General features: G+C 68.2%; 98 protein-coding genes (2 of these 98 only partly in view). 56 read left to right on the top strand and 42 right to left on the bottom strand.

Annotated elements, in window-relative coordinates:
• The 10 genes from ACIPR8_RS10065 to ACIPR8_RS10020 all read left to right on the top strand — a co-directional run.
• Window positions 1–2,686: the 3' portion of an efflux RND transporter permease subunit gene (locus ACIPR8_RS10065; RefSeq protein ID WP_313253664.1), read on the top strand. The gene continues 479 nt to the left of window position 1, outside the view; 2,686 of the gene's 3,165 nt are visible here — the last part of the coding sequence; its start codon lies off the left edge, out of view; its stop codon occupies window positions 2,684–2,686.
• Between the two features lie 203 nt (window positions 2,687–2,889).
• Entirely contained in the window at window positions 2,890–3,522 is a 633-nt protein-coding gene (locus ACIPR8_RS10060; protein ID WP_446540931.1) for a cation transporter, read from the top strand.
• Window positions 3,523–3,580: 58 nt separating this feature from the next.
• Window positions 3,581–4,267: a hypothetical protein gene (locus ACIPR8_RS10055; RefSeq protein WP_446540930.1), complete on the top strand. Its 687-nt coding sequence runs from the start codon at window positions 3,581–3,583 to the stop codon at window positions 4,265–4,267.
• Between the two features lie 212 nt (window positions 4,268–4,479).
• Window positions 4,480–4,716 (top strand): 50S ribosomal protein L28, encoded by a 237-nt coding sequence (rpmB, locus tag ACIPR8_RS10050; RefSeq protein WP_132863867.1) that lies wholly within the window; start codon window positions 4,480–4,482, stop codon window positions 4,714–4,716.
• Between the two features lie 10 nt (window positions 4,717–4,726).
• The gene (gene rpmG, locus ACIPR8_RS10045) at window positions 4,727–4,894 is read left to right on the top strand and encodes a 50S ribosomal protein L33 (protein WP_172675037.1); all 168 of its coding nucleotides are present in this window, start codon (window positions 4,727–4,729) and stop codon (window positions 4,892–4,894) included.
• 153 nt (window positions 4,895–5,047) lie between these two features.
• The gene (locus ACIPR8_RS10040; RefSeq protein ID WP_446540929.1) at window positions 5,048–6,424 is read left to right on the top strand and encodes an FAD/NAD(P)-binding protein; all 1,377 of its coding nucleotides are present in this window, start codon (window positions 5,048–5,050) and stop codon (window positions 6,422–6,424) included.
• Window positions 6,425–6,486: 62 nt separating this feature from the next.
• Window positions 6,487–7,374 (top strand): rhombotarget lipoprotein, encoded by an 888-nt coding sequence (gene rhlP, locus ACIPR8_RS10035; protein WP_446540928.1) that lies wholly within the window; start codon window positions 6,487–6,489, stop codon window positions 7,372–7,374.
• Window positions 7,317–7,922, top strand: a complete 606-nt coding sequence (gene rrtA / locus ACIPR8_RS10030; protein ID WP_446540927.1) for a rhombosortase — start codon at window positions 7,317–7,319, stop codon at window positions 7,920–7,922. Before rhlP ends, rrtA begins: the two co-directional genes overlap by 58 nt.
• Before the next feature lie 62 nt (window positions 7,923–7,984).
• On the top strand, window positions 7,985–10,177 hold the full coding sequence (gene uvrD, locus ACIPR8_RS10025) for a DNA helicase II (protein WP_446540926.1): 2,193 nt from the start codon (window positions 7,985–7,987) through the stop codon (window positions 10,175–10,177).
• A 125-nt stretch (window positions 10,178–10,302) separates the two neighbouring features.
• Window positions 10,303–11,022 (top strand): hypothetical protein, encoded by a 720-nt coding sequence (locus ACIPR8_RS10020; RefSeq protein WP_446540925.1) that lies wholly within the window; start codon window positions 10,303–10,305, stop codon window positions 11,020–11,022.
• 172 nt (window positions 11,023–11,194) lie between these two features.
• Here the strand turns inward: ACIPR8_RS10020 and rtcR are convergent, their stop codons facing one another.
• On the bottom strand, window positions 11,195–12,796 hold the full coding sequence (gene rtcR / locus ACIPR8_RS10015) for an RNA repair transcriptional activator RtcR (protein ID WP_446540924.1): 1,602 nt from the start codon (window positions 12,794–12,796) through the stop codon (window positions 11,195–11,197).
• Window positions 12,797–12,982: 186 nt separating this feature from the next.
• On the opposite strand from rtcR, the gene ACIPR8_RS10010 reads away from it, so the two are divergent.
• The 4 genes from ACIPR8_RS10010 to ACIPR8_RS09995 all read left to right on the top strand — a co-directional run bounded on the left by ACIPR8_RS10010 (window position 12,983) and on the right by ACIPR8_RS09995 (window position 18,041).
• Complete coding sequence (locus tag ACIPR8_RS10010; RefSeq protein ID WP_446540923.1) at window positions 12,983–14,530, top strand: vWA domain-containing protein; 1,548 nt, start codon at window positions 12,983–12,985, stop codon at window positions 14,528–14,530.
• A 685-nt stretch (window positions 14,531–15,215) separates the two neighbouring features.
• Window positions 15,216–16,442 carry an RtcB family protein gene (locus ACIPR8_RS10005; RefSeq protein WP_446540922.1) on the top strand — a complete coding sequence of 409 codons (1,227 nt, stop codon included), beginning with the start codon at window positions 15,216–15,218 and terminating at the stop codon, window positions 16,440–16,442.
• Between the two features lie 48 nt (window positions 16,443–16,490).
• On the top strand, window positions 16,491–17,507 hold the full coding sequence (gene rtcA, locus ACIPR8_RS10000) for an RNA 3'-terminal phosphate cyclase (RefSeq protein ID WP_446540921.1): 1,017 nt from the start codon (window positions 16,491–16,493) through the stop codon (window positions 17,505–17,507).
• Between the two features lie 84 nt (window positions 17,508–17,591).
• Window positions 17,592–18,041, top strand: coding sequence for a universal stress protein (locus ACIPR8_RS09995; protein WP_132863856.1), 450 nt, complete (start codon window positions 17,592–17,594; stop codon window positions 18,039–18,041).
• 263 nt (window positions 18,042–18,304) lie between these two features.
• On the opposite strand, the gene ACIPR8_RS09990 is transcribed toward ACIPR8_RS09995, so the two are convergent.
• Window positions 18,305–18,586 carry a DUF2782 domain-containing protein gene (locus ACIPR8_RS09990; RefSeq protein ID WP_132863855.1) on the bottom strand — a complete coding sequence of 94 codons (282 nt, stop codon included), beginning with the start codon at window positions 18,584–18,586 and terminating at the stop codon, window positions 18,305–18,307.
• 78 nt (window positions 18,587–18,664) lie between these two features.
• On the opposite strand from ACIPR8_RS09990, the gene polA reads away from it, so the two are divergent.
• Together polA and ACIPR8_RS09980 are read left to right on the top strand one after the other, a co-directional pair.
• Complete coding sequence (gene polA / locus ACIPR8_RS09985) at window positions 18,665–21,433, top strand: DNA polymerase I (RefSeq protein ID WP_446540920.1); 2,769 nt, start codon at window positions 18,665–18,667, stop codon at window positions 21,431–21,433.
• A gap of 394 nt (window positions 21,434–21,827) precedes the next feature.
• Window positions 21,828–22,301: a DUF421 domain-containing protein gene (locus ACIPR8_RS09980; protein ID WP_446540919.1), complete on the top strand. Its 474-nt coding sequence runs from the start codon at window positions 21,828–21,830 to the stop codon at window positions 22,299–22,301.
• Between the two features lie 203 nt (window positions 22,302–22,504).
• Here the strand turns inward: ACIPR8_RS09980 and hemF are convergent, their stop codons facing one another.
• From hemF to ACIPR8_RS09955, 5 genes are all read right to left on the bottom strand, one after another.
• Window positions 22,505–23,407: an oxygen-dependent coproporphyrinogen oxidase gene (gene hemF, locus ACIPR8_RS09975; RefSeq protein WP_446540918.1), complete on the bottom strand. Its 903-nt coding sequence runs from the start codon at window positions 23,405–23,407 to the stop codon at window positions 22,505–22,507.
• A gap of 44 nt (window positions 23,408–23,451) precedes the next feature.
• Window positions 23,452–25,008 carry a hypothetical protein gene (locus ACIPR8_RS09970; RefSeq protein WP_446540917.1) on the bottom strand — a complete coding sequence of 519 codons (1,557 nt, stop codon included), beginning with the start codon at window positions 25,006–25,008 and terminating at the stop codon, window positions 23,452–23,454.
• 16 nt (window positions 25,009–25,024) lie between these two features.
• Window positions 25,025–25,603: a hypothetical protein gene (locus ACIPR8_RS09965; protein ID WP_446540916.1), complete on the bottom strand. Its 579-nt coding sequence runs from the start codon at window positions 25,601–25,603 to the stop codon at window positions 25,025–25,027.
• 37 nt (window positions 25,604–25,640) lie between these two features.
• Window positions 25,641–26,063 carry an NUDIX hydrolase gene (locus ACIPR8_RS09960; RefSeq protein ID WP_446540915.1) on the bottom strand — a complete coding sequence of 141 codons (423 nt, stop codon included), beginning with the start codon at window positions 26,061–26,063 and terminating at the stop codon, window positions 25,641–25,643.
• A 72-nt stretch (window positions 26,064–26,135) separates the two neighbouring features.
• The gene (locus ACIPR8_RS09955) at window positions 26,136–28,502 is read right to left on the bottom strand and encodes a prolyl oligopeptidase family serine peptidase (RefSeq protein ID WP_446540914.1); all 2,367 of its coding nucleotides are present in this window, start codon (window positions 28,500–28,502) and stop codon (window positions 26,136–26,138) included.
• Window positions 28,503–29,159: 657 nt separating this feature from the next.
• Here ACIPR8_RS09955 and ACIPR8_RS09950 point away from each other — a divergent pair.
• The 3 genes from ACIPR8_RS09950 (at window position 29,160) to ACIPR8_RS09940 (ending at window position 32,998) form a co-directional block, all read left to right on the top strand.
• Entirely contained in the window at window positions 29,160–30,548 is a 1,389-nt protein-coding gene (locus tag ACIPR8_RS09950; protein ID WP_446540913.1) for a cytochrome ubiquinol oxidase subunit I, read from the top strand.
• 1 nt (window position 30,549) lies between these two features.
• Window positions 30,550–31,563: a cytochrome d ubiquinol oxidase subunit II gene (cydB, locus tag ACIPR8_RS09945; RefSeq protein WP_323438805.1), complete on the top strand. Its 1,014-nt coding sequence runs from the start codon at window positions 30,550–30,552 to the stop codon at window positions 31,561–31,563.
• 94 nt (window positions 31,564–31,657) lie between these two features.
• Window positions 31,658–32,998 (top strand): AMP-binding protein, encoded by a 1,341-nt coding sequence (locus ACIPR8_RS09940; RefSeq protein WP_446540912.1) that lies wholly within the window; start codon window positions 31,658–31,660, stop codon window positions 32,996–32,998.
• 25 nt (window positions 32,999–33,023) lie between these two features.
• Here the strand turns inward: ACIPR8_RS09940 and ACIPR8_RS09935 are convergent, their stop codons facing one another.
• Entirely contained in the window at window positions 33,024–34,034 is a 1,011-nt protein-coding gene (locus tag ACIPR8_RS09935; RefSeq protein ID WP_446540911.1) for a chorismate transformation enzyme, FkbO/Hyg5 family, read from the bottom strand.
• Between the two features lie 199 nt (window positions 34,035–34,233).
• Between ACIPR8_RS09935 and ACIPR8_RS09930 the strand changes: the two genes are divergently transcribed.
• Genes ACIPR8_RS09930 through fabG form a run of 8 tightly spaced genes read left to right on the top strand, consistent with a single transcriptional unit; the run spans window position 34,234 to window position 40,622 of the window.
• On the top strand, window positions 34,234–34,503 hold the full coding sequence (locus tag ACIPR8_RS09930; RefSeq protein WP_132863836.1) for a phosphopantetheine-binding protein: 270 nt from the start codon (window positions 34,234–34,236) through the stop codon (window positions 34,501–34,503).
• 5 nt (window positions 34,504–34,508) lie between these two features.
• The gene (locus ACIPR8_RS09925; RefSeq protein ID WP_313253607.1) at window positions 34,509–35,231 is read left to right on the top strand and encodes a ketosynthase; all 723 of its coding nucleotides are present in this window, start codon (window positions 34,509–34,511) and stop codon (window positions 35,229–35,231) included.
• Between the two features lie 50 nt (window positions 35,232–35,281).
• On the top strand, window positions 35,282–35,578 hold the full coding sequence (locus tag ACIPR8_RS09920) for a beta-hydroxyacyl-ACP dehydratase (protein ID WP_192287075.1): 297 nt from the start codon (window positions 35,282–35,284) through the stop codon (window positions 35,576–35,578).
• Window positions 35,575–36,543 carry an LpxL/LpxP family acyltransferase gene (locus tag ACIPR8_RS09915; protein ID WP_446540910.1) on the top strand — a complete coding sequence of 323 codons (969 nt, stop codon included), beginning with the start codon at window positions 35,575–35,577 and terminating at the stop codon, window positions 36,541–36,543. The genes ACIPR8_RS09920 and ACIPR8_RS09915 overlap by 4 nt, the downstream gene beginning before the upstream one ends.
• On the top strand, window positions 36,455–37,108 hold the full coding sequence (locus ACIPR8_RS09910) for a LolA-related protein (RefSeq protein ID WP_446540909.1): 654 nt from the start codon (window positions 36,455–36,457) through the stop codon (window positions 37,106–37,108). The genes ACIPR8_RS09915 and ACIPR8_RS09910 overlap by 89 nt, the downstream gene beginning before the upstream one ends.
• Window positions 37,084–39,444, top strand: a complete 2,361-nt coding sequence (locus ACIPR8_RS09905; RefSeq protein ID WP_446540908.1) for an MMPL family transporter — start codon at window positions 37,084–37,086, stop codon at window positions 39,442–39,444. Before ACIPR8_RS09910 ends, ACIPR8_RS09905 begins: the two co-directional genes overlap by 25 nt.
• Entirely contained in the window at window positions 39,431–39,862 is a 432-nt protein-coding gene (locus ACIPR8_RS09900) for a phosphotransferase (protein ID WP_446540907.1), read from the top strand. Before ACIPR8_RS09905 ends, ACIPR8_RS09900 begins: the two co-directional genes overlap by 14 nt.
• Window positions 39,863–39,896: 34 nt before the next feature.
• A complete protein-coding gene (gene fabG, locus ACIPR8_RS09895; RefSeq protein WP_446540906.1) occupies window positions 39,897–40,622 on the top strand; it encodes a 3-oxoacyl-ACP reductase FabG in 726 nt (241 codons plus the stop codon).
• Between the two features lie 11 nt (window positions 40,623–40,633).
• Here fabG and ACIPR8_RS09890 read toward each other — a convergent pair whose 3' ends face one another.
• The 3 genes from ACIPR8_RS09890 to ACIPR8_RS09880 are packed head-to-tail and all read right to left on the bottom strand — an operon-like array spanning window position 40,634 to window position 43,426.
• Window positions 40,634–41,410, bottom strand: coding sequence for a glycosyltransferase family 2 protein (locus ACIPR8_RS09890; RefSeq protein WP_446540905.1), 777 nt, complete (start codon window positions 41,408–41,410; stop codon window positions 40,634–40,636).
• A 4-nt stretch (window positions 41,411–41,414) separates the two neighbouring features.
• Window positions 41,415–42,218 (bottom strand): beta-ketoacyl synthase chain length factor, encoded by an 804-nt coding sequence (locus tag ACIPR8_RS09885; RefSeq protein WP_446540904.1) that lies wholly within the window; start codon window positions 42,216–42,218, stop codon window positions 41,415–41,417.
• On the bottom strand, window positions 42,218–43,426 hold the full coding sequence (locus ACIPR8_RS09880; RefSeq protein WP_446541059.1) for a beta-ketoacyl-[acyl-carrier-protein] synthase family protein: 1,209 nt from the start codon (window positions 43,424–43,426) through the stop codon (window positions 42,218–42,220). Before ACIPR8_RS09880 ends, ACIPR8_RS09885 begins: the two co-directional genes overlap by 1 nt.
• A gap of 243 nt (window positions 43,427–43,669) precedes the next feature.
• Here ACIPR8_RS09880 and ACIPR8_RS09875 point away from each other — a divergent pair, with 243 nt between their 5' ends.
• Entirely contained in the window at window positions 43,670–43,945 is a 276-nt protein-coding gene (locus ACIPR8_RS09875) for a YcgL domain-containing protein (protein WP_132863820.1), read from the top strand.
• Window positions 43,938–47,276, top strand: coding sequence for an ankyrin repeat domain-containing protein (locus ACIPR8_RS09870; RefSeq protein ID WP_446540903.1), 3,339 nt, complete (start codon window positions 43,938–43,940; stop codon window positions 47,274–47,276). Before ACIPR8_RS09875 ends, ACIPR8_RS09870 begins: the two co-directional genes overlap by 8 nt.
• A gap of 260 nt (window positions 47,277–47,536) precedes the next feature.
• Here the strand turns inward: ACIPR8_RS09870 and ACIPR8_RS09865 are convergent, their stop codons facing one another.
• On the bottom strand, window positions 47,537–49,345 hold the full coding sequence (locus ACIPR8_RS09865; protein ID WP_313253581.1) for a monovalent cation:proton antiporter-2 (CPA2) family protein: 1,809 nt from the start codon (window positions 49,343–49,345) through the stop codon (window positions 47,537–47,539).
• Between the two features lie 321 nt (window positions 49,346–49,666).
• Between ACIPR8_RS09865 and mgtE the strand changes: the two genes are divergently transcribed.
• From mgtE to ACIPR8_RS09850, 3 genes are all read left to right on the top strand, one after another.
• Entirely contained in the window at window positions 49,667–51,037 is a 1,371-nt protein-coding gene (gene mgtE, locus ACIPR8_RS09860; protein ID WP_313253578.1) for a magnesium transporter, read from the top strand.
• A gap of 145 nt (window positions 51,038–51,182) precedes the next feature.
• On the top strand, window positions 51,183–53,882 hold the full coding sequence (locus ACIPR8_RS09855; protein ID WP_446540902.1) for a bifunctional acetate--CoA ligase family protein/GNAT family N-acetyltransferase: 2,700 nt from the start codon (window positions 51,183–51,185) through the stop codon (window positions 53,880–53,882).
• A gap of 73 nt (window positions 53,883–53,955) precedes the next feature.
• Window positions 53,956–54,654: an alpha/beta fold hydrolase gene (locus tag ACIPR8_RS09850; protein WP_446540901.1), complete on the top strand. Its 699-nt coding sequence runs from the start codon at window positions 53,956–53,958 to the stop codon at window positions 54,652–54,654.
• A gap of 210 nt (window positions 54,655–54,864) precedes the next feature.
• Here the strand turns inward: ACIPR8_RS09850 and dkgB are convergent, their stop codons facing one another.
• Together dkgB and ACIPR8_RS09840 are read right to left on the bottom strand one after the other, a co-directional pair.
• A complete protein-coding gene (dkgB, locus tag ACIPR8_RS09845; protein ID WP_446540900.1) occupies window positions 54,865–55,668 on the bottom strand; it encodes a 2,5-didehydrogluconate reductase DkgB in 804 nt (267 codons plus the stop codon).
• A gap of 64 nt (window positions 55,669–55,732) precedes the next feature.
• Window positions 55,733–56,947 carry an MFS transporter gene (locus ACIPR8_RS09840; protein WP_446540899.1) on the bottom strand — a complete coding sequence of 405 codons (1,215 nt, stop codon included), beginning with the start codon at window positions 56,945–56,947 and terminating at the stop codon, window positions 55,733–55,735.
• A gap of 123 nt (window positions 56,948–57,070) precedes the next feature.
• Here ACIPR8_RS09840 and ACIPR8_RS09835 point away from each other — a divergent pair, with 123 nt between their 5' ends.
• Window positions 57,071–57,973, top strand: coding sequence for a LysR substrate-binding domain-containing protein (locus tag ACIPR8_RS09835; protein WP_446540898.1), 903 nt, complete (start codon window positions 57,071–57,073; stop codon window positions 57,971–57,973).
• 57 nt (window positions 57,974–58,030) lie between these two features.
• On the opposite strand, the gene ACIPR8_RS09830 is transcribed toward ACIPR8_RS09835, so the two are convergent.
• Together ACIPR8_RS09830 and ACIPR8_RS09825 are read right to left on the bottom strand one after the other, a co-directional pair.
• On the bottom strand, window positions 58,031–58,318 hold the full coding sequence (locus ACIPR8_RS09830; protein WP_132863803.1) for a hypothetical protein: 288 nt from the start codon (window positions 58,316–58,318) through the stop codon (window positions 58,031–58,033).
• A gap of 81 nt (window positions 58,319–58,399) precedes the next feature.
• Entirely contained in the window at window positions 58,400–59,359 is a 960-nt protein-coding gene (locus tag ACIPR8_RS09825) for an aldo/keto reductase (RefSeq protein ID WP_192287062.1), read from the bottom strand.
• A gap of 186 nt (window positions 59,360–59,545) precedes the next feature.
• Between ACIPR8_RS09825 and ACIPR8_RS09820 the strand changes: the two genes are divergently transcribed.
• On the top strand, window positions 59,546–60,403 hold the full coding sequence (locus ACIPR8_RS09820) for a class I SAM-dependent methyltransferase (RefSeq protein ID WP_446540897.1): 858 nt from the start codon (window positions 59,546–59,548) through the stop codon (window positions 60,401–60,403).
• A 63-nt stretch (window positions 60,404–60,466) separates the two neighbouring features.
• Here the strand turns inward: ACIPR8_RS09820 and glyA are convergent, their stop codons facing one another.
• On the bottom strand, window positions 60,467–61,753 hold the full coding sequence (glyA, locus tag ACIPR8_RS09815; RefSeq protein WP_446540896.1) for a serine hydroxymethyltransferase: 1,287 nt from the start codon (window positions 61,751–61,753) through the stop codon (window positions 60,467–60,469).
• On the bottom strand, window positions 61,746–63,020 hold the full coding sequence (locus tag ACIPR8_RS09810) for a benzoate/H(+) symporter BenE family transporter (RefSeq protein WP_446540895.1): 1,275 nt from the start codon (window positions 63,018–63,020) through the stop codon (window positions 61,746–61,748). The genes glyA and ACIPR8_RS09810 overlap by 8 nt, the downstream gene beginning before the upstream one ends.
• Window positions 63,021–63,135: 115 nt before the next feature.
• On the opposite strand from ACIPR8_RS09810, the gene pdxR reads away from it, so the two are divergent.
• Together pdxR and ACIPR8_RS09800 are read left to right on the top strand one after the other, a co-directional pair.
• Window positions 63,136–64,638 carry a MocR-like pyridoxine biosynthesis transcription factor PdxR gene (gene pdxR, locus ACIPR8_RS09805; RefSeq protein WP_446540894.1) on the top strand — a complete coding sequence of 501 codons (1,503 nt, stop codon included), beginning with the start codon at window positions 63,136–63,138 and terminating at the stop codon, window positions 64,636–64,638.
• 53 nt (window positions 64,639–64,691) lie between these two features.
• Complete coding sequence (locus ACIPR8_RS09800; protein WP_132866098.1) at window positions 64,692–65,237, top strand: pseudouridine synthase; 546 nt, start codon at window positions 64,692–64,694, stop codon at window positions 65,235–65,237.
• A gap of 72 nt (window positions 65,238–65,309) precedes the next feature.
• Here ACIPR8_RS09800 and ACIPR8_RS09795 read toward each other — a convergent pair whose 3' ends face one another.
• Entirely contained in the window at window positions 65,310–65,672 is a 363-nt protein-coding gene (locus tag ACIPR8_RS09795) for a hypothetical protein (protein WP_132863792.1), read from the bottom strand.
• 194 nt (window positions 65,673–65,866) lie between these two features.
• Window positions 65,867–68,383, bottom strand: a complete 2,517-nt coding sequence (gene hrpB / locus ACIPR8_RS09790) for an ATP-dependent helicase HrpB (protein ID WP_446540893.1) — start codon at window positions 68,381–68,383, stop codon at window positions 65,867–65,869.
• Between the two features lie 256 nt (window positions 68,384–68,639).
• Between hrpB and ACIPR8_RS09785 the strand changes: the two genes are divergently transcribed.
• Window positions 68,640–69,431, top strand: coding sequence for a TatD family hydrolase (locus ACIPR8_RS09785; protein ID WP_192287056.1), 792 nt, complete (start codon window positions 68,640–68,642; stop codon window positions 69,429–69,431).
• 9 nt (window positions 69,432–69,440) lie between these two features.
• Here the strand turns inward: ACIPR8_RS09785 and panE are convergent, their stop codons facing one another.
• The 18 genes from panE to ACIPR8_RS09695 form a co-directional block, all read right to left on the bottom strand.
• Window positions 69,441–70,379 carry a 2-dehydropantoate 2-reductase gene (panE, locus tag ACIPR8_RS09780; RefSeq protein ID WP_446540892.1) on the bottom strand — a complete coding sequence of 313 codons (939 nt, stop codon included), beginning with the start codon at window positions 70,377–70,379 and terminating at the stop codon, window positions 69,441–69,443.
• Window positions 70,380–70,456: 77 nt separating this feature from the next.
• Window positions 70,457–71,083, bottom strand: coding sequence for a hypothetical protein (locus ACIPR8_RS09775; protein ID WP_446540891.1), 627 nt, complete (start codon window positions 71,081–71,083; stop codon window positions 70,457–70,459).
• Window positions 71,073–71,750 carry a TadE/TadG family type IV pilus assembly protein gene (locus ACIPR8_RS09770; protein WP_192287053.1) on the bottom strand — a complete coding sequence of 226 codons (678 nt, stop codon included), beginning with the start codon at window positions 71,748–71,750 and terminating at the stop codon, window positions 71,073–71,075. Before ACIPR8_RS09770 ends, ACIPR8_RS09775 begins: the two co-directional genes overlap by 11 nt.
• The gene (locus ACIPR8_RS09765; protein ID WP_192287052.1) at window positions 71,747–72,136 is read right to left on the bottom strand and encodes a DUF192 domain-containing protein; all 390 of its coding nucleotides are present in this window, start codon (window positions 72,134–72,136) and stop codon (window positions 71,747–71,749) included. The genes ACIPR8_RS09770 and ACIPR8_RS09765 overlap by 4 nt, the downstream gene beginning before the upstream one ends.
• The gene (locus ACIPR8_RS09760; protein ID WP_192287051.1) at window positions 72,133–73,023 is read right to left on the bottom strand and encodes a type II secretion system F family protein; all 891 of its coding nucleotides are present in this window, start codon (window positions 73,021–73,023) and stop codon (window positions 72,133–72,135) included. The genes ACIPR8_RS09765 and ACIPR8_RS09760 overlap by 4 nt, the downstream gene beginning before the upstream one ends.
• On the bottom strand, window positions 73,020–73,871 hold the full coding sequence (locus ACIPR8_RS09755) for a type II secretion system F family protein (RefSeq protein WP_192287050.1): 852 nt from the start codon (window positions 73,869–73,871) through the stop codon (window positions 73,020–73,022). The genes ACIPR8_RS09760 and ACIPR8_RS09755 overlap by 4 nt, the downstream gene beginning before the upstream one ends.
• Window positions 73,868–75,571, bottom strand: a complete 1,704-nt coding sequence (locus tag ACIPR8_RS09750) for an ATPase, T2SS/T4P/T4SS family (protein ID WP_192287049.1) — start codon at window positions 75,569–75,571, stop codon at window positions 73,868–73,870. Before ACIPR8_RS09750 ends, ACIPR8_RS09755 begins: the two co-directional genes overlap by 4 nt.
• A gap of 8 nt (window positions 75,572–75,579) precedes the next feature.
• A complete protein-coding gene (locus ACIPR8_RS09745) occupies window positions 75,580–77,010 on the bottom strand; it encodes a type II and III secretion system protein family protein (RefSeq protein ID WP_225591635.1) in 1,431 nt (476 codons plus the stop codon).
• A 93-nt stretch (window positions 77,011–77,103) separates the two neighbouring features.
• Window positions 77,104–77,892 carry a Flp pilus assembly protein CpaB gene (gene cpaB / locus ACIPR8_RS09740; protein ID WP_192287047.1) on the bottom strand — a complete coding sequence of 263 codons (789 nt, stop codon included), beginning with the start codon at window positions 77,890–77,892 and terminating at the stop codon, window positions 77,104–77,106.
• On the bottom strand, window positions 77,889–78,074 hold the full coding sequence (locus tag ACIPR8_RS09735) for a hypothetical protein (protein ID WP_192287046.1): 186 nt from the start codon (window positions 78,072–78,074) through the stop codon (window positions 77,889–77,891). The genes cpaB and ACIPR8_RS09735 overlap by 4 nt, the downstream gene beginning before the upstream one ends.
• A gap of 7 nt (window positions 78,075–78,081) precedes the next feature.
• Complete coding sequence (locus tag ACIPR8_RS09730; protein ID WP_446540890.1) at window positions 78,082–78,750, bottom strand: hypothetical protein; 669 nt, start codon at window positions 78,748–78,750, stop codon at window positions 78,082–78,084.
• Window positions 78,734–79,531 carry a TadE/TadG family type IV pilus assembly protein gene (locus ACIPR8_RS09725; protein ID WP_323437768.1) on the bottom strand — a complete coding sequence of 266 codons (798 nt, stop codon included), beginning with the start codon at window positions 79,529–79,531 and terminating at the stop codon, window positions 78,734–78,736. The genes ACIPR8_RS09730 and ACIPR8_RS09725 overlap by 17 nt, the downstream gene beginning before the upstream one ends.
• Window positions 79,528–80,316 (bottom strand): hypothetical protein, encoded by a 789-nt coding sequence (locus ACIPR8_RS09720; RefSeq protein ID WP_192287043.1) that lies wholly within the window; start codon window positions 80,314–80,316, stop codon window positions 79,528–79,530. The genes ACIPR8_RS09725 and ACIPR8_RS09720 overlap by 4 nt, the downstream gene beginning before the upstream one ends.
• Complete coding sequence (locus tag ACIPR8_RS09715) at window positions 80,313–81,818, bottom strand: pilus assembly protein TadG-related protein (protein ID WP_225591634.1); 1,506 nt, start codon at window positions 81,816–81,818, stop codon at window positions 80,313–80,315. The genes ACIPR8_RS09720 and ACIPR8_RS09715 overlap by 4 nt, the downstream gene beginning before the upstream one ends.
• Before the next feature lie 170 nt (window positions 81,819–81,988).
• Window positions 81,989–82,258 (bottom strand): pilus assembly protein, encoded by a 270-nt coding sequence (locus ACIPR8_RS09710; RefSeq protein ID WP_192287042.1) that lies wholly within the window; start codon window positions 82,256–82,258, stop codon window positions 81,989–81,991.
• Window positions 82,259–82,449: 191 nt separating this feature from the next.
• Complete coding sequence (locus ACIPR8_RS09705) at window positions 82,450–83,478, bottom strand: OmpA family protein (protein ID WP_192287041.1); 1,029 nt, start codon at window positions 83,476–83,478, stop codon at window positions 82,450–82,452.
• A 392-nt stretch (window positions 83,479–83,870) separates the two neighbouring features.
• A complete protein-coding gene (locus tag ACIPR8_RS09700) occupies window positions 83,871–84,677 on the bottom strand; it encodes an ABC transporter permease (protein ID WP_313253548.1) in 807 nt (268 codons plus the stop codon).
• Complete coding sequence (locus ACIPR8_RS09695; RefSeq protein WP_225591633.1) at window positions 84,674–85,624, bottom strand: ABC transporter ATP-binding protein; 951 nt, start codon at window positions 85,622–85,624, stop codon at window positions 84,674–84,676. The genes ACIPR8_RS09700 and ACIPR8_RS09695 overlap by 4 nt, the downstream gene beginning before the upstream one ends.
• 98 nt (window positions 85,625–85,722) lie before the next feature.
• On the opposite strand from ACIPR8_RS09695, the gene ACIPR8_RS09690 reads away from it, so the two are divergent.
• From ACIPR8_RS09690 to ACIPR8_RS09675, 4 genes are all read left to right on the top strand, one after another.
• Entirely contained in the window at window positions 85,723–86,472 is a 750-nt protein-coding gene (locus ACIPR8_RS09690; protein WP_446540889.1) for an FAD-binding oxidoreductase, read from the top strand.
• A 499-nt stretch (window positions 86,473–86,971) separates the two neighbouring features.
• Entirely contained in the window at window positions 86,972–88,078 is a 1,107-nt protein-coding gene (locus tag ACIPR8_RS09685) for a fimbrial protein (protein ID WP_446540888.1), read from the top strand.
• A gap of 196 nt (window positions 88,079–88,274) precedes the next feature.
• On the top strand, window positions 88,275–88,577 hold the full coding sequence (locus ACIPR8_RS09680; RefSeq protein WP_446540887.1) for a monooxygenase: 303 nt from the start codon (window positions 88,275–88,277) through the stop codon (window positions 88,575–88,577).
• 643 nt (window positions 88,578–89,220) lie between these two features.
• The gene (locus tag ACIPR8_RS09675) at window positions 89,221–90,213 is read left to right on the top strand and encodes a fimbrial protein (protein ID WP_446540886.1); all 993 of its coding nucleotides are present in this window, start codon (window positions 89,221–89,223) and stop codon (window positions 90,211–90,213) included.
• Between the two features lie 27 nt (window positions 90,214–90,240).
• Here ACIPR8_RS09675 and ACIPR8_RS09670 read toward each other — a convergent pair whose 3' ends face one another.
• Entirely contained in the window at window positions 90,241–93,231 is a 2,991-nt protein-coding gene (locus ACIPR8_RS09670) for an ATP-binding protein (protein ID WP_446540885.1), read from the bottom strand.
• 177 nt (window positions 93,232–93,408) lie between these two features.
• Here ACIPR8_RS09670 and ACIPR8_RS09665 point away from each other — a divergent pair, with 177 nt between their 5' ends.
• The 11 genes from ACIPR8_RS09665 (at window position 93,409) to ACIPR8_RS09615 (ending at window position 105,627) form a co-directional block, all read left to right on the top strand.
• Window positions 93,409–94,644, top strand: a complete 1,236-nt coding sequence (locus ACIPR8_RS09665; RefSeq protein WP_446540884.1) for an EAL domain-containing protein — start codon at window positions 93,409–93,411, stop codon at window positions 94,642–94,644.
• 503 nt (window positions 94,645–95,147) lie between these two features.
• Window positions 95,148–95,669 (top strand): fimbrial protein, encoded by a 522-nt coding sequence (locus ACIPR8_RS09660; protein WP_446540883.1) that lies wholly within the window; start codon window positions 95,148–95,150, stop codon window positions 95,667–95,669.
• Window positions 95,670–95,776: 107 nt separating this feature from the next.
• Window positions 95,777–96,526: a fimbrial biogenesis chaperone gene (locus ACIPR8_RS09655; protein ID WP_446540882.1), complete on the top strand. Its 750-nt coding sequence runs from the start codon at window positions 95,777–95,779 to the stop codon at window positions 96,524–96,526.
• A 145-nt stretch (window positions 96,527–96,671) separates the two neighbouring features.
• Window positions 96,672–99,296, top strand: coding sequence for a fimbria/pilus outer membrane usher protein (locus ACIPR8_RS09650; RefSeq protein ID WP_446540881.1), 2,625 nt, complete (start codon window positions 96,672–96,674; stop codon window positions 99,294–99,296).
• 178 nt (window positions 99,297–99,474) lie between these two features.
• The gene (locus ACIPR8_RS09645; protein WP_446540880.1) at window positions 99,475–100,164 is read left to right on the top strand and encodes a LuxR C-terminal-related transcriptional regulator; all 690 of its coding nucleotides are present in this window, start codon (window positions 99,475–99,477) and stop codon (window positions 100,162–100,164) included.
• Window positions 100,165–100,468: 304 nt separating this feature from the next.
• Window positions 100,469–101,146, top strand: coding sequence for a response regulator transcription factor (locus ACIPR8_RS09640; RefSeq protein WP_192287030.1), 678 nt, complete (start codon window positions 100,469–100,471; stop codon window positions 101,144–101,146).
• 153 nt (window positions 101,147–101,299) lie between these two features.
• Window positions 101,300–101,884, top strand: a complete 585-nt coding sequence (locus ACIPR8_RS09635; protein WP_192287029.1) for a hypothetical protein — start codon at window positions 101,300–101,302, stop codon at window positions 101,882–101,884.
• Window positions 101,885–101,891: 7 nt separating this feature from the next.
• Window positions 101,892–102,089: a helix-turn-helix transcriptional regulator gene (locus ACIPR8_RS09630; protein WP_132863762.1), complete on the top strand. Its 198-nt coding sequence runs from the start codon at window positions 101,892–101,894 to the stop codon at window positions 102,087–102,089.
• 71 nt (window positions 102,090–102,160) lie between these two features.
• The gene (locus tag ACIPR8_RS09625; RefSeq protein ID WP_192287322.1) at window positions 102,161–103,651 is read left to right on the top strand and encodes an alpha/beta hydrolase; all 1,491 of its coding nucleotides are present in this window, start codon (window positions 102,161–102,163) and stop codon (window positions 103,649–103,651) included.
• 30 nt (window positions 103,652–103,681) lie between these two features.
• Complete coding sequence (locus ACIPR8_RS09620; RefSeq protein ID WP_446540879.1) at window positions 103,682–104,437, top strand: ABC transporter ATP-binding protein; 756 nt, start codon at window positions 103,682–103,684, stop codon at window positions 104,435–104,437.
• On the top strand, window positions 104,434–105,627 hold the full coding sequence (locus tag ACIPR8_RS09615) for an ABC transporter permease (RefSeq protein WP_192287027.1): 1,194 nt from the start codon (window positions 104,434–104,436) through the stop codon (window positions 105,625–105,627). The genes ACIPR8_RS09620 and ACIPR8_RS09615 overlap by 4 nt, the downstream gene beginning before the upstream one ends.
• A gap of 255 nt (window positions 105,628–105,882) precedes the next feature.
• Here ACIPR8_RS09615 and ACIPR8_RS09610 read toward each other — a convergent pair whose 3' ends face one another.
• Together ACIPR8_RS09610 and ACIPR8_RS09605 are read right to left on the bottom strand one after the other, a co-directional pair.
• On the bottom strand, window positions 105,883–106,902 hold the full coding sequence (locus ACIPR8_RS09610) for an energy transducer TonB (RefSeq protein ID WP_192287026.1): 1,020 nt from the start codon (window positions 106,900–106,902) through the stop codon (window positions 105,883–105,885).
• A 190-nt stretch (window positions 106,903–107,092) separates the two neighbouring features.
• Complete coding sequence (locus ACIPR8_RS09605) at window positions 107,093–107,677, bottom strand: TIGR00645 family protein (protein ID WP_192287025.1); 585 nt, start codon at window positions 107,675–107,677, stop codon at window positions 107,093–107,095.
• Between the two features lie 108 nt (window positions 107,678–107,785).
• On the opposite strand from ACIPR8_RS09605, the gene ACIPR8_RS09600 reads away from it, so the two are divergent.
• Window positions 107,786–108,475, top strand: coding sequence for a glutathione binding-like protein (locus ACIPR8_RS09600; RefSeq protein WP_446540878.1), 690 nt, complete (start codon window positions 107,786–107,788; stop codon window positions 108,473–108,475).
• 49 nt (window positions 108,476–108,524) lie between these two features.
• Here the strand turns inward: ACIPR8_RS09600 and ACIPR8_RS09595 are convergent, their stop codons facing one another.
• Window positions 108,525–109,832, bottom strand: a complete 1,308-nt coding sequence (locus ACIPR8_RS09595) for a WD40 repeat domain-containing protein (RefSeq protein WP_446540877.1) — start codon at window positions 109,830–109,832, stop codon at window positions 108,525–108,527.
• A gap of 102 nt (window positions 109,833–109,934) precedes the next feature.
• On the opposite strand from ACIPR8_RS09595, the gene ACIPR8_RS09590 reads away from it, so the two are divergent.
• From ACIPR8_RS09590 to ACIPR8_RS09580, 3 genes are all read left to right on the top strand, one after another.
• Entirely contained in the window at window positions 109,935–112,163 is a 2,229-nt protein-coding gene (locus ACIPR8_RS09590; protein ID WP_446540876.1) for a S9 family peptidase, read from the top strand.
• 19 nt (window positions 112,164–112,182) lie between these two features.
• A complete protein-coding gene (locus ACIPR8_RS09585; RefSeq protein ID WP_446540875.1) occupies window positions 112,183–112,671 on the top strand; it encodes a cytochrome c oxidase assembly factor Coa1 family protein in 489 nt (162 codons plus the stop codon).
• A 163-nt stretch (window positions 112,672–112,834) separates the two neighbouring features.
• Window positions 112,835–113,760, top strand: the 5' portion of a protein-coding gene (locus ACIPR8_RS09580; RefSeq protein ID WP_446540874.1) for a DUF885 domain-containing protein. It continues 865 nt past the right edge of the window; only the first 926 of its 1,791 coding nucleotides appear in the window; it begins with the start codon at window positions 112,835–112,837; its stop codon lies beyond the right edge, outside the window.

Genomic DNA, 113,760 nt, shown 5'->3' with positions numbered 1-113,760 from the left:
CACCGACCTGCGCACGTTGCAGGACTGGGTGGTACGCCCACAGCTGCGCAATGTGCCGGGCGTCACCGAGGTCAACACCATCGGTGGCTACCAGCGGCAGATCCACATCACTCCGGACCCGGCCAAGCTGCGCGCGTTGGGCTTCACCCTCGACGACGTCGCCGAAGCGGTGGAGGGCAACAACCAGAACGTCGGCGCCGGCTACATCGAGCGCAACGGCCAGCAGTTCCTGGTGCGCGTGCCCGGGCAGGTGAGCGGCGTGGAGGAGATCGGCAACATCGTGCTGGCCCGCCGCGAAGGCGTGCCGATCCACGTGCACGACGTGGCCGAGGTCGCCGAGGGCCCGGAGCTGCGCAGCGGCGCGGCCACCCAGAACGGCCACGAGGTGGTGATGGGCACCGTGGTGATGCTGGTCGGGGCCAACAGCCGCGAGGTGGCGCAGGCCGCCGCCGCCAAGCTGGAACAGGCACAACGCAGCCTGCCCGAAGGCGTCACCGTCACCGCCAGCTATGACCGCACTGCGCTGGTGGACCGCACCATCCAGACCGTGGCCAAGAACCTGCTGGAAGGCGCGCTGCTGGTGATCGTGGTGCTGTTCCTGCTGCTCGGCAACTTCCGCGCGGCGCTGATCACCGCGGCGGTGATCCCGCTGTCGATGCTGTTCACGCTGACCGGCATGGCGCGCGGCGGCGTGTCGGCCAACCTGATGAGCCTGGGGGCGCTGGACTTCGGCCTGATCGTCGACGGCGCGGTGATCATCATCGAGAACTGCCTGCGTCGTTTCGGCGAACGCGCGCATGCCCTGGGCCGGGCGATGACGCTGGAGGAACGCTTCGCCGAGACCGCCAGCGCCACTGCCGAGGTGATCCGCCCCAGCCTGTTCGGCCTGGGCATCATCACCGCGGTGTACCTGCCGATCTTCGCGCTCACCGGCGTTGAGGGGAAAATGTTCCACCCGATGGCGATCACCGTGGTGCTGGCCCTGACCGGCGCGATGCTGCTGGCCCTGACCTTCGTGCCCGCCGCGATCGCGTTGTTCCTGGGTGGGCGCGTGGAGGAGAAGGAAAACCGCCTGATGGCCTGGCTGCGGCGCCGTTACGAGCCGTTGCTGGACGCGGTGCTGCGGCGCGGGCGCTGGATCGTCGGTGGTGCGGCGTTGCTGGTGGTGCTGTGCGGCCTGCTGGCCACGCGGCTGGGCAGCGAATTCGTGCCCAACCTGGACGAAGGTGACGTGGCGATGCATGCCATGCGCATTCCCGGCACCAGCCTGACCCAGTCGGTGAACATGCAGAAGCAGGTGGAAATGCGCCTGCTGCAGTTCGCCGAGGTGGACAAGGTGTTCTCCAAGATCGGCACGCCGGAAGTGGCCTCCGACCCGATGCCGCCGTCGGTGGCCGATACCTTCATCATGATGAAGCCGCGCAAGCAGTGGCCGGACCCACGCAAGCCGCGCGTGCAGCTGTTGGCCGAACTCGAAGCCGCGGTGGAGGAACTGCCGGGCAACAACTACGAGTTCACCCAGCCGATCCAGATGCGCATGAACGAGCTGATCTCCGGCGTGCGTGCCGACGTGGCGGTGATGCTGTTCGGTGACGACATGGAAACCCTGGCGCAGGTCGGCCAGCGCATCGCCGAGGTCGCTGGGAAGGTGCCGGGCGCAGCGGATGTGCGATTGGAGGAGACCAGTGGCCTGCCGTTGCTGACGGTCACGCCCGATCGCAGCGCGCTGGCCGGCTACGGGCTCAACCCGGGCCAACTGCAGGCCACCGTGTCCACCGCGGTGGGCGGGCGTGTGGCGGGGCAGTTGTTCGAGGGTGACCGCCGCTTCGACATCGTCGTGCGCCTGCCCGAGGCCCTGCGCCAGGACCCGGCCGCGCTGGCCGACCTGCCGGTGTCGCTGGAACCGGCGTTGGCGCAGGACAGCGCCGATGAGTCCAGTCGCGCCGGTGGCTGGCGCAGCGGTGACGCGCGCACCGTGCCGTTGCGTGAGCTGGCCCGCATCGAGAGCAGCGAGGGGCCGAACCAGATCAATCGCGACAACGGCAAGCGCCGCATCGTGGTCACCGCCAACGTGCGCGACCGTGACCTGGGCAGCTTCGTCGCCGACCTGCAGGCGGCGGTGGATGCGCAGGTGAAGGTGCCGGCCGGCTACTGGGTGGAGTACGGGGGCAGCTTCGAACAGCTGATCTCGGCCAGCCAGCGCCTGGCGGTGGTGGTGCCGGTGACGCTGGTGCTGATCTTCGCGCTGCTGTTCTGGGCATTCGGCTCGGGCAAGGACGCGGCCATCGTGTTCAGCGGCGTACCGCTGGCACTGACCGGTGGCGTGCTGGCCCTGGCGCTGCGCGGCATTCCGTTGTCGATCTCGGCCGGCATCGGTTTCATCGCCCTGTCCGGCGTGGCAGTGCTCAACGGGCTGGTGATGATCAGCTTCGTGCGCCACCTGCGCGAACAGGGACGCTCTCTGGACGTGGCGGTGCGCGAAGGCGCGCTGGGCCGGTTGCGTCCGGTGCTGATGACCGCGCTGGTCGCCTCGCTGGGCTTCGTGCCGATGGCGTTCAACGTCGGCGCCGGCTCGGAAGTGCAACGCCCGCTGGCCACGGTGGTGATCGGTGGCATCGTCTCCTCGACGCTGCTGACCCTGCTGTTGCTGCCGGTGCTGTACCGCTGGCTGCATCGCAAGGACTGACAGCGCGCACGGCTTCAAAGCCCCTCTCCCGTGCTTGAAAGCCCCTCTCCCGCCGGCGGGAGAGGGGTTGGGGTGAGGGGGGCTTCATGGGCACGCTGCGCTTTCCCAGCCTGAGGGGCAGGTCTGGCTGACTTTCCATCTGCGCTGCAGACAACCCGCACCAGCGCGACAATAGGCATCATCGAGACCCTTCGAGCCCCCCCATGAGCGAGTGTTGCGGCTGCGGCAAAACCCTGGAAGTCGAACGCATGCAGGCCCGCCAACGGCGGGTGCTGGTGCAGGTGCTGGTCATCAACCTGCTGACGTTCGTGATGATGATGGCCGCCGCCTGGCACAGCGGCTCGGCCTCATTGCTGTCCGGCAGCCTGGACAATCTCGGCGACGCGCTGACTTACGCACTGAGCCTGGCGGTGGTCGGTGCCAGCCTCGCCGCCAAGGCGCGCGTGGCCCTGCTCAAGGCGGTGTTCATCCTGTGCGCGGCCATCGCGGTGGCCGTGGGCATCGGCTGGAAGCTGGCCCATCCGCACCTGCCGCTGTTCGAAAGCATGGGCATCGCCGCGCTGCTGAATCTGGTCGCCAACCTGCTGTGCCTGCGCCTGCTGTGGCCGTACCGGCAGGGCGACATCAACCTGGCCTCGGCCTGGGCGTGTTCGCTGAACGATGTGTACGAAGGCAGTGCCGTGATCCTGGCCGCGCTGGCGGTGTGGGCGTTCGGTGCCGGTTGGCCGGACCTGCTGATCGCCGTGGCCTTGCTGCTGCTGTTCCTGCGCTCGGCCTGGAAGGTGGCGCGGGCAGCGTGGCGTGAGCTGCGTGGTGCGCAGGCACGTGCGGCCTGACTTGATGTGCGTGCGCCTGGCTGGCTAGAGTCGGGCGGTACATTCAGGGAGCGGGCCCATGCGTATGCACCATCTTGCGGTGCCGGTTCTGTTGTCGCTGTGTGGCCCTGCCGCCGCGCAGGACAGCCCCATCTACATCGAGTTCCTGTGGTCCAGGACACCGGCTGACGCGATTGCCCGCCAGCAGACGCGGCAGTTCGTCATGACGGGCGATCACGAGCACCAGATCTGCGTGGCCGCCAATGCCACGACCGACGATGTCGGCGGCCTGCAGCTGGAGTTGCGCGATGCCGACGGCAAGCAGGTGTCCCTGCACCGCTATGACGACTACCGCGGTGCCAAACGGTGCTACCGGGCCGACCTGGGCATCGGTGGCAGGCCGGGAGACTGGACGGCGCATGTCCTCCTCGGTGACGGCGGCACCAACACCGCGACGATCCGCGTCGATCCAAGCCTGGAGGACTCGCCGTTGTTCCAGGAGCGTGGCATTCCCTACGTCGCCGGCCGCCCGAACTACGATGCCTCGATCCCGCCGGAACAATGGTCGGGCCGGCTGGTCTGGGCGATGGACGTCGACCCGCAAGGCAAGGTGACCCATGTGGAGGTGGAAGTGGCCGAGGGCGTGGGTGAACGCCTGCGTGACCGCGCCATCGCCGCCGGCTACCTGAGCCTGTTCCCGCCGGACCCGGGCCGGGCCGGCACGCCGCTGCGCTGGCGCCGCACGCTGGACTTCGCCCCCCAGTAGGCCCCGCTGCGGCCGGTGATTTGCACTCGGGGACTTCGCGCGGCATAATTGCCGGCTCGCTGTGTCCGGAAACCTCCGGATTGGTGGTCGGGAACGTGTCATTCGCCCACCCTTGTCAGCGTAACCCTTTGATTCCCATGACACGTGGCGGGCAACCGCCGGGGCCGCCGTCTTCCTGGCTAAGGAAGTCACCAACATTACCGAGGTGCGCAATGTCCCGCGTATGCCAAGTTTCCGGCAAGCGAGTGCAGACGGGTAACAACGTCTCGCACGCCAACAACAAGACCCGTCGTCGTTTCCAGCCGAACCTGCACGAGCGTCGTTTCTGGGTCGCCAGCGAGAACCGCTGGGTCAAGCTTCGTGTTTCCGCGCATGCACTGCGCACCATCGACAAGAACGGCATCGATTCCGTTCTGGCTGAGCTGCGTGCCCGCGGCGAAAAGGTCTGAGGAGTAAACGATCATGGCAGGTAAGCGCGATAAGGTCCGTATGATTTCCTCGGCCGGCACTGGCCACTTCTACACGACCGACAAGAACAAGAAGAACACCCCGGGGAAGATGGAATTCCTGAAGTACGATCCGGTGGTGCGCAAGCACGTGATGTACAAGGAAGGCAAGATCAAGTAATCCACCCGGATTGCCTGGTCTACCGTTCCACCCAGGACCCGCCGCAAGGCGGGTTCTGTGTTTCAGGCGTGTGAAAGCCCGTCGGCGCATCGCCCATGAACACATGCCGGCAGGGCATCAGACAGGGCGATGGCATCGCCTACAATCGGGCGGATGAGCGTTCTTGATACCCCCGGGCCGTGTGACGTGGCCATCATCGGCGGCGGTGCCGCCGGCGTCCTCACCGCCATCGGCCTGCTGCGCGGCGCGCGGTCGGCGTTGCGCATCCTGATCCTGGAGCCCTCGTTGCCGCTGGCACGCGGCGTGGCTTACGCCACGCCCTACGACGAGCACCTGCTCAACGTGCCGGCCGGCAAGATGGGCGGCTTCCCCGACCAGGTCGAGGACTTCCTCGATTACCTGATCCACGCCCAAGCCTTCCCCGGGGTGGCGCGCGACATGCTGGCCGCGAGCTTCGTGCCGCGCTGGCGGTACGCCGAATACCTGCGCGCGCGCCTGCAGCAGGCCGTGAACAGCAGTGCCGCACAGCTGGAGATCCGCGCCGAGCGCGTGCTTGAGCTGGACCGTGACGGTGATGGCCTGCGCCTGGTCCTGGCCTCCGGGCAGGCGGTGCAGGCACGGCGCGTGGTGCTGGCCTCGGGCAATGCATTGCGCCCGTTGCCGGCCCGTGGCGCTGGCTCGCTGCCCGAGGGCAAGCGCGTGGAGGCATGGGATTTCGCGGCGGTACGTGGCATCGCCGAGCATGCCGACGTGGCGATCATCGGCTCCGGCCTGAGCATGGCCGACACCGTGGTGTCGCTGCTGGCCAGCGGCCACCGCGGGCGTATCCACGTGCTGTCACGGCATGCCCTGATGCCGTTGCCACATGCCAAGGGGCCGGCCGCCGACTACGACCCGGAGCCGCTGCTGGCGATGAACCTGCGCCAGCGCCTGCATGCCCTGCGCGGGCATGCGCGCGCGGCCGCCGCGCGCGGCATCCCCTGGCAGAACGTGATGGAGCGGATCCGGCCGATGGGCCAGGCGCTGTGGCAGACGCTGTCCTGCGATGACCAGCGGCGCTTCCTGCGCCACGTGGTGCGCTATTGGGACATCCACCGCCACCGCATCGCCGGCTCCGTGCATGCACAGCTGGTGCAGCTGCAGCAGGAAAAGCGGCTGGTGCTGCATCGCGGCCGGTTGGAGACCGCGGTCAGCGAGGGTGCCTGCGTGCGGCTGACCGCCATGGACCTGCGCCGTCATCCGTTGCCGTTGGACGTGCACTGCGTGGTCAACGCCACCGGCGTGGAGATGCGCGCCCAGGCCATGCGCAATCCCCTGCTGCAGCAATTGCTGGGCAGCGGGCTGGCGCGCCCGGGGCCGCACGGCATGGGCATCGACAGTGCGCCGGACGGCAGCCTGATCGATGCCGACGGCGCGGTCGAGCCGCGCGTGCAGGTACTGGGCAGCCTGCGCATCGGCCGGCTGTGGGAAAGCCTGGCCATTCCGGAACTGAGGGGGCAGGCTGCACAGGCGGCGGCGCTGCTGGGTTGAGCGATCCGGCCTTCGGTGGGCCGGTATAGTGCGGGCAACAACCCACAAGGAGAGCGGGACAGATGAGGCTTGATATCGACGAGCGCCGTAGCTTGATCGGCGGGCGAACCCCGCGTTGGCTGCTGGCTGCCGGCGCGGCACTGCTGCTCGGCGGCTGCGCGTCATTGTTTGAAGATGGTAGCCAGCGGCGCGGCGTTTCCAGCAGCGCGGTGGACTACCTCTATCCACCCGGCCAGAAATTCGAGCCAGCCACCGCGGGAGAGACGCCACAGGTGCGGTTGCCGGCACGCGTGGGTCTGGTGTTCGTGCCGTCGAACAATGATCCGGTGGGGGTCAGTGCCGCCGAGCGCAGTGCCTTGCTGGAAAAGGTACGTGCAACCTTCCGCGCGCAGCCGTTCATCGAGCGCATCGAGGTGATCCCGGACGGCTACCTGCGTCCACGCGGGGGCTTCGACAACCTGGAACAGGTGGCACGCATGTACAGCGTGGACCTGGTGGCGCTGGTGTCCTACGACCAGATCATCCGCACCGACCAGAACGCGGCGTCGGTGCTGTACTGGACGTTGGTGGGCGCCTACACCATCCGTGGCAACAACAACCAGGTCAGCACCTTCGTTGACACATCGGTGTTCGATGTGAAGACGCGTACATTGCTGTTCCGCGCCCCGGGTACGGACCAGCGTGACGGCGGCTCGACAGCCGTGCGCGTGGATGAAACCCAGCAGCGCCTGGCGGGCGAGAGCTTCGACGTGGCGATGACCAGCATGACCGGCAACCTGGACAAGGCCATCGCTGATTTCGCCGTGCGTGTACGCGAGGAAGGCCAGGTCAAGCTGGTGGATCGCCGTTCCGGTGGCGAATGGCGCCGTGGTGGTGGCGGTGGGAGCACGCAATGGTGGGAACTGGCCTTGTTGCTGGTTGGCGCCGGCCTGCTGTTGCGGCGTCGCTGATCCTGCTAGTGGTGGCGCTGGCCAGCGCATCGGCATTGCGCTGGCCGGGGCTCGCCGACGTGATGGTGCTGGATCGCGGTTGCGTCGCAGGTAGGCAATGGTGGCGCCTGTGGAGTGGCCACCTGTTGCACCTGGATTCAACGCATGCGTTGCTGAACCTGGCGGCGCTCGCGGTGATCCTGGTGCTGGCGGCGCGCCAACGCATGCTGGGTGAGGTGGCTGCCGCAGCGCTGCTGGGCATGCCGTTGTTGTCACTGGGGCTGCTGTGGCTGGATCCGGCACTGGATTGGTATGCCGGCCTGTCCGGTCTGCTGCACGGGCTGCTGGTGATCGTGCTGGCGCGCCGCGGCGGCGCCGTGGCGTGGCTGTTGCTGGGCCTGCTTGCACTCAAGCTGCTTCACGAATGGCGTTTTGGCAGCCATTGGGAAGGATGGGTGGTGATTACCCTGGCCCATCGCCTCGGCGCGGCGGGCGGGACGCTGTGGGCGGTGGTCGGCGGATGGTTGGCCCGGCAGGCCCGGCAGCCGATGGCCCGGCAGGGCGTCTGAGCGGCGATTGCATCGCGGTTCGCATTCGGGGAACAGCGCGCCGCCTGGCGTAAAATGGCCGGATGGATGTCTCCCACCTTCTCGACGGGCTGAATGCGGCCCAGCGCGAGGCCGTTTCCGCGCCTCTTGGTCACCACCTGATCCTTGCCGGCGCCGGTTCCGGCAAGACGCGCGTGCTCACCCATCGCATTGCTTGGCTGAACGAAGTCTTCGGCGTGCCGACGCACGGCATCTTCGCGGTGACGTTCACCAACAAGGCCGCCGGTGAGATGCGGCACCGCATCGACCTGCAGCTGCGCAACGGCAGCCGCGGCATGTGGATCGGCACCTTCCACGGCCTGGCCCACCGCCTGCTGCGCCTGCACTGGGCCGAGGCCAAGCTGCCCGAAGCCTTCCAGGTGATGGATTCGGACGACCAGTTGCGGCTGGTCAAGCGCGTGGTGCAGCAGCTGGAGCTCGATGACGGCAAGTACCCGCCCAAGCAGATCATGTGGTGGATCAACGCGCAGAAGGATGAGGGCCGGCGCCCGCAGCACATCCAGCCCGAGCCGCACGACCAGTGGGGCGAAACCCTGCGCCAGGCCTATGCGGCCTACCAGGAGCGCTGCGACCGTGCCGGCCTGGTCGACTTCGCCGAGCTGCTGCTGCGCGCGCATGAGCTGCTGCGCGACAACCCTGCGCTGCTGGCGCATTACCGCGCGCGGTTCCGCGAGATCCTGGTGGACGAGTTCCAGGACACCAACGCCATCCAGTACGCCTTCGTGCGCGTGCTGGCCGGCGACAGCGGGCATGTGTTCGTGGTCGGCGACGACGACCAGGCCATCTATGGCTGGCGCGGCGCGAAGGTAGAGAACGTACAGCGCTTCCTGAAGGATTTCCCGGGCGCCGAGACCATCCGCCTGGAGCAGAACTACCGCTCCAGCGCCAACATCCTGGGCGCGGCCAACGCGGTGATCGCGCACAACCCCGATCGCATCGGCAAGCAGTTGTGGACCGACAGCGGCGATGGCGACCCGATCGACCTGTTTGCCGCCTACAACGAGATGGACGAGGCGCGTTACCTGGTCGAGCGTGCGCGGCAGTGGGTGCGCGATGGCGGCAGCTATGGTGACATCGCCGTGCTCTACCGCAGCAACGCGCAGTCGCGCGCCTTCGAAGAAGCGATGCTCAGCGAGCAGGTGCCGTACCGCGTGTATGGCGGCATGCGCTTCTTCGAGCGTGCCGAAATCAAGGACGCGCTGGCCTACCTGCGCTTGATGACCAACCGTAACGACGATGCGGCCTTCGAGCGCGCGGTGAACACGCCCACGCGTGGCATTGGCGAGCGCACCCTGGACGAGGTGCGCCGCATCGCACGGCAGCAATCGCTGTCGTTGTGGGAAGCGTCGATGCTGGCCACGCAGGGCAATGACCTGACTTCGCGTGCCAGGAATGCGCTGGCCGGCTTCATCAACCTGGTGCAGCAGACCACCGTCGAAACGGCGCCGATGAACCTGGCCGAGCGCATCGAGCATGTGCTGACCCGTTCGGCATTGCGCGAGCACTGGAGCAAGGAAAGCCGCAACGCGCTGGATTCGGAGTCGCGCACCGACAACCTCGATGAACTGATCTCGGTGGCCTCGCGTTTCGTGCGTCGCGATGACGACATCGAGGAGGGTGCCGAGGACATGAGCGAGCTGGTGGCCTTCCTGTCCTATGCCTCGCTGGAGGCCGGCGAAGGCCAGGCGCAGGCAGGCGAGGAAGGCGTGCAGCTGATGACGCTGCACTCGGCCAAGGGCCTGGAGTTCCCGCTGGTGTTCCTGGCCGGCATGGAAGAAGGGTTGTTCCCGAGCGCGCGTTCGCTGGAGGAAAGCGGGCGGCTGGAGGAAGAGCGCCGCTTGGCTTACGTCGGCATCACCCGCGCGCGCCAGAAGCTGATCCTGGGCTATGCCGAATCACGCCGCATCCACGGCCAGGACAACTACAGCCTGCCCTCGCGCTTCCTGCGCGAGATCCCGCGTGAGCTGTTGAACGAAGTGCGCCCGAAGGTGCAGGTCTCGCGGCCAGCCTCGCTGGGCACCAGCCGGGTAATGGGGCATGCCGCGATCGAGGCACCGCCGATCAAGCTCGGCGCGTTGGTCAACCATCCCAAGTTCGGCGAAGGCATGGTCACCGACTACGAAGGCAACGGTGCGCACGCGCGTGTACAGGTCGAATTCGCCGACGCCGGCAGCAAGTGGCTGGTGATGGCTTACGCCAACCTGACGGTGATCTGATTCCAAGGCGGTGCACGGATGCACCGGTTCGAGTTGCATCATGAATCACGAGGCGCTTCATCTCATAGGGGGATGAGGCGCATGGAATATGATGTTCAGGCCGATCCTGGGTGGGGGTGCAAGGAATGCTTCAGATTGTCGAAGGAACGATCAGTGAATGCAGGCGCCACGATGAGGCGCTCGATGTTTCCAGTGCGGCCGGGCGAGAGCAAACGCGTCTGATTGCTGCCGCGGATCTGATGGTCAGCTTGCAGAATCACGGCATGGCCGCAGCACTGGTCGGAAACGCGATGTCGCTACCGAACAAGGTTGATATCCGTTACTGGACCTTCGTGCTTGAGGGTCGCCCGTTCCGGGCAACCTTCGATCCTGCACCGGCGTTAGCCAGAAAAGTGCGTGTAATTTCCAGGTTGAGGGCGGATGGCGGTTGGGATGCTTTCGCTGTTCATCTGCCGTCGGCACATTGCGTGCTTGTAAATTCCCGGAATGCGCAGGGCATTGGTGTCGAGTTGCTTTCGATGCTTCGGATCATGCTTGCTTTCTCCGCGCTGCCTACTGCGGTTGTCCTCGCGTTTATGATCCTGCCTGAGCCTGCAAACGTCATGTCCTGGTTGCCTGCTTCAGCTGGCTTCCTGATCATTGCTTTGCTGGTGTCGATCATTCTGACGCTGCTCGCGTGCCGAAGGGAGTGGGGGGACTTCAAGCTGAATACCGAAGTGTTACGTGTTTTGGGATTCAAAAACCCGTCGTTTACGTCTCTCGACAAAGGGATGGTTGCTTGGTTTCGGGTGCGTGGGCGTTCTCGCCCAGAGCTGGATGGTTGTTACTTCAATGATCAGCTGTAGCGAGCTGCCTGCAGCAAGCGAAAGAGGCACGGTGCACCTCGTGATCGGGTGATGGTCCTCGAGCGTGGCGATGAATTGATCTGATTACAGCTGGAATTGTGCTCTTTCGCATGCTGCGCTTGCGCTGGTCGTCCAGTTCTCCTCGTGAAGAACTACTGGGAATGGTTCGGTACTACAGCAGGGGTGCGTGATTCCTCAAATGTCCCCAGTCGAGATCGAACCTGGCCAGGTATTTGCGCAGGCGGTCGGCGTCATTGGTGCTGGCGCGCTGGGTGCGTGATGCCGCGAACAGCTCGCGACCCGCGGCGGACAAGGTTTTAGAACGCAGGCAGACGCGCACCACGTCCTCCAGCTGCACGCGATCAAAACGATCCAGTGCCAACGCCGCATCGCCCATGAGTGCGATCAGTGGAGAGGCTTCTTCGCCGCCTCGCCATTGCGCGCGCAGCCGGGTGATCTCCGCATCCACGCCGTCGATCTGGATGCGTCCGGCCGTGGCCAGGGTCGCCATGCGCACCACGCTCGCTCCCAGGTCGCGGAAGTTGCCGCGCCAGGTAGCTTCGCTGCTGGTGGCAAACGACAGGTATCTCGCACGTGCCTCGACGTTGAAGCGCACCCGCTCGTGCTGTTCGCGTGACCAGCGCTCCAGCTCGAACTCCAGGTTCGGCTCGATGTCCTCGCTGCGCTCGGCCAGCCCGGGCAGCCGGTAGGTCCACAGGTTCAGGCGTGCCAGCAGGTCTTCGCGGAAGCGGCCCTGGCGGACGTCGTCCTGCAGGTCGCGGTTGGTGCCGGCGATCAGCTGGAAGTCGCTCTCCACCTCGCGGTCGCTGCCCACCGGAAGGAAGCGCTTCTCTTCCAGTGCGCGCAGCAGCATGGCCTGCTCGTCCGCGCCGAGTTCGCCGATCTCATCGAGGAACAGCAGGCCCTTGTCGGCCGAGCGCAGCAGGCCGGCGCGGTCGCCGCTGGCGCCGGTGTAGGCCCCTTTGGTATGCCCGAACAGCGTGCTCATCGCGCCATCGCCGCGCAGCGTGGCGCAGTTCACCTCGACGAAGCGGCCTGGCAGCTGATGCTTGTTCTTCTTCAGCTCGAACACGCGCTTGGCCAGCTGGCTCTTGCCGGCGCCGGTCGGCCCCATCAGCAGCATCGGTGCGCGCGAACGCGTGGCCACGGTTTCGATCTGCTCGATCATCCGGTTGAACGCCGGGTTGCGGGTGGCGATGCCGCCCTTGAGCAGGTCGCGGTCCTGCAGCTGCTGCTGGGCGAAGCGCTGGGCGATGTGGTCGTAGCGGGACAGGTCCAGGTCGATCACCGCATGGCTGCCGGGGTCGCCACTGGCCTGCTTGCGCGGCGGCGAGGTCTGCAGCAGGCGACCGGGGAAGTGGCGGCTCTCGGTCAGCAGGAACCAGCAGATCTGGGTGACGTGGGTGCCGGTGGTGATGTGGACGTAGTAGTCCTCTTCGTCCGGCAGGAACGGATAGCTGGCGAGGAAGTCGTGCAGGCGGGCGTACACGCCCTCGAACTCCCACGGGTCGACCAGGTAGTTGTCGTGCAGGCGCACCTCGGAGGCCGGCGACACCTGCGCCAGATCGTCCTTGACCTGCTGGGCCAGCTTGCCGAAGCGACGTTGGTCCAGCAGCAGCTCCAGCCGGTCGAGCTGGAAGTCCTCGTGCATGCCCAGGGCCACGGTGGGGCGCCACTTCTCCCAGCGGCCCGGTCCGCTGCCGGCATCGAGCTGGGTGCCGAGCATGCCAAACACCACCTGCCGCTTGGACATATCCATTCCTATAAGTAGCGATATGGAAGTATACGAAATGGATTGCTTGTGGCGCACGGGATAGCGCCTGAAATGAATAAATAGATATTTAAATCAATCAGTTGAGATAATTTTCGAAAAGTTGGCACGGCGATTGCGTTTATAGGGCCAGGACAAGACGCGGGCATTCCCGCCAAGGAGTACCAGATGGCCAACGCAACCCTTTTCGCATCCCTGCGTGGTGCGCTGCTGCCGAAGGCGCAGGCGCGCAACGAAGCCGGTGGGCTGGCCTATGCCCGTGACCCGCGTGCGGCGCTGGCGCTGTTTGCGGCCACCGGCTGCCTCAGCAGCACGTTCTACGGGGACGCCGAGGCGCAGCTGGAACAGGTGCTGGCGCTGTGCGCCGAGGTGGATGCCGACTTCGTCGCTCGCACCGCGGTGTACGCACATGCCGTGGCCCACATGAAGGACATGCCGGCGTTGCTGCTGGCGACGCTGAGCGTGCGCGATGGCGCCGCCTTCGCCGCGGCCTTCCCGCAGGTGATCGACAGCGGCCGCATGCTTCGTACGTTCGTGCAGATCATGCGCAGTGGCCAGGTGGGGCGTCGTTCGCTGGGCTCGCTGCCCAAGCGCCTGTTGCGCCAGTGGCTGGAACAGGCCTCGCCGAAGGCGATCATCCATGCCGCGATCGGCCAGCAGCCGTCGCTGGCCGACGTGATCCGCATGGTCCACCCCAAGCCGCAGGATGCCGCGCGTGAAGCACTGTATGCCTGGGTGATCGGGCGGCCGCACGACGAGGCGTTGCTGCCGGTGGAACTGCAGGCCTACGAGGCGTTCAAGCGTGACCCGCGCGGCGCGTTGCCGGACCTGCCGTTCCAGTACTACACCGCACTGCCGCTGGATGCCGCGCAGTGGGCGATGCTGGCACGCAACGCGTCATGGCAGCAGCTGCGCATGAACCTCAACACGTTCGCGCGTCATGGGGTGTTCGAGGACCCGGCGATGGTGGAGGTGATCGCCACCAAGCTGCGTGACCCGCAGCAGATCGCCCGTTCACGGGTGCTGCCGTACCAGTTGCTGATGGCTTATCACGCCGCCGCTGCGTTGCCGCGTCCGATCCTGGACGCGCTGCAGGATGCGATGGAACTGGCCACGGCATCGGTGCCGGCGCTGCAGGGCAACGTGGTGGTGGCGGTGGATGTGTCCGGGTCGATGCAGTCGCCGGTCACCGGCTACCGCAAGGGTGCCACCTCGGCTGCGCGCTGCGTGGACGTGGCGGCGCTGATCGCGGCCTGCGTGTTGCGTGGCCACCCGCAGGCACAGGTGCTGCCGTTCGATACGGACGTCCGCCCGCAGCCGCTGAACCCACGCGACAGCGTGATGACCCTGGCACGCCAGTTGGCCATCAATGGCGGGGGGACGTCGGTGAGCGCGCCGCTGGCCTACCTCAACCGCAAGTGTGCGCAAGTGGATTTGTTGGTACTGGTGTCCGACAACGAAAGCTGGCGTGACACCCGTGGCAGCGGTGCGACCGCCACCCTGCGTGAGTGGGCCGCGCTGAAGGCGCGTTGCCCGCAGGCGCAGCTGGTCTGCATCGACCTGCAGCCGGTGGCGACCAGCCAGACCGTCGAGCGGGAGGACGTGCTGCACGTGGGCGGTTTCAGCGATGCGGTGTTCGAGTTGCTGGCCAATGCCAGCCTGCCCGCCGGACAGCGCCCGCGTTGGGTGGAGCGGGTGGCCGCAATGCCTTTGTAGGGACGACACGGAGGTCGTCGCAATGATGCCCGGCTGGCAATGGGGCCAGCCGGGCCTGGATAACAGGATTTTTCATGGAAGAAGGCGGATGCCGGTCTGACTACATGGGTTCTTCCGGTTCGACTCCGGACGTCAGTCCACCCCTTGCCGTCTGCTTCCACCCTTTCAATGTCGGTGTGTACGAATGCCGATGGAACTACAGCCTTTGACGCTCCAGGTCGCGGGTTCGACTCCCGCCCGGTGCCGCGATGCACCGGTAGCTCAGTGGTTAGAGCAGGAACGCTGCCATGCCCGCGTGGCATGGCAGCGAGACGTTCCATCACCCTTGTCGTGCACAGCGGCACCCGCAGCAACGCTTCATGCAAGCGCATGAAGTGGTTTCAATGTCGGCATGCGCGAATGCCGAAGGAACTACAGGTACCTTCCGCGGGTTGACCCCGCCCATCGCCAATCTGGCGGTGACCGCTCTGCAGCTGAGCAGGAGGATGTTCCTTCACCCCTCGTCGCGCGGGCCGGCACCCGTGGCAAGCGTTGCACGCGGTGAATGCCGGTGGAACTACATGGATAACCCTTCGGGGTCGGGTTCAACTCCCGGTGACAGCGCCGGCCATGCCGGCACTGCTTACGGTTCCACCACCCTTTGTCACCGCACCTTTTCGAATTTGAAGATGACAGGAACACCTGCATGAACACTCTCAACTACAACGTCATCCAGGCGCCGGGCGCGGCACCGATCAAGCTGTGGACGCGCGGCGTGCCGCTGGAGGAGCAGGCACGCGAGCAGCTGCAGAACATCGCGCGGCTACCGTTCATCCACAAGTGGGTCGCGGTGATGCCGGACGTGCACCTGGGCAAGGGCGCGACCGTGGGCTCGGTGGTGCCGACCATCGGCGCGATCATCCCGGCCACGGTCGGCGTGGACATCGGCTGCGGCATGATCGCCACCCGCACCACGCTGACCGCCAGCGACCTGCCCGACAACCTCTCGGCATTGCGCAGTGCGCTCGAGCGGGCCGTGCCGCATGGCCGCAGCGTGAGCCGTGGCGGCCGTGACAAGGGCAGCTGGGATACGCCACCGGCGCTGGCCATCGAAGGCTGGTCGCAGCTTGCTGCTGACTTCGCCTTGATCTGCGAGCGTCACCCCAAGCTGAAGAACACCAACAACCTCAAGCACCTGGGGACGCTGGGCACCGGCAACCACTTCGTCGAGGTGTGCCTGGACGAGGAGCAGCGGGTGTGGTTCATGCTGCACTCCGGCTCGCGTGGCGTCGGCAATGCCATCGGCACCTACTTCATCGAGCTGGCCAAGCAGGAAATGCGTCGCTGGATGATCAACCTGCCCGACCAGGACCTGGCCTACCTGCCGGAAGGCAGCGTGCACTACGGTGACTACGTGTTCGCGGTGGACTGGGCGCAGCGCTTCGCGCGCATGAACCGCGAGATCATGATGCGCAACGTGGTCGCCGCGGCGCGCACGGTGATTGGCAAGCCGTTTCAGGCCCAGGCCGAGGCGGTCAACTGCCACCACAACTACGTCAACCGAGAGCATCACTTCGGCAAGGATGTGCTGGTGACCCGCAAGGGGGCGGTGAGTGCGCGCAAGGGCGAGATGGGCATCATTCCCGGCAGCATGGGGGCCAAGAGCTTCATCGTGCGCGGGCTGGGCAACGAGGACAGCTTCCACAGCTGCAGCCACGGGGCTGGCCGCGTGATGAGCCGTGCCCAGGCGCGCAAGCTGATCAGCGTGGAGGACCACATCAAGGCCACCGCGCACGTGGAGTGCCGCAAGGACGCCGAGGTGGTGGACGAGTCACCGGCCGCCTACAAGCCCATCGAGGCGGTGATGGAGGCGCAGCGTGACCTGGTGGAGATCATGCATACCCTGCGTCAGGTGGTCTGCGTGAAGGGATGAAAGGCGCGTGCGCCCCACTACGGTGGGGCGCCGAAGGAAGGCAGGAACATGGACATGATTGAAATCGACGGAAGCCAGGGTGGCGGGCAGTTGCTGCGCTCGGCGCTCAGCCTGAGCCTGTGCACCGGCATTGGCTTCACCCTGCAGGGCATCCGCGCCATGCGCAGGCGCCCGGGACTGATGCGCCAGCACCTGACCGCGGTGATCGCGGCGGCGCGAGTGGGTAATGCGCGGGTGGAGGGTGCCACGCTGGGGGCGACCACGCTGCGCTTCGAACCGGGCGAGGTGCAGGCCGGTGACTACCACTTCGCCATCGGCAGCGCGGGCTCGGCCACGCTGGTGTTGCAGACCTTGCTGCCGGCCTTGTGGCAGGCACCGGCGCCTTCGCGCATACGCGTGGAGGGTGGCACCCATAACCCATTGGCGCCGAGCGCGGACTTCCTGGACCGCTGCTACCTGCCGGCGCTGGCACGCATGGGCGTGCAGGCGCAGTTGCAGCTGCAGCGGCATGGGTTCTTCCCGGCCGGAGGCGGTGAGCTGGAACTGGAGGTGCAGCCCTGCACGGGGTTGTCTGCGTGCGCGTTCGAGCAACGAGGGCCGCTGCAGGCAATGGAGGCATCGGTGCTGGTCTCAGGGTTGGCGGCGGCCATCGGCCAACGCGAGCTGGACGTGCTGGGCAGGCGCCTGGGCGTGGATACCCATCCGCGCTACCTGCAGGTGGTGCGGCCGGCATTGGGGCCGGGCAATGTCGCGGCGGTGACGGTGCGGCATGGCGCGCACGTGGAGCTGTTCGATGGCCATGGCGAGCGTGGGCTGTCGGCCGAGCAGGTCGGCATGCGCCTGGCCGATGCCGTGCAGGCCTACCTGCAGGGCGAGGCCTGCGTCGGCGAGCATCTGTCCGACCAGCTGCTGCTGCCGATGGCGCTGGCCGGGGGCGGCAGCTTCAGCACCGGGCAGATCAGCGCGCATCTGCACAGCAATGCGCGCCTGATCGAGAAGTTCCTGCCGGTCGCGTTCGACTGGCAGCCGGAGGGGGCGCATTGGCGGGTGAATGTGCTGCAGTGAGGCAATGTTTGATCTGGCTCAATGCGGAACCGCAACATCCGATGTGCAATGGTAACTGTCCACCCTTCACCGAGGAGAACTGCCATGTACACGCGCATCCTGATTGCCACCGACGGTTCCGAGCTGGCCGCCAAGGGCCTGCAGAAGGGCCTGGAACTGGCCGCCCAGCTGGGCGCCCAGGTCGACATCGTCACCGTGTCCGAGCCGTGGGCGGTGGGCATGTACGACGCCATGGGCTGGAGCGCCGGCTACGAGGCCAGCCCCGAGTACAAGAAGGACCGTGAGGCCGGCGCCCAGAAGATCCTGGAGCCGGCGGTTGCCGCCGCACGTGCGGCCGGCGTGGCCAACGTGCAGCCGCACCACGTGCTGGACCGCTACGCCGCCGACGGCATCATCGATACCGCCACGGCCTGTGGCAGCGACCTGCTGGTGATGACCTCGCACGGCCGTCGCGGCGTCACCCGCGTGCTGCTCGGCAGCCAGACCGCCGAAGTGCTGGCGCGCAGCACCGTGCCGGTGCTGGTGATCCGCTGAGTCATGCGCAAGGGGCCGGGAGTGCATCCCGGCCTGCGGCTCCGCCGTCGCGGGGCGTTCTGCCCTTCCCCTGCGCAGCGGGGGAGGGCTGGGGAGGGGCAAGCCCCGGTCCCCGCGAAACTGCAGCCGGGCAAGCGCACCCGCGCCCGCGAGGCGCTGTTTCGCCCCTCAGCGGTGCCAGGGCCGCAGTCCCGCCACCGTGATCGCATGGCCACCGCGCCGCTCCTGCCGCTGGCAAGCGACGCGGCGGCCCATGCCCGTCATTACCAGCTGTACAGCTTCCAGTACACCGGCTTGGTGCCGTCCTTGTCGCTGTCCATGCGGCCGTCACCGTCACGGTCGTACATGTAGAACGGTGCGCCACGCGCCGGGGTGACCTTGACCATGCGCAGCACGCCGCCGACCCGGTATTCCTCGACCGTGTCGCCGTTGTCCATGGCCTTGCTGGTCACGTCGGCGCCTGAGACATCCACCGGCGGGGAGCCGGCGCCCAGGGTGGCGCAGCCGGCCAGGGCCAGCAGGGGGATCAACAGCAGCTGCTTCATGACGGGATTCCTTGTTTCGGCGTGGATTCGATTATGCCCGTGCACGTCGGAAAACGGTCCGCCGCGTAGAATCGGCACATGAGCAGATTAGTCCTGATTGACGGTTCCAGTTACCTGTACCGCGCGTTCCACGCGCTCCCGCCGCTGTCCAACGCCGCCGGCGAGCCCACCGGGGCGCTGTTCGGCGTGGTCAACATGCTGCGTGCCACGCTGAAGGAAAAGCCCGAGTACGTCGCCTTCGTGGTCGACGCACCGGGCAAGACCTTCCGTGACGAGATGTACGCCGAGTACAAGGCCAATCGTCCGCCGATGCCCGACGACCTGCGCGCGCAGGTACAGCCGATGTGCGACATCGTGCAGGCGCTGGGCATCGACATCCTGCGCGTGGACGGCGTGGAAGCCGACGACGTGATTGGCACGCTGGCGTTGGCCGCGGCCAGGGACGGGCTGGAAGTGACCATTTCCACCGGCGACAAGGATTTCGCCCAGCTGGTACGTCCGGGCGTGGTGCTGGTCAACACCATGACCGGCAGCCGCACCGATTCCGACGCGGCGGTGATGGACAAGTTCGGCGTGCGCGCCGACCAGATCGTCGATTACCTGGCGCTGATGGGCGACACCGTGGACAACGTGCCCGGCGTGGAGAAGTGCGGCCCCAAGACCGCCGCCAAGTGGCTGGCCGAATACAACGACCTGGACGGCGTGATCGCCGCCGCCCCGACCATGAAGGGCAAGATCGGCGAGAACCTGCGCGCCGCGTTGCCGCGCCTGCCGCTCAACCGCGAGCTGGTCACCATCCGTACCGACGTGGCACTGGAACAGGGCCCGCGCGACCTGCAACTGCGCGAGCAGGACGCGGACAGCCTGCGCGCGCTGTACGCGCGTTATGGCTTCACCCAGGCGCTGCGTGAGCTCGGTGGCGTGGCCGCCCCGGCCGCCGCCGACGATGCCAAGGTCAGCCTGCGCGGCACCGCCGCCGGTTACGCCAAGGCCGGTGACACGGCGCCGGCCGCCGGCACCGACCCGGCGCTGGCGGCCAAGGGCGAGTACGAGACCGTGCTGACCGCCGGGCAGCTGCAGGCCTGGGTGGAACGCCTGCAGGGTGCCGAGGAGTTCGCCTTCGATACCGAAACCGACGCGCTGGATGCGATGCGCGCCAACCTGGTCGGGATCAGCCTGGCCGTGGAACCGGGCAAGGGCGCCTATATCCCGGTCGGCCACGACTACCCGGGCGCGCCGGCGCAGTTGCCGATGCAGCAGGTGCTCGATGCGCTGCGTCCGTTGCTCGAGGATGCCGGCAGGAAGAAGCTCGGCCAGCACGGCAAGTACGACATCCACGTGCTGCGCAGGCATGGCATCGAGGTGCGCGGCTATGCCGACGACACCATGCTGGAGAGCTTCGTGCTCAATTCCACCGCCACCCGCCACGACATGGATTCGCTGGCGCAGCGCTACCTGGGTTACACCACCACCAAGTTCGAGGAGGTCGCCGGCAAGGGTGCCAAGCAGATCCCGTTCTCGCAGGTGGGCATCGACGAGGCCAGCGCCTATGCGGCCGAGGACGCGGACATCACCCTGCGCCTGCACCGCGTGCTGTCGGCGCAGCTGGCGGCCGAGCCGTCGCTTGAAAAGGTGTACCGCGAGATCGAGATGCCGCTGGTGCCGGTGCTGGCGCGCATCGAGGCCAATGGCGTGGCGATCGACGCGGCCGAGCTGAAGCGGCAGAGCAGCGACCTGTCCGCGCGCATGCTGGCCGCCCAGCAAAAAGCCACCGAGCTGGCCGGGCACACCTTCAACCTGGACTCGCCCAAGCAGCTGCAGGCGGTGTTGTTCGACGAACTGGGCCTGCCGGCGCTGGTGAAGACGCCCAAGGGCCAGCCCAGCACCAACGAGGAGGCGCTGGAGGCGATCGCCGAGCAGCACGAGCTGCCGCGCGTGATCCTGGAGTACCGCGGGCTGGCCAAGCTGCGCAGTACCTATACCGACAAGCTGCCGGAGATGGTCAATCCGGACACCGGCCGCGTGCACACCAGTTACCACCAGTCCGGCGCGGCGACCGGGCGGCTGTCCTCGTCCGACCCGAACCTGCAGAACATCCCGATCCGCACCGAGGACGGCCGCCGCATCCGGCAGGCCTTCGTCGCCCCGCCGGGGCGCAAGCTGATGGCCTGCGACTACTCGCAGATCGAGCTGCGGATCATGGCCCACCTGTCCGAGGACCCGGGCCTGATCCGTGCCTTCGAGCAGGGCGCCGACGTGCATCGCGCCACCGCCGCCGAGGTGTTCGGGCGCGCGCTGGAGGAGGTGACACCGAACGAGCGCCGCGCCGCCAAGGCGATCAATTTCGGCCTGATGTACGGCATGAGCGCGTTCGGCCTGGCCAAGAACCTGGGCATTGACCGTGGCCAGGCGCAGGACTACGTGGCGCTGTACTTCAGCCGTTACCCGGCGGTGCGCGACTTCATGGAGCGCATGCGCGTGCAGGCACGCGAGCAGGGCTACGTGGAGACGCTGTTTGGCCGCCGGCTGTACCTCAACGATATCCACGCCCGCAACCAGGGCCTGCGTGCCGGTGCCGAGCGTGCGGCGATCAACGCCCCGATGCAGGGCACCGCGGCGGACATCATCAAGCGTGCGATGGTCAGCGTGGATGGCTGGCTGGCCGACCATGCCGACCGCGCCAAGATGATCCTGCAGGTGCACGATGAACTGGTGTTCGAGGCGGACAGCGCATTCATCCAGACACTTCAGGCCGAAGTGGAGGCCCGGATGTCAGCGGCGGCGAATTTGCGTGTGCCGCTGGTGGTGGATACCGGCATCGGGGAAAACTGGGACGAAGCGCACTAATTTTCCAAATTATTAACTCGAATCTCGATTCAATTGAAACACTTCGTTATATCCCTGCGCATTCAAAAAACCGTTTGGCGTCAATGCGATGAATCCATCCTTAATTTGTTTTGAAAAGGCTTGGATTCTTCACGAACCGTCAAGGTTCGTAGTGGTGATATAGCCCTCGACAGGCGCAATACCTGTCGCGGATCTCTCCCATCCCCTGGAGCAGATCTCGGAGCGGGGATTCCTCCCCAAATACCCGCTCCCCGGCCCCGTCGACCCCCCCCTGGTCGGCGGGGCTTCTTTTTTGGCGATCCTGGAACCGCCGGCCTGCTCCGGTGCCGGTCGTCGCACCGTGTTGATGGGCATCGCCCGAGCATGGGGGCGACGCATAGTCGGGAGACGAGGAATGCCGGACCTGTTCGCGCTGTCGATGCCGTGGTGGGAGTTCATCCTGCGCGCGGTGGTGGTGTACGTGGTCGTGTTGACGATGGTGCGGGTGGCCGGCAAGCGCGCGCTGGGGCAGTTCACCCCGTTCGACATGCTGCTGCTGATCCTGCTCGGCAACGCGGTGCAGAACGCCTTGCTGGGGCAGGACACGTCGCTGGGCGGTGGGTTGATCCTGGCCGCGACGTTGATCTTGCTCAATTACTTCGTCGGTTGGGTGACCACCCGCAGCCCGGCGGTGGAGCGCGTGATCGATGGCGAGCCGGTGGTACTGGCCCGGCATGGGCAGGTGCTGCACAGGGTGTTGCAGCGCGAGCTGGTGAGCAAGGCGGACTTCTCGCGGGCCATGCGTGATGCCGGCTGCGAGAACATCGACGAGGTGGACCTGGCGCTGCTGGAGATCAATGGGCACATCACCTTCCTGCGCAAGGCCTGAGGTGGTGCGGGCAGAAGCAGAAGCGATCCCTCCCCGGCCCTCCCCTGCTGCGCAAGGGAGGGAGCGGTTCGATGCGATCGATCAGATCACCGTGCGACCTGTCACCGCGCACTCTGCTTCTGCCCCCTCCCATGCGCAGCAGGGGAGGGCTGGGGAGGGGTGCTGTCGAGGTTCGCGCCGGACGCGCCGCCGGGGCTGCAGCCTCAGCCGGCCAGCCAGTCGCGCGGGACCAGGTACTCGGCCAGGCGTGCCTCGTCGCTGCCGGTCTCCGGCTGGAAGCCGTACTCCCAGCGCACGCGCGGGGGCAGGCTCATCAGGATGCTCTCGCTGCGGCCGCCGCTCTGCAGGCCGAACAGCGTGCCACGGTCGTAGACCAGGTTGAACTCGACGTAGCGGCCACGGCGATACAGCTGGAACTCGCGTTCGCGTTCGCCGTACGGCGTGTCCCTGCGGCGTTCGACGATCGGCAGGTAAGCATCGAGGAAGCCGTCCCCGACCGCACGCAGGTAGGCGAAGTCGGTGTCGAAATCGGCGTGCAGGTCGTCGAAGAACAGCCCGCCCACGCCGCGCGTCTCGTTGCGGTGCTTGATGAAGAAATACTCGTCGCACCAGCGCTTGTGCTCGGCGTAACGGGTGTCGCCATAGGGCGTGCACAGATCACGGGCCACGCCGTGCCATTGCCGCACGTCCTCGTCGAACGGATAGAACGGGGTCAGGTCGAAGCCACCGCCGAACCAGGCGGCGACTTTCTCTCCATCGCGTTCGGCCTGGAAGTAGCGCACGTTGGCATGCGTGGTGGGCAGGTACGGGTTGCGCGGGTGGAACACCAGCGACACCCCGCAGGCGCGCCACGAGGCGCCAGCCAGCTCCGGGCGGTTGGCCGAGGCTGACGGCGGCAGGCGGGTGCCGGCCACGTCGGAAAAGCCGATGCCGGCCTGTTCGAACACCGCGCCTTCGCGCAGCACGCGCGTGCGCCCACCGCCCCCCTCGGCGCGCTGCCAGCGGTCCTCGATGAAGTGGGCCTGGCCGTCGGCCTGCTCGATGGCGGCGCAGATGCGGTCCTGCAGGCCGGTGAGGTAGTCGCGTACGCGGTCGAAATCGTTCATGTGGGTACTCGGGTGCGGGCTGCCGACGGGCTGGCGGGCGGAGTTTACTTGCGATGGGACGTGCGGTTGCCGGCCTGTGCCGGTGCGTCATCCGCCGCGGCGGGCTCGACGGCCTGCATCAGCCGCGCGCCCATGCCAAGCATGGCCCAATCGGTGGTTTCGTACAGGTCGCAGGCCACGTGCCTGCCGGTGCCGTCCTGTTTGCAGAGGGCCAGCAGCTTGCCGGGGATGTCCTCATCGCCGGTGTGCTCGTAGACGCTGCGCAGGTTCTCGCACCCGGCGCGGACGCCGGCCCGGCACAGCGTCTGGTAGTACGGGGCGGCACCGGCCCAGTCGCCGGCCAGCGCCTTGCGATGGCCCAGCGTGTTGCAGCCCTGCAGCTTGCCGGCGGCGCAGCAGGCCTGTGTATCGGTACCGGCCGGGCAATCCTGCTGCAGCGGGGTTTCGGCGTACGCGACCGGGGCACTGCAGTGCGTGGTGCCGCCGGTGCGCTGGTACAGCGCGTAGCGGTTCCATTCGTCCACGCCCAGCAGCTGGCCGCTGGCCAGGGGTTGCAGCACGAAGTCGCCGCCCTTGTCGTGGCGTATCCGCACCGCACCGCCTTCCAGGCGGGCACGCAGCACGCTGTTGCCGGACATCGATACCAGGCCCTGGTCAGCGAAGGACAGGGCATCCATCAGGCCGGTGCTGGCGGCATAGTCGCCGCACGGCAGGGCCGTTGCCGCTACCGCGGCCAGGTCGGCGACATCCAGCGCGGCCAGCGCCTGGGCGCGCTGGCAGGTGCGTTCCTCGCCGCCAGCGGCGCAGGCCTGCTGCAGCGCCTCGCGGGCACCCGGGTACCGGCCGGCATCCAGATGCGCGTCGGCCACCTTGCCGCAGAAACCGGCGTCGGGGTGGCGTTGGCACAGCTGCAGCACCTCGTCCAGCTGCACGGCGGGCAGCGCGGGCGCCGGCCCACCGGCCAGCGTGCCGGCCATGGCCTTGGCCAGCGCCAGGCCCAGCGCCTCGCGCGCAGCGGCACGGCAGGCGGCTTCGTCGAAGGCCGGCGTGCCTTCCCTGCAGACCGCCGGTTCGGCCAGGTCCGGCTCGGGCAGGTTCGACGGCTGGCCGGTACGCGCCTGCTCGACGTAGCTGGACAGCAGGCGTTCGCAGGCGAACGGCAGGTCCTCCTGGCACCATTGCTTCAACTGCACCGGGGTGGCGCTGTAGGCGCTGTCCATGCAGCCGTCGATGTCGGCGCGGCAGCTGTTGGCCGGCGCGGCGGGGGAGGCGTTGCAGCGCGCCGTGCGTTCCAGCACGTAGTCGCCGAGCAGGCCGCCGATGCGCTTGCCATCGGCGCTGAGCGTGTAGTCGGCGCTGAAGCCGTTGGACAGGTCGGCCGCATGCAGGGTCTGGCCCTGCTGGCGGATCAGGTAGCGGGTCGGTGGCTGGCCGTCGTAGATGCGCACGGCCTGGTGGGTGCTCTCCACGATGAAGCGGGCACCGCCATCGACGGCCTGGTAGGTGCCACAGGCCAGCGGCGTGGCCGCCATCGCCGGCAGCGCGGGCAACAGCAGCAGGGCAAGCAGGGCCAGCAGGCGCGTCCGGAACGAGTGCGGCATGGGAACTCCGGGGAACTCAGTGGAACAGGTCGCGGACGTCGCGCCGCTGCAGCTTGATCGCCAGCCAACCATGCAATGCCGCGATCGCCAGCGAACTCACCAGCAGGGTGATCAGCAGGCTCCAGCGGCTGAAGGCCATCTGCGCGCGCATCTCGGCGCCCTGCGGCGAGCTGAGGAAGTCGGCAGGGAAGATCGTCAGCATGCTGTTGAACATGCTGTCCATCACCGGGATGAAGGCGAAGTTGCCCAGTGCGACCAGCAGCAGGAACACGATGAAGCCGATGCGGCCCCATTCATGGCGCTTGAGCATGGCCCAGCACACCACGACGAAGGCGATGCAGAACAGCAGCAGCGCCACGCTCAGGCTGAAGGCATGCGCGTCGGTCCACTGGATCCAGTCCGGGACGACCAGGCCGTCGCGCTGCATCAGCGCGACGATGTCCAGGCGCCCGAGCAGGACCACCATCAGCAGTTGGAACAGGCACCAGACGATGCCCAGCGCCCCGAGCGCCAGTGACAGCTTGGCGGTGAGGTCGATGAAGCGGTCGGCACTGGAACGGCGGGGCGTGGCGATGGGCAGGTCGGGTGGGCTCACGGTCGGCGGCGCTTGGAAAGTGGCGCCACTATCGCCGTTATGTGCCGGTATGCCCAGCCTTGACCAGCCACGCATGTGCAGCCGGGAGCTGGTGTCGCGCGCTGAGCGGGGCCAGCGTCACGCCATGCGGCGGTTGCAGCGGAACCCACGCCAGCTCCGCGATTTCGGCCTTCACCTGCGGTTGGCCGCTGACGCGGACCAGGAACGCCTCACCCTGCACGCGGCGGCCGGGCTCGTTGACCGCGGCCTCCTCGAACACGCCCCGCGGCTGCGCGCTGTCGACGTCGAGTTGCACGCCCAGTTCCTCGAACAGCTCGCGTTGCAGGGTCTGCAGCGAGGTTTCGCCGGGCTCGCGCTTGCCGCCGGGCTGGATGAAGGTGTCCGAGCCGCGCTTGCGGACCACCAGCACGCGCTGGTCGGCGTCGAGGAGGATGGCGGTGACGATCTGGATGGGGGACATGGACGGTCGGGGATCGGGGAGTGGCCTGGGGTAGAACGCCAAGGGCGCCTTGCGGCGCCCTTGGCGTGGTGCTTACTTCAGCTCCTGCTCGAACAGCTTCAGGATGCGCTTGTACTGGTCCAGCCAGGAGTCGGCGCGGGTGTAGCCGTGGCGTTCCAGCGGGTAGGGCGCGATCGACCAGTTGTCCTTGTGCAGCTCGATCAGCTTCTGGGTCATGTTGACCGAGTCCTGGAAGAACACGTTGTCGTCCATCATGCCGTGGGCGATCAGCAGGGTGTCCTGCAGGCCTTCGGCGTACTCGATCGGCGAGGAGATGCGGTAGGCCTCCGGGTCGATGTCCGGGGTGTTGAGGATGTTGCTGGTGTAGGCGTGGTTGTACTGGTTCCAGTCGCCGACCGGGCGCAGCGCGGCGCCGGCCTTGAACGTGCCCGGCGAGCGGAACAGCGCCATGTAGGTCATGAAGCCGCCGTAGGAGCCGCCGTAGATGCCGGCATGGGCGCGGTCACCCTGCTTGGTGGTGACCAGCCAGTCCAGGCCGTCCAGGTAGTCCTCCAGTTCCGGGTGGCCCATGTTGCGGTAGATGGCCGTGCGCCAGTCGCGGCCGTAGCCGGCGCTGCCGCGGTAGTCCATGTCCAGCACGATGTAGCCCTGCTGCACCAGCAGGTTGTGGAACATCTGCTCTCGGAAGTAGTTGGAGTAACGCGCGTGCACGTTCTGCAGGTAGCCGGCGCCATGCACGAACATGGCGATGGGGTACTGCTTGCCCGGCTCCAGCGTTTCCGGGCCGTAGTACTTGGCCCACACCGGTGCGGCGCCGTGCCGCGAGGGCACCTGCACCATCTGCGGCTGGATCCATTGGCGTGCCTTGAACTCGGCGCTGCGGGTGTCGGTGAGCGTGCGGGCTTCACCGCCGGCGGCCGGCTGCACGGCGATCTGCGCCGGCAGGTACGGGGCCGAATAGCGCACCAGCAGCTGCTGGCCGTCCGGCGACAGGCTGAAGTCCTCCACGCCGTCGAGCGCGGTCACTTCGCGCACGGCACCGCCGTTGACGTCGACGTTGCAGACTTCGTAGTCGCCGGGCCACTTCTGGTTGCACAGGAAGTAGAAGCTGCGGCCGTCGGCGCTGACCTCCGGTGCCGAGGTTTCCCAGTTGCCCGAGGTCAACGCCCTGGGCCTGGCGCTGCCGCTCTGCGTGTACAGGTGCGAATAGCCCGATTCCTCGGACAGCAGCCATAGCGTGCGGCCATCGGGCAGCCAGCCGAAATCGTTGAAGCTCCAGTTGATCCAGCCGCCATCGGTGAGGCGGTGGCGGGTTTCCAGGCGGGCATTGGTGGCGCTGGTGGTGGCGATCCAGCGGTCCTTGTTGTCGATGGCGCGCAGCATGATCGCGGCCTGGCTGCCGTCGGCGTTCCAGACGATGCCGCCGCCCATGAACTCGCTCATCACTTCCACCGGGCGATTGCCCTTGAGCGCGTCCTTGCCGGCCTTGCGGCGCAGCTCGGCGAGCGGGTCGGTGGTGATGCCGGGCAGGCCGTCGAGCGCGAGTGGCTGGACCTTGCCGGTGGCCGCATCGACCAGCCAGAAGCTGTTCGGCGCCGGATCGTCGCGGCCGACGCGGGTACGGGTGTCCTCGGCTTCCTCGTAGCCGGATTCGGTGACGTACAACGGCATCTTGCCGCCGCGGCCTTCGTCGTAGCCCTTGGGCTTGGTCGCCACCACCAGGTGGCGGGCATCGGGCGAGAGCACGCTGTCCACGATCTCGACGTCGCCGCCGAGGAAGACCGGCGCCGGTGCGCGGGTCGGGTCGGCCTGGCGCCAGCGCTCGCCCTGGTCGCGCAGTTCCTCGCGCTGGGCGCGGTCGTTGCGCAGCGTGGCCAGGGTACGCATCTGCTGGTCGCGCAGGGTGTCGGCCTTGGGCGGGTCGGCCGGGTTCTTGTCGGCCTTGAGCTGGGCGACCTGGCGGGTGACGCCGCTGCGGGCGTCCCAATGGAACCAGTTGTTGGCCACGTTCCAGATCACGCCGCCGTCGGTGGCGAAGTTGACGCCGCTGGCGCGTTCGTTGCTGCGGGTGAGCTGGGTCAGCGCGCCGCTGCGCAGGTCACGCACGAACACGTCGCCGTTGCGCACGAAGGCCATGCGCTGGCGGCTGCTGTCGTAGACGCGGCTGGCGGCATCGAGCGTGCCGCGCTGGTCGTCGGCGACCTGCTGGGCGACGCCGCCGGCGCTGGGCAGGCGGAAGGTATCGCGCACCGCGCTGCCCTTGCGCTTGAGGGTGTATTCGACCTGCTGGCCGTTCCACGACCACCAGGCCGATTCCACCGGCGGCCCGATCCAGTCCGGGTCGGCCATCGCCTGTTCGATGGTGATCGGCGTGGGCGCGGCGTGGGCGCTGCCGAAAGCAGTCAACAACAGCAGGGACAGGGGCAGGATTCTGGGCATTGCGGGCACCGGTGAAGAAAACCGGGCAAGCGTAGCAGGCAGGGGTTTTGCCGGGCTGGGCCACAGGTCATGGCGGCCGGATTCCGGCGCGGGAGCTGCCGGAATCGGCAAGGTCTGCAGGGGTGCGCGGGATGGTGCCTTCCCTTGTGCGGCAGGAGAGAGTCGCGGGGGAGCACGCCTCCCCAGCCCTCCCCTTTGCTTCGCAAAAGGGAGGGGGAAGAAGCGGGGTTTGCCGGGGGCGTTCAGACCACGCGGAACCGCTCCTTCCCTTGCGCAGCAAGGGAGGGTTGGGGAGGGGGCGCTTTTTGATGTTGCTGTTTGGGGTGGGTCGCGGGGAGCACCCCTCCCCGGCCCTCCCCCCCTGCTTCGCAAAAGGGAGGGGCCGAAGCGGGGTTTGCCGGGGGCGTTCAGACCACGTGGAACCGCCCCCTCCCCTGCGCAGCAGGGGAGGGTTGGGGAGGGGTCGCTTTTGATGTTGCTGTTTGGGGCGGGTCGCGGGGAGCACCCCTCCCCGACCCCCCCCTTTGCTTTGCAAAAAAAAGGAAGCGTGGTAGCGGTCCCTGCTGCGACCGATTGACGCACTGCGACAACCGGTCACATCCGGTCTTCACGAATACAGGACCAAAATGGACCAGTTTCCAGAAGCGAGAGGCCGGCGTGGACGCGCTATTGCTGTCACGGATCCAGTTCGGGTTCGTCGTGAGTTTCCATGTGCTGTTCCCGGCCTTCACCATCGGCACCGCCAGTTGGCTGGCATTCGTCGAATGGCGTTGGCTGCGCACGCGCAACACGGTGTGGCGTGAACTGTTCTTCTTCTGGCAGAAGATCTTCGCCGTGTCGTTCGGCATGGGCGTGGTCAGCGGCATCGTCATGGCCTTCCAGTTCGGCACCAATTGGCCGCGCCTGAGCGAAGTGGCCGGCACCGTGATCGGCCCGCTGCTCACCTATGAAGTACTCACCGCGTTCTTCCTGGAAGCCAGCTTCCTGGGCGTGATGCTGTTCGGCTGGGGCCGGGTGTCGTCGCGCCTGCACTTCTTCTCCACCTGCATGGTGGCGCTGGGCACGCTGTTCTCCACGTTCTGGATCCTGTCCTCCAACAGCTGGCTGCACACGCCGGCCGGCTACACGCTGGTCGATGGCATCGTGCATCCGCAGGACTGGTGGCAGGTGGTGTTCAACCCGTCCTTCCCGTACCGGCTGGCGCACATGGCGCTGGGCTCGTTCATCACCACCTGCTTCGTCATCGGTGGCGTGGGCGCGTGGTACCTGCGCCGCGGCGTGCACCTCGAAGCCGGCCGCAAGATGCTGACCGCCGCGGTGGTGTTTGCCGCATTGACGGTGCCGCTGCAGATCCTGGCCGGTGACATGCACGGGCTGAACACGCTCGAGCACCAGCCGATGAAGATCGCCGCGATGGAAGGGCACTGGCACGACACCCCGCCCGGCGAAGGCGTGCCGCTGGTGGTGTTCGCGGTGCCCAACGAGAAGGAAGAGCGCAACGACTTCGAAGTCGCCATTCCCAAGCTCGGCAGCGTGATCCTGACCCATAGCGTGGACGGCACGTTCGCGCCGCTGACCTCGGTGCCGGCCAGCGAGCGGCCACCGGTGGTGCCGGTGTTCTACGCATTCCGCATCATGGTCGGCATCGGCACGCTGATGCTGGTGGTGGCGTGGTTGTCGGCGCTGCAGTTGTGGCGCGGCCGGCTGCTGCAGTCCAGGTGGCTGCTGCGTGGCTGGAACTGGATGCTGCCCAGCGGCTTCGTCGCGCTGGTCGCCGGTTGGTTCGTCACCGAGATGGGCCGGCAACCGTGGGTGGTGTACGGGCTGCTGCGCACCGCCGATGCGGTCGGGCCGCAGAGCGTGTGGATGACGGTGCTGTCGCTGGCGGTCTACGTGGTCGGCTACCTGTTCGTGTTCGGCTGGGGCATCTGGTACCTGGTCAAGATCCTGCGCCATGGGCCGGACACGCATCCGCCCGGCGAGGAGGCGCTGCCGACGCCGGCGCGCCCGCTGTCCGGTGCCGACGAACCGCTGGAGGGCCGCTGACATGGACATGACGACCTGGCTGCCGGTGGCATGGTTCGCGGTGATCGGCTTCGGTGTGCTGATGTACGTGGTGCTGGACGGCTTCGTGCTCGGCATCGGCGTGCTGGCGCCGTTCGCCGAAGACGAGCAGCAGCTCGACGTGATGATGAACACCGCCGCGCCGATCTGGGACGGTAACGAAACCTGGCTGGTGCTCGGTGGCGCCGGCCTGCTGGCGGCGTTCCCCAAGGCTTATGCGGTGCTGCTGTCCGGCCTGTACCTGCCGGTGCTGCTGCTGGTGGTGGCGCTGGTGTTCCGCGGGGTGGCGTTCGAGTTCCGCTTCAAGGCGCATCGCTCGCGGCGCTTGTGGAGCGTGTCGTTCGCGTTGGGCTCGCTGTTGGCCTCGTTCGCGCAGGGCGTGATCCTCGGGGCGCTGGTGCAGGGCCTGCCGGTGGAGGACGGCCACTACGTTGGCGGTGCGTTCGGCTGGTTCAGCCCGTTCTCGATGCTGACCGGCGCGGCGGTGGTCACCGGCTACGCGCTGCTCGGCAGCACCTGGCTGATCCTCAAGACCGAAGGCCGCGAGCAGGCATTGGCACGCTCGCTGGCGCGGCCGCTGACGGTGGCGGTGATCGTGTTCATGGGCCTGGTCAGCACCTGGCTGCCGTTCCTGCAGTCCGGGGTGATGGAACGCTGGTTCAGCGATGGCAACTTCTGGTGGCTGGCGCCGGTGCCGTTGCTGACCCTGGGGGTGGCCGCGGCGCTGTGGCGCAGCGTGATGCACCCGCGCCGCGACCTGCCCCCGTTCCTGCTGACGCTGGCGCTGTTCGTGCTGGGCTTCATCGGGCTGGTGTTGGGCATGTGGCCGTACCTGCTGCCGCCGTCGATGACCTTGTGGCAGGCCGCCGCACCGACCTCGTCGCTGGGCTTCAGCATGGTCGGGCTGGTGCTGCTGCTGCCGGTGATCCTGGGCTACACGGTGTGGTCGTATCGCGTGTTCCGCGGCAAGGTCACCGCCGGCACCGGCTACCACTGAACCGCGCGGGCTTGCCAGCGGGGCGGGCTGCGCCCAAGCTGGCCGCCCGCCGGGCGCACCGCGCCCGTGTCACCACAGAGGTTGTCGCAGTCGCATGTCGCATGTCCCGGTGTCCGTTCCGCGTCCGTCCCTACCGCTTGCCGTGGGTGACGGCGGGCGCCTGATCGCCGCCCATGCCGGCATGCAGGTGGACCTGGACACCTTCCTGGCGCAGGTGCGCGGCCTGGCCGCGTGGCTGCCGGCCGGCGCGCACGTGGTCAACCTGTGCGAGGACCGCTATCGCTTCCTGGTCGCGTTCTGCGCGGTGGCCGTGCGCGGGCAGGTCAACCTGTTGCCGCCGTCGCGGGCGCGGGCGGTGGTCGAGGACGTGATGCAGCGCCACGCCGATGCCTATTGCCTGGCCGATACCGATACCGGGCAGCTGCCCGAGGGTTGCGTCATGCTGCCCGAGGTGCTGCCGGTGGCCGAGGGCGCGCCGCCGGCGCTGGCCGCCGACCAGCGCGTGGCGATCGGCTTCACGTCCGGCAGCACCGGCGTGCCGACGGCCAACCCCAAGCACTGGGGGTCATTCGTGGCCAGCACCGCGCAGAACCTGGCCGCGCTGCAGGACCTGTGGGGCCAGGCGCAGCCGTCGATCGTGGCCACGGTGCCGTCCCAGCACATGTACGGCATGGAGATGGCAGTGCTGATGCCGTTGCTGGCACCGGCGACGCTGCAGGCCGGGCGGCCGTTCTTCCCGCAGGACGTGGCGCAGGCGCTGGCCGGCGTGGCCGCCCCGCGCCTGCTGGTCACCACCCCGGTGCACCTGAAGGCACTGGTGGAATCGGGCGTGTCGCTGCCGCCGCTGGCCGGCATCGTCACCGCCACCGCACCGCTGCCGCAGGCATTGGCCATCGCCGCCGAGCAGCGCTTCGGCACCGAGGTGCGGGAAATGTTCGGCTCGACCGAAACCTGCATCATCGCGCGCCGCCGCACCGCGCTGGAGGCGGCCTGGCAGCTGCTGCCGGGCGTGCGGCTGAGCCCGCAACCGGACGGCACCCTGGTGCAGGCCGCGCACCTGGCCGCGCCGGTGCAACTGGCCGACCTGGTGGAGCTGCTGCCGGCGCAGCGTTTCGTGCTGCGTGGCCGGCGCGCGGACCTGCTGGAAATCGCCGGCAAGCGCGCCTCGCTGGGCGACCTGACCCGCAAGCTGCAGGCAGTGGCGGGCGTGCGGGACGCGGTGGTGGTGCAGCTGGCCGCCGAACCCGGCCACGCGGTGGGCCGCATCGCCGCGCTGGTGGTGTCCGAGCGCGAGGAAGCGGACATCCTGCGCGATCTGCGTGCGTTGATGGACCCGGTGTTCCTGCCGCGCCCGCTGCGCAAGGTGGACGTGCTGCCGCGCAATGAAACCGGCAAGCTGCCGCGCGATGCGGTGCTGGCCCTGCTGGGGCAGTGACCTGCGCCGCCCCGGGTGACAACCCTCAGGCGTCGTGGACGCCGTCGATCTCCACGCGCAGGTCGTGCCGGCACACCACCGCATTGAGCACCAGGTAGGGCAGGTCGGCGGGCAGGCGTTGCGCCAGCATCCGGCGCACATCGGCAACCTCGTCAAGGTTGCGCACGTACACCTTGAGCCGGCTGCCGTGGCCGAACTGCTCCGGCAAGCCCGGACGATGGCGCCGCGCCGCGCCGATCAGCGCCTCGAAGTTGTTGAAGGTTTCCTGCAGCTGGCGCTCGGTGCTGTCGCCGTGCAGGGTCGCGTGGCCGACCACGCTGGCGGTGCCGGACAGCAGCAGCGGCAGCCGGCTGCCGGCCGCGGCCAGCATGGCGCGGGCAAAGCTCGGTGACTGCGGGCCGTACTGGCGCGGGTAGTGGTAGGCGCTGACCTGGCGCGGGTTCTCCAGCGGCGTGCCGGGCACGCGCGCGGCCAGCCAGTACACCTGCAGCACGCGCACGCCATCGACGCGACCGATGGCGGTGGCGGCCGGCAGGGTGCCGGTATCGATCGTGCCGATGCCCCGGGCGCGGCCCACGCAGAACTGGCGGTAACGCTCCTGGTCGCCCTCGCCCTCGATGATGGCATCCATGTAGTTCCAGATGCGCAGCAGGTGCGGGTAGTCCTGCGCGGGCAGGGCCGCCAGCAGGTGCGTGTAGGCATGCTCGGCGGCGTTGCTGATGCCGCCGTGCGCGGCTTCGACCACCTGCATCGCGCCGAACATCAGCGCGCCATCGCTGGCCCAGGCCATGCCCTCGGCATCGCGGCCGCGGCTGACCGGGTACGGGCTGCGCCAGACCTCCAGCAGTGCCGTTCCCACCGCTTGCAGGCCGACCTGCAGGTAGCGCGGGTCGTCGGTCGGCGGTGCCGTGTCGCCGGCCTGGAAGCCGAAGATCGCCAGCACGTGCTCGTCGGCCAGCAGCTCCGGCAGGCGCGCCGGGTCGACGTAATCCACGTCCAGTGCCGCCACCTGGGCCGGGGTGGTGCGTGCGTTCATCGCGTACCGCCCTGTCGCCCCGCGGGGCGGGACGGGAGGTGGGACATGAAGGCGGGGCGGGGACGGAGCTTGGACGTCATTGCACGGTGGATCAGGCTTGCAGAGGGGCCAATGATAGCCTGCGCGCTGCTGCGGCCATGGTTGCGCTGGGCGCGGCGATGCCGGATCGTTGCGGCTTCATTTGGTCGTGGAAGTGGAAATGTCGCAACAAACCGAAGCCGAACGCGAACTGGCAGGGCTGCTGGTGGAGAGCCTGAACCTGGAAGACGTGGACCCGGCGCAGATCGACCCGGAAGCGGCCCTGTTCAACGACGGGCTGGGGCTGGACTCGATCGATGCACTGGAGCTGGCGCTGGCCATCAGCAAGCGCTACGGCTTCCAGCTGCGTTCGGACAACGACGACAACCGCCGCATCTTCGCCTCGCTGCGCGCGCTGTCGGCGCACGTGCAGGCCAACAAGACCGCCTGAGCACGATGAACCCGGCCAGCCATGAACCCGGCCACGGGCCGGTGGCGCTGGCACTGCGCGTGATCCTGCTGCTGGCCTACCCGGTGCTCTCGCACGTGGCCAGCCTGCGCAGCGAGGGGGCCTGGGCGGCGTTGGCGCTGTTCGGCCTGGTATTGCTGTGCCTGCTGGAGCCGCTGGCGCGGCGCCGCGCATCGGCGTGGCTGGCGCTGCTCGCCTCCGGCCTGCTGCTGTACGGGGTGGGGGCCTCGCGCTGGGCCTGGATGCTGCTGCTGGCCCCGCCGGTGGTGTTCCCGCTGCTGGTGGCCTGGGGGTTTGCCCGCTCGCTGCTGCCCGGCCGGGTGCCGCTGATCGGCCGCATCGTGCAGGCCCTGTACCAGCGCGCCGGCATGCCGGTCACCGCGGTGCTGGAGCGCTACACGCGGCGGCTGACCGCGGCCTGGGCGGTGGTGTTGAGCCTGCTGGCGGCGATCAACCTGGGGCTGGCGATGAGCGCCGTCCCCGACGGGCTGCTGGCGGCCTTCGGCCTCCAGCCGTGGTGGCCGGTCACCCACGAGCAGTGGTCCTGGTGCGCCAACATCGCCGACTGGGGCCTGATCGGCGGCTTCTTCGCGCTGGAATACGCGGTGCGCTCGCGGCTGTTCCCCACGCGCCCGTACCGCAACGCGCTGGATTTCATGCGCCAGATGGGCCAGCTGGGGCCGGTGTTCTGGCGCGACCTGCTGCGCTGAGTGGCGGCCCTGTCGTTATCCTGTGCGGCCCGGCCCGTCGACTGGACGCCATGCAGTTCGTGATTGCCCCCGACCATCCCTGCCTGCCCGGCCATTTCCCGGGCCGGCCGCTGGTGCCGGGCGTGGTGGTGCTGGAACAGGTGCTGCAGGCCATCGCGCGCGACAGCGGGCGGGCACCGGCGGCGCTGCGGCTGCCGCAGGTCAAGTTCATGGCGCCGCTGTTGCCGGGCGAGTGTGCGCGGGTGGAACTGGACGGGCAGGCCCCGCGCTGGAAGTTCCGCGTGCTGCGCGAGGACACCGTGCTGGTGCGTGGCGAGCTGGTGCTGGTTGACGAGGCCGTTGCATGAGTGACGCCGACTGGAAGCAGCGCCCGGAAGGCGGTGGGCGCCGTGCCATCCGCCTGATCGGGCTGATCGCCCGGCGCGGCGGGCGTGGCATCGCCCGCGCCTGCCTGTACCCGATCACCGCCTACTTCTTCTGCGTGCGCGGCAGCGAACGGCGCGCCTCGCGCGACTACCTGCAGCGGGCGCTGGGCCGGCCCGCGCACCGTTGGGACGTGGCCCGCCACATCCACACCTTCGCCGCGACCATCCTGGACCGGGTGTTCCTGCTGGCCGGGCGCACGCGGCTGTTCGACATCCGTACCGAAGGCACCGCGCAGCTGCTGGAGCAGATCGACCAGGGTCGCGGGGTACTGCTGTTCGGCTCGCACCTGGGCAGCTTCGACGCGTTGCGTGCGCTGTCGCGGCAGCGCCCGGACCTGAAGCTGCGGGTGCTGCTGGACATCTCGCACAACGCGGCCATCAGCGAGCTGCTGGCCGAGCTGGACCCGGCGCTGGCCGCCGGCATCATCGATGCCGGGCAGGACGGGCCGAGCATCGCGCTGGCTATCCAGCAGGCGCTGCAGGAAGGGGCGATGGTGTCGCTGCTGGTGGACCGCGCGCGTCCGGGCGAGGCCGTGGTCAAGGTGCCGCTGCTGGGAAGCCCGGCGCCATTCCCGGCCGCACCGTGGTTGCTGGCCAGCGTGCTGAAGGCGCCGGTGATGCTCGCCTTCGGCCTGTACCGCGGCGGCAATCGCTACGATCTGTGCTTCGAGCCGTTCGATGCGCGCGTGGACATCCCGCGCGCGCAGCGCGCAGACGTCCTCACCGCGCTTATCCAGCGTTACGTCGACAGGCTGGAGCATCACCTGCACGGTGCTCCCTACAACTGGTTCAACTTCTATGATTTCTGGCAAACCGAAACTTCGTCCCCGCCTGCTCGGCCTGCTGCTGGCGAGCCTGGCGACACCGGCGCTGGCCAGCGGGGTTGATGCCGGCTGGATCCTGCGCCAGCTCGCGCAGCCGGCGCCGAGCCAGACCGGCTTCGTCGAGCTGCGGGGTTCGGCCCTGCTGAAGGAGCCGCTGCGCGTGGAAGGCCAGTACCGTCGCCCGGATGCGGCCACGCTGGTCCGCCAGGTGCGCGCGCCCTATGCCGAGACCACCACGATCGCCAATGGCCAGGTCAGCATCGACCGCAGCGGCAAGCCGCCGCGCGTGTTCTCGCTGCAGCGGGTGCCCGAGCTGGCAGACCTGCAGGCCAGTTTCGGCGCGCTGTTGTCCGGCGACCTGGCGAGGCTGGAGCAGGCCTACCGGCTGCAGGCCTCCGGCAGCGTGCAGCAGTGGCAGCTGGTGCTGACGCCGCGCGCCGAGGCGCTGGCACGGCGTGTGCGCGCGGTGACGCTGCATGGCCAGGGCAAGGAGCTGCGCTGCATCGAGACCCAGCCGGCACGCGGTGACCTGCAGCGCACGTTGCTGGGCAGTGCCGCCGCGGCGGCGGCCAACCTGCGCCAGGCCGACGCATTGGCCGCGCTGTGCCAGGCCGGTGGTGCGCGTTGAAGCTGACCGCGCCGCAACGCATCGGGCTGGCGATTGGCTGGCTGCTGTTGCTGGGCCTGCTGACGGCCTGGATCAGTTCGCGCATGCAGGTCAGCGGCGACCTGCGCAAGTTCATGCCCGATGCGCGCACCCCCGCGCAGAAGCTGCTGCTCGATGAACTGGGCGAAGGCCCGGGCGCGCGGTTGCTGCTGGTGGCGTTGTCCGGGGCCAGCCCGGCACAGCTGGCCGCGCAGTCGCGCGAACTGCGCGCCACGCTGGCCGCCGACACGCAGTTCGAGCTGGTCGCCAATGGCGAGCAGGCCGGGCTGGAGGCCTTCCCCGAACACCTGTTGCCGTATCGCTACCTGATCCACGCGCTGCCGGCCGATGCGTTCTCCCGTGCCACGCTGGGCGATGAGCTGCAGGCGCGGTTGCAGGACCTGGGCTCGCCGGCCGGCGGCCTGATCGAACCGTTGCTGCCCTCCGACCCCACCCTGCAGCTCCTGCGCGTGGCCGAAGCGCTGCAACCGGCCACCGCGCCGCAACGCATCGACGAGGTCTGGTTCGACCACACCGGCACCCAGGCACTGCTGCTGGTGCAGACCCGCGCCGCCGGCTTCGACCCGGGCGCGCAACAGGCGGCGGTGGACGCGATCCAGGCGGCGTTCACGCACGCGGCCGGGAATAGCGGCAGCCGCATCGAGCTCAGCGGGCCGGGCGCGTTCTCGGTGAAGATCGGCAACCGCACCGCCAGGGAAGCCAGCACCATCGGCACGCTCGACACGATCGGCATGGTCCTGCTGCTGTGGCTGGCCTACCGCAGCTGGAAGATGCCGATCCTGGGCTTCCTGCCGTTGGCCAGCGCCGGCCTGGCCGGCCTGGCCGCGGTGGCACTGGGCTTTGAGGGCGTGCATGGCATCACCATCGCCTTCGGCTTCACCCTGATCGGCGTGGTGCAGGACTACCCCATCCATTTCTTCAGCCACGAACGGCCGGGGCGCTCGTCCTGGGACAACGTGCGCGCGCTGTGGCCAACCCTGGGCACCGGCGTGATCGCCACCTGCATCGCCTACCTGACCTTCCTGTTCTCCGGGGTGGAAGGGCTCAAGCAGTTGTCGGTGTTCACCATCACCGCCCTGGCCACCGCGGCGCTGGCCACCCGGTTCGTGCTGCCGGCGCTGGTCGACCCGGCCACGCGCGACTTCGCCGATTCCAGACCGCTGGCGCGGGTGTGGGCCTACACCCGGCACCTGCCACAGCCGCGCTGGTCGCTGCTGGCGCTGGCGCTGCTGGCCGGCGCGGTGGTGTCGTGGGCGCCGGGCCCGTTCTGGCAGAACGACCTGGGCCGGCTGACCCCGGTCGACCCGCAGGACCTGCAGCGTGACGCCCAGTTGCGCAGCGAGCTGGGCGCGCCGGACGTGCGCTACATGATCGCCCTGCGCGGCAATGACGTGCAGGCCGCGCTGGAGGCCAGCGAGCGCCTGCGCCCGGCACTGGATGCACTGGTCGGCAGGGGTGCGCTGGAGCGCTACGACATGGCCGCGCGTTACCTGCCCAGCGCCGCCACCCAGCAGCAGCGGCAACGGCAGCTGCCGGACGCGGCCACGCTGCGCACCGCGCTGGCCGAAGCGGTCGCCGATACGCCGTTCCGCAGCGATGCGTTCGCGCCGTTCCTCGCCGATGTCGCACGTGCACGCGCCGCGCCGGCGCTGCAGCCGAAGGACCTGAAGGACACGCCGCTGGCCACCGCCGTCGGCGGCCTGCTGGTGCAGGGGCAACAGCACAGCACCGCGCTGGTCTCGCTCAGTGGCCTGCACGATATCGCCGCGCTGGCCGCCGCCGCGCGCACGCAGGGCGGTGAGCTGCTGGACCTGAAGAACGCCTCCGAATCGCTGGTGGCCGATTACCGCGGGCGCGTGCTCGCCGCACTGGCCGTGGCGGTACTGCTGCTGTCGGCCACGGTGTGGGCGGCACTGCGCACGCCGCGCCGGGTGGTGCGGGTACTGCTGCCGATGGCGCTGAGCACGCTGCTGGTGCTGGCGGTGCTGCGTGGCCTGGGCGTAGAGCTGAACCTGTTCCACCTGATCGGGTTGATCCTGGCCGCCGGGCTGGGCCTGGATTACGGGCTGTTCTTCGAGCATGCCGGCGACAGCCACGCCGACCAGCTGCGTACGCTGCACGGCCTGCTGGTGTGCAGCGTGATGACGCTGCTGGTGTTCAGCCTGCTGGGCCTGTCCTCGATCCCGGTGCTGCGCGCGATCGGCAGCACGGTGGCGCTGGGCGTGGTGTGCAATTTCGTGCTGGCGCTGCTGGTGTCGCGCCATCCACTGCAGGAGCAGGCCGATGATCGGGCGTGAGCAGATCCTGCAACTGGTGCCGCACCAGGGCCGGATGTGCCTGTGGGATGAGGTGCTGGATTGGTCTTCGCAGCAGATCAGGCTGCGTGCGTTCAACCACCGCGATCCCGCCCACCCGCTGCGCAACGGCGGGCAGCTGGGGGCGATCCACCTGTGCGAGTACGGTGCGCAGGCAATGGCCGTGCACGGTGGCCTGCGTGCACAGGCGCGTGGCGGTGCGGTGACCGCCGGCGTGCTGGTGGCACTGCGTGACGTGCAGCTGCACGTGGCCCGCATCGATGACCTGGATGGCCCGTTGCTGGCCCACGCGCAGGTGCTGGTCGAGGCCGATGGCAGCCAGCAGTACGCCTTCACCGTGCACCATGGCGAGCGGCTGCTGGCCGAAGGCCGTGCGGCGGTGATGCTGCGGTTGCCGTGATTCCCTTCTTACCTTTCTGCAGGAACCCTTACCCATGACCCAACGACGTGCTCTGGTAACCGGCGGCAGCGGTGACATCGGTGGCGCGATCTGCCGCCGGCTCGCCACCGACGGCGTGCATGTCATCGTCCATGCCAACGCCAACCTGGCGCGCGCGCAGGCGGTGGTGGAGCAGATCCACGCCGATGGCGGCAGCGCGCAGGCAGTGGCCTTCGACGTGGTCGATGGCCAGGCGGTGGCGGCGGCGCTGGAGGCCCTGCTGGCCGATGGGCCGATCCAGATCGTGGTCAACAACGCCGGCATCCATGACGATGCGCCGATGGCCGGCATGGACGCGCAACGCTGGAAGCGGGTGGTCGACGTCAGCCTGCACGGCTTCTTCCACGTCACCCAACCGTTGCTGCTGCCGATGGCACGCACGCGTTGGGGCCGCATCGTCAGCGTGTCCTCGGTGGCGGCGGTGCTGGGCAACCGCGGCCAGAGCAATTACGCCGCGGCCAAGGCCGGCCTGCATGGCGCGACCCGTTCGCTGGCACGCGAGATGGCCAGCCGCGGCATCAGCGCCAACGTGGTCGCCCCGGGCGTGATCGAAGGCGAGATGGCTGCCGAGGCGTTCCCGCCGGAGATGATCAAGCAGGCGGTGCCGGCCGCGCGTGCCGGCAAGCCGGAGGAAGTGGCCGCGCTGGTGGCGTTCCTGTGCAGCGATGCGGCCGGCTACATCAACGGCCAGGTGATCGGCATCAACGGCGGCATGGGCTGAGGCCCGGCGGCTCAGGCGCGGCTGTCGGCGTCGTCGATCAGCGGCGGGTTGGCGCGGATGGTGCGGTACACGCGCCAGACGTGGCCATGGCGCAGCGCGAACAGCACGATGTGGCGGGTGATGCGGTACAGGTCCTGCAGCGGCCGGAAGTGGCTGGGGCGGAACTGTTCGTCGCTGCCGGCGCAGCGGTAACGCGAGTCGATGGGCACCGACACGCAGCGTGTGCCCAGTTGCCGCGCGGCGGAAATCAGCAGTTGCGCCTCGAACACGAAGCCCTCGGCGGGGATGTCGCGCAGCGCGATCACCTCGGCCGGATAGAAGCGTTGCCCGCTCTGGCTGTCGACCACCTGGTAATGGGTGCCCCAGGCGATGCCCCAGTCGCCGAAGGCGTTGGCCAGGCGCCGGTACAGCGGTTGCGCGGCGCGCTTGCGCAGGCGTGCGCCGATGATGATGCAGCCGGGATGGCGGTTGGCGCAGGCCAGCAGGCGGGGCAGGTCGGTGGCGGCATGCTGGCCGTCGCCGTCCATGGTCAGCACGCCACGCAGGCCGCGCCGGGTGGCTTCCAGGAACCCGGTGCGCAGCGCGTCGCCCTTGCCACGACGCTGGCGGTGGCGCAGCACGATGACCGGCAGGTCGGCGATGCGCTGGGTGGTGTCATCGTCCGAGCCGTCGTCCACCACGATCACATGCGGGAACAGCGCCAGCGCGCCCTGCACGACCTCGCGGATGCGCAACGCCTCGTTGAGCGCCGGGATCAGTACCGCGACATCGTTCGGGGACAGCGGCATGGGGTCATTCATGGCCCAGGCGGATCCTCAGCTGTTGCTGCCGACCGGCCGGCAGCAGGACCTGTTCGCTTTCCATCGCCAGGGCTTCCAGCAGCGGCAGCATCGGCTGCATGGCATTGCCGTGCAGCAGCGCGGTGAGCGGACCGGGCGCGGCGTCGGCGTCGGCGACGGGGGCGTCGGCGTAGGTGTCCAGGTGGACGGTGAGCGAGGGCAGGCCGGCGCAGGGAACCCGCGAGAGCACCAGCGCCGCGCCGAGCAGTCCTTCGCTGGGCGCCGGTTCGGCCAGCGGGCCGCTGGCGCTGCCGTCATAGGCCACCAGCAGCACCGCCTCCTCGCCGGCATGCAGCTGCACCAGCGCTTCCAGCAGGCCCTGGGCAAAGCTGTACGGCCCGGCGGTGATCGCGGTGGCCGGGACATGCGCGCCGGCGCCGATGGTCCAGTAGCCGGCCGCGGCGTTGTGCACCGAGTTGTGGAAGCGGGTGGGCGAGATCGCGCGCGGGTCGTCGGCCAGCGTGGCGCACATGTAGTCGGTGATCGACAGCTCGCCGTGGGTGGAGGTGAACACCGAGGACAGCGTATCCGGCGCGCGGTCGGCGGCCTGGCAGGCGGCCAGCGCCGCCTCCAGCGCCACCACCACGGTGCCCGGCGCGCGCCGGCGCTCGTTGGCGGCCAGCAGCTGCGGGGCCGGCCGTGCCGGCGGGGCGTCCGGGCGCTGCCCGGTGCGGACCCAGGCGCAGGCGCTGTCCCAGTCGGGCAGGCCGCTGCCCCAGAACCCGATGCCTTCCACGGTTGCCTGCAGCGCCTGCATCAGTGCGCCCTGCCGAAGACCAGCGAGCAGTTGTTGCCGCCGAAGCCGAAGGAATTGTTCATTGCGTAGTGGATGTCGGCCTGTGCATTGTCGAAACGGATCTGCGGGCCGCAGGCCGGGTCGGGGATCTCGCTGTTGAGCGTGCCGGGCAGCAGGCCGTGCTCCAGCGCCAGCAGCGCGAACACCGATTCGACGATGCCGGCCGCGCCCAGGGTGTGCCCGGTCCAGCCCTTGGTCGAGCTGGCGTGCAGGCTGTCCGGGAACAGCGCGGCCACCGCGGCGGCCTCCACGCTGTCGTTGGCCGGGGTCGAGGTGCCATGCAGGTTGAGGTAGCCGACCGCGGCCGGTTCGATGCCGGCGCGCTGCAGCGCGGCCTGCATCGCCAGGCGTGCGCCCAGCCCCTGCGGATGCGGCGCGGACATGTGGTGCGCATCGCTGGATTCGCCGTAGCCGCGCAGCTGCAGGCCGGTGCCCGGGCCGGCCTCGGCCCCGGCCCGTTCCAGCACGGCGAAGCCGCCGGCCTCGCCCAGCGACAGCCCGACCCGGCGCGCATCGAATGGTTGGCACGGCGTCGGCGCGACCAGCTGCAGGGCGTTGAAGCCGAACAGCACGCTGCCGCACAGGGTGTCCACGCCACCGACCAGGGCGGCGTCGGCCAGCCCGGCATCGATCAGGCGCGCGGCCTGGGCAAACACCTTGGCGCTGGACGAACAGGCCGTGGCCACGGTGACGCAGGGGCCCTGCAGGCCGGTGGCGGTCTGCACGAAGTCACCCAGCGAGTGCGGGGTGTGGATGCGCCGGCGGTAGCGCAGGTCCTCGGGGAAACGGGGCGTGCCGTCGGCATCGTCGACCAGCCGCGCATAGGCGTCCTCGGTGGCCCCGATGCTGGCGGTGGAGGTACCCATCACCACCGCCACGCGCCCGGCACCGTGGCGCCCGACGACCTGCGCGACGGCGTCCAGCAGGCCGTCCTGCTGCAGCGCCAGCCAGGCCAGCGCGTTGTTGCGGCAGTCCAGCTCGGCCAGGTGGGCGGGCAGGGCGACGGCCTCCACGCCCTCGACGCGGCCGATCCAGCAGTCCAGCGGCGCGTTGCCGAAGTCGTTGCGGCGCAGCCCGCTGCGGCGTTCACGCAGCCCCTCGCGTTGTGCATCCCGGCCCGCGCCCAGCGCGGTGGTGGCGGAGTAGGCCAGGATGTCCAGGGCAGCGATGGGCGGGGTGGCAGCGATAGGCACGCGGGCTTCCAGGGGATCAACGGGGCGCGAGTATATAGACGCCCGCCCGGATACGAGCTGACGACGGCGGCCGGGAACGGTGCCGACCTGCACGTCGTTTTGATGAAAATGAATGCAATGGTTGCGCTAAATGCCCGACGTTTCAGGGATTACGCCTTTCAACAGCGCCCTATTTCCGACACAATCATCAGCTTCCCATGCAGGGCCAAGCCCGCTGGCATGCAAGCCTACGTCTATAAAAGCCAACGCAAGCAGGACACCTACGTCTACCTGGCCAAGCGTGATGATTTCGATGCGATCCCGGCCTCGCTGGGCGCAACGCTGGCCCCGTACACCTTCGTGCTCGAGGTTGCCCTGACTCCCGAACGTCGCCTGGCCCAGGTCGATGCCGCGCTGGTGCGCGCCAACCTGGCCGAGCGTGGTTTCCACCTGCAGCTCCCGCCGCAACCGCTGGCACCGGTGAAGATCGCCCGCATCGACGGCCGCGATGACTGAAACCCTGCGTACCCGTGCGGTCGCGATCGCCCTGGCGATCGGTGTGGTGCTGACCCTGCTCACCGGCTTCGGTGGCGTGGCCGCGGCACTGTGCGGCGTGCTGGCACAGCCGGCCTACGCGCTGGCGGTGTCCTGGTGGCGGCGCAGCCGCACCGTGGCACCGTCGCTGGCCCTGTTCAAGCGTGAACTGCCCGGCCTGCTCGGCCTGTGGGCCGGTGGCGCGGCGATGGTCGCGGTGCTGGTGTCCTGGCCGCTGGCGGCGCTGCATGACAGCGGCAGCCTGGCCGCGGTGCTGGCGCTGAGCGTGGCGGTCAGCGTGGCGGTGCTGGCGCTGTGGCGCACCTGGCCGTTGTGGCACGCGATGGAGCGCGAGGACAGCTCGCTGCGCACGCAGTGGAACGCCCTGGCCGGGCGCGGCCTGGATTCCTGGCAGGGGCTGGGCGCGGCGGCGATCCTGGTGGCGCTGTGCGCGGCGATCGTCGCACCGGCCTGGCCGGGCCTGCTGCCGACCTCCCTGCGTTGGCCGCTGGCCATCGCCAGCGCGGTGCTGGCACCGCTGCTGCACCACCTGCTGCAGGCCATGCAGGTCGCATCGCCGGCCGCCGTGGCCGAGGCACGGGTGGAACGGCGCACCGACGTCGAGCTGTTCGCCGAGGCCGCCGCCACGCCGGCACCGCTGGAACCGATCGCGCAGGACGAGCTGGTCCCGCAGTTGTTCGATGCCTCCCGTGGCGGCCGCGTCGACCGCGCGCTGCAGCTGCTGGATGCCGGTGCCGACCCGCACGCCGAGCCGCCGGCCGAGTCGCGCGACCAGCGCAGCCTGGTGGTGCTGGCCGCGGTACTGCCGGACCTGCGCCTGCTGCGTGCGCTGATCAGCCGCGGCGTCGGCGTCAACCAGAGCCATCGCGGCATGACCCCGTTGCTGGCGGCGACCCGCGACAGCTGGCACGGCCGTCCCGAGGCAGTGATGACGCTGTTGGCCAACGGCGCCGACCCGCGCGCCACCGATGCCGAGGGCAACACCCCGCTGCACCATGCCGCGCGCAGCTCGGACCCGGGCGTGGCCGCGCTGCTGCGCGATGCCGCTGCCGAGATCGACGCGCTGAACAACGATGGCCACAGCCCGCTGGCGGTGGCCTGCCAGTCCGGCAACTGGCGCCTGGCCAAGTTCCTGCTGGAGCGCGGTGCCAAGGTCGAGCCGGTCGATGGCGTGCCGGTGCTGGTCGCCGCCGCGGCCACCGATGACGACGACCCGGCCGGCGTACAGCTGCTGCTCAAGCACAAGGCGCGGCTGGACGCGCGCGACCGCCAGCGCCGCAGTGCGCTGCACGAGTCGGCGCTGGCCGGCCATGTCGATATCGTCGAAACCCTGCTCAACGCCGGCGCCAACGTCGAGCCGCGTGATGCCAACGGCCGCACGCCCTGGCTGGACGCGGCCTCGCAGGGCCATGCCGGGGTGCTGGAACGCCTGCTCGCCCACCAGCCCGACGTCAATGCGGTCGATGGCGACGGCAGCAACGCGGTGCTGTTGGCCTGCCGCGCCGAACACGTGTCCGCGGCGCTGGTCCGGCGCCTGCTGGACCTGGGCATTGCCGCCGGCGTGGCCGGCAATGATGGACGCCGTGCCATCGACCACGCCGCCGCCGCCGGCCGCTGGAGCATCGTCTCGCTGCTGGACCCCGGCTACCCGTTGCCGGCCGCGGTCAGCGATGCCGCCGCCTCCGGCGACGCCAGCCAGGGCGAGGTGTCGCCGGTGCTCAACGACCGCGCGCCGTTGGCGCTGCTGCGCGAGGCGCTGGTGTTCGGCAACGTCGACGGCATGGCGCCGCTGGCCAAGCTGTGTTCGGCCGACGAACTGGGCGGCCTGCTGCATGACCCGGAGCTGGTGCTGCAACCGCGCGTGGTGGATTGGCTGCTGGGTGCCGGTGCGCGCCCGGACGTGCTCGACGCCTGCGGCGACACGCCGATGTTCGCGTTGCTTTCGCGCGGCGTGGACGCGGTGCCGACCCTGCAGGTGCTGCTCAGGCACGGGGTCTCGCCGGCCGGTCGCGGTGGCCTGACCCGCCTGCTCGCGGCCTGCGTGCAGCATGACCACGCCTCGCGTGGCACCGAACAATTCGCCGTGGAACTGCTGGAGCGCGGTGCCGACCCGTTCGGCGCGTCGCCGGCCGGTGACCCGGCGCTGTCCCTGGCCGTGCGCCTGGGCTGGCTGAAGCTGCAGCTGTGGCTGCTGGCCAACGGCGTGGACCGCGAAGCCCGTGACAGCCACGGCATGACCGCCCTGCACCTGGCCACCGCGCTGGCCCGCGAGGCCTCGCTGAAGCAGCTGCTGCTGCAGGGTGCCTCGCCGGATGCACGTGCCGCCGATGGCCAGACCCCGCTGGGCGTGGCGCTGTCCAGCGGCCGCCGTGACCTGGCCGACTGGCTGGACTGGCGCGGCTGGGCCTTGCCGCTGCGCGCGCTGCGCGAGGGCGACGTGCCGGCCGCGGCGATGGCCGGCGATGCCGATGCCGTGCGCCGCCTGATCAGCCTGGGGTTCGCGGTCGACGCCGTCGATGCGCAGGGCTGCACCGGTCTGCTGCGTGCGGCCGGCGGTGGCCACGCGGCGGTGGTCGACCTGCTGCTGGCACGCGGGGCCGACCCGCAGCATGCCGCGGCCAGTGGTGCGACGCCGCTGTCGGCGGCGGTGAGCATGCGCCAGACCGCCATCGTCACCGCGCTGCTGGCGGCCGGTGCCAAGCTGGAACATCGCCTGCCCGGTGGCGTGACGGTGCTGATGCTGGCCGCCGCGCTGGGCCTGCCGGACATCGTCGCGCGGCTGCTGACCGCCGGTGCCGACGTGCATGCCGGCGACGACCAGCAGTTGGCGCCGCTGCACTGCGCGGCGCTGTATGGCTTCACCTCGCGCGACCGCACCCGCCTGCTGGCCCTGCTGGACACGCTGCTGCTGGCCGGCGCCGAGCCGGACCAGGCCTCGGCTGGCACGGTCACGCCGCTGCTGCTGCTGTTGGGTGCGCGCGCCGAACCGGGTACTGCCTGCGACGAGCACGTGGTGCTGGCCGCGGTCGAGCGCCTGCTCGACGAGGACGTGGCGCTGGACGTGCGCGACCCGCGCGGCTTCGGCCCGCTGCACCTGGCCGCGCTGCATGGCCTGCCCCTGCTGGTGCAGCGCCTGCTGCGTGCCGGCGCGGATCCGGACATGCGCGATGCGATCAACCGCAGCCCGCGCGACATCGCGATCATGCGCGGTTTCGTCGACGTGGCCGGCGAGTTCGAGCCGGCGGTGCCGGGTGTCTCGTCGATGGCGCGGTTCCTGCGCGATCGCGGCTGAGGCGCGTGGTGTCCTGCAACGAAAAGCCCGGCGTGATGCCGGGCTTTTTGTTTGCGCGGTGAAGAGCGGACCTCTCCCCAACCCTCCCCTGCTGCGCAAGGGAGGGGGCAGAAGCGGGCGTGCCGCGATCTGACCGTTCAGGCAGAACCGCCCCCTCCCTTTGCCGCAGGCAAGGGGAGGGGGGGGGAGGGGTAGCCGTTGCTCTTGCCCCCTCCCTTGCGCAGCAGGGGAGGGCCGGGGAGGGGTAAGGCCGTCGGTCGTTACTCGCCGTTGCCTTCGCGCTTGACCTCCGCTTCCTCCACGTCCGCCTCGAACAGGTGCATCAGGTCGGCACGCGCATCACGCGAGGTCTGCATCACCGCGGCCTCGTCGTCGTAGACCAGGTGCTGGGCCTTGAGCAGTTGCTCGTCGTGCTCGCGGAAGCGCTGCACGTGCGCCTGGGCCACATGCGCCGGAATGCCCAGTGCGGTCAGCACGCGCTCGCTGGCTTCCAGGCTGGAGCCGAACACCTCGCGGAACGGTTCGGCCGACATGTCCATCAGCTTCCACGCATGCTGGCGGTTGCGCGCGCGGGCCAGGATCTTGGCATCGGGGTACAGGCGCCGCACCAGCCGCACCGCGCGCAGGTTGGTGTCCGGGTCGTCCATGGCCATCACGAACACGCGGATGTGCTCGGCACCGGCCGAGCGCAACAGTTCCGGCCGGGTCGGGTCGCCGTAGTACAGCTGGCTGCCGAAACGGCGCATGTCTTCCACCGTGTCCGGGTCGGCCTCCAGCGCCACGTAGGGAATGCGCTGGGCGGTGAGCAGGCGCGCCACGATCTGGCCGAAGCGGCCCATGCCGGCGATCATCACCTGCGGGCGCTGTGCGCCGGCCTCCTTGAGCGTTTCGTCCGGGGCCCGCTCGGGCGCGGCATGCGCCGGCTTGAGCTGCAGCACGCGCTGCAGGGCCAGCAACAGCAGCGGCGTGATCGCCATCGACAGGCTGACGATGGCCACCAGCCGGTCATGGTTGATGCGCCCCAGCAGCAGGGCGCGCTCGGCTTCGTTGAACACCACGAAGGCGAATTCACCGCCCAGCCACAGCACGCTGCCCAGCATCAGGGCGCTGCGCAGCGACATGCGCGCGGCCAGGCCCAGCCCCACCAGGATCGAGAACTTCACCGCTAGAAGGATGGCCACGCCGGCGGCGATCACCTCCGGTTCGGCGGCGACCCGCTTCAGGTCGATGCCCATGCCTACGGCGATGAAAAACAGGCCCAACAGCAGGCCCTTGAACGGCTCGATCTGCGCTTCGATCTCGTGGCGGAACTCCGAGTCGGCCAGCAGCACGCCGGCGACGAAGGCCCCCAGGCTGGCGCTCAGGCCGGCTTCGGTCATCAGCCACGCGGTGCCCAGCACCACCAGCAGGGCGGTAGCGGTGAATACCTCGGGCATGCGCGTGCGCGCCACCACCGCGAACAACCGCCGCAGCACCGGCCGGCCCAGCACGATCACCGCCGCCAGCACGCCCAGCGCGATGGCCGCGTCCTGCCAGGTGAGGGTTTCGTTCTTGACCCCGCCCAGCAGCGGGATCGCCGCCAGCAACGGGATCGCGATCAGGTCCTGGAACAGCAGGATGGCGAAGCCGAAGCGGCCATAGTCGCTGTTCAGCGCCTTGTGCTCGGACAACAGCTGCAGGCCCACCGCGGTGGAGGACAGCGCCAGCGCGGTGCCGACCACCAGCGCGCTCTTCCAGTGGAAGTGATACATCAGCAACAGGCCGCCGAGCACGCTGGCGCTGAGCAGCACCTGCACCGTGCCGCCGCCGAACACCGGCTTGCGCATCACCATCAGGCGCGAGGGCGAGAGCTCCAGGCCGATCAGGAACAGCAGCATCACCACGCCGATCTCGGCGGCGTTGAGGATGCGGTCGGCGTCCTGCACGAAGCCCAGCACGTGCGGGCCCAGCACCACGCCGGCCGCAAGGTAGCCCAGCACGGCACCGAGTCCGAACTTCTTGAAGATGGGCACCGCCACCACTGCGGCCAGCAGCAGTACCAGCGCGAGTTCGAGACCGCCGCCATGCATGAAGTGGAGCTCCTTGAGGTAAGACCGGGCCGGCCGCCCGGGTGGCCGGCCGCTGCGTTCATTATGGGGGCTGCCCCGTCAACGAAAAGGAATGCGCGCGCAATGCACTGTCGCCGGTACCCGCGCGCGGGGTTGACCCGGGCGGCCAACAGGCACAGACTCGCGCCGCTGCGGCAGGCCCGCAGCACCTTTCCGGAGTCCAACCCATGTCCAGCGACAGTAGAAGTCGATCTCGATCGACGCCAGCGGTGACGAACGCCTGAGTGGGGTGATTCGCCGTTGCTGGCGTTGCGTGATCGCAATGCATACAGGCGAATCCACATGAACCAGAAGCAGCTCCTGCGCCCGGTGGCCGACGCGGCCACCCTGAGTGCACCCCTTGCCGACTTCAACACCGCCGATGCGGTGGAATACCTCAACACCCTGGGCCTGCCGCAGGCGGCCGACACCCTGGCCGCATTGCCGGTGCCACGCGCGGTCAAGCTGCTGGAGGCCCCCGAGCTGCAGCATGCCGGCGAGCTGATCGCCGCGCTGCCGCCGGCCCGCGCCGCGGCCCTGCTCGGGCTGATGGCCGACGACCGCGCCACCGACATCGTCCACGAGCTGGACGCCGCCGAGCGTGCACGGCTGATTCCGCTGCTGGCGCCGGAGGCGCGGCAGTCGATCCAGTTGCTGCTGAGCTACCCGCCGAACACCGCCGGCGCCTTGATGACCACCGAGTTCGTCGGCGTGCCGGCCGACTGGAGTGTGGCCCAGACTCTGCAGCACATCCGTGAGGTCGAGCGCAGCCGCGAGACCGTGTACGCGATCTACGTGCTGGACCCGCTCACCCGCCAGTTGCAGCAGGTGGTGACCATGCGCCGGTTGATCACCGGTGCGCCGGAGGATTCGATCCTGGACGTGGCCCAGGTCAACCCGCCGGTCACGGTGGGCCCGCTGCTGGACCAGGAGGAAGTCGCGCAGCTGATCCGCCGGCACGACCTGCTGGCGATCCCGGTGGTCGATGCGCAGCTGCAGATGCTGGGCATCGTCACCGTCGATGACATCCTGGATGCGTTGATCGACGAGTCCACCGAGGACGTGCACAAGTTCGGCGGCGTGGAGGCGCTGGACAAGCCGTACATGCAGATCGGCTTCTTCGAGATGCTGCGCAAGCGCGCCGGCTGGCTGAGCGTGCTGTTCCTCGGCGAGATGCTGACCGCCAGCGCCATGCAGCACTACGAGGATGAACTGGCGCGTGCGGTGGTGCTGACCCTGTTCATCCCGCTGATCATGAGTTCCGGCGGCAATTCCGGCTCGCAGGCGACCTCGTTGCTGATCCGTTCGCTGGCCCTGCGCGAGCTGCGCCTGCGCGACTGGTGGAGGGTGGCGCTGCGCGAGCTGCCGACCGGCATGGTGCTGGGCGGCATCCTCGGGGTGCTGGCGATCGTACGCATCACCGTCTGGCAGCTGGCCGGCCTGCATGACTACGGCGCGCACTGGGTGCTACTGGCGGTGACCATCGGCGCCGCGCTGGTGGGCATCGTCACCTTTGGTTCGCTGTCCGGCTCGATGCTGCCGTTCGTGCTCAAGCGGCTGGGCTTCGACCCGGCCAGCGCCTCGGCGCCGTTCGTGGCCACGCTGGTGGACGTGACCGGCCTGGTCATCTATTTCAGCATCGCGGCGATGATCCTCGGCGGCACGCTGCTGTAGCCGGTAGTGCCGGGCCGTGCCCGGCAGGGCTTCACGCCAGAGCGCAGCAGGGCTGTGCTCTGGCGCTCATCGGCACTTGATCCAAAGCAAGCCAGACCACCTCCGGGCCGTGTACCTTTGCCCGGTACCCGCAACAGGCACCGTGATGAGCACCTACCACCTGCAGACCGTGTTCCGTCCCCGTTCGGTGGCCGTCATCGGTGGCAGTCCGCGCGAGCGCTCGGCCGGGCGCGCGGTCATCCGCAACCTCAAGGCGGCGGCCTTCGCCGGGCAGATCGGCTGGGTGAATCCGCGCCATGCCGAGATCGATGGCATGCGCACGGTCAAGCGGCTCAAGGACCTGCCCTGGATCCCGGACCTGGTGGTGATCACCGCGCCGGCCAGCATCGTGCCGCAGGTGGTGGCGCAGGCCGCCGAACGCGGCGTGGCCGCGGCCATCATACTCACCGCCGGGCTCGGCAAGGGTCCCGGTTCGCTGGCCGCGCAGGTCGAGGCCGCGGCACGGCCCAAGGGCATGCGCGTGCTCGGCCCGCACTGCCTGGGCGTGATTGCCCCGCATGCGCGGCTCAATGCCAGCATCGCCGCGCATACACCGCAGGCCGGCGACCTGGCGCTGATCTCCGAATCCAGCGCGATCGCCGCCGCGCTGGTGGAATGGGGCGTGGCGCGTTCGATCGGCTTTTCGGCGGTGGTGTCGCTGGGCGATGCGCTGGACGTCGATTTCGGTGACCTGCTCGATTACTTCGCCACCGACTACCGCACCCGCGCCATCCTGCTCTACGTCGACCAGATCAGCGACGCGCGCAAGTTCATGTCGGCCGCGCGTGCGGCCGCGCGCGCCAAGCCGGTGGTGGTGGTCAAGTCGGGCCGCCAGCCCAAGGCCAGCAACGAGGAGAACAGCACCCACTCGCAGGCGCTGGCCGCCTCCGACGCGGTCTATGGCGCAGCCTTCAATCGCGCCGGGTTGCTACGCGTGAATGCGCTGGACGAACTGTTCACCGCGGCCGAGACGCTGGGCCGGCTGGGGACCTTCCCCGGCAGTCGCCTGGCCATCCTGAGCAATGGTGGCGGCGTCGGCCGGTTGGCGGTGGACCAGCTGCAGGCCTTGGGCGGGGCGTTGGCGGAGCTGTCGCCGGCCACCATCGCGCAGCTGGACAAGGTGCTGCCCGAAGGCTGGTCGCGCGACAACCCGGTCGACATCGTGGTCGATGCCGACGGCGAGCGTTACGCCTCGGCGATCGAGGCGCTGCTGTCCGACGATGCCAACGATGCGGTGCTGGTGATCAACGTGCCCACGGCCTTCACCTCCTCGGCCGACGCCGCGCAGGCATTGACCAAGACGCTGGGGCTGCGCTCGCGGCAGCTGCGCGACAAGCCGGTGTTCGCGGTGTGGCTGGGCAACGACGAGAACGCCACCGTCACCCTCAACACCGCGCGCGTGCCGACCTATCCCAGCGAGGCCGAGGCCGTGCGCGGCTTCCAGCACCTGGTGAAGTACCGGCAGGCGCAGGCGGCGCTGATGGAAACCCCGCCCAGCCTGCCGGCCGACCTGGTGGTCGATGCCGCCGCCGCGCGCCGGTTGGTCGACGTGGCGCTGGCCAATGGCCAGCAATGGCTGGACCCGGTGGCCACCCATGCCTTGCTGCAGGCCTACGGCATTCCCTCGCTGGAGGTGATGGTCGCGCGTGACGCGCACGAGGCGATGGACCTGGCCCAGCCGATGCTGGAGAAGGGCATGAGCGTGGCGGTGAAGATCCTCTCGCCCGACATCCCGCACAAGAGCGAAGTCGATGGCGTGCGGCTGAACCTGAGCACGCTGCCGGCGGTGCAGGCCGCGGCCACCGCCATCCTCGCGCGTGCGCGCGAACTGCGCCCGCAGGCGCGCATCGACGGGGTGATGGTGCAGCCGTGCCTGACGCGGCCCAAGGCGCGCGAGCTGATCGCCGGCATCGCCGATGACCCGGTGTTCGGCCCGGTGGTGGTGTTCGGTCGCGGGGGTACCGCGGTGGAAGTCATCGACGACAAGACCCTGGCACTGCCGCCGCTGGACCTGCGCCTGGCCCACGAAGTGATCGGCCGCACCCGCGTCTCGCGCATCCTCAAGGCCTACGGCGACGTGCCGGCCGCCGACGAGCGCGCGGTGGCGCTGGTGCTGGTCAAGCTGGCGCAGCTGGCCGCCGACATTCCCGAGGTGCGCACGCTGGACCTCAACCCGCTGCTGGCCGACCGCAATGGCGTGATCGCGCTCGATGCGCGCATCGCCATCACCCCGGTCAAGCGCCTGCACAAGGGCCGCGGCCATCCGCGCTTCGCGATCTTCCCGTATCCCACCGAGTGGGAGCGCACCATCGCGCTGTCCGATGGCGGCAAGGCCTTCATCCGCCCGGTGCGGCCGGAGGACGACGCGCTGTTCCGCGCGTTCTTCGCGCGGGTGACCGACGACGACCTGCGGCTGCGCTTCTTCCAGTCGGTGAAGCATTTCAGCCATGAGTTCATCGCCCGGCTGACCCAGCTGGACTACGCGCGTTCGATCGCGCTGGTCGCCATCGACCCGAAGAACGGCGACATGCTCGGTGCGGTGCGCCTGCATGCCGACGCCGACTACAACCGCGGCGAGTACGGCATCCTGATCCGCTCGGACCTGAAGGGCCATGGCATCGGCTGGAAGCTGATGCAGATCATGATCGAGTACGCGCGCTGGCAGGGCCTGAACCTGGTCGAGGGCCAGGTGCTGCGCGAGAACACCACCATGCTGGCGATGTGCCAGAGCCTGGGCTTCAAGGTGAAGGCCGACCCGGACGATGCCACCATCATGAACGTCACGCTGCCGGTCAACGAAGGCTGACGCATCGCCGGGAGCACCCTGCCAGTGACGCGCGTTGTCACACGATTGCCCGTGGCCGGTTCACACTAGCGCCATGGAACAACGAACCCCGCTGCTGCTGCTCCCCGGCCTGTTGAACGACGCCACGCTCTGGCGTGCCCAGCTCGATGCCTTGGCCGACATCGCCGACTGCCAGGTCGGTGACCTCACCGGCCATGACGACCTGCGCGCCGTCGCCGAGGACGTGCTGGCCAAGGCGCCGGAGCGCTTCGCGCTGGCCGGCTTCTCGCTGGGGGGCTACATCGCCCAGGAAATCCTGCGCATCGCGCCCGGGCGGGTGCTGCGGCTGGCGTTGCTGGACACCTCGTACAAGGCCGATTCCGCGGAACGCGCGGCCCAGCGCGTGGCGCAGCAGAACAGCGTGCGCCTGCCCGGCACGTTCCACGGCTTCGGCGACAAGCTCATGCGCAGCTACATCGACGCCTCGCGCCTGCAGGACCATGCCCTGGTCAGTACCGTGCGCGAGATGACCTCGCGGCTGGGCGTGGAGGTGTTCCTGCGCCAGAGCCGCATCGCGCGCGTGGACGGCAGCGCCGCGCTGCGGGCGTGGCGGGGTCCGGCGCTGATCGTGTGCGGACGCAATGATGCGATCACGCCGCTGGCGGTCAGCGAGCAGATGGCGGCGTTGATGCCGCAGGCCACGCTGGTGGTGATCGAGGACTGCGGGCACCTGGCGCCGCTGGAAAAGCCCGAGCAGGTCAGCGCCGCGCTGCGGGCGTGGTTGTCGGCGTAACGCCGAGCGGTGTTCGGAAACAGCAACGGCAACGGCACCCCTCCCCAGCCCTCCCCTGCTGCGCAAGGGAGGGGGCGGTTCCGCTAGATCGGTCGGATTGCCGCACGCCCGCTTCTACCCCCTCCCTTGCGCAGCAGGGGAGGGCTGGGGAGGGGTCGCTTCTGATCTTCCCCGCAGCCCCACATTCCAGCGTCAAGCTACCAACAGACCTCAATCCCAGTGCGGTGCGATGCCCTGCGGGTTGGCCACGCGCTCACCGCGGTCCAGCGTGGCGATCTGCGCCATGTCCGCCGCATCCAGCTGCAGCGCCACAGCCTTGAGGTTGCTGGCCAGGTTCTCGCGGCGGGTGGAGGACGGGATCACCGCATAGCCCTGCTGCAACGCCCACGCCAAGGCGACCTGCGCGGTAGTGGCGCCGTGCTTGTCGGCGATGGCCTGGATCACCGGGTCCTTCAGCACCGCGCCGTAGGCCAGGCTCATGAACGCGGTGACGTGGATGCCCTGCGCACGCAGGTAGGCGATCAACGCACGGTTCTGCAGGTACGGGTGCACTTCGACCTGGTTGGTGGCGATGGCCTGCGCACCAAGGATGTCGATGGCCTGGCGGGTCAGGTCGATGGTGAAGTTGGAGACGCCGATCGCCTTGGTCAGGCCCAGCTGCCTGGCTTCGGCCAATGCGCCGAGGTACTCGCGCATCGGCACCTCATCGTTCGGCGAGGGCCAGTGGATCAGCGCCAGGTCGACGTGGTCGGTGCCGAGCTTGCGCAGGCTCTCGCGCAGGCTGGCGATCAGCGCGTCGTGGTGGAAGTTGCTGATCCAGATCTTGGTGGTCAGGAACAGGTCCTCGCGGGCCACCTTGCCGGCGGCCAGGGCTTGGCCGAGGTCGGCTTCGTTGTCGTAGATCTGCGCGGTGTCGAAGGCGCGGTAGCCCAGCTCCAGTGCGTTGTGCACCGAATCGATCAGTACCTGGCCGGTGAGGCGGTAGGTACCCAGGCCAATGGAAGGAACGTTCATCAGGAATCTCCAGGAGTAGGGCGCTGCCGGCGATGCCGTGCAGCGCCAGGGATAGGTCGGTCACTCAGTGCGCGGCGGCGGCGATGCCGTCGGCGCGTGCATCGATGCCATCGCGGCGATCCAGGCGGCCGCTCAGCGCGGTCAGGCCATAGGCGCCCACCACCACCAGCGCACCCAGCCACGGCGTGTGCATCAGCCCGACGTGGTCCACCACCAGCCCGCCCAGCGAGGCACCGATGGCGATGCCGATGTTGAACGCGGCGATGTTCAGGCCCGAGGCCACGTCGGTGGCCTGCGGCACGAAGCGCTGTGCCTGCTTGACCACGTAGACCTGCAGCCCCGGCACGTTGCCGAATGCCACCGCGCCCATCGCCAGCACGGTCAGCAGCACCAGCACGGGGTTGTAGGCGGTGAAGGTGAGCACCAGCAGCACCAGCGCCAGCAGCGCGAAGATGCGCTTGAGCGCGGGGATCGGCCCCAGCCGGTCGGCCAGGCGTCCGCCCCACAGGTTGCCGATCGCCACCGACACGCCGTACACCAGCAGCACCAGGCCCACGGCATTGGCCGAGAAGCCGCTGACTTCCTGCAGGATCGAGGCCAGGTAGGTGAACGACAGGAAGGTGCCGCCGTAGCCCAGCGCGGTCATCGCGTAGACCAGCAACAGGCGCGGCTGCGCCAGCACCGCGAACTGCTGGCCGAAGGTGGCCGGCGCGCTGCGCGGCAGGTTGTTGGGCACCAGCAGCAGGCTGCCGAGCAGGGCGATCACGCCCAGTGCCGCCACTGCCAGGAAGGTCGCGCGCCAGCCCAGGTGCTGGCCGATGAAGGTGCCCAGCGGCACGCCGATCACCAGTGCCACGGTCAGCCCGGTGAACATGATGGCGATGGCACTGGCGGCCTTCTCCTTCGGCACCACCGAGGTGGCGATGATCGAGCCGATCGAGAAGAACACACCGTGCGCCAGGCCGGTCAGCACCCGCGCCACGATCAGCGGCCCGTAGCCCGGTGCCATCCAGGCGATCAGGTTGCCGACGGTGAACAGCGCCATCAGCGCGACCAGCAGGGTCTTGCGCGGCACCCGGCCGGTCAGTGCGGTGAGCACCGGCGCGCCGATCGCCACGCCCAGCGCATACAGGGACACCAGCAGGCCGGCCGAGGGCAGGCTGACCTGCAGGTCGGCGGCGATGGTCGGGATCAGCCCGACGATGACGAACTCGGTGGTGCCGATGGCAAAGGCACCCAGCGTCAGCGCCCACAGGGCGAGGGGAATACCACGGGACATGGGAATTACCGGTGGAGGAAGAGGCTGCGCAGTCTGCGCGCCACACTGTTGCGGAAAAACCGCTTCCCGGTGCAATGATTGTTGATTTATAGTCAATAATTATCCCGACTGGCCGCATTCCTCGTGAAAACCACCCTTGATGAGATGCAGGCCTTCATCGCGGTGATCGACGCCGGTTCGATCACCGCCGCGGCCGAGCAGCTGGACCAGACCACCTCCGGGGTGAGCCGGGCGCTGGCACGGCTGGAGGAAAAGCTGGGCACCACGCTACTGACCCGCACCACCCGGCGCCTGCGCCTGACCGAGGAAGGCGAGGCGTTCCTGGCGCAGTGCCGCGCCATCGTCGCCTCGGTGGAGGCGGCCGAGGAGCTGATCGCGGCGCGCCGCGAGCGTCCTTCGGGCAGGCTGCGGGTGGATGCGGCGATGCCGTTCGTGCTGCACGTGATCGCACCGCTGGTGGCCAGCTACCGTGCGCGCTACCCGGAGGTCGCGCTGGAACTCAACAGCAGCGAGCGCTACATCGACCTGCTGGAACGGCGTACCGACGTGGCCATCCGCATCGGCCCGCTGGCCGATTCCACCCTGCACGCGCGGCCGTTGGCGCACAGCCGGCTGCGCGTGCTGGCCAGCCCGGCCTACCTGCAGCAGCACGGCACCCCGCGCAGCGTGGCGCAGCTGGAAACCCACGCGCTGCTGGGCTTCAACGAACCGGATTCACTCAATTACTGGCCGGTGCGCGGCGCTGACGGCGGGCCGCTGCACGTGCGCCCGGTGCTGGCGGTCTCCAGCGGCGAAACGCTGCGGCGTCTGGCACTGGAAGGCGCGGGCATCGTCTGCCTGTCCGATTTCATGACCGAGCGTGACCGTGACGCGGGCACGCTGGTGGAGGTGCTGCCCCGGCAGAACCTGGGCATCGGCCAGCCCATCCACGCGGTGTACTACCGCAACACCGCGGTGTCGGCGCGGATCACCTCGTTCCTGGACCACCTGGCGCAGGCGATCAGCACCGCCCCGTTCGCCCAATGACCCGCGCCCGGTAGCGCGCAGCCAGGCTGCGCCGGGGCATGGCCCGGCGCTACCGGTTCAGTGCAGCTGCGCGTGGTGCCAGGCGTGCCTGACCAGCCAGCGGGCTTCGTCCCACGGCACGGCCAGGGCCGGCTGGTGGCGGTGGTAGCTGTCCTGCAGCACCTTGTAGAGCTGCTCTTCGTTGGCGCGCGGATAGGCTTGGTAGACGTCGTAACCCATCTCCAGCAGGCGCTGGTAATGGTCGAAATCATGTTGGCCCAGCCGGCCGATGGCATGCACGCCGCGCCAGTAGGCCAGTTCGGCGTCACGGTTGAAATCGCGTTGGGCTGCGGATGTGGTCTTCATGGGTAGGACTCCATTCGCGGTCTACCCCCTGTGCCGCCGATCCTACTGGGCGCCCTCCCTGGCGTCCAATGCCCTGCGCATTCAGGTGTGTTCGGCGCTGGCCTGGTCCAGCTGGGTGATTTCCTGCGCCGACAATGCCAGCCGCGCGGCAGCGAGCACGTCGTGCAGTTGCTCCACGCCGGTGGCACTGACGATCGGGGCGGTGATGCCGGGGCGGGCGATCAGCCAGGCCAGCGCGACCTGCGCCGGCGTGGCCTTGTGCCGGGCGGCCAGGTCATCGAGCGCGGCCAGGATGCGCAGCCCGCGCGGGTTGACGTACTGCTGCACCACCTTGGCACCCCGCGCGCTGCTCTTGGCGGCGTCGTCGGCGCTGCGGTACTTGCCGCTGAGGAAGCCGCTGGCCAGCGAGTAGTAACTGATCACGCCCAGCGACTGCTCGCGCGCCAGCGGTTCCAGTTCGGCCTCGTAGCCGGCGCGGTCATACAGGTTGTACTCCGGCTGCAGCGTCTCGTAACGCGGCAGGTTGTAGTCGGCCGACACCTTCAGCGCATCGCGCAGGCGCGTGGCGCTGTAGTTGGACGCACCGATGGCGCGTACCTTGCCGGCCTGGATCAGCCGCGCGAACGCGCCCAGGGTTTCCTCCAGCGGTACCGCATCGTCGTCTTCGTGTGCCTGGTACAGGTCGATCACGTCGGTCTGCAGGCGGCGCAGCGAGTCCTCGACCGCGGCGTTGATGTTGTCCGCCGACAGGCCTGGGTGCTCGGCCCACTTGGCCACCTTGGTGGCGATGACCACCTTGTCACGCTTGCCGCTGCGCTGCAGCCAGCGGCCGATGATGGTTTCCGACTCGCCGCCACGGTTGCCCGGCACCCAGGCCGGATAGACGTCGGCGGTATCGACCAGGTTGAAGCCGGCCTCGACGAAGGCATCGAGCAGCGCGAAGGAGGTCTTCTCGTCGGCGCTCCAGCCAAAGACATTGCCGCCAAAGGCGATGGGGCCGACCTGCAGGCCGGAACGGCCGAGTTCGCGGTACTGGGGCATGCGTATCTCCCTGATTTTTCTCCGAGCCTTGCAGCATAACGGCTGAACGTTCCGGTTCCGTGGCAACGGATTGAAAACTGCGTTCCGCGGCACGGCCACGCGCTAACGCATTGTGAACATCCGGGCGTGCATCGATGCAAATGCGCGCGTGCTAGGCTCGCGCCACACCCCTTGCCGGAGTCCGTGATGAACAAGCCAACCCCGTTGTTGTGTGCCTGTCTGCTGGGCGTGAGCGCACTGCTGTCCAGTGTCGCGGTGGAAGCCAGGGACAGTGCCGCCGCGAGCGCGCAGGTCCAGGTGCCGGCTTCGCTGCAGGCCGCGGTGGATGCCAGCACGCGCACGCCGGCCAACGTGGCCCGCGACGTCTACCGGCACCCGGCGCAGACGCTGGCATTCTTCGGCCTGCAGCCGGGCCAGACGGTGGTGGAGATCACCCCGGGTGGCGGCTGGTATTCGGAGATCCTGGCGCCCTACCTGCGCGATGGCGGCAAATACGTGGCTGCCGTCGTGGACCCGGCGGCGCTGCCGGCCGGTGGCGGGCGCGACTACCAGCAGCGCTCGCGTGATGGCTTGGCGAAGAAGTTCAGCGAGTCGCCGGCGCTGTTCGACAAGGCCGTCGAAGTGGCCTATGACCCGGCCGCACCGGTGCTGGGCGCGCCGAACTCGGCCGACCTGGTGCTGACCTTCCGCAACGTGCACAACTGGCGCTCCAGCGGCCAGGCCGAGGGCATGTTCGGCGCGTTCTTCGCCGTGCTCAAGCCCGGTGGCACGCTGGGCGTGGTCGAGCACCGCGCCAAGGCCGACGTGCCGGCCGAGGACAAGAGCGGTTACGTGGGGCAGGCACAGGTGATCGCCATGGCCGAGGCGGCGGGCTTCAAGCTCGATGCCAGCAGCGAGGTCAATGCCAACCCGCGCGACACCAAGGACCATCCCAACGGCGTGTGGACGTTGCCGCCGTCCAACAACCACGCCGCCGCCGATGCCGGCAAGTACACCGCCATCGGCGAGAGCGACCGGATGACGCTGCGTTTCGTGAAGCCCTGAAGCACGGCAAGCGGCATGCAGCAGGGCGGGAGGCGCAGGATGCCTGCGCCTCCCGCCGTCGTTTCAGCCGGTGGTGGCGCGGCGATACACCGGATGGTGCCGGCACAGCTCGGTGACCTGGCGCGCGACGCGTTCGCTGACGCGGCGCTGCGCGTGCTCGTCCTGCGCCAGTGCCTCGAGCACATCGCATAGCCAGTGCGCGAGCAGTTCGCACTCCAGCACGCCGAAGCCGCGCGTGGTGACCGCCGGCGTGCCGAGGCGGATGCCGGAGGTGACCAGCGGCGGACGCGGGTCGTTCGGCACCGTGTTCTTGTTGGTGGTGATGTGGGCGCGCGCCAGCGCCTGGTCGGCCTGCTTGCCGGTGTACGGGCGCGATGACAGGTCCAGCAGCATCAGGTGGTTGTCGGTGCCGCCGGAGACCAGCGGGAAGCCACTGGCCTGGATGACCGCCGCCATCGCGCGCGCGTTGCGCAGCACCTGCTGCTGGTAGTCACGGAAGCCCGGTTGCAGGGCTTCCTTCAATGCCACCGCCTTGGCCGCCACCACGTGCATCAGCGGGCCGCCCTGGATACCCGGGAACACGCCGGCGTCGAGCCGGCGGTTGAACGCCGCGTCCTGGCCGCGCGAGAGGATCAGGCCGCCACGCGGGCCACGCAGGGTCTTGTGCGTGGTGGTGGTGACCACGTGCGCATGCGGCAGTGGGTCCGGGTACAGGCCGGCGGCCACCAGCCCGGCGACGTGGGCCATGTCCACCCAGAACCACGCCCCGACCTTGTCGGCGATGGCGCGCATTCGCGCCCAGTCCTTGTACCGGGAATAGGCGGAGAAGCCGCCGACCAGCACCTTGGGCCGGGTTTCCAGTGCGATGCGCTCCATCGCGTCGTAGTCGATCAGGCCGGTGGCCGGGTCCAGCCCGTAGGGCACGATGCGGTAGTGCCGGCCGGAGAAGTTGGCCGGGTTGCCGTGGGTGAGGTGGCCGCCCTGGGCCAGGTTCATGCCCATCACGGTATCGCCGGGCGAGGTCAGCGCCAGGAACACCGCGGCGTTGGCCTGCGCACCGGAGTGCGGTTGCACGTTGGCATGGTCGCAGTGGAACAGCGCGCAGGCGCGCTCGATGGCCAGCCGCTCGGCCACGTCCACGTGTTCGCAGCCGCTGTAGTAGCGGCGGCCGGGGTAGCCCTCGGCGTACTTGTTGGTGAACACCGAATCCTGGATCGCCATCACCAGCGGGCTGGCGTAGTTCTCCGAGGCGATCAGCTCGACATGGTCTTCCTGGCGACGGCGCTCGTTCTCGATGGCGTGGGCGAGCTCGGGGTCGAACTGGTCCAGGCGCAGGTGGGGGTCATACATGGGGGGCCTCCGGTGCGGTGGGCTGGCGGTGCGTGGCGGTTCCGGCGGCGGGCCGCGTGCAGCGGCGTGGCAGGCGTGCATCGAGCAGCAGGTGGGCGAGCAGGCCGATCACCAGCCCCCAGAACGCGCCGCCGATGCCGAACAGCTGGATGTTGGCCGCCGCGGCCAGGAAGGTGACCAGCGCTGCTTCGCGGCCGCGCGCATCGGCCATGGCGGTGGCCAGGCTGCCGCCGATCGCGCCGAGCAGCGCCAGCCCGGCCAGGGTGCTGATGAAGGTGGCGGGGATGGCCATGAACAACGCCGCCAGGGTCAGCCCGAACACCCCGACGATCACGTAGAACACGCCCGCGGCGACGCCGGCCAGCCAGCGCTTGCGCGGATCCTCGTGCGCGTGGCGGCCGGTGCAGATGGCCGCGGTGATCGCGGCCACGTTGAAGGCATGCGCACCGAACGGGGCCATCAGCAGCGAACCCAGTCCGGTGACCGCGACGATCGGGTTGGCGCTGGTCGTGTAGCCGTCGTTGCGCAGTACCAGCATGCCCGGCATGTACTGGCCGGTGAGCGTGACCAGGAACAGTGGCAATGCCACGCCGAGCAGGGCATTGATCGAGAACGCCGGCGCGGTGAACACCGGGGTGGCGATCTTCAGCTCCAGCGCCGCCAGGTCGATGCGGCCCTGCGCGACCAGCAGCGCGATGCCGAGCAGCAGGATGCCCACCACCGCATAGCGCGCGCTGATCCGTTTCAGCACCAGGTAGGCGAGGATCAGGACACCGGCCAGCAGCGGGTCGATGTTGATGCCAGCGAAGGCACCGATGCCGAACGGCAGCAGGATGCCGGCCAGCAACGCCGCCGCGATGCCTGGCGGTATCCAGCGCACCACCTTCTCGAAGCCGCCGGACAGGCCCAGCAGCACGAACGCGGCGGCCGATGCCAGGTAGGCGCCGATGGCTTCCGGGTAGGAGACGCTGGCCAGTGCGGTGACCAGGAAGGCGGCGGCGGGGGTGGACCAGGCGGTGATGATCGGCGCGCGCGCCCACACGCTCAGCGCGATGCCGGTCAGCCCCACGCCGATGGACACCGACCACACCCAGGAGGCGGTCAGTTCCGGGCCCAGCCCGGCCACGCGCGCGGCCTGGAACACCAGCACGAAGGTGCCGCCGTAATTGACGATGACCGATACCAGCGCCGCGACGGCCGGATGCAGCAGGTCGGCCGCACGCAGTGCGGGGGAAGGAACGGGAGGGGAGGAAGGTAGCGGGGACATCCGGCATCCGGGGACGAAGGCAGGTTGTCTTTGTAGGCGGCAAATGGCATGTTGCGCCCCTCCACTTATGGCCTGCCGGGCAGACCATTGCGGCAACCCGGGAGACCCCTCGGCGATGTTCAGGCACGCGCAACTGGAGTCGGTGAAGGCCGGCATCGGCGACCCTGCCCATGCCGGGCTGGCGCTGCATGCCCGTATCCAGCGGGCGATCCGCCAGCTGATCCTGGACGGGGCGTTGGAAGTGGGCCGCCCCTTGCCGGCCACGCGCCCGTTGGCGCAGTCGCTGGGGGTATCCCGCGATACGGTCGAGGCGGCCTACCGCCAGTTGCATGCCGAGGGCTTCATCGAACGTCAGGTGGGCAGCGGCAGTCGGGTGTCGCAGCGTGCCCGGCCATTTGCCGGCGGCAAGGCGCAACGGCGTGGCCACGCGCCGCGGCAGGCCGTGCGGCTGAGCACGCGCGGCCAGGCGTTGCGCGCCACTGGCGGGGTCACCGGCGCCACGCAGCATGCCTTCGCGCCCGGCGTGCCGGAGACGCGGAACTTCCCCTTGCAGACCTGGGAACGCCTGCAGCGCGAGGTGATCCGCGCGCAGGGCAGCGCGGTGCTGGCGCACAGCCCGGCGCAGGGCGTGGAAGCATTGCGCCGGGCGATCGCCGACTACATCAACCTCGAACGCGGTGGCCACGCCACGCCGGAACGGGTGCTGGTGCTGACCAGCTCGCAGCAGGCGCTGACGCTGTGCGCCAACGTGCTGCTCGATGCCGGTGAGCGCATCCTGGTCGAGGACCCGATGTACCACGGCGCGGCGCGTGCCTTCGATGCGGCGGGACTGCGGCCGGTGCCGGTGCCGGTCGATGCCGAGGGCATGCAGGTGGAGCGGCTGCCGCAGTTGGCAGCGGGTGCACGGGCAGTGTTCCTCACGCCATCGCACCAGTTCCCGACCGGGGCGACGCTGGCGCTGGACCGCCGCCTGGCGCTGGTGCACTGGGCCGAGCGCAACGATGCCTGGATCATCGAGGACGACTACGACAGCGAGTTCCATTACGCCGGCAAGCCCACCGCGTGCGTGCAGGGGCTGGACCCGCACGAGCGCACGCTCTACATCGGCACGTTCACCAAGTCGCTGTTCCCCGGCCTGCGCATCGGCTACCTGGTGCTGCCGCCGGCGTTGGTGGAACCGATGACGGTGGCGCGCAGCCTGATGGACGGGCACAGCCCCACGCTCACCCAGCTGACGCTGGCGCGCTTCATGGAGGCGGGCCACTTCGGCGCGCACGTGCGGGCGATGCGCCATCTCTACGTGCAGCGGCGCGATGCACTGCTGCACCTGGTACGCACGCAGTTGTCCGACTACCTGGTGCCACAGGTGCCGCCGGGCGGCATGCAGCTGCCCTGCCTGCTCCGGCCCGGCATCGACGAACAGGCGGTGTTGGATGGCGCGCGCCGGGCGGGCGTCGCGCTGCAGGGACTGAGCGCCCTGCATGCCACGCGCACGCCGCAGGCCGGCTTCCTGCTCGGCTTCGCCGCTTACACGGTGGCGGAGATGGAGGGGGCGGTGGCGCAGCTTGCCGCGGTGCTGCGGCGGACGGTGGCCGGGCGCCGGCGCGCGCCGCGCTAGCGTCGCGCGGCGGGGATGGGACAATGGCGTCCCGCCCGTCGCCCGCCGTTTCCATGCTGATCGCCTTCAACAAGCCCTTCAACGTGCTGTGCCAGTTCACCGACCGCAGCCAGCCGCCGCGCGCGACGCTGGCCGGGTTCGGCCTGCCGGCCAACGTGTACGCGGCCGGTCGGCTGGACTACGACAGCGAAGGCCTGCTGCTGCTCACCGACAACGGCAACCTGGCCCATCGCCTGACCGACCCGAAGCACAAGCAGCCCAAGACCTACTGGGTGCAGGTGGAAGGCGTGCCGAGCGAGGACAGGCTGCAGGCACTGCGTGACGGCGTGCAGCTCAATGATGGGCCGACGTTGCCGGCCGGCGTGCAGCGGATGGAACAGGCGCCGGCCGTGTGGGAACGCAACCCGCCGGTGCGTTTCCGCAAGACCGTGCCCGATGCATGGTTGGCCATCACGATCCGCGAAGGCCGCAACCGCCAAGTACGGCGCATGACCGCGGCGGTCGGCCTGCCCACTCTGCGGCTGGTGCGTGCGGCGATGGGGCCGTATGCGCTGGAGGACCTGCAGCCGGGGCAGTGGCGGGAAGTGGGCGCACGCTGAAACGAAAGAAGCGCAGCACGGCCGACGGCCGTTGCTGCGCTCCTGCGGAACTGCCGGCGTTGCCGCCGCGGCTCAGGTATCGCTGCCGATGTCGCTGGTTTCGTCGGTGACGCTGGCCGCGTGCGCGTGGCGACGACGCTGCGCGATCTGGCGCGACTTGGCCTCGATGGCTTCGTTGTCACGCTTGTTCTTGCGGTACAGCATGTAACCGATCAGGCCCAGGCCCACGGCGGCCACCGCCACGGTGGCGGTCGGGTTGCGGCGGGCGACGCGGCTGACGGTACGACCACCGGTCTTCAGGGCGCCGATGGCGGCACCGGCCTTCAGCCATTCGGCGGCATTGGCACCGCCACCCTTGAGGCTGCCGCCGGCATGGTTGACCAGTTCCATTGCCCGCTCCAGGGCCGGTCCGGTGATATCGCTGAACTTGCTCATGTGGGGGCTCCTTGTTTGCGAGGATCAGACGCCCAGTTTCGCTGCACGGGCGTGTAGGGGATGTTAGCCGGAAAGCGCGGGGCTGAGCGCGGGATGAAACGTGTGCATTCACGCTTGGGTGATGGAGGTGCGGACGGCACCCCTCCCTGCCTTCCGCCAAGGGGAGGGCTATCGCTCCCGGCGCCCGCCCGGCCTCACGTCCCGCGCGGCTTGGCCCGATGCGTGGCGGTCGCGCTCCACGGGTCGTCCGGCCACGGGTGGCGTGGGTAGCGGCCCTTCATTTCCTTCTTCACCTCGGCATAGGTGTTCTGCCAGAAGTTCTTCAGGTCGCCGGTTACCTGCAGCGGCTTGCCGCCGGGCGAAAGCAGGTGCAGCAGCAACGGCACGCGGCCATCGGCGATGCGCGGCGTGTCGGCCAGGCCGAACAGTTCCTGCAGCTTCACCGCCAGCACCGGCGGACGCGGGCTGATGCCGTCGTCGTCCAGCGCGTAGTCGATGCGGCGGTCCATGCCCGAGGGCACGCTGATGCGCACCGGGGCATGGCGGTCCACCTGTTGCCGGGTGTTCCAGTCGATGCCGGATTTCAGGGCCTCGCCCAGTTCCTCCTCGGTGAGCGCGTCCAGCCGGGTCTTGCCGTTGAAGGCCGGCAACAGCCAGTCCTCCAGCGTTTCCAGCAACGCGGCGTCGGCCAGGTCGGGCAGGGCGAGTTCGGGCATCCACGCGCGCAGGCCCATCACCCGTGCGCGCCATTGCTGCAGGTTCTCGGTCCACGGCAGCGCGTCTAGCCCCAGTTCGCGCACCGCATCGGTGAGTGCGCGCGCGGCATGCGCCGGGTCCACGCGGCCGGCCGGGCGGCTGTCCAGCACGATGCGTTCGAAGCTGCTTTCGCGGCGCGCTTCCAGCGCACGCTTGGCGGCGTTCCAGCGCACCACGTCCTGCTGCCGGAAGCGTTCGGGGAAGTCGGTGCGCAGGCGCGTTTCATCGACCGGGGCCGCACGCAGGATCAGCGCATCACGCGGGTCATGGCGCAGTTCGCTGATGACCAGCCATGGCTCGCCGCGCAGGTCGCTGTGATCGAACTGGCGCGCGCTGCGGCCATTGGCCAGCTGGTAACGAAGGGGATCGCTGGGGTGCTGCACGGCGATGCGGTCGGGGAAGGCATGGGCGAGCAGGTCGCCGAGCTCATGTGCCTCGATGTTGCCGGGTGGCGTGGCGTCGCAACGCAGGCGCCGCCGCCATTGTTTCGAAGCCGCATCGATCGCGGCCAGCGCGCTGCGGCTGGCATCGTGCGGTGCGCGGCCGGCGCGGAAGGCCGCCAGCGCACGCCAGCGGGCGGCCAGTGCATCGCCGCCCTGGCGCAACGGGTCGCGTGCTTCCAGCAATGCCGCAAGGTCGGCGGCCAGCGCTTGTTCGCGCGGGTTCCTGGCCGACAACAGCATCGCGGCCATGCGCGGATGCGTGCCGAGGCCGAGCATGCGCTTGCCCAGCGCGGTGAGGGTGTTGCCCGCGCTCAAGGCACCCAGCCGCTGCAGCAGCTCGCGCGCGGCGGCCAGTGCACCGGCCGGCGGCGGGTCGACGAAGCGCAGGTCGTCGCTGCCCCACGCGGCCAGCTCCAGTGCCAGCGCGGCCAGTTCCACCTGCGCCATCTCCGGGCGCCGCTGCGGCTCCAGCCGTTGCGATTGCGGCCACAGCCGCCACGCCCAGCCGGCGGCGACACGGCCGGCGCGGCCGGCGCGCTGGTCGGCCGAGGCCTGCGAGATGGCCACCGCATCCAGCCGCGAGAAGCCGCTGTTGGGGTCGTAGCGCGGCTCGCGCGCCAACCCGGCATCGATCACCACGCGCACGCCGGGCAGGGTGACCGACGACTCGGCGACGTTGGTGGCCAGCACCACGCGGCGGCGGCCCTCCGGATCGGGCTGCAGCACGCGTGATTGCTGTTCGATCGGCAGCTCGCCGTGCAGGGCGAGGACATCGACGTTCCGACCCGCCTCGGCAGCGGTCAATGCCGCCTGCAGCGCGGCCTGCACCCTGGCGATCTCGCGCTGCCCCGGCAGGAACACCAGCACGTCGCCGGGATGCTCGGCCAACGCCTGTTCCACCGCGCGGCGGGCCTGTGCTTCCAGCGCTTCATCGCGGCGGGCCGGGAAATGGCTGACCTCGACCGGATGGCTGCGGCCTTCGCTGGACAGGCGCGGCGCGTCAAGGAAATCGGCCAGGCGCTCGCCATCGAGCGTGGCCGACATCACCACGATGCGCAGGTCTTCGCGCAGTTGGCTTTGCACGTCCAGCGCCAGCGCCAGGCCGAGGTCGGCGGCCAGGTGGCGTTCGTGGAATTCATCGAACAGCAACGCGCCCACGCCTTCCAGCAGGGGATCGTCCTGCAGCATGCGGGTCAGGATGCCTTCGGTGACCACCTCGATGCGGGTGCGCGCGGAGACCTTGTTCTCGAAGCGGATGCGGTAGCCCACGGTTTCGCCGACCGGCTCACCGAGCTGGCGCGCCATGAACAGCGCGGCGCTGCGCGCGGCCACGCGGCGTGGTTCGAGCATGATGATCCTGCGGCCGGCCAGCCATGGCGCGTCCAGCAGCGCCAGCGGCACCTGGGTGGTCTTGCCGGCGCCGGGCGGGGCTTCCAGCACCAGCCGCGGCCGGGTGGCCAGCTGCTGGAGGATCTGCGGAAGCAGGGGGGAAATGGGGAATTCGGATGCCATGCGTGCATTGTAGAAGGCTGGTGGTGCGGGACCATGCGGCCAGCGGTGCCGGAAGACTTACCCCTCCCCAGCCCTCCCCTACTACGCAAGGGAGAGGGCGGTCTTTCGCACCTGGACAGATCGCCGCAGGCAGCGCTTGGCCCCCTCCCTTCCGCGTAGCGAAGGGGAGGGCTGGGGAGGTGTAATCCGCACGCCGCTAGCGCTCCCGGCACAACGACTACAATGGCCGCCTTCACTGCTTTTCGGTTCCCGCTCCATGCAACTGATCGACATCGGCGCCAACCTCACCCACGACTCCTTCGAACGCGACCTGGACGCGGTGCTGGAGCGCGCCCGCGCCGCCGGCGTGGTGCAGATGGTGGTCACCGGCGCCAGCCGCGAGCATTCACCGCAGGCACTGGAACTGGCGCGACGCCACCCCGGCTTCCTGTACGCCACCGCCGGCGTGCACCCGCACCATGCCAGTGAGTACACCGATGAGTGCGATGCGGAGATGCGCGCGCTGCACGTGCACCCGGAAGTGGTGGCGGTGGGCGAATGCGGGCTGGACTACAACCGCGATTTCTCGCCGCGCCCGGCGCAGCGCAAGGCCTTCGAACGCCAGTTGCAGATCGCCGTGGACACCGCCAAGCCGCTGTTCCTGCACCAGCGTGACGCCCACGATGACTTCATCGCGATGATGAAGAACTTCGATGGCCAGCTTGGTCCGGCGGTGGTGCACTGTTTCACCGCCGAGCGCGGCGAGCTGTTCGATTACCTGGACCGCGACTACTACATCGGCATCACCGGTTGGCTGTGCGATGAACGTCGCGGCGCGCACCTGCGCGAGCTGGTCAAGCACATCCCGGCCGAGCGGCTGATGATCGAGACCGACGCGCCCTACCTGCTGCCGCGCACGCTCAAGCCGATGCCCAAGGACCGCCGCAACGAGCCGGCGTTCCTGTCGCATATCGTCCAGGAGCTGGCGCGCGACCGTGGCGAGGACGTGGCCGTCACCGCGGCCAACGCCACCGCGGCCACGCGCGCGTTCTTCCGCCTGCCGGGCTGAGCACGCGGCTCAATCGCCGCGCTGCGCCTGGTAGACCTGCAGGTGGCAGTAGGCGGCCTGCAGCAGCGGGGCGGCCTGCCCGGCGGCGCACGCGCGGTCGAGCATGTCGCCGACGATGTGCGCCGCTTCCACGCGCTGGCCGGCTTCCAGGTCGCGCAGCATCGAGGCCTTGATCGGCGAGCCGGCCTTGGTCACCGCCCCCAGCGCGATCTGCTGGGCGACCGACGGGATTGGCTGGTCGGCGTGCGCGGCCACCGCCAGGCATTCGGCGTACAGCGCCTGCATCAATGCGGTGCCGTGGTCGGTGGCGACGATGCTACCGACGTCCCCACGCATCAGGCAGGTGCCGGCCGCCAGCGTGGCCAGGAAGGTGTACTTCACCCATTGCTCGCGTGCGATGTCCTCGGAGGCGACATGGTCGATGCCGGCCTGGGCGCAGGCCGCGGCCAATGCCGCGACGCGTGTGCTGGCGGCACCGCCATCACGCTCGCCGAAGGTCAGCTTGGCCGGCTTGTCCAGGTGCAGCACTGCGCCGTCCCCGGCCTTGGTCGCGCTGATGAAGCACAACCCGCCCAGCACCTGGTCGCGGCCGAAGCGCGCGTCCAGCGCCGCGTAGTGGCGCAGGCCATTGAGGATCGGCAGCACCGTGGTCGGCGAGCCTACCGCCGGCGCGATGGCATCGATCGAGCTGTCCAGGTCGTAGGCCTTGCAGCTCAGGATGACCAGGTCGAAGGGGCGCTGTCGGGCCAGTTCCGGCAGCGCCTCGGCGGTGACGTGCGCGACCGGGAACGCCGCATCACCCAACGGGCTGCGGATCACCAGGCCATCGCGGTCGAGCTGCGCGGCGCGGTTGGCCCGCACCAGGAAGGTGACATCAACGCCGGCCTGCGCCAGGCGGCCGCCGAAGTAACCGCCGGTGCCACCGGCGCCAAGGATCAGGATACGCATCTGCGGGAAACACCGTTCAAACCAGGGGAGTGGGCCCCATCATAGTGAGTCGGCAGGCGCGTGGGCCGGTGGTGGCCTCAGTCGGTCATGCCCTTGGGGACGTGCAATGTCGTGGGCTTGGCGAACGCCGCTGCGTCGAGCGGTTCGTAATCCACCCGCGAGGCACGGAAGCTGCGGCTGTCCTGACGGCTTCCGTGGGTGCCGCGGTAGGCCAGCAGCAGCCCGGTCTCGCTGTCTATCCACAAGGTGCCACGGGTGGTGCCGTCGGGCCCATGGCGGGCGTGGTCATAGTTCACGCCCTTGGCCAGGCGCCCGGCGATGAACTGGCCCTGTGCCGGTGTGCAACGGCCTTGCACGTTGTCGCAGGGCCGTTGCACGTCATACCAGTACGGGCCGCTGGCGTCATTGGCCGGGATCATGTAACGCCCCTGCACGCTGATCCACCATGCACGCGGTTCGTCGTTGCGCTTGAGCAGGTAGACGTCCGAACCGCCGGTATCGAAATGGAAGTCGGCGCGCATGCCTTCGGCGGCGGTGCGCAGGGTCAGCCGGATCGGCTTGTCGGTGCCGCGGGGCGCCAGGTTGCCGTAGCCCTCGACGGTCGCCTCGATGCGTGCCTGCATGCCTTGCGGCTGTGCCTGCGCGATACCGGCCGCGGACACGGCCAGCAGTGCCGTCCACACGGCGCGACGATCAACGCGCAAGGCGGCTGCTGTCATAGATGGGCGTCTGCATGCGGACCACGGCGTAGGACTCGATCGGCAGGCGGCGGTGGCCGCTGACCGGTTCCTCGATCAGCATCGAGGCCGGGTGGTAACTCTCGCCTTCGGTCAGCAGCGAGGAGAGGCCGGCGATGACACGGTCGGCGAACGGCACGATCAGTGGCAGCTTGTAGGTCACCCTGATCTTGAGCAGGTTGGCATCCTGCACGTTGACCTGGCTGCCGCCCACGCGGTTGTCGCGGAACGCCAGGCTGTCGTTGGGTAGCGCGTAGCGGCCGTCGTACTGTCGCTCGCGGAATTCGTTGAAGGCCGCGCGGGTCGGCGCGATGACCTCGATGTCGGCGAACAGGCGGGTCTCCAGCTCGGCGCTGGCGCGGGCGCGGGCGACACCCGCTGCGTCCGGTGAGGTGGCCAGCAGCGGGGTCAGGCCGAAGGCCAGGGCGTTGCGCATCTTGGCATGGTCCACGCCGTTCACGGCTCCGGCACGCGCGGCCTGGAAGGCGGCGTAATCCAGGGTGGTCTTGGCGCGGTAGATCAGCACCAGCTGGAAGGTCACCAGGATCAGGAACAGGAATGCCGGCACGACGATGCAGAACTCGACCAGCGATTGCCCGGACTGGCGGCGGGGTGGGGTGCGCAGGGGTTTCATTGCAGGCCTCCATCGGCCGCGGGGACCGGGGCAGCGTCGGGAACGGGGTGCCAATGCAGTTGCTCGCCCACGCGCAGCGAGAACGCGGCAAGCGTACCGGCGGGCAGTTCCAGTGTGCTGCGCGCGCCGCGTTGCGAGGCCGCGCGCCAGGGCGCCACGGACTCGCGCCAACCCAGCACCTGGCCGTCACGGGACAGGAACAGCAGGTCCAACGGGTAGCGCATGCCCAGCGTGTGCACGCTGGCGCAGGGTTCGATCAACAGGCCTTGGCCCTTGCGCAGGCGCGGCAGCACCAGCAGGCCGAACAGGCGCCGGTACCAGGCACGTGCGTGCAGCACCTGCGGTACCAGGCAATCCGTGCCGCGATACAGGGCCAGGGTCTTCACAGGATCCCCTGCTGTTTCATCTGCAGGTAGATGAAGTACGCCAGCACCACGAAGATCAGCGGGAAGAAGAACATCACCAGGGGCAGCATCATCTTCACCGGTGCTTCCAGCGCGAGCTTCTCGGCGCGCAGGAAGCGCTCTTCGCGGCGCTGGTTGGCCTGTGCGCGCAGGGTGTCGCTGAGGTTGGCGCCGACCTTGTCGGCCTGGATCAGCGAGCTGGTGAAGCTGGTGACCTGCGAGATGTCCATGCGGTCGGCCATGCGCCGCAGCGACTCGGCACGCGGCAGACCGGCACGCATGTCGCGCAGCATGCGCGAGAATTCCTGCGACAGCGGGCCGGGCGGACCACGCTGCACCGACTGCTCGATCGAGCCGGAGATGTTCAGGCCGGCCTCCACGCCCATGGTGATGAAGTCCAGGAACACCGGCAGGTCGCGCACCACATACTTGGTACGGACCTTGCGGCGCTCGCCCAGCCACAGCGTGGGATACATCCAGCCCAGCGGCAGGCCGAACAGCAGGCAGAAGAACAGCGCGCCAACGCTGGCCTTGCCCAGCAGCACCACCACCAGCCCAAGGAACAGCGCCACCGCGCCGGCCGAGACGATGCGCGTGCCATACAGCTCTTCGGGCGTGAGCACGAAGTCCTGGCCGGCGGAGGTCAGGGCGCGGTGCGCGCGTTCGAGCTGGGCGGCCTTCAACCGCGGGCCGACCGCATGGGTGGCGGCGACCACCACCGGCCACAACAGCTGCAGCATGCGTGGCAACGGATCCTGGTAGTCACGGTCGCTCTGCGGCACCTGCTGCAGCATGCCGCGCACGGCGAACATCACCAGCACCACCGCACCGATGGCCATCACCGCAACAAGGATGATCATCCAACTCATATGTCGATCGTCATGATTTTCCGGCACATGCGATACCCCAGGTACTCCAGCACGCAGATCAGGGCGATCACGCACCAGCCCTGCCAGGTGTGGAACATCGGGTTCATCGTTTCCGGATAGAACAGCACCAGAAAGCCCACCAGGCCGGCCGGCAGCATCGCCATCACGATGCCCTGCAGGCGGCCCTGCGCGGTGAGCGCCTTGACCTTGCCTTCCATCATCAACTTGCGGCGCAGCGTCTCGGCCAGCGTGGCCAGCGTCTCGGCCAGGTTGCCGCCGACCTCGCGCGAGATGGTCACCGCGGCGACGAACAGCTTGGCGTCATCGATCGGCACGCGCTCGGCGAAGTGCTCCAGCGCCTCCTCGGTGCGCACGCCCATGTGCTGCTCGCGCAGGATCAGCGACAGCTCCTGTGCCAGCGGCGGTTGTCCGTCCTGGGCGAGGGTTTCCAGCGCGGGGTTGAAGCCCACGCCGGCGCGCAGGCTGCTGGCCAGCATCAGCAGGCCATCGGGCAGCTGTGCCTGGATGCGGTCCAGCCGGCGCTGCTTGAGCCACAGGTAGATCTTGCGCGGCAGGATGGCCAGCAACAGCAGCACCACGATCGGCAGCAGCAGGTTGCCGGTGACCAGCCACAGCAGCAACGGCAGGATCGCCAGCAACAACGCGTTGCCGGCGAACAATGCCTTCGGGTCGACGAACAGGAACATGTCGGCCAGGTTGAGCCTGGCCTGGTTCATGAAGTTCTCGCGATAGCGCTCCATGAACCCGGCGCTGCTGCTGGCCAGGTACATGCCGGCCAGCGCGAAGCTGCCGAAGGCAAGCAGCGCGATCAGCCAGATCTCGCTCATCCCGGCGCTCCCGTGCGGAAGATGCCCAGGTCGATGTTGACGCCGCGCTCGGCCAGGGTCTCGTAGAACTCCGGCACCGCGCCGGTCGCGCGGAACTCGCCGACCACCTTGCCATCACGTCCGTGGTAGGAGCGCGGGCTGAACAGGAAGATGTCCTGCAGCTGGATGGTGCCACTCTCGATGCCGGTGACCTCGGAGATGTGGCTGACCTTGCGCGAGCCGCAGGGGTAGCGCTTCTGGTGGACGATCAGGTCCACCGCCGAGGCGATCTGCTCGCGCACCACCGTCATCGGCAATTCCATGCCGGACATCATCACCATCACTTCCAGGCGCGACAGCGTCTCGCGCGGGTTGTTGGCGTGGGCGGTGGTCAGCGAGCCTTCGTGGCCGGTGTTCATCGCCTGCAGCATGTCCAGCGCCTCACCGCCACGGCACTCGCCGACCACGATGCGGTCCGGGCGCATGCGCAGTGCGTTCTTGACCAGGTCGCGGATGGTGATCTGGCCCTTGCCTTCCATGTTCGGCGGGCGCGCTTCCAGCGCCACCAGGTTGGGTTGGGAGAGCTTGAGTTCGGCGGCGTCCTCGATGGTGACCACGCGGTCATCGTCGGGGATGAAGTTGGACAGGATGTTGAGCAGCGTGGTCTTGCCCGAGCCGGTACCGCCACTGACCACGATGTTGCGGCGTTCCTTCACCGCCATGATCAGGAACTCGAGCATCTGCGGGTTCAGCGAGCCGAACTTGAGCAGGTCCTCGCCGTGCAGCTTGCGCTTGGAGAACTTTCGGATGCTGATGCTGGGCCCGCGCAGCGCGACCGGCGGGATCACCGCGTTGACGCGCGAACCGTCCTTCAGGCGTGCGTCCACCAGCGGCGAGCTTTCGTCGATGCGGCGGCCCAGCGGGGTGACGATGCGTTCGATCGCCGACAGGACCGCGCGGTCGTTGGTGAAATTGACCGTGGACTGCTCGATCCGGCCGGCGCGCTCGATGAAGATCTGGTCGTGTGCATTGACCATGATTTCGGTGACGCTGTTGTCGTCCAGCAGGTCTTCCAGCGGGCCCAGGCCAATTGCCTCGTCCAGCACTTCCTTGGCCAGGCGGCGTCGGTTGACGGTCTTGGGAAGGTCGCTGAACTCCTTCTCCATGACACTCTCGATCAGCTTGATGGTGGTCGAGCGCAGCACGTCATCGGTCATGCCGCGCACGTCGACGCGGCGCAGGTCCATCTGCTTGACCAGCGCGGCATGCACGCGCGCACGCCACACCGTGTTCTCCACGGCAAGTTCGGAAGGCTTTGCCAGGGATTGCGAGGGTTCCCGGGGCGCATCGTCGGGGTCATTGGCCGGCGCCGGCGCCGAAGTGGCCTGCACCACCGCCACCGGTTCGACCGGCCTGGCTTCCGGCGGGTCCTCGTCGATCACCTGCAGGCGGTAGTCGCCGATCTCCACGCTGTCGTTGCTGCTCAGCGGACCGTGCGAGTCCTTCACGTCCTGGCCGTTGACGCGGATCGCCGCGCGTGCGCCCAGCGACTGGATGAAGATGCCGGCCTCCTCGCGCTTCAGGGCGGCGTGCTGCTGGGCGATGCTCCAGCCCTGCAGGATGATCAGGTTGCCGTCGCCACGGCCGATGCTGCACTCGCGGTGCATGCAGCGGACACGGCGTTCTTCGCGGTTGGAGGTGGTGATCAATACGTTGAACATGCTGATTCCTACTGCACGAACTCTTTGTTGCGGCGGGACATGGCTTCCTTGCCGCGCTCCTGGATGCTGTTGCCACGTTCCAGTGCGTCGATGTTCTCCTGCGATTCCGGGCTGATCACGCGCGGGGTGACGAACATCACCAGCTCGGTGCGGTTGCCGCGGAAGCCGTCGGAGCGGAACAGCTTGCCCAGGATCGGGATGTCACCCAGGATCGGGAACTTCTCCGCGCTCTTGGCGGCGCTGCTGTCCACCAGCCCGGACACGACGATGGTTTCACCGGCGCGCACGTTGATCTCCGAGGAGGTACGGCGGGTGGTGAAGCCCGGGACGCCCTGCACCATCACGCTGGGATCGATGCGGCTGACCTCGGCCATGAAGGTGGTGGAGATCTCGTCGTTGGAGTTGACCACCGGCTCGATGTCCAGCTTGATGCCGTACTCCTTGAAGTCCACCGTCACCTGGCCGAAGCCCTGCGGAATCGGAATCGGTACCTCGCCGCCGACCAGGAACTTGGCCGAGCCGCCGCTGCGGGCGCTCAGCTGTGGCGAGGCCAGCATGAACGCCTTGCCCTTGTTCATCAGCAGGTTGATGCTGGAACCGATGGTGGTGGCGATGCCGAAGAACGCCTGGGTACCGCGCACGGCGGTGGGTAGCGCCGGCTGCAGGTTCTCGAACGGCGAACCGTCCGGCAGCACGCGGTAGTAGTCGTTGGTGGTGAAATCCTTCAGCAGCCCGCCGGATGGGCCACGGATGACGTTGTCCCACTTGATGCCAAGCTCCTCCAATGCGTTGGAGTCGAACTCCATGATCTTCACGTCCATCAACACCATCGGTCGCATGCCGACCGGGTCGGAGGAGGTGAAGTCCAGCAGCTGCGGGTAGATCTCCTTCAGGCTGGCGATGCGCGCGGCGATGCCCGGATGCACGTCCTGGCCGGTGACCACGACGCGGTCGGAGATGGTATGCACGGTGATGTTGCCGGCATCGGCAAGCAAGGTGCGCACGGTGTCGGCCAGGCCTTCGGCGTCACTCTCGCCGACGGTGACCGGTACCTCGATCTGGCTGCCGTCCTGCATCCACAGGTGGATGGTGCTGTCGCCGGTCTTGTTGCCGATCACCACCAGCTCATTGCGGCCGATGTTGGTGACCTGCAGCATTTCACCGTTGCCCACCGCCACACGCTTGAGCGCGCGCGGCAGGCGGTACACCGCAGCTTGGCCGACGTACAGGCGGGCACGCTCGGGCAGCGGCACCGTCTGGCGACTGCCGGCGGGACGGCTGTAGGCGGCATTGGCCACCGGTGCCGGGAACTGGTGGCCCGGAACCAGCGAGCCGGCGCCTGCATTGGATGCCGGTGCCGCCGGCGTGGCCGCGGCGGGTTGCACCAGGATCGGCATCTGCTGCGGTGCCTGCGGTGCGCTGGGGGTGGATCCGGACATCATGTCCACCTGCTGCGCGCCGACGGCGCAGGGCAGGGATATGGCGATGAATGCGCCCAGCATTGAAAAACGTGAGATGCGAGTACGCATGCTTCAGCCCTTGCCTCCGATGATGAAATGAACGCCGCTGCCCTGCGAACCGCTGGACTCTTTGCCTTTCTGCAACAGTTGTTTCTGGGTCAGGCCACCGAGGCCGAATGACTCGGAGTCCTCGTTGTGGCGCAGCATCACCCGCAAGCCGCCGGCCTTGCCCGCCACGGTCAGGCGCTCGGCTTCGCGGGGGGCCAGTTCCAGGGTGATGTTGGAGTAGCCGGGATTTTCCTCATCGACGGGTTGCTCGCCGATGCGGGTACCGGTGGCCAGCACGTTGATGTTCTCCAGCAGCGGCAGCACGCGCGCGCCGCCGCCTTCCTCGTCCACGGTCAACAGGATGTCGACATGGTCACCGGGGGCGACCATGCCGGAGATGGAATTGGTTTCGTCCACCGACATCGTGTAAGCCACGTTGCCGCTCTTGATGACCGAGGAGAACTGGTCGTACAGCGGCACCAGGGCAGCCCCCGGGACCGGTGCGCCCTTGGCAAGCGGCGAGCGCAGCACACGACCGACATACTGGTCATAGTTGTCCGGCGTGATCGCGTCGGCGGGTACCAGATCAACCGGGACCGGCCGCGCGGCGAGGTCATCGGAGGTGATCTGCATGCCCTGCTCGAGGTTCTGCTTGGGGACCGCGACGACAACCGTCTCGCCATCGTCGCGGGTCCGCTCGGCGACGGTCTTCTGCACGTAGTTCACCGCCAGCAGCGCGGCCAGGCCGCCCAGTACCAGTGCGACCAGGATGAAGACGAGGTTGCGGTTCGGCTTGATGTTGATCTTCTTCATACCCATCCGAGCGATAGTGCGTAGACGAAGCTCGAATAGGCCTTGCGCAGGGCCTGGACGAGTTCGAGGATGATGTTGGGCTCGGCGACCAGGACGATGATCCCGAGCACGGTGACGATGGTGTACTCAATGAGGGCGGCCCCGCGTTGGGCGCGCCGGCTTGGCGGTGTTGGCTGTCTCATGGCCGCGCTATCTCGATATCTGGTTGACCACCATGTCGGTGGTTTCGCCGTTGCGATTGAAGGTGAGGGTCATCTGCTCCTTGCCGTTGCTGTAACTGGCGGTGCAGCTCAACGCCATCATCGGGCAGGGCTTTGCATCCTGGCTGCGCCAGCCGCGTTCGGGCAGGCGTGACTTGTAGAACCCGTCTGCCTGGAACGGCGACATGCGCACGTTCATGGTCAGCGTGCGTCCGGGGTTGTCGAGGTAGACGGTATCGGTCACCACCTGGGTGCCGGAGGGCTTGAGGAAGTCGGCGCCGGGCTCGGCCCGGGGCGTTTCCTTCAGCACTTCGACGATGCCGATCTGGCCTTCGCTGCCGGCCGCACCGCCGCTGATCTCGATAGTGAAGAAGTGCTTGTTGGTGCCGTGCGCGACGATCTTCTTGCTGCCCAGATCGGTGACGGTCACCTGCCCGGGCCACAGCTGCTCGTAGTAGCGCACCAGCTGCGCCGGGGGCAGCTGGCTCTGGAAACGTGCCGCGCGCATCGGTACGCCGTTGTGGATCATGTGCCGCGAGACCCATTCGCCCTGGCTGTCATCGGGCAGGGGCAGCTCCGGCCAGCTGGACGCCATCGCCGGCATGCTGGCCGCCAGGCCCAGGGCAAGCACGCACAGGACATCACGGACGTGGCGCATAACGCTCCAGCTTGTCCATCGGCACCACATCCGGCTCGATGTAGCCCGGCTTCAGGTCACCCAGCACCCCGAACAGGGGCAGTGACGACACGCCCTGCAGCATCTTCGCGCCGTCCTCCAGGTTGCTGGTCGGCACCATGTTGCGGATCTGTGCCTTCACCGAGCGCGGATTGTTGCCGCTGATCCCTGCTCCAGCGGCATTCCACGGATCGGCCAGCAGTGCGCTGGTGGTCTGCATGCGCAGGCCGATCGTGTCGAACGGCTCCAGGTAAGCGGCGGCACTGCCGTCGGCGGTGCGCAGGTCGCGGATGCGCATGTCCATGCTGGCCGTGATCAGGCCACGCTCGTTGGGCGGGAACGGCCCCGGCAGTTTGGAGATCAAGCCGCTCAGCCTGCCCATGATTCCGGGCTCGCGGTCATTGCGGTATGCGCCAAGCGTGATGTCGCTACGCTGCAGCAGCGGCTGGTTGGAGAACGTGTTGAGCAGCGGGTCGTCCAGGCGCTCGGCGGTGCTGGCCGGCACGTTGCTGATGATCCTGCTGTCGGCGGCGCCGAAGTGGCGCGCGATCAGCTGCGGGCGCACCTGCGCGTTGCTTGGTACCGCGTAGGAGCGCGAGGCGGTCGCTTCCCAGGCGGCCGCACGCGTGGCCTGCTGCGCCTGCTGGCGGATGTGGACGTACTTGCCCAGGGTCGGAATCAGCAGGAACAGCGGCACCAGCACCAGGCACAGGACTGCCATTTCAACCATGCTCTGGCCACGCTGCAGGCGGGGCGTGTTCATTGGCGCTTCTCCGTGGCGGCGGTGGGCGCGGCGAACGCCTGGCCGACAGTGAATACCTGCGTGGTCACCCGGTAGCCGTTGCCATTGCCGGGCTCGGCTTCCAGCACGATGTTGTCGGGCGAGGAACGGTGGTCATCGCCGCGCGAGGCGCCGAATCCCCACGCGCGGCCGCCGGACCACACGCACAGGCGCGCCTGGTCCGGCGTGGTCCATTCGTCGCAGGGTTGGCCCGCCACCTGTCTGGCGGCAGGGCCCTGGAAACCTGCCGGTGCACGATCATCCTCGGGGACCAGCGCAAAGCGCTGCAACGCGTCGGTGCTTTCCACCGGTTGCTCCTCGCGTGCACCGGTGGCCAGGTCCTGTTCGACGAATGTGGTGGCGCTGCTGCTGGAGAACGTGCCCTCCAGTTCCAGCTTGAACTGGCACAGGGCGTCGGGGGACTCCTGTCCGGCATCCCAACTGCGCGTCTGCAGGGTTTCGCTCTTGCCGTCCAGCCACATCTCGTAGCGGGTCACGCCGACCAGCGCCACCTCGGTGTCGCTCAGACGACGGGTGGGGATGCCACCAGCCTCGCAGGCACGCACGGCTTCCAGGTAGGCGGCGCGTCGACCGTTCTGGCCATCGGTGAGCAGTTCGGCCGTCTGGTCCAGGTGGATCGGCGGCATGTTCTTGACCGCGCCCGGTTCGCCGCTGCCACTGGCGTCGCTGTTGCAGGCAACCAGCAGCGCAGCGGCGGCAACCAGCAGGGGGCAGCGAAGGCGCTGCAGGGAGGACGTATGGATCATAGGCGGGTGATTCCGAGCAGCACTTCCACCGAGTCCGGTGTGTCGATCAGGCGAGCCTGCCAGTACGGACTGAACAGGTTGCCCACTTCCAAGCGGTTGTCGCCGCGCTTGAACAGCGCGTAGTTCGGCGGGCGGTTGAAGTACACCTGGCCGGAGGCATAGGCCGAGATCTTGCCGCCGGCGGCCTTGTCTTCCATCGCCATCGGCGAACCAGCCGGGCCACCGATACCATCGATCGCGGCGCTGGTGCGTGCCTTGGCGACATCGGTCTCCACATGCACGGTGAAGATCGGGCCGGTGTTCTTGGCCGGGTCGGCGCGGCTACCCGGCTCGGTATAGGGGCGCAGCCCCTGGCCGGACTTCACGTCGTCATAGTCACGCAGGCCCTGGTAACCGGTGAAGTACGCATCACGCTTCTTGCCATTGTCCAGGCTGACGTTCGGGTCACTGTCGACCATGCTGCTGGCAGCACGGTTCTCGCCGCGGATGTTGCCGTAAGGGCGATAGCGTCGGTTGTTGTTGAATTCCGATACCCAGCCACTGCCGTTGGCGAAGCCGGGCATGAAGCGCTGCTGCTGGTAACGCTGGACCGCTTGCGCACCGCCCCAGCCCAGCGGAATGTTGATGTCCTTCAACGGCCACGGCAGGTTCACTTCCAGGCCCATGGCATCGGCGGCCACCCAACGGTCGTAGTCGACCATGTCGGTGCCGCCGGACTGATTGAACTTGATCAGGAACAGGTTCAGGTCATGATCGCTGCGGCTCCACGAGAACGGGTCGCGCGATTGCATCACCACGTTGCGGAAGCGATCGGCCCCTCTGCGATCCTGTGCCGAGCCGCCAGCGCCGCCGCCGCGCGAACGCGGAATACGGTAGCTCTGCAGGAAGTTGTTGTTGGCGGTGAACAACTGCGAGGTCAGCACGCCAGCGCCCACCGCGCTTAGCGCGGCATCGGCGGAATTTCGTTTGACGATGTCGCGGGCGACCAGTATTCCATCGACGCGGCCCACGGCCTCCAGGATTGAACGTGAGGCAGTGGCCAATGTGCCGTTGAGCGCATCCAGCGCGGTCACCGTGACCTGGGCCAGGCCGTGATAGGCGCGCCGGATGCCCTTGAGGGTCTGTCCGATGGCCTTGAATATGCTTGAAAGCGCCTGGAATATCGGCCCGACATAGGGAATCTTGGCCAGTACGCTCATCACCTTTTCCAGCACGATGGTCGTGGTGTGGAACTGGTTCATCCACGAGTACAGGCCGATCACCTGCGCAACGGCGACTTCATTGGCCACGCGCGCGCGGTTGGAATAGGCGGCGAAGTTCAGTGCCCGTGCCTGCTGCACGGCAACGCTGTAGGCAGCCGCATCGGCGGCATTGACCAGCTCGACCTTCTTGTTGACCGTCTGTCCGGTATCGAACAGCACGATCACGCCGACACATAGCACCAGCAGCATCACCAGACCGAGCACCATTGCCTGCCCGGCCATGGTGCGTCGCTGGCTCAATGAGGGAATCCTGCGGGTACAGAAGGCTTGTGCTCTGGCACGAGGGCTCATGAGGTTTCACCGGGCATGGCTCGCCCGTTGGCGCCCACGCGTGGGCACCAAGGCGAGTAACAACGACGGAAAGCGCCACGCGCAGCGGGGGCTGCGCGTGACGTCAGGACAGGCTCGGCTTACTTGTTGGAGTAAGCGTCCATGCCCTTGTCTTTGTCGGCTTCCTCTTGTGCCTGGTTGGAGACGTTCTTGGCACGATTGATCGACTGCGTTGCGCTCTGGCCGGAGAGTTCCTTGGCCATACCGGCAACCTGGCTGCGCGCGGTTCCACCGAAGTAGGTGAAGGCGGCGATGGCGGCGATGGCCACCAGTGCGGTGATGATGATGTACTCGGTCATGCCCTGACCGCGCTGCTTTTTGAAACCAAACTTACGGGGCGTGTGACGCATGGCTTTCTCCTAGTTTTTTTTGGCAATGCAGTGCATTGGATGCACTGCTGCGCCGTCCTGTTACTTCGGAATTCAAGTCAATGACACCAGTCGCTGATGACGCCCCCTGAACTGATGCGGGCACGATCTAAACACGCCTCCATTGCATGTTCAAGACAAATGGCATTTATCTGCGTGACGATGAAGTTAATTCAGAGCTTCACCAACTCCACGCGACGGTTCTGTGCCTTGCCCTCTTCGGTGTTGTTGTCGGCAACCGGTTGTGAATCGCCAAAACCGCTGGATTCAAGCCTTTTTTGATCGATTCCCGCAGTGACGAGGAAGTCGCGAACGGAGGCTGCACGGCGTTGCGAGAGCGACAGATTGTGTGACGCATTTCCCGTGTTGTCGGTATGTCCATTGATCGAAAGTCGCAGCTCGGGATTGTCGTTGAGCAGTGCGGTCACCTGCTCCAGCTGCGGCTTCGACGCGGGAAGGATGGTGGCCTGGTCGGTTTCGAACTGCACCTGGATGGCCACTTTGCCGGCGTCGTCGATCGATTTCTTCAGCGCGTCGGCCGGCAGTGCCTTGGCGGTGATCTGCACCGGCTTGGTCTCGGCGATCAGCAGCCCGGCCTGGTTGCCGCTCTTGGCGACATGCAGCCAGATGTTGCGGTCCGGCTGGCGGATCACGTAGACATCGGCAGTTTCGTTGTAGATGTCGCCCAGGGCATCCACGCGTTCAACGGCAGCGGAAGACTTCTGGATGTCATCCAAGGCGGCGGCGGGGATCTTGCCGTTGAACACCTGGCGTCCACCCAGGCTCTCGACCAGTGCCTGCAGGTTGCGGGTCAGCTCAAGCTGCGAGAACGGGTGCCCGTCCTTGGCCTGGAGGCGTGCGCCGTAGACCTGGCCCTCGACCCACTCCAGGCGGTCACCGGTCCAGAACGGTACACGCTCGAACGGGTTGGTCTCCGGGCGCTGCGCCTGATAGCCCTCCGGCAGGCCGATGTAAGGGAATTCACCCAGCGTGGCCGTGGAGACGGGCAGCTTCTCGATGTCGAAAGCGTTGCTGGTGGTCGTTGCCTCGGCAGCCGGTGCTGGCGGGTTGGTCTCTGCTGCATCGGTGGCGGGCGCGGCAGGCTCGGCCGGTGCGGGCGTGCGGTTGCACGCGCTGCCCAGCAACAGGGCGAGGGTCGACAGGGCCAGGGCAGTGCGCTTGGTGACGGGTTGTACGTTCATGGAATGCTCCGACAAGGAAATCGCCCCGGATGGCGAGATGGGCCAACCGGGGATGGGACGAGGAAAGCAAGCGTGCGCGATGGATGCATCAACGCTGTGTCAGCAGCGGAGCATGCGACGGGGATCCGGCCGATGAGGGAGCGCGGTAGCGTCGGCTGCGGGCGCGCGACGAAACGGGGCAGGCAGGATGACGGCCGATGAACGGGCCGAGGTGGAACGGCATTGTGCTGCGGTCATTCAGTGCCCTGTCGACGTGTGGTCCAAGAGCCCCCTGTGCGCGCAGCATAGCAATAGCGTCACGCCATCAAAAGATGGCGTGGTGCACGGATATGAAAAAGGGCGGGACCTCGCGGTCCCGCCCTTGTCATGCCGGTCGATCCTGGTTCAGCGGCTCAGCTGCGCAGGCCAACACCGCGCTTGAGCAGCCACAGTGCCAAGGCGGTGAGTGCGGCGACGAAGCCCAGCATCAGCGTGTAGGAGACCCACAGCGGCACGTCGCTGCTGCCCAGCAGGCCGAAGCGGAACGCGTTGACCATGTAGAAGATCGGGTTGGCGTGGGTCAGGGCCTGCGCCCAGCCCGGCAGCAGCGTGACCGAATAGAACACGCCGCCCAGGTAGGTCAGCGGGGTCAGGATGAAGGTCGGCACGATCGCCACGTCATCGAACTTCTTGGCGTAGACGGCATTGATGAAGCCGGCCAGCGAGAAGATGGTCGCGCCCAGCAGCACCGTGCTCAGCGTCACCAGCGGGTGTGGGATGCGCACCGGGGTGAAGAACATCGCGATGATCAGCACGATCACGCCGACCATCAACCCGCGCACCACCGCGCCGGCCACGTAGCCGCCCAGGATCACCCAGTTCGGCATCGGGCTGACCAGCAGCTCCTCGATGTGGCGGCCGAACTTGGCGCCGAAGAACGAGGAGCTGATGTTGCCGTAGCTGTTCTGGATCACGCTCATCATCACCAGGCCCGGCACGATGAACTGCATGTAGCTGTAGCCGCCCATCTCGCCGATGCGCGAGCCGATCAGGCCGCCGAAGATCAGGAAGTACAGGGTCATGGTGATCGCCGGCGGCACCAGGGTCTGGCCCCAGATGCGCAGGATGCGGTTGATCTCGCGGCGGACGATGGTGCCCAGCGCCACCCAGTTGCGCGAACCGGTGGCGGTCTCGGAAGAGGACGTGACGGAGGTGTTCATGCGTTGTTCTCCAGGTTGCCGGTCAGGCGCACGAACAGCTCTTCCAGGCGGTTGCTCTTGGTGCGCATCGAGCGCACGCGGATGCCGGCGGCGTTGAAGGTGTCGAACACGCGGTTGAGGTCCATCGCCCGCGGCATGTCCAGGTCCAGCGTGTGCGCGTCGGTGGCCTGCAGCGTGGCGCCTTCGATGTGCGGCAGCTGCGCCGGCAGTTCACCGTCGATGTCGAAGATGAAGCCTTCCACGTCCAGCTTGGCCAGCAGGCCGCGCATCGGGCCCTGCTCGACGATGCGGCCGTGGTTGATGATGGCCAGGTTGCGGCACAGCTGCTCGGCTTCCTCCAGGTAGTGCGTGGTGAGGATGATGGTGGTGCCGGCGGCGTTGATCTCCTGCAGCGTCTTCCACATGTCGCGGCGGATCTCGATGTCCACGCCGGCGGTGGGCTCGTCCAGGATCAGCAGGCGCGGGCGGGTCATCATCGCGCGGGCGATCATCAGCCGCCGCTTCATGCCGCCGGACAGCGTGCGGCTCATCATCTGCGCCTTGTTCCACAGGTGCGCGCGCTTGAGCTCCTGCTCGGCGCGGACCTCGGCCTCGGCGCGCGGGATGCCGTAGAAGCCGGCGTAGTTGACCAGGATGTCGAAGGGCTTCTCGAACAGGTTGAAGTTGATCTCCTGCGGCACCAGGCCGATCAGGCGCATGGTCGCGCTGCGCTGGCTGACCAGGTCGCTGCCGAAGACCTCCACCTGGCCTTCGCTGAGGTTCACCAGCGAGGAGATGATGCCGATCATGGTCGACTTGCCGGCACCGTTGGGGCCGAGCAGGGCGAAGAAATCGCCCGGGGCCACTTCCAGCGACACGCCCTTCAGGGCCTGCACGCCGTTGTCGTAGGTCTTGCGCAGATCAGTGATGCGCAGCGCGGGGGCTGCGGGGGAGATTCGGGAGTCCAAGCTCGGGCCTTCGCGCCGGGTCTGCGGCGCCGCGTGAATGCAAAGCGGTATTATAGAAGGCCCCGCGGCTTTGCCCGGTCAAACACAGCTTTCCCTTCGTGCCTGCCCAATTCCCCCTCAAGCTGGTCGGACGCCGCATGCTGGCGCCCACCGTTGGCCACTACCAGTTCGTCCGTGACGATGGGCAACCGCTGGATTTCCAACCCGGCCAGTTCATTCAGGTTCACTTCGAGTACGCCGACGGCACCGCGACCAAGCGCAGCTACTCGCTGGCCACCATCCACGACCACGCGCTGGGCCCGGGCGAGGCGGTGGAAATCGCGGTCAGCTTCGTGCCCGGCGGCGCCGCCACGGCCCTGTTCGAGGGGCTGGAGCTGGGCGGCCACCTGACCGGCAGCGGCCCGTTCGGGCGCTTCTGTCTGAACCCGGGCGACCACAACGGCCGCTACCTGCTGATCGCCACCGGTACCGGCGTCACCCCGTACCGCTCGATGCTGCCGCTGCTGCGCCGGGCCATCGCCGAGCGCGGCGTGGAAGTGGTGCTGCTGCAGGGCGCCCGCACCCCGCAGGAACTGCTCTACAGCGAGGACTTCCGTGCCTTCGCCGAGGCCACCCCGGGTTTCCGCTACATGCCATGCCTGTCGCGCGAGCTGCCGGCCGACCCGCACCCGGACGTGCGCAAGGGCTACGTGCAGCAGCAGCTGGCCGAGATCGGCCCGGACCGGACGCGCGACATCACCTATCTGTGCGGCAACCCGGACATGGTCGATGCCTGTGCCGAGCTGCTGAAGGCCGCCGGCCTCCCCCCGCCGCAGATCCGCCGCGAGAAGTACGTCAGCAGCAAGTAAGCGGTGGGTGCCGGCCTGCGGGTCCCTTGCGCGAGGTTCACTGGCGGTGGCGGTTGCCTACGCTCTGCAACCGGGCCCGGGCTGGGTCCATGCATTGAAGGAGCTCAGGAAGTGAGTTCCTTCTTGCAGTAGCCTCGAACCACTGGCTTGTTGAGCGGAGCAGGTTCAGCAGAACGGCGGGCCTCCAGATCCGGCATGCCTTCCGTTGGGCGGACAATGGACAGCCTCTGCAGCCCGCCGGCGCGCCCGATCACGCATCGGGCGTAGTGTTGCCCTTCCTGCCGGGGCTCGAAGAGATATCGTGCCCGGTATGAGGCGCAGGTCATCGTCGTGCGCGGGACACGCGGCTTCGAGCCGGGGCCTATGCACTCAATTAGGACGAATCCTATTTCCGTGGCCGTGAATTGGGATTCCGGGCGATGGGAAGTCCATCCAGACATCAGGACAATTGCACCACCACGCATCTTGTCTGCGCGCTTCAAGCAGGTGGGGTGGCTTGTTGGATGCAGGAATCACCCTGCACGCGGATGTTGCCAGCTCCGCTTCCCTGCTGCAGAGGCCCATTTCAATGTCGTATTTCCCAAAATTATCCATGACGAATGGACGCGTTCTGTGGGGCCGCTTGGCCTGCGCGGCAGTTCTGCTATTGGCTGCGAATACCGCTCTGGCAGCTGATCTCGGATGCACCAACAATCAGTTTGGTGCGAATCCGATGCCGATCGTCTACACGCTCCCGAAAGGGCCGATCAAGATCAACCCCGATGTAGCGAACGGAACTGAGCTCTACTCCGTCACTGGTCTTACTGCCACAGGGCACAACTTCTCTCGCACCACCTGCAAGAATTTGGTGGGCTCCACCCTGATGAAAAGGGCGATGATTGATCGAGTTCATCTGGGGGGCGGAGTCTATGAGACGGGAATTCCCGGCATTGGTTTCATGTTGACGCTGCAAGGAACCCCTCTTCCGCTGGAAAATGGATCATTCAGTAATCCTGGAGGGTACGCTGCCAATCCAACTGCGAGGTTGAAGCTGATAAAAACAGGGCCGATTACCCAGATGGGCATCCTGGAAAACCTGCGCGCAACCACGTTTCTTCCTGCAGGCGACAACTACCTGTACGAAACATGGAACTCCATTGGGAGCCTGACCATTGATCCGGGCAAGCCCACATGCAAGGTCACCACCCCGACGCGTTCGGTATCGCTGCTTCCGGTTCCGAAAAGCAAGCTGAACGCGATTGGCACGGTCACCGCAGCGGAAGGCTTCACGCTGGGGATGAGCTGCTCGGGTGGAGATACCGGGAAAACTCTCGGAATATTTGCGGTGCTGACGGATCAGAATGCGCCGGGCAATCGTTCGGAGACTCTGTCCTTGGGGAGCGATTCCACCGCGTCCGGCGTGGGCATACAGATACTCCGAAATGGGTCGCCGCTCGGATACGGCCCGGACTCCACGGCATCGACTGCACAGAATCGATGGAAAGTGGGCACGTATGGCAATGTCAACGTCACCATTCCGCTCAGCGCCCGCTACATCCAGACCGAATCGGTCGTGACGGCCGGTACCGTGAATGCACGGGCAACCTTTACCGTGAGCTATGAGTAGGCACTCGTCGCGCGGGGCAGGGTGCTGGTCACTTCAGGTGCCCTGCACGCGGATGGGGTTCGCGTATGCGCTACTCCGGAGGCACTTGGGCGTGGACGGATCGCCATGAACCGCATGGAGGATCCGGTCACGTAGTTGTTTGATCCGCCGGATGAGCCGGTGGCCTTCCGATCACGTCAAACACGAAGGAATTCCCATGAAGTATCTGCTCCAGGTTGACTTCCCCTATGCCGGCCCCTGGGGCGCGGAGATGGCGCACGCCATGCAGGACCTGGCGGCATCGATTGCCACCGAGAAGGGGCTGATCTGGAAGATCTGGACCGAGGATGCGGCAAGCGGCCGTGCCGGTGGCGTCTATCTGTTCCAGGGCCGGGAAGAGGCGCAGGCCTACCTCGACATGCACGCCGCACGCCTGGCGACGTTCGGCATCCCGGAGGTGCGGGGCATGATCTTCGTCGTCAACGAACCGCTCTCGGCCATCGACCGGGCACCGCTGTAGGTCTTTGCAGGGCAGGGCGCCGGTTGCGATGATGCCGCCCGATCCTGGGCGTATGAGGCCCGGATGGGTGCGCTGCTGCTGTGGTCCATCGGGCCACGGCAGTTTCAGTAGGCATACTGCCCTTCACCGGTGGCCGCTGCTGTTCGAACAGGGCAGCCCAAGGCGTCGATGCGCTCGCCTGCTACGGTGGCTGCCGCCGCCGGCACACATCACCTCCTGCGTGAACGCCGGAGCGCTTCGGCGTTGATCAGGACGTGTTGCCGTCATTGCCGGACCTTGCTTCGTCAATGAAGCGCATGGCGGTTGACGTCACCTCCGTCGGCAGCGCCGGCTTTCCTGATCTGCAACGGCCTTGATCGAGAAGGTCTGCGCAGGGCATTCATTCTCGACACAGAACCGAACGGGCGCGTCCAACGTACGCTCTGTCGGGACGAAATGTGTAGTCAGAGAGAAGGTGCTGATGGCAATCCGGCGCCATCATGTCGCTTGCCCTGGAAACGTGAAGTCCGAATTCGGAAATCGCTGATCGTTTCCGATTGCCATGGTTGAAAGAATGGCGGCCCTCGCGTGGCCTGACCGCCACGCAGGTCGTTGCCGATGCCGGTGACGAGCCCTCCCTTTTGACCAAGGCACTTTTATGCCGATGAGCAGCAGTACACGCGCGAACGCGTGGCAGTTCGTCCTGGCCGGTTTGCTGGGGGCCAGTGGCACAGCCATGGCCGAAGTCTGCACCACCAATACCGGGCTGCCGGCGACCTTCGTGATGACCTTGCCGGAGACGATCACCATCAATCCGGACCTCGGCGACGGCAAGCTACTGGCCGACATCAGCGGGACCCTGGTCCTGCAGGCCCCCACCGAGACCCGTTGCCCCGGCATCCCCGGTGAGGTCCCGAACAAGTACATGCTCTCCAGCGGGGCCTATCTCGGCGAAAACATCTACGAGAGCGGCATCCCCGGCGTGGGCGTCCGCTTCTCCTTCAATGGGGCGGCGTTTCCGTTGGAGAACCGCTTTATCTTTCCCCAGAAAGACACGAACAGCTGGCCGGGGCGCCTGCAGCTGGTCAAGACCGGGCCGATCAGCCAGTCGGGTTCGCTTGCCGGACTGCAGGGCGGTGCCTACCTGACCAGCCATGGCAACCATCAATGGCGCGTGTTCGCGTTCAAGGGCGCCACCAATGTGGACGCGGGACGGCCGACCTGCACGGTCGCCACGCCGCTGGTGCCCGTGCCCATGGGCTCGGCCCGGCTGAAGGAGTTCAACGGCATTGGCACCACGGTGGGCGAGCAGGGCTTCACTATCGCCGTCGAGTGCGGCGGCGGCCGCCCGCAGATTTCCACGGCGGTGTACGGGATGTTGACGGACCAGAACGATCCGGCGAACCGCTCCACCCAGCTGTCCCTCACCCCTGGCTCGACCGCTGTGGGCGTGGCGCTGCAGGTGCTCCACGGCGGCAAACTGCTGTCCTATGGCGGCAACGCCGGGGAGCCGGCCGCCGATGCACGCTGGTTTGCCGGACGCACCCACAACGGCCGCTTCGAGATCCCGTTGATGGCCCGGTACGTGCAGACACGGGCAGAAATCACACCAGGGAGCGCGAATGCCAAAGCCACCTTCGTGCTGAGCTACGAATGATGCCTCCCGGCACCGGTGGCAGCTGGTTCAGGGCCATGGCTTGCGCTGCTGCAAGGCCCGGCGGCCCTGTTCACGCAGGTGGACCAGCCCGGCGCGCACTGCGCCCAGGTCACGCTGCTGCAGCAACGCTTCCATCCGTGCGCAGCGCGCCACCAGCTCGGTTTCATGGACCAGCGCGAAGCCGCCGCGCACCGAATGCAGCTGCTGGCCGATGGCGTGGATGGGGTCATCGCCGGGCACCGTCGCGTTGGCTAGGCCTGCGTGCTCCAGCAGCTGATCCAGTGTCGCCAGTGACTGCTCGAACGCACTGTCCAGGGCCGCGTGCACGGCGGCGGGCAGCGGGCCCGTGGCGAGGTCGGAGGCCGCGGCATTTGCGGCGGACGCCGGTGCCGCTGGGTGGTCCTGCGCAAGGATGCGGCCGATGCTGTCCAGCAGGATCGGCTTGACCAGCACCTCGCTGATGCCGGCCTCCGTGCAGCGTTGCCGGTCATGTGCGGAGGCATGCGCGGTAATGGCGATGATCGGCTGCACGAAGCCACGCGCGCGCAGGGCGTGGGCGAGCATGCAGCCGTCCATCCCGGGCATGTTGAGGTCGGTGAACACCACATCGTAGGCCTGCCGTTCCTGCAGGGCCAAGGCGTCGGCCGCGCTGGCGACGATGTCGGCCTGCTGGCCGAGGGCGTCGAGTTGCATCCGCATCAGCTCGCGGTTGGCGGGATGGTCGTCGACCACCAGCACCCGTCGCTGGCTATGCGGTGGTTCAACCGCCAGCGACGGTCCCGGAGGGGGAGCTGCCGCCTGCAGCGGTTCCAGCGGCAGCGTGACCAGGAAGGTGCTGCCCTGGCCGGGGACGCTGTGTACCTGGATGCCGCCCTGCATCAGCTCGACCAGCGCCCGGCACAGGGCCAGGCCCAGGCCGCTGCCACCGAAGCGGCGGGCGATGGAGCTGTCCGCCTGCGAGAAGCGCTGGAACAGCCCGGCCTGCTGCTCGGTGCTCATGCCGATGCCGGTATCGCTGACGCCGATCACCAAGGGCGAATCCGGCCGGTCCTCGTCCTGCAGGTACAGCTCCAGCAGCACATCGCCTTCATGGGTGAACTTGAGCGCGTTGCCCAGCAGGTTGTAGAGGACCTGGCGGATGCGGGTGGGGTCGCCGCGGTACGCCGGGGCCAGTCCATCGTCCAGGCTGGTGTCCAGCACCAGGCCCTTGGCCTGTGCCATGGGCGTGAAGAACGCCGCCGTTTCGACGGCAAGGGCCCTGAGGTCGAAGGCGATGGATTCCAGCTGCATCTGCCCGGATTCCACCCGCGAGAAATCCAGGATGTCGTTGATGATGCCCAGCAGCGCGGACGAGGACGAGGTGACGGTGCGTACCTGCTGCAGCTGGCTGCCGGACAACGGCGAGCGTTCCAGCAGTTCGAGGTTGCCGAGGATGGCGTTGAGCGGTGTGCGGATCTCGTGGCTCATCGTGGCCAGGAACGCCGACTTGGCCTGGTTGGCCGCGTCGGCGGCGCGGCGCGCCTGTTCCAGTTCCTGCTGGACCTTCTTGCGCAGCGTGATGTCCTTGAAGTTGCACAGCAGCGCCTGCCGTCCCTGGTAGCGGGTGGGCACGGCCACCACCAGCAGGTCGCGGTGCGACCCATCGGCCATGGCCAGGGTGAACTCGGCTTCGCGGGCAGGTGACGTCGCACCGACCGGGCCGAACCACCGCAGCAGTTGCTGGTGCAGCGGGGCATCGCCGGCGCGTACCTGCCCGGCATAGGAATCCATCACCGCGTTCTGCAACAGCACCTGGCCGGTATCCGGCGCCAGCAGCGACAGGCCGAACGGAGCGGTCGTCACCATCGTGCGGTTGAGGTCCTCGCTCTCGATGATGCGCAGCGAGCGGGCGTAGCCGGGCTTGAAGACCTTGCGGTCGATCAACAGCAGCACCGTCCAGACGAAGCCGATCACCAGCAGCATCGCACCGGCGTAGGCCGCCAGCCGTGGCCACAGATCGGCCAGGACGGTGCGCCAGGTGAACACATGGACCAGCTTCCAGCCGCTGGCCGAGAGCACGTCGCTGGCGATGAACTGGCCGTCCTGGTAGCTGAACGCCTCGTCCGCAGGCGGCTGTGCCAGCGCGGTGCGCAGCAGCGCAGGCGGCAACGTGCCCGGGTTGGGGCCCATCAGCATGCGGCCGTCGTGGTCGGCGATCAGCAGCGCCTCGTGCGGGCGTGCGGTCGCCAGCCGCGAAGCGAACGATGCGGAAGGGTACGCGGCGACGAACACCGCGAACAGCTTCCCGTCCTGTGCCGCGCCCTGCACCAGGCGCACCGAGGGCTGTCCGCTCAGCGGATCGTTGGACGGCGGCAGCCACAACGGCAGGGCAGGGTCGAGCAGGCGCGCGACCACGTGCGGGTCCTGCAGGTTGCCCAGGTCTGGCGCCACCTGGCCGATCAGCTCGGCGGCACCGGCAGTGTTCAAACGCGTGGCGGTGTCGCCCGGTTGCAGCGGGCCCAGCCCGATGAAGCTGCCGTCGGGGTTGTAGAAGTAGCCCGAGGCCAGCAGGGCATGCGAATAGGCGCCGGCCTGGTAGCTCACTTCGTCGGCCAGGCGCAGGTAAGGCGCGTGCACCTGCAGCGGGTGCGCCGCATCGATGTCACCACGCACCAGCACCGCCGGGAAGCTGCGGTTGCGCTGCAGCACCATCCGCCCGTGGTGGGCGCTGAAGGCGGCCAGCAGCGCAGGGTCCGGGGCCTGCCGGTTGGCCCAGGCGTACTCCTCTTGCCGGACATTGATGCGCATGGCGCCTTCGTGCACGGCGAACAGCGAACGCAACGCGGTGCGGCGCATGACGAACTCGGCTTGGCGTTCGCCGACGTAGTCGTTGACCTGCGCGTACAGCATCACCGCGGTGACGGTGGCCAACACCAGCGAGGTCACCAGCCCGCCCACGAACAGCAGCAGCCGCTGGTGGCGGCTGAGCAGGCTCAGGGCATCGCGGCCCCGGCCCACGCGTTCCGGCGGTGTTGTCATCCCGTGCCCCTTGGCTGAACGGCGCTCCATCATAGGGTCAACCGGGCACGCCTGAGCGGATGTCCTACCTGCTGGGGAGAAGAATAAGACTGGGCCGATATGGGCGGGTACGAGCGGTTGGAACAATGTCCCCCGACGCAACAGACGGTACCCCGCCCACTGCCCGGAGACGCCTTCATGAACGCCCAGATCCGCAATGTCCTTCCTGCCACCGTTGCCTTGCCGGTCCCCAGTGCGCTGGTCGTGGATGCCAACGAGCTCCATCTGGCGTCGGTGATGAAGATGCTGGCACGCGCCGGTGCCGACCGGGTCAAGGGCGTGCATGCCGGCGCCGTCGGTATCGACGCGCTGCGCGGTGAGGACTGGGGCATGGTGTTCGTGGACCTGGACCTGCCCGACGTCACCGGCATGCAGCTGATCGACCTGCTGGCCGACCGTGGCAGCAAGGCCGCGGTGGTGATCATGAGCAACCATCCATGCCGCATCCTGCACGCCGCGTCCTGCCATGCCACCGCGCGCGGCCTCAACGTGGTCGCCGCGCTGCGCAAGCCGCTGGACGCGATGCTGGTGCAGGACCTGCTGGAGGAACAGGCCATCCGCGCCGCGCAGGCACCGCAGGCGACCCGGCCGGAGGAACCGTCGATGCATGGTTTCAGCGCCGAGGAACTGCGCCGGGCGCTGTTGTCGCACCAGATCAAGCCGTACTTCCAGCCCCAGCACGACGTGCTGACCGGCGCGCTGCGCGGCGCCGAGGTCCTGGCCCGCTGGCATCACCCGAGCGGTCGGGTGCTGGGGCCGCATGCCTTCCTGCCGGCTTTCGAGCGGGCCGGGATGATGGATTGCCTGACCCAGTACATGCTCTCCAGTGCCTTCGAGGTCATGGCCATGGACGGGCACGGTGCCGGCCGGGTGGTGGCGGTGAACGTCCCGGCCAGCGTCGCCTGCTCGGTGCAATGGGCCCAGAGCGTGGCCGACCTTGCCCAGGTGGCCGGGGTGGATCCGTCGCAGCTGATCATCGAGATCACCGAGGACGGTGGCGCGGCCTGCAATGCGGCCCTGTCCGGCGTGGTCGCGCAGTTGCGGCTGCGTGGTTTCCAGTGCGCCATCGATGACTTCGGCACCGGCGATTCGTCGCTGGACCGGTTGATGCGTGCGCCGTTCAACGAGATCAAGATCAATCGCGGGATGATCATGCAGGCACGCGAGCACGTGCATGCGCGCAGCGTGCTGGCCAGCATCATCGCCATGGGCCGGCAGCTGGTGGCCACGGTGGTGGCCGAAGGCATCGAGGACCAGGAAGACCTGGCGATGGTGCGCAACCTGGGCTGCCACGTCACCCAGGGCTACCTGCATGCACGGCCGATGTCGCGTGCCGCCTACATGCGTTACGTGCTGCGCAGCGACAACGCCTGACAGGCAACGCCGCACGTTGGAAAGGGCCGGCCTTGCGCCGGCCCTTTTTGTTTCCGGCAACGGTGTGCCGATGGCGGGCGCCCTGCGGACGGAAGCGCACTGCATCGTGCACGCGCAGCAGAAGGCGTCGTGACGCCATCACATCCGTGCAACGTCGCTGACCGGAGCGGGTAGGCCAAGTGCAGACGATGGCGTAGGAATTTTCGGGTTCGCGAGGAAGGCTTTTTTTGCGGAAATGAGTCGCTTGCAGGCGCATCGGGATTCCTCCCGGGCGATAGCGTAATTCCCGTCACGATTGCATCGCGCACCCCTTCAACGAACCGATTTCATTTGTTTCAGATAAGTCCTATCTGAAGGCTGCATGGATTCGGACGTCGCTGATTATCTCGCCGCAGCCTGCTCCCTAGACTTCCCCTGCCCTGACAAGACGGCGCACGGCACGACCCGCCGGACGGAAGTCAGGCCCTTGTTGCAATCCAATCCCTCAATCCAGGACTACTGAAATGAACAAGTTCTCCCTTGCTTCGGCCCTCGCCATCGCCCTGTTCGCCGCCCCGGCCGCCCAAGCCGCCGACGGCACCATCGAGTTCACCGGCGCCGTGACCGCCGTCACCTGCACCATCAATGGCGGCAATGCCGATTTCAACGTGGTCCTGCCGACCGTCTCCGCTGCTTCGCTGGCCACCAGCGGCGCTGTCGCCGGCCGTACCCCGTTCAAGATCGAAGTGAGCGGCTGCACCCCGGATACCGGCAAGATCTCGGCCTTCTTCGAAGCCGATGCCCAGGTGAACGAGAACGGCCGTCTGCGCGTCGACAACGGCGGTGCCAAGAACGTCGAAGTGGCCCTGCTGAATGACAGCCACAATGAAATCATGCTGGGCGCCGCTGGCAACCAGGGTTCGCAGAAGGTCGACCTGGCCGGCGGTTCCGCTGTCCTGAACTACTACGCGCAGTACTACTCCCTGGGTGGCGCCGAAGCCGGCACCGTGGCGACCCGCGTCCGCTACACCATGTCCTACGAGTAAGCCGAAGCCGCGTGGCGGCACTGCCGCCACGCACGGATTTCCGCTGCGCCGTCTCCTTCGGGACGACGGCGCGGCAACCGGGTCCCACGGCCCCAGGAGAAACGACCATGAACAACGGTATCCGTACATTGATGATGTCCACCAGTGTCGCACTGGCCATGTTTGCCTCGCAGGCCGACGCAAGCGTGGTGATTGCAGGAACCCGCGTGATCTTTCCGGGCCAGGACAAGGAAGTAACGGTTCAACTGAACAATGCGGGGCAGCTGCCGGCGCTGGTGCAGGCCTGGCTGGATGAGGGGGATGCCGCCGCATCGCCGGAAGCGATCAACGTGCCGTTCACCCTCACCCCGGCGATGTTCCGGCTGGACCCGGGCAACGGCCAGGCATTGCGCCTGCTGCACACCGGGGCGGCCCTGCCCAGGGACAGGGAAAGCCTGTACTGGCTCAATGTGCTGGAAGTGCCGCCGAAGGTGAATGACGATGCCAACCGCCTGCAGTTGGCGGTGCGCACCCGGATCAAGGTGATGTATCGCCCCGCCGGCCTGCCTGGCAAGGCCGCCGATGCCCCCGCCGCTGTCCGCTGGGAGCTGCGCCGGCAGGAAGACGGCACCGGTTACGCGCTCAAGGCCAGCAACCCGACGCCGTACTACGTCAACTACGGCAGCATCAGCCTGGGCACCGGCAACGGCACCCTGGATGCCGGCGGAGGCCACGTCGCGCCGGGCAGCAGCAAGCTGTTCCCGCTGGCCGCCTCGGACGCCGCCGTCCTTGCCCGCGCCGAAGTGCAGTACAGCGCGATCAATGACTGGGGCGGTGCGTCCCAGGGCGTGCAGACGGTCAGCGCGCCCACCCCTTGAGCCGCGTGCCGCCGTGGCGGCACCGCGCTGACACATACCTTCCCGCACCAGCGGCTTCCGGCACGGAACGGCCGTTGGGCGGATCCCGAATCGATCAGCAGGTGCCCCGGCATGGGGACGCCTGGTGCGTACCTGGAAGATTGCCGTGAACCTGCCTGCCGCCGCCCGCTACCGCCCCGTCGCAACCCCGGTGCGCCGCCACCTGCCGGCGCTGATCGTTGCCATCCTCGCGACGCAGTGCCTGGAAGCGATGGGGCAGGAAACGGCGATGTCGGCCGCGGCCGTGGTCCAGTTCGACACCGAGTTCCTGGTCGCCGGTGGCGGCCGCAACGTGGACATCTCCCGCTTCGAGCGGGGCAGCGTGGTGCTGCCCGGTGTCTATCGCGCCGACCTGCAGGTCAACGGCGATTACGTCGCACGTGCGGACGTCACGTTCCGCAGCCTTGAGGCGGGCGCCGACGCGGTGGCCTGCATCGATGAATCGCTGCTGGCCCGGTTCGGCGCGGACATGTCGCTGCTGGACCCGGCCATCCGCGACCGCCTGGCCGTGGCGGCCGCCTGCGAGCGCATCGAGGACGTCATCGCCGATGCGCGCGTGCACTTCGACTTCGCCGCGCAGCGCCTGGAGGTGAGCATCCCGCAGGCCGCCATGCTGCGTCGCGCGCGCGGCTACGTGGATCCCTCCAACTGGGATGCCGGCATCAACGCCGCCTCGCTGGGTTACAGCTTCAATGTCTACCAGCAGAAGATGCGCGGCAACGCCGCCGTCACCCGCGGCTACCTTGGCCTGAATGCCGGCCTGAACGTGGGGGGCTGGCGCCTGCGTCATGACGGCTCCTACAGCTTCGACACCCGGGGCCAGCGCGACTACCAGGCCATGGCCACCTATGCCAAGCGCGAGGTGGCGGCCTTGTCGGCTGAACTGACCCTCGGCGAGGCCTTCACCAGCGGTGACCTGTTCGATTCGGTCGGCTTCCGTGGCGTGCGCCTGGAAACCGACGACCGCATGCTGCCCGAATCGCGTCGCGGTTACGCGCCGACCGTGCGTGGCGTGGCCAACAGCAATGCCAGGATCACGATCCGCCAAGGCGGCTCGCTGATCCACGAGACCACGGTGGCGCCGGGTGCGTTCGAGATCGATGATCTCTACGCCACCGGTTATGGCGGTGACCTGGAGGTCACCATCCAGGAAGCCGACGGCAGCCAGCGCGTGTTTTCGGTGCCGTTCGCCGCGGTGCCGCTGTCGCTGCGCCCGGGCGTGAGCCGTTTCAGTGCCACGCTGGGCACGCTGCGCCAGCACCAGGGCCGCGATGAGCCGCTGTTCGCGCAGGGCACCTGGCAGCGTGGCCTGTCCAACCGCGTGACCGGCTACGCCGGCGTCACCGCCGCGCCGGACTATGCCGCCGGCATGGTGGGCGTGGCCCTGAACACCCGCCTCGGCGCGGTAGGCGCCGACGTCACCCAGTCCTCCACCGTCCTGGCCGATGGCAACGCGGTGCGCGGGGCCAGCTACCGGCTGAGCTATGCACGCGACATCGCCGCCACCGGTACCCACGTCGCGATCGCGGCGTACCGCTACTCGACCGGCGGCTTCTATGGCCTGGGCGAAGCGATGCAGGCACGTGAGGCCGAGCGCCACAGCGATGTCTGGGCACCGCAGCGCCAGCGCAACCGCGCCTCGCTGAGCATGGGGCAGCGCCTGGGTGAGCGCCATGGCCGCCTGCATGCCACCGCGTCGCTGTCCGACTACTGGAACCGGCCCGGCTCGGACGTGAACTACTCCTTCGGCTACAGCGGTTCGCTGGGGCGGATGAACTACGGCATCTCGGCCAATCGCCAGCACAGCGCCGATGGCCGCGCCGATACCCAGTACTACGCCAGCCTGACGGTGCCGCTGGGCAGCGCAGGCCGGTCCCGGACCCTGAGCAACAACCTGTCCTACAACGATGGCGGTCGCTCGCGTGCGCAGAGCACCCTGTCCGGCACCGTGGGCGAGGAAAACCAGCTGTCCTACGGCCTGTCGCTGGCACATGCACGCGGCGGCGACATCGACAGCACCTCCGACCTCAATGCCAACCTGATGTACCGCGCTGGCAAGGCCGACCTGCAGGCCAGCATGGCGGTGGGCAGCCACCACTCGCAGGCATCGGTGGGCGCGCGCGGCGCGGTGGTGATCCATGCCGATGGCTGGACGCTGTCCCAGCCGCTGTCGGAAACCTTCGGCATCGTCGAGGTGGCCGATGCGAAGGGCGCGCGCCTGCTCAACGCCGCCGGCGTCAAGGTGGACGGGCGCGGTTACGCGGTCATCCCGTACCTGACCCCGTACCGCGCGAACACGATCAGCATCGACCCGAAGGGCCTGTCCACGGACGTGGAACTGAAGCTCAACAGCCAGCAGGTCACCCCGCGCGCCGGTGCCGTGGCAAAGGTGCGCTTCGCCACCGAGTCCGGGCGCTCGGCGGTGCTGGAAGTACGCCGACAGGACGGTTCGGTGCTGCCGTTCGGCGCCAATGTCATCGACGAGGATGACCGCGAAGTCGGCGTGGTCGGGCAGGGCGGTCGCATCTTCGTGCGTGGCCTGCGCGAGACTGGCACGTTGACCGTGCGCTGGGCCGATGATGCGCGCGCGCTGTGCCGCATCGACTATCACCTGCCGGCGCGCGGCAAGGACGAGGGCATCCAGGTGGTGTCGGGCCAGTGCGTCACGCAGGTGGCCGATCTGCGCGAGGCCGACGCCGCGCCGGTGTGGAACTTCGTCAGCGGCGAGTGAGCCGCGCCACGGATTGCGCCGGCACGTCGCAGCAGGCCCGCCGACGCTTGCACGCGCTTGCGCGGCGGGCTGGCCACTGACATAGAATCGCCCCAGCACATGGTCCCCATGTGTGCCGATGGGTGCACCCTTCAAGGGCGGAACCGGCCGGCGGGCGGTGGTCGTTGGAGGGGGTGGCGTGGACAGTTTCAGGATCCGGGTGGTACTGGCCGACGATCATCCCGGGATGATCGCCGGCGTGCGGCATGAACTGTCTTCGGTATCGACCATCGAACTGGTGGGGACGGCCGGTGATTCGACGGCGCTGGTGGCCCTGCTGGCCGAGGTGCCGTGCGACGTCGTGGTTTCCGACTACGCCATGCCTGGCGGCGAGGTGGGCGACGGCGTGGCGCTGTTCGGCCTGATGCGGCGTCGCTTCCCGGACGTGAAGCTGGTGGTGCTGACCATGCTGGACAACCCGGCGGTGCTGCACACCCTGGTGACCCAGGGCGTGCAATGCATCGTCAGCAAGTCCGATGCGATCACCCACCTGGTGCCGGCCATCCATGCCGCGCGCACGCAGGGCCGGTACTTCTCGCCGAGTATCGAACGGGTGGTGAGCAGCGTCGACTGGAACCGCCGCAGCCGCAACCCGGACGGCGTGCTGAGCCAGCGCGAAGCGGAAGTGGTGCGGTTGTTCGCGTCGGGGCTGACCGTCAACGAGATCGCCGAGCGCCTGCATCGCAGCAAGAAGACCATCAGCACACAGAAGGCCAAGGCGATGGAGAAGCTGGGCGTGGAGCGTGACGTGGACCTGTTCCGTTACGCGATGGAGAATGGTCTGGTCGCACCGGCATCGTCGGGCGGCGTCGACCCGGCCGTGGAATGAGTGCTGCCCGCATGTCCATGGCGTGAGCCACGACGACGCGGCACAAGCAGTTTCTTTTGCAAGGATGCACGCATGAAGATCACGCTTTGAACGGCGGATGATGCCTTGCGTGCATCAATTCAGACCTGTCCTATCGGCTGCCTGGCCGGTTTCGGACCTGGGCGCTTACATCGTTGTGCGCCCGCACATACATTTAATTAACAAATTGTGCCGGAACAACCAACGGGTCGGACCTGGCACACGACGATGCCCGCGCACGCCTGCACGGTGCATCGGCCCGCCTACCTTCATCACTCTGGCCATCATGAAACCACTCAGCCTCCGGGTCGTCATCGCGGACGATCATTCCGCCGTCCGCGCCGGCATCCACCACGTGATCGAAGCGTCCGGTGGCGCATCGATCATGGGTACCGCGCGCAATTCCAGCGAACTGCTGGAACTGCTTGGCCGGGTGGAATGCGATGTGTTGATCACCGGCTACGCGATGCCCGGTGGCCGGCACGGTGACGGCATGTTCCTGTTCCGGCTGATCCGCCAGCGCTTCCCCGAACTGCGCATCGTGGTGCTGACCATGCTGGACAACCCGGGCATCGTGCACTCGCTGCTGAAGCTGGGCATCACCTGCATCCTCAGCAAGTCCGACTCGATGAGCCACCTGATGCCGGCCGTGCACGTGGCCTACGCCGATGGCCGCTACCTGTCGCCGACCATCGCCGAGGTGGCCGATTCGATCACCACCAGTCGCGCGCAGATCCACGCGCTGAGCGGCCGCGAGCTGGAAGTGATCCGGCTGTACGTATCGGGCATGACCGTCAACGAGATCGCCGAGCGGCTCAACCGCAGCAAGAAGACCATCAGCAGCCAGAAGGGTGCGGCCATGCTCAAGCTCGGCCTCAAGCGCGACCTGGACCTGCTGCGTTACGGGCTGGAGTCGGGCCTGGTCGGCGGCGACGCGCGCATGGCGGTACAACGGGCGCACTGAGGCCCGCATCGCATTGGCGGGCTTGTAAAGGACGCTTGACAGAGGCCGGACCCGCACTGCAGGATGTGTCAAGCATCCTTTACAGGGCAGGATCATGCGCCAGACACGCACTTCCATGCGTTCCCGTGCCAACCCGCGCGTGGGACAGCGGCCATGAGCCGCCATGCGTTGTCATGGTGGCTGCTGGGCAGTGGCGCGGTCCTGCTGCTGGGCGGCGTGCTGCTGCAGCAGGTGCTGGCGGCGCTGGTCAACGCACGCGCGGCCGGGGTGCTGGCCGGGATCGGCCTGGGCCTGTTGATCGCCGGCGTGCTGCGCCGGTTGATGCCGGCCGGCTGCGATGCCGCCACCCCGACCCTGCGCCGTCGCTACACCCGTGAAGTGGTCGTGGCCATGCTCGGCTACGTGGTGCTGCTGTGCCTGTCGATGTACCTGCTGCGTGGCGCCGAAGGCGCCGGGCTGCGCGCGTTGATCGCTCTGCTGCCGGTACCGCCGATCGTGCTGGTGCTGCGCGCGATGGTCCGCTACATCCGCGACGTCGATGAAATGCAGCAGCGCATCGAACTGGAAGCGGTCAGCGCCGCCACCGCGTTCGTGTCGCTGGTCTACCTGACCGGGGGCTTCCTGCAGTCGGCCAAGGTCATCGACGTGCCGTCCAACGTGGCGATGATCTGGGTGTTCCCGCTGGTCTGCCTGTCCTACGGCCTGGCCAAGGCCGTGGTCGCACGGCGCTACCACTGAGGCCGGGATGGAGAACCGTCTGCGCGAACTGCGCGAAGCCAGGGGCTGGTCGCAGGGGGAACTGGCCGAACGCCTGGAGGTGTCGCGGCAGACGGTCAATGCGCTGGAGACCGGCAAGTACGATCCCAGCCTGCCCCTGGCGTTCCGCATCGCCCGCGTGTTCGAGCAGAAGATCGAGGGGATCTTCTTCCCTGATGTCACATAGCCGGCCATGCTGCGTCTGGTGATGCAGCAGGTCCAAATCCACGCTTTCAACCGAGAGGGGCTGTTCCGATGATGTCCCGCACCATCCGTACCACTGTCCTGGGCATGGCCGTCGCCGGCGGCCTGCTGGGATGCAGTGCCTCCCCACCCGATGCCGCTCCCGCCAAGGGCATGGTGCTGGGGTCACTGGCGTTCAAGCCGTGCAGCCTGGACTCGACGTTCGGCCGCGCCAGCCTGGAGGCGCAATGCGCCACGTTGCAGGTCCCGGAGGACCGGGCCAATCCCCAGGGCCGGCGGATCGCCCTCAACATCGCCTGGCTGGCACCGGAGAAGGAAGGCAACTTCAAGCCCGACCCGGTGTTGTTCCTGGCCGGCGGCCCCGGCCAGTCGGCGGTGGACAGCTACCCGATGCTGGACCCGGCCTTCACCAAGGTGCGCGAGCAGCGCAACGTGATCCTGGTCGACCAGCGCGGCACCGGCGACTCCAACCTGCTGGCCTGCACCGACAGCGAAGGCACCGACGTGTCGGCCGCGGCCATGGGCGCGCATGCGGCCGCCTGTGCGCGCACGCTCTCGCAGAAAGCCGACCTGCGCCACTACACCACCACCGATGCGGTCGCCGACCTGGAGGACGTGCGCAAGGCCATCGGCGCCGAGCAGATCAACCTGATCGGCGTCAGCTACGGCACCCGCGTGGCCCAGCAGTACGCCATGCGCCACCCGCAGCAGACGCGCAGCATCGTGCTCGACTCGGTGGTGCCCAACAGCCAGCCGCTGGGCAACATCTTCGCGCGCAACCTGGACGATGCGCTGGCCAAGCAGTTCGCCCAGTGCACCCTCACGCCCTCGTGCAAGGATGCCCTGGGCGACCCGCGCGCCGAGCTGGACGCGCTGCTGGCACGCCTGCGCGCGCAACCGGTCAGCGTCACCTACCGCGATGCGGCCACCGGTGAGCAGAAACAGGGTGAGTTGAACGCCGACCTGGTCGCCGGGCTGGTACGCATGTACGCCTACATGCCCGCCGCCGGCGCGCTGCTGCCCAAGCTGATCCATGAAGCCAGCGCCGGCCGTTACGAGAACCTGATGGCATTGGCGCAGATGCTGCAGTCGGACATGAGCCAGAGCATGGCCATGGGCATGCAGCTGTCGGTGGTCTGCAGCGAGGATGCCGACAGCATGGTCGCCACCGCCGGCGACGAGCACACCGTGCTCGGCAACCGCATGGCCGAAGGCCTGGCCGCGATGTGCGCGGTGTGGCCCAAGGGCAAGGCCCCGGCGGACTTCCACGCACCGCTGGCCACGCAGGTGCCGGCGCTGGTGCTGGAAGGCGAGTTCGACCCGGTCACGCCGCCGCGCTATGGCGAGGAAGTGGTCAAGCACCTGCCCAATGGCCGCCTGTTCGTGCTGCGCGGGCAGGGCCACAACGTGATCGGTGCCGGCTGCATGCCCAAGCTGTTCACCGAGTTCATGGACAAGGCCGATGCGCGCGCGCTGGATGCGAGCTGCCTGGACAAGATCAACTACGTGCCACCGTTCACCAGCTTCAATGGCTGGGAACCGTGATCTCGACGCATCACTGAGGAATCCGCTTACATGATCGTTGCAGAACGACTCCGCAAGACCTTCCCCGGCAGGGGCAAGGACAAGAGCCCGGTGATCGCCGTGGACGAGGTGGGCTTCACCGCGCGCGATGGTGAGATCACCGGCCTGCTCGGCCCCAACGGCGCCGGCAAGACCACCACGCTGCGCATGCTCTACACCCTGATGATGCCGGAGAGCGGCCGCGTGCTGGTCGATGGCATCGACCCGGCCGTCGACCCGAACACGGTGCGCCGCAACCTGGGCGTGCTGCCCGATGCGCGCGGCGTGTACAAGCGCCTGACCGCGCGCGAGAACATCGACTACTTCGGCGAGCTGCACGGCATGTCGGCCACCGACATCGCCGCGCGCACCGCGCGGCTGGCCGCCGCGCTGCAGATGGAGGACTTCCTGGACCGCGCCACCGAGGGTTTCAGCCAGGGCCAGCGGACCAAGACCGCCATTGCCCGCGCGCTGATCCACGACCCGCGCAACGTGATCCTCGACGAGCCGACCAACGGCCTGGACGTGATGACCACCCGCGGCCTGCGCGGTTTCCTCAAGGAGCTGCGCGAAGAGGGGCGCTGCGTGATCTTCTCCAGCCACATCATGCAGGAGGTGGCGGCGCTGTGTGACCGCATCGTCGTCATTGCCCATGGCCGGGTGGTGGCGCAGGGCACCCCGGACGAGCTGCGCGAGCATGCGCACGAGTCCAACCTGGAGGATGCCTTCGTCAAGCTGATCGGCAGCGAGGAGGGCCTGCACGCATGAACCGGACCGGATTCCTGGGCTGCATGATCACGGTGATGCGCAAGGAGCTGCGCGACTTCGCCCGTGACCGCCGCACCTTCCTGCTCACGCTGCTGACCGCACCGCTGCTGTACCCGCTGATGTTCCTGGGCATGAGCAAGCTGACCAGCCTGCGCACCGAGAACCAGCTGGACAAGGACCTGGCCCTGCCGGTGGTCGGCATGGCGCAGGCGCCGAACCTGGTGGCTTTCCTGGCCAGCCGCGGCATCAACGCCACCGAGGCGCCGAAGGACATCGAGGCCCGCATCCGCGCGCAGAAGGACGATGTGGCGCTGATCATCGATCCGGACTTCGCCGAGGACTGGCATGCCGGCAAGCCGGCCAAGGTCGACGTGCTGGCCGACACCACGCGCCGTACCAGCGACGTGCAGGTGATGCGGCTGAAGACCACGCTGGGCGAGTACAGCCAGTCGGTGGGGGCGTTGCGGCTGTTGGCGCGCGGCGTGGATCCGAAGGTGGCCGCGCCGGTCAACGTCGGCACGCGTGACCTGGCCACGGCCGAGGCCAAGCGTGGCATCTTCCTGTCGATCGTGTTGCCGCTGGTGCTGATGCTGTCGGCCTTCATCGGCGGCTCGCACCTGGCGATGGACACCACCGCCGGCGAACGCGAGCGGCAGTCGCTGGAGCCCCTGCTGGCGACGCCGGCGGCGCGTGGCGCGCTGGTCAGCGGCAAGATGCTGGCCGCGGTCACGGTCGGGCTGGTGTCGATGCTGCTGATCCTGCTCTCCTTCAAGCTCAGCGCCAGCATGGGCACCGGCGCGGCCACGTCGCTGGACGTGAGCTTCGCGGCGATGGGCAAGCTGCTGACCATCCTGTTGCCGCTGGTGGTGATCGGCACCGCGCTGCTGACCTGCCTGGCGGCCAGCGCCAAGAGCATGAAGGAAGCACAGAGCCACATCGCCTGGCTGATGATGCTGCCGATGCTGCCGGGCTACGCGCTGATGGCCTATCCGCTGAAGGACACCCAGCTGTGGCAGTACGCGGTGCCGTTCCTGTCGCAGAACCAGATGCTGGTGAAGGTGACCCGTGGCGAGATGCCGTCGGCCACGCAGTGGGGGGTGTACCTGCTGGCCTCGCTGGGCCTGGCGCTGGTGTTGTGGGGGATCGCGGTGTGGCGTTACCGCCAGGAACGCCTGGCGATCTCGGGTTGATCGACCCGCAGTGCGATGCAGAAGGCCCGGCGAATGCCGGGCCTTCTGTTTGGTGGGCAGCGGTCGGCACGGCATTGCCCGGGACGTGGTGTGGCGCGATGCCGGCTGGGCAGGCCCCGTCCCTTCCGGACCACCGGTGCGGCTGCAGCCCTGCCGGCACAGCATCCGCGTCTAGCCGGCACGATCACTGCACGGGGAAAAACGCAGAAGGCCCGGATCGCTCCGGGCCTTCGTCACCATCACGCACCTGCGGGCTTACTTGTTCGGTGCGAAGGCCAGGGTGCGGCGGGTGGTGACCGGGCTACCCATCGGCTCGAACTTCCAGCGCCTGACCGCGGCCAGTGCTTCGCGGTCGAACACGCGCGCCGGGGTGGCACGCAGGATGCGGGCGTCGGTGACCGAGCCGTCTGTGCCGATGGTCAGTTCCACCAGCACTTCGCCGGAGGTGCCCGAACGCAGCGCATCGGCCGGGTAGCGTGGGGCCGGGGTGCTGACCGCGCGCAGGGTCGGGGCGGCGGGGGCCGCGGCCGGCTTCGGCGCGGCGGCAGCGGCGGCGGCCGCCTGGGCGGCGCTGCGCTGCTCGGCCTCGCGGCGGGCGGCGGCCTGGCGCTCGGCCTCCAGTCGCTCGCTGTCCTTGCGCGCGGCTTCCTGGCGGGCGGCCAGCTGCTGGGCGGCCGAGGCTTCGGCGGCCTGCTGCTGGGCCAGGCGCTGCTGCTCGACCTGCTGCTTGGCGCGGTTCTCGGCGTCACGCTTGGCCTTGTCGGCTTCGTCGGTGGTACGGCGCTCGGCGACCTGGACGCCGCTGGTCACGCCCTGCTTCAGGCGAGGCAACGCCGGGGCGCTGGGGTCGACCTTTTCCACCAGCGCGATCAGGCGCTGGGCTTCGGTGAAGTCCTCGCGGCCCAGCGCCTGCTCGGCGGCGATCAGGGTGTAGGGCTGCAGGTCGGTCAGTGCGCTCTTGATCGAGGCATCGTCGGGCAGCTTGTCGCGCAGGGCCAGGTAGTACTCCATCGCGTTGTCACCGGCCGGGGCGTACATGCGGTTCTCGCGCAGCGCGGCGCTGGCGGCATCGCGCAACGCGCCGGTGTCCATGCCCTGCACCTTCTCCGAGGCGGCCTTGTCGGCCGCGGCCGCCTGCGCGGCGGCGGCCGGAGCCGCGGCGGTATTGGCGGCGGCAGGCGCGGTTTCATCCGGTCCGGAACAGGCGGCCAGCGAGGCCAGCAGAACGACGGGTGCCAACAGGCGCAGCCTGCCTTGCTTCGTGACGTACGACATCAAACATCCCCTTGAATCGACGAACGTGGACGGCCGTGCCTGATGGGCGAGAAGGCGCGGCGTTTCCCAAAGCCGCGGCGGCCGACAGTGAAGCGCGAATCTAGCATCGCCGAACCGGGCTGCGGTGCCAGAAAATTGTGACAGGGTGAAAAAGTGATGGGCGTCACATTGTGGCGCCCATCGGGGGTACTCAGTGCGCGGCCGGCTTGGCGTGGCCGTTGCTCATCAGCTTGTCGGTCCAGGCAATGCCGATCGCCGACAGGATGAACACGCAGTGGATGATGGTCTGCCACATCACGCCGTCGGCGGTGAACTTGGAGCACAGCTCGCCGGCCTCGGTCAGCGCCTTGGTGCACAGCGGCGCACCGATCTGGCTGGACTCGATGAAGGTCTTGAGCAGGTGGATGGAGGAGATGCCGATGATCGCCATGGCCAGCTTGACCTTCAGCACCGAGGCGTTGACGTGGCTCAGCCACTCCGGCTGGTCCGGGTGGCCGTCCAGGCGCAGCCGCGAGACGAAGGTTTCGTAGCCGCCGACGATCACCATCACCAGCAGGTTGGAGATCATCACCACGTCGATCAGGCCCAGCACGATCAGCATGATCTGCTGCTCGGTCCAGGTCTGCGCGTGGGTGATCAGGTGCCACAGCTCGTTGCCGAACAGGTACACGTAGACGCACTGCGCGACGATCAGGCCCAGATACAGCGGCAACTGCAGCCAACGCGAGGCGAAGATCAGGGACGAGAGCGGGCTCAACGGTTTGCGGTCGGACATGAAAGGGATGCTGCGTTGCGGAAAGCGCGCAGGTTAACGGGCGCCCCCACACGCTGCCAAGCGGTGTGCCTCGGTACACTCGGTGTCAGTCCCGATGGAGGCGTGTTCATGATCGACCTGCACTACTGGCCCACCCCCAATGGCCACAAGATCACCCTGTTCCTGGAGGAGGCGGGCCTGGAATACCGTATCCACCCGGTCAACATCGGAAAGGGCGACCAGTTCCAGGCCGAGTTCCTGGCCATCTCGCCGAACAACAAGATGCCGGCCATCGTCGACCATGCCCCGGCCGACGGCGGCGCCCCGGTCAGCGTGTTCGAATCCGGTGCGATCCTGCTGTACCTGGCCGAGAAGACCGGCCGCCTCCTGCCCACCGACCTGCGTGGCCGGACTGCCACGCTGGAATGGCTGTTCTGGCAGATGGGCGGGCTGGGCCCGATGAGCGGGCAGATGGGGCACTTCAACGTGTATGCGCCCGAGCGCATTCCCTACGCCATCGAGCGCTATGACAGCGAGGTGCGCCGCCTGCACCGGGTGATGGACAAGCGGTTGGAGCAGTCGGCCTACCTGGCCGGCGACGACTACGGCATCGCTGACATGGCCAGCTACCCGTGGATCGGTGCCTACGCCAAGCTGCCGGTGGATTTCGACGCTTTCCCGCACCTGCGCCGCTGGCACCAGGCCATCGCCGCACGCCCGGCCACCCAGCGCGCCTATGCGATCGGGCCGACCGTGAACCCGCAGGCCGCGCAGCCACTGAGCGAGGAAGAGAAGCGGCACCTGTTCGGGCAACGCTGAGCCCGGCCAGCGTTGCCCGTGGCATGGCCCCGCCGCCGCGGGGCCATGCTTACCAGGCCAGCGGCCGTGCTTCCTGCTTCCAGAACAGCCAGCGGCGCAGTTCGCGGCGCGGCTGGGTGCCGACCTGCTCGGGGCGGGCGTCGGTCGAGGCCAGGTCGAGCAGGTGCAGCGTGCCCGAATGGCTGCCCACCGCCAGCGTGCGGCCGTCCGGTGAGGTGGCCATGGCGCTGATGGTGCTGCCGACGTGCTGCTTCCACAGCACGGTTCCCGCGCTGTCCACCGCACGCAGGTAGCCATAGGCGTCGCCGAGCACCAGCCCTTCCGGTAGCGGTGCGCTGGCATAGACGCGGGCACCGGGTTCGATCACCCGCACCGCCGGGTGGTCTTCATAGAAGTCCGTGTCGATCTGGGCCAGCGCCGCGACCTCCACGCCGATGGTGGCGCCGTTGTAGAAGTGGCAGGCATTGAGCGCGACGTGCCGGCCATCGGCGAAGAACGCCGCATGGTGCGGGTATTCGCCATGCGGGCCGACCTCGCTGACCGGCGTTCCGTGGCCGTCGAAGATGCGATGGCGGCCGTCCTGGTGGCCGCAGGCGATCCAGTTGCCGTCGGGCGACACCGCCGCATGCACCATGTCCAGGCGCACGCCGTAGGGGTCGTCTTCGCCGGCGGCCTCTTCCAGTTCACGGGCGGCAGGCAGCAGGCGCTGGATGCCGGTGGCACTGCACAGGAACACGCCGCCGGCCTGCACCACCACCACGCGCTGGCCATCGTTGAACGGCACCAGCTGCTGCACGGTGGCGTCGTCTTCGGCCAGCGCGGCCAGGACGGACGGCAGCCCTTCCTGGCCGGTGGGCAGCGGCAGCACCGCGACCGGGGTGTCGTCGGTGCCGCGGACCAGTGCGATCCGGCCCTCGCGGAGCAGGGCCAGCACCCGGCCATCCGGGCTGCTGCCGAACATCTGCAGGTCCGGCTCCGGGGTGACTTCCAGGCCCTGCAGGCGCAGCACCTGGCCGGGTTCGTACCAGGTGCCGGTGCGGATCAGCAGGCTGCCGTCGGCACGCCAGGCCAGCGCGCCGAAGCCTTGGTCGTTGTCTTCCAGCAAGGGGCTGGTGGCCTCGTGCAGGGGGGGCCACTGGCTGCGCAGGCGGGCAATGGCTGTCTCGCTGCCTTCGGCATTGGCGGCACGCAGCTGCTGGCGCAGTTCCGGCAGCAGTGCCGACAGCGCCGGCGGGTCATCGGGTTCGCCCATGCCCTCCCAGCCGCAGGCATCGCCCTTGGCGATATAGGCGTTGAGATGGTGGGCGTAGGAATGTACGGCGTCGTGCCATTGTTGTTGCGGGGTTGCGTCGGCCATGACCGTGGGAAGCTCCATGTGAATGCAGGACTTTTGGCCCCGGCACTGTAGGGGCAGCTCCGTTAGGATGGCGCGATCCGTGATGCCTTCGACAGGAATCCCATGCGTCCCTTGTTCCTTGCCCTTGCCATGATGTGTGCCATGCCTGCAGTCGCCCAAGCCGAAAAACTCACCCTGGAGGCCATCACCGGCAATGCGCCGCTGACCGGTCCGACCCTGATGAAGCCCAAGGTGGCCCCCGATGGTTCGCGGGTGACCTTCCTGCGCGGCAAGGACAGCGACCGCAACCAGCTGGACCTGTGGGAATACGACATCGCCAGCGGCCAGACCCGGTTGCTGGTGGATTCGAAGGTGGTGCTGCCCGGCGAGGAAACCCTCAGTGATGCCGAGAAGGCGCGCCGCGAGCGCCAGCGCATCGCCGCGCTGAGCGGCATCGTCGACTACCAGTGGTCGCCGGACGCGAAGAGCCTGCTGTTCCCGCTGGGCGGCGAGCTGTACCTGTACGACCTGGGCAAGCAGGGCCGCGAGGCGGTGCGCCAGCTCACCCATGGCGAAGGCTTCACCACCGACGCCAAGCTCTCGCCCAAGGGTGGCTTCGTCAGCTTCGTGCGCGAGCGCAACCTGTGGGTGATCGACCTGGCCAGCGGCAAGCAGATGCAGCTGACGCGCGATGGCAGCGCGACCATCGGCAACGGCGTGGCCGAGTTCGTCGCCGACGAGGAAATGGATCGCCACACCGGCTACTGGTGGGCACCGGATGATTCGGCCATCGCTTTCGCCCGCATCGACGAATCGCCGGTACCGGTGCAGAAGCGTTACGAGATGTACGCCGACCGCGTGGAGATGATCGAGCAGCGTTACCCGGCTGCCGGCGACAGGAACGTGCTGGTGAAGCTGGGCGTGGTCGCACCGCGTGACGGCGCGGCAGCGGCCTGGGTCGACCTGGGCAAGGAACAGGACATCTACCTGGCGCGCGTCAACTGGCGCGATCCGCAGCACCTCACCTTCCAGCGCCAGAGCCGTGACCAGAAGAAGCTGGAACTGATCGAGGCCAACCTGGCCGATGGCAGGCAGCGCACGCTGGCCACCGAGACCAGCAGGACCTGGGTGCCGCTGACCAACAGCCTGCGCTTCCTCAAGGATGGTCGCTTCCTGTGGTCGTCCGAGCGCAGCGGCTTCCAGCACCTGTACCTGGCCAGCGCCGACGGCAAACAGCTGACCGCGCTGACCTCGGGCAACTGGCCGGTGGACGAGCTGCTGGCCGTGGACGAGGACGCCGGCAAGGCCTACTTCCGCGCCGGCGTCGAATCGTCGCTGCGCAGCGAGATCTACGCCGTGCCGCTGGCCGGCGGCGCGCCGGTCAAGCTCTCGCACGCGCCAGGCATGCACAGCGCCGCGTTCGCCAACAATGCCAGCGTGTACGTGGACAGCTGGTCCAACAGCACCACGCCGCCGCAGATCGAGCTGTACCGCGCCAATGGCGAAAAGATCGCCACGCTGCTGGACAATGACCTGGCCGACCCCAAGCACCCCTACGCCCGGTACGTGGAAGCGCAGCGCCCGGTCGAGTACGGCACGCTGACCGCCGCCGACGGCAAGACCCCGCTGCACTACAGCCTGATCAAGCCGGAAGGCTTCGACCCGTCCAAGCGGTACCCGGTGGCGGTGTACGTGTACGGCGGCCCCGCCTCGCAGACCGTGACCGACAGCTGGCCGGGCCGTGGCGACCACCTGTTCAACCAGTACCTGGCCCAGCACGGCTACGTGGTGTTCTCGCTGGACAACCGCGGCACGCCGCGCCGTGGCCGTGATTTCGGCGGTGCGCTGTACGGCGTGCAGGGCACGGTGGAGGTGGCCGACCAGCTCAAGGGCGTGGAGTGGCTGAAGGCGCAACCGTGGGTGGACGGCAGCCGGATCGGCGTGCAGGGCTGGTCCAACGGTGGCTACATGACCCTGATGCTGCTGGCCAAGGCGTCGGACCAGTACGCCTGCGGCGTGGCCGGTGCGCCGGTCACCGACTGGGGCCTGTATGACACGCACTACACCGAGCGTTACATGAACCTGCCGGCCGCCAACCCGGCCGGTTACACCGAGGGCCGCGTGCTCACCCACATCGACGGGTTGACCTCGCCGCTGCTGCTGATCCACGGCATGGCCGACGACAACGTGCTGTTCACCAATTCGACCAGCCTGATGAGCGCGCTGCAGAAGCGTGGCCAGCCGTTCGAACTGATGACCTACCCGGGCGCCAAGCATGGCCTGTCCGGTGCCAACGCACTGCACCGCTACCGCATCGCCGAGGGCTTCCTGGCACGCTGCCTCAAGCCCTGAGCGGCGGCGAGGGGCGGGCATGTCGACCTTGTCCCCGCCCCCCTTGCCAGGTGCATCACGTGCACCCGGCAAGCCGCCGCGCAACTGGCTGCAGCGCAACCTGAAATGGGCGCTGCCGCTGGCGGCGGTGCTGATCGTGGTGAGCTGGTTGTTGCTCAACGGGTTGGGCCTGCGCCAGATGGCCGCACCGCTGGAGGCCAGCGCGCCCTACAGGCAGGCCATTGCCCGCGCCGCACAGCACCGGCAGGTACAACAGGCGCTGGGGGAGCCGATCAAGGCCGAGCCGTTCCCGTTCGGCAGCATCGGCGGGTCTGGTGGAATGACCAATGCGTCGATGGTGATCCGCATCTCCGGTCCGCACGGCAAGGGGCGGATCAACGTGGATGCGTATCGTCGCCAGCATTGGACCTTCGACAAGCTGCAGGTGCACCTGCCCGGCCAGCATGTACCGCTGGACCTGCGTACCGAGGACGAGAAAGCTTGTGCACTGATGTCGCATTGCCTGTGATCGGCGCGCGCAGGCCCACGGCGTATGGACCTGCTGCAAGCGCGTGAATCGCTGCTTCCCGTTGCCTCGGGCAAGGGGAGGGCCGGGGCAGGCCTGACTTCCCACCCTTGCCGCTCGCGCCCTGACTGCGTAGCGTCACCGGCATCCTTTCCGGAGTCGCCCGATGAAGCCGCTCGTTCTTGCCGTTGCCCTGGCGCTCGCCGCGCCGCTGACTGCCACCGCCGCCCCGGCGCCTGCCGCCAAGGCCACCCCGGCCGCCCCGGCCTGGGTCACCCACAGCAACGAATTGGCGCAGATCCTGCTGCAGGCACAGGCGCCGTTCCAGCCGGAAATGGCCAGCTTCTTCGGCGTGCCGGGTTACGACGACAAGGCGGTGGACCTGGGGCCGGACAATGCCGCGCGCTACCGCCAGGCACTGGGCAGTGCACGCGAGCAGCTGCGCGAGAAGCTCCAGCTCGAGCGTGACCCCAACGTGCGCCAGGACCTGGAGATCATGATCGCCACGGCCGAGCGCAACATCGAGGGCAGCACGCTCAACGAGCAGCACCTGATGCCGTGGGCGGACGTGCCGCAGACCGTCTTCAGCGGCCTCAACGGGCTGCTCTCCGACCAGGTGCCGGCCGAGCGTCGCGCCAAGGCACTGGACCGCCTGAAGGCCTACGTCGGGCAGGCACCGGGCACGCAGCCGCTGGCCACCCTGGCGCGCCAGCGCTACGCCGAGAAGAGCGGTACGCCGAACCTGCTGCAACCGACGAAGATCGAGGTCGAGCAGGCCATCGCCAACGTCGATACCTACATCGACGGCATCGGCAAGTTGTTCGCCAAGTACAGGATCGAAGGCGCCGATGCGGCGCTGGCCGAACTGTCCACGCAGATGAAGGACTACATCGCCTGGACGCAGAAGGACGTGCTGCCGCAGGCACGCACCGACAACCGCCTGCCGGCCGAGCTGTATGCCTTCCAGCTCAAGGAAGTGGGCGTGGACATCGACCCGGCGCTGCTGGTGCGCCGTGCCCAGCTGGAATACATGGAGACCCGTGCGGCGATGCGCCAGCTGGCACCGCTGGTGGCCAAGGACAAGGGCCTGAA

The sequence above is a fragment of the Stenotrophomonas sp. LARHCG68 genome (assembly GCF_052871705.1).
The sequence above is the reverse complement of the archived record's forward strand: the minus strand, read 5'-3'. Positions and strand labels throughout refer to the sequence as shown.

What these genes read in the sequence shown, in the direction of transcription:
- ACIPR8_RS10060 (WP_446540931.1), top strand. Translation starts at nt 2,890, where the DNA reads ATGAGCGAGTGTTGCGGCTGCGGCAAAACCCTGGAAGTCGAACGCATG.
- ACIPR8_RS10055 (WP_446540930.1), top strand. Translation starts at nt 3,581, where the DNA reads ATGCGTATGCACCATCTTGCGGTGCCGGTTCTGTTGTCGCTGTGTGGC.
- rpmB (WP_132863867.1), top strand. Translation starts at nt 4,480, where the DNA reads ATGTCCCGCGTATGCCAAGTTTCCGGCAAGCGAGTGCAGACGGGTAAC.
- ACIPR8_RS10040 (WP_446540929.1), top strand. Translation starts at nt 5,048, where the DNA reads ATGAGCGTTCTTGATACCCCCGGGCCGTGTGACGTGGCCATCATCGGC.
- rhlP (WP_446540928.1), top strand. Translation starts at nt 6,487, where the DNA reads ATGAGGCTTGATATCGACGAGCGCCGTAGCTTGATCGGCGGGCGAACC.
- rrtA (WP_446540927.1), top strand. Translation starts at nt 7,317, where the DNA reads ATGGTGGGAACTGGCCTTGTTGCTGGTTGGCGCCGGCCTGCTGTTGCG.
- uvrD (WP_446540926.1), top strand. Translation starts at nt 7,985, where the DNA reads ATGGATGTCTCCCACCTTCTCGACGGGCTGAATGCGGCCCAGCGCGAG.
- ACIPR8_RS10020 (WP_446540925.1), top strand. Translation starts at nt 10,303, where the DNA reads ATGCTTCAGATTGTCGAAGGAACGATCAGTGAATGCAGGCGCCACGAT.
- rtcR (WP_446540924.1), bottom strand. Translation starts at nt 12,796, where the DNA reads ATGTCCAAGCGGCAGGTGGTGTTTGGCATGCTCGGCACCCAGCTCGAT.
- ACIPR8_RS10010 (WP_446540923.1), top strand. Translation starts at nt 12,983, where the DNA reads ATGGCCAACGCAACCCTTTTCGCATCCCTGCGTGGTGCGCTGCTGCCG.
- ACIPR8_RS10005 (WP_446540922.1), top strand. Translation starts at nt 15,216, where the DNA reads ATGAACACTCTCAACTACAACGTCATCCAGGCGCCGGGCGCGGCACCG.
- rtcA (WP_446540921.1), top strand. Translation starts at nt 16,491, where the DNA reads ATGGACATGATTGAAATCGACGGAAGCCAGGGTGGCGGGCAGTTGCTG.
- ACIPR8_RS09995 (WP_132863856.1), top strand. Translation starts at nt 17,592, where the DNA reads ATGTACACGCGCATCCTGATTGCCACCGACGGTTCCGAGCTGGCCGCC.
- ACIPR8_RS09990 (WP_132863855.1), bottom strand. Translation starts at nt 18,586, where the DNA reads ATGAAGCAGCTGCTGTTGATCCCCCTGCTGGCCCTGGCCGGCTGCGCC.
- polA (WP_446540920.1), top strand. Translation starts at nt 18,665, where the DNA reads ATGAGCAGATTAGTCCTGATTGACGGTTCCAGTTACCTGTACCGCGCG.
- ACIPR8_RS09980 (WP_446540919.1), top strand. Translation starts at nt 21,828, where the DNA reads ATGCCGGACCTGTTCGCGCTGTCGATGCCGTGGTGGGAGTTCATCCTG.
- hemF (WP_446540918.1), bottom strand. Translation starts at nt 23,407, where the DNA reads ATGAACGATTTCGACCGCGTACGCGACTACCTCACCGGCCTGCAGGAC.
- ACIPR8_RS09970 (WP_446540917.1), bottom strand. Translation starts at nt 25,008, where the DNA reads ATGCCGCACTCGTTCCGGACGCGCCTGCTGGCCCTGCTTGCCCTGCTG.
- ACIPR8_RS09960 (WP_446540915.1), bottom strand. Translation starts at nt 26,063, where the DNA reads ATGTCCCCCATCCAGATCGTCACCGCCATCCTCCTCGACGCCGACCAG.
- ACIPR8_RS09955 (WP_446540914.1), bottom strand. Translation starts at nt 28,502, where the DNA reads ATGCCCAGAATCCTGCCCCTGTCCCTGCTGTTGTTGACTGCTTTCGGC.
- cydB (WP_323438805.1), top strand. Translation starts at nt 30,550, where the DNA reads ATGGACATGACGACCTGGCTGCCGGTGGCATGGTTCGCGGTGATCGGC.
- ACIPR8_RS09940 (WP_446540912.1), top strand. Translation starts at nt 31,658, where the DNA reads ATGTCGCATGTCCCGGTGTCCGTTCCGCGTCCGTCCCTACCGCTTGCC.
- ACIPR8_RS09935 (WP_446540911.1), bottom strand. Translation starts at nt 34,034, where the DNA reads ATGAACGCACGCACCACCCCGGCCCAGGTGGCGGCACTGGACGTGGAT.
- ACIPR8_RS09930 (WP_132863836.1), top strand. Translation starts at nt 34,234, where the DNA reads ATGTCGCAACAAACCGAAGCCGAACGCGAACTGGCAGGGCTGCTGGTG.
- ACIPR8_RS09925 (WP_313253607.1), top strand. Translation starts at nt 34,509, where the DNA reads ATGAACCCGGCCAGCCATGAACCCGGCCACGGGCCGGTGGCGCTGGCA.
- ACIPR8_RS09920 (WP_192287075.1), top strand. Translation starts at nt 35,282, where the DNA reads ATGCAGTTCGTGATTGCCCCCGACCATCCCTGCCTGCCCGGCCATTTC.
- ACIPR8_RS09915 (WP_446540910.1), top strand. Translation starts at nt 35,575, where the DNA reads ATGAGTGACGCCGACTGGAAGCAGCGCCCGGAAGGCGGTGGGCGCCGT.
- ACIPR8_RS09910 (WP_446540909.1), top strand. Translation starts at nt 36,455, where the DNA reads ATGATTTCTGGCAAACCGAAACTTCGTCCCCGCCTGCTCGGCCTGCTG.
- ACIPR8_RS09900 (WP_446540907.1), top strand. Translation starts at nt 39,431, where the DNA reads ATGATCGGGCGTGAGCAGATCCTGCAACTGGTGCCGCACCAGGGCCGG.
- fabG (WP_446540906.1), top strand. Translation starts at nt 39,897, where the DNA reads ATGACCCAACGACGTGCTCTGGTAACCGGCGGCAGCGGTGACATCGGT.
- ACIPR8_RS09890 (WP_446540905.1), bottom strand. Translation starts at nt 41,410, where the DNA reads ATGCCGCTGTCCCCGAACGATGTCGCGGTACTGATCCCGGCGCTCAAC.
- ACIPR8_RS09885 (WP_446540904.1), bottom strand. Translation starts at nt 42,218, where the DNA reads ATGCAGGCGCTGCAGGCAACCGTGGAAGGCATCGGGTTCTGGGGCAGC.
- ACIPR8_RS09875 (WP_132863820.1), top strand. Translation starts at nt 43,670, where the DNA reads ATGCAAGCCTACGTCTATAAAAGCCAACGCAAGCAGGACACCTACGTC.
- ACIPR8_RS09870 (WP_446540903.1), top strand. Translation starts at nt 43,938, where the DNA reads ATGACTGAAACCCTGCGTACCCGTGCGGTCGCGATCGCCCTGGCGATC.
- ACIPR8_RS09865 (WP_313253581.1), bottom strand. Translation starts at nt 49,345, where the DNA reads ATGCATGGCGGCGGTCTCGAACTCGCGCTGGTACTGCTGCTGGCCGCA.
- mgtE (WP_313253578.1), top strand. Translation starts at nt 49,667, where the DNA reads ATGAACCAGAAGCAGCTCCTGCGCCCGGTGGCCGACGCGGCCACCCTG.
- ACIPR8_RS09855 (WP_446540902.1), top strand. Translation starts at nt 51,183, where the DNA reads ATGAGCACCTACCACCTGCAGACCGTGTTCCGTCCCCGTTCGGTGGCC.
- ACIPR8_RS09850 (WP_446540901.1), top strand. Translation starts at nt 53,956, where the DNA reads ATGGAACAACGAACCCCGCTGCTGCTGCTCCCCGGCCTGTTGAACGAC.
- dkgB (WP_446540900.1), bottom strand. Translation starts at nt 55,668, where the DNA reads ATGAACGTTCCTTCCATTGGCCTGGGTACCTACCGCCTCACCGGCCAG.
- ACIPR8_RS09840 (WP_446540899.1), bottom strand. Translation starts at nt 56,947, where the DNA reads ATGTCCCGTGGTATTCCCCTCGCCCTGTGGGCGCTGACGCTGGGTGCC.
- ACIPR8_RS09830 (WP_132863803.1), bottom strand. Translation starts at nt 58,318, where the DNA reads ATGAAGACCACATCCGCAGCCCAACGCGATTTCAACCGTGACGCCGAA.
- ACIPR8_RS09825 (WP_192287062.1), bottom strand. Translation starts at nt 59,359, where the DNA reads ATGCCCCAGTACCGCGAACTCGGCCGTTCCGGCCTGCAGGTCGGCCCC.
- ACIPR8_RS09820 (WP_446540897.1), top strand. Translation starts at nt 59,546, where the DNA reads ATGAACAAGCCAACCCCGTTGTTGTGTGCCTGTCTGCTGGGCGTGAGC.
- glyA (WP_446540896.1), bottom strand. Translation starts at nt 61,753, where the DNA reads ATGTATGACCCCCACCTGCGCCTGGACCAGTTCGACCCCGAGCTCGCC.
- ACIPR8_RS09810 (WP_446540895.1), bottom strand. Translation starts at nt 63,020, where the DNA reads ATGTCCCCGCTACCTTCCTCCCCTCCCGTTCCTTCCCCCGCACTGCGT.
- pdxR (WP_446540894.1), top strand. Translation starts at nt 63,136, where the DNA reads ATGTTCAGGCACGCGCAACTGGAGTCGGTGAAGGCCGGCATCGGCGAC.
- ACIPR8_RS09800 (WP_132866098.1), top strand. Translation starts at nt 64,692, where the DNA reads ATGCTGATCGCCTTCAACAAGCCCTTCAACGTGCTGTGCCAGTTCACC.
- ACIPR8_RS09795 (WP_132863792.1), bottom strand. Translation starts at nt 65,672, where the DNA reads ATGAGCAAGTTCAGCGATATCACCGGACCGGCCCTGGAGCGGGCAATG.
- hrpB (WP_446540893.1), bottom strand. Translation starts at nt 68,383, where the DNA reads ATGGCATCCGAATTCCCCATTTCCCCCCTGCTTCCGCAGATCCTCCAG.
- ACIPR8_RS09785 (WP_192287056.1), top strand. Translation starts at nt 68,640, where the DNA reads ATGCAACTGATCGACATCGGCGCCAACCTCACCCACGACTCCTTCGAA.
- panE (WP_446540892.1), bottom strand. Translation starts at nt 70,379, where the DNA reads ATGCGTATCCTGATCCTTGGCGCCGGTGGCACCGGCGGTTACTTCGGC.
- ACIPR8_RS09770 (WP_192287053.1), bottom strand. Translation starts at nt 71,750, where the DNA reads ATGAAACCCCTGCGCACCCCACCCCGCCGCCAGTCCGGGCAATCGCTG.
- ACIPR8_RS09760 (WP_192287051.1), bottom strand. Translation starts at nt 73,023, where the DNA reads ATGAGTTGGATGATCATCCTTGTTGCGGTGATGGCCATCGGTGCGGTG.
- ACIPR8_RS09755 (WP_192287050.1), bottom strand. Translation starts at nt 73,871, where the DNA reads ATGAGCGAGATCTGGCTGATCGCGCTGCTTGCCTTCGGCAGCTTCGCG.
- ACIPR8_RS09750 (WP_192287049.1), bottom strand. Translation starts at nt 75,571, where the DNA reads ATGTTCAACGTATTGATCACCACCTCCAACCGCGAAGAACGCCGTGTC.
- ACIPR8_RS09745 (WP_225591635.1), bottom strand. Translation starts at nt 77,010, where the DNA reads ATGTCCGGATCCACCCCCAGCGCACCGCAGGCACCGCAGCAGATGCCG.
- cpaB (WP_192287047.1), bottom strand. Translation starts at nt 77,892, where the DNA reads ATGAAGAAGATCAACATCAAGCCGAACCGCAACCTCGTCTTCATCCTG.
- ACIPR8_RS09735 (WP_192287046.1), bottom strand. Translation starts at nt 78,074, where the DNA reads ATGAGACAGCCAACACCGCCAAGCCGGCGCGCCCAACGCGGGGCCGCC.
- ACIPR8_RS09730 (WP_446540890.1), bottom strand. Translation starts at nt 78,750, where the DNA reads ATGCGCCACGTCCGTGATGTCCTGTGCGTGCTTGCCCTGGGCCTGGCG.
- ACIPR8_RS09725 (WP_323437768.1), bottom strand. Translation starts at nt 79,531, where the DNA reads ATGAACACGCCCCGCCTGCAGCGTGGCCAGAGCATGGTTGAAATGGCA.
- ACIPR8_RS09720 (WP_192287043.1), bottom strand. Translation starts at nt 80,316, where the DNA reads ATGATCCATACGTCCTCCCTGCAGCGCCTTCGCTGCCCCCTGCTGGTT.
- ACIPR8_RS09710 (WP_192287042.1), bottom strand. Translation starts at nt 82,258, where the DNA reads ATGCGTCACACGCCCCGTAAGTTTGGTTTCAAAAAGCAGCGCGGTCAG.
- ACIPR8_RS09705 (WP_192287041.1), bottom strand. Translation starts at nt 83,478, where the DNA reads ATGAACGTACAACCCGTCACCAAGCGCACTGCCCTGGCCCTGTCGACC.
- ACIPR8_RS09700 (WP_313253548.1), bottom strand. Translation starts at nt 84,677, where the DNA reads ATGAACACCTCCGTCACGTCCTCTTCCGAGACCGCCACCGGTTCGCGC.
- ACIPR8_RS09680 (WP_446540887.1), top strand. Translation starts at nt 88,275, where the DNA reads ATGAAGTATCTGCTCCAGGTTGACTTCCCCTATGCCGGCCCCTGGGGC.
- ACIPR8_RS09675 (WP_446540886.1), top strand. Translation starts at nt 89,221, where the DNA reads ATGAGCAGCAGTACACGCGCGAACGCGTGGCAGTTCGTCCTGGCCGGT.
- ACIPR8_RS09670 (WP_446540885.1), bottom strand. Translation starts at nt 93,231, where the DNA reads ATGACAACACCGCCGGAACGCGTGGGCCGGGGCCGCGATGCCCTGAGC.
- ACIPR8_RS09665 (WP_446540884.1), top strand. Translation starts at nt 93,409, where the DNA reads ATGAACGCCCAGATCCGCAATGTCCTTCCTGCCACCGTTGCCTTGCCG.
- ACIPR8_RS09660 (WP_446540883.1), top strand. Translation starts at nt 95,148, where the DNA reads ATGAACAAGTTCTCCCTTGCTTCGGCCCTCGCCATCGCCCTGTTCGCC.
- ACIPR8_RS09655 (WP_446540882.1), top strand. Translation starts at nt 95,777, where the DNA reads ATGAACAACGGTATCCGTACATTGATGATGTCCACCAGTGTCGCACTG.
- ACIPR8_RS09640 (WP_192287030.1), top strand. Translation starts at nt 100,469, where the DNA reads ATGAAACCACTCAGCCTCCGGGTCGTCATCGCGGACGATCATTCCGCC.
- ACIPR8_RS09635 (WP_192287029.1), top strand. Translation starts at nt 101,300, where the DNA reads ATGAGCCGCCATGCGTTGTCATGGTGGCTGCTGGGCAGTGGCGCGGTC.
- ACIPR8_RS09630 (WP_132863762.1), top strand. Translation starts at nt 101,892, where the DNA reads ATGGAGAACCGTCTGCGCGAACTGCGCGAAGCCAGGGGCTGGTCGCAG.
- ACIPR8_RS09625 (WP_192287322.1), top strand. Translation starts at nt 102,161, where the DNA reads ATGTCCCGCACCATCCGTACCACTGTCCTGGGCATGGCCGTCGCCGGC.
- ACIPR8_RS09620 (WP_446540879.1), top strand. Translation starts at nt 103,682, where the DNA reads ATGATCGTTGCAGAACGACTCCGCAAGACCTTCCCCGGCAGGGGCAAG.
- ACIPR8_RS09615 (WP_192287027.1), top strand. Translation starts at nt 104,434, where the DNA reads ATGAACCGGACCGGATTCCTGGGCTGCATGATCACGGTGATGCGCAAG.
- ACIPR8_RS09610 (WP_192287026.1), bottom strand. Translation starts at nt 106,902, where the DNA reads ATGTCGTACGTCACGAAGCAAGGCAGGCTGCGCCTGTTGGCACCCGTC.
- ACIPR8_RS09605 (WP_192287025.1), bottom strand. Translation starts at nt 107,677, where the DNA reads ATGTCCGACCGCAAACCGTTGAGCCCGCTCTCGTCCCTGATCTTCGCC.
- ACIPR8_RS09600 (WP_446540878.1), top strand. Translation starts at nt 107,786, where the DNA reads ATGATCGACCTGCACTACTGGCCCACCCCCAATGGCCACAAGATCACC.
- ACIPR8_RS09595 (WP_446540877.1), bottom strand. Translation starts at nt 109,832, where the DNA reads ATGGCCGACGCAACCCCGCAACAACAATGGCACGACGCCGTACATTCC.
- ACIPR8_RS09590 (WP_446540876.1), top strand. Translation starts at nt 109,935, where the DNA reads ATGCGTCCCTTGTTCCTTGCCCTTGCCATGATGTGTGCCATGCCTGCA.
- ACIPR8_RS09585 (WP_446540875.1), top strand. Translation starts at nt 112,183, where the DNA reads ATGTCGACCTTGTCCCCGCCCCCCTTGCCAGGTGCATCACGTGCACCC.